The 115,343-nt window shown below is 49.6% G+C and carries 100 protein-coding genes, 1 tRNA gene, 2 pseudogenes and 2 riboswitches (2 of these 105 only partly in view); of the genes and pseudogenes, 23 read left to right on the top strand and 80 right to left on the bottom strand.

The window, feature by feature from the left end; all coding sequences use genetic code 11:
* The 17 genes from AC0YNW_RS17340 to AC0YNW_RS17260 form a co-directional block, all read right to left on the bottom strand.
* Positions 1 to 599, bottom strand: the 5' portion of a protein-coding gene (locus AC0YNW_RS17340) for an AAA family ATPase (protein WP_475832992.1). Its footprint begins 205 nt before the window's first position; 599 of the gene's 804 nt are visible here — the first part of the coding sequence; its start codon is at positions 597 to 599; the stop codon falls past the left edge of the window.
* 9 nt (positions 600 to 608) lie between these two features.
* Positions 609 to 1,739, bottom strand: a complete 1,131-nt coding sequence (locus AC0YNW_RS17335) for a glycosyltransferase family 4 protein (RefSeq protein ID WP_475832991.1) — start codon at positions 1,737 to 1,739, stop codon at positions 609 to 611.
* Between the two features lie 18 nt (positions 1,740 to 1,757).
* Positions 1,758 to 2,483, bottom strand: a complete 726-nt coding sequence (locus tag AC0YNW_RS17330) for a class I SAM-dependent methyltransferase (protein ID WP_475832990.1) — start codon at positions 2,481 to 2,483, stop codon at positions 1,758 to 1,760.
* A complete protein-coding gene (locus AC0YNW_RS17325; protein ID WP_475832989.1) occupies positions 2,484 to 3,218 on the bottom strand; it encodes a PIG-L deacetylase family protein in 735 nt (244 codons plus the stop codon).
* A gap of 15 nt (positions 3,219 to 3,233) precedes the next feature.
* On the bottom strand, positions 3,234 to 3,803 hold the full coding sequence (locus tag AC0YNW_RS17320) for a hypothetical protein (RefSeq protein ID WP_475832988.1): 570 nt from the start codon (positions 3,801 to 3,803) through the stop codon (positions 3,234 to 3,236).
* Positions 3,803 to 5,059: a radical SAM protein gene (locus tag AC0YNW_RS17315; protein WP_475832987.1), complete on the bottom strand. Its 1,257-nt coding sequence runs from the start codon at positions 5,057 to 5,059 to the stop codon at positions 3,803 to 3,805. The genes AC0YNW_RS17320 and AC0YNW_RS17315 overlap by 1 nt, the downstream gene beginning before the upstream one ends.
* 224 nt (positions 5,060 to 5,283) lie before the next feature.
* Positions 5,284 to 6,306 (bottom strand): pyruvate kinase, encoded by a 1,023-nt coding sequence (gene pyk, locus AC0YNW_RS17310; protein WP_475832986.1) that lies wholly within the window; start codon positions 6,304 to 6,306, stop codon positions 5,284 to 5,286.
* A gap of 24 nt (positions 6,307 to 6,330) precedes the next feature.
* Entirely contained in the window at positions 6,331 to 7,518 is a 1,188-nt protein-coding gene (locus AC0YNW_RS17305; protein ID WP_475832985.1) for a nucleotidyltransferase family protein, read from the bottom strand.
* 39 nt (positions 7,519 to 7,557) lie between these two features.
* Entirely contained in the window at positions 7,558 to 8,019 is a 462-nt protein-coding gene (locus AC0YNW_RS17300; protein ID WP_475832984.1) for an NUDIX domain-containing protein, read from the bottom strand.
* A 238-nt stretch (positions 8,020 to 8,257) separates the two neighbouring features.
* Positions 8,258 to 8,689, bottom strand: coding sequence for a matrixin family metalloprotease (locus tag AC0YNW_RS17295; RefSeq protein WP_475832983.1), 432 nt, complete (start codon positions 8,687 to 8,689; stop codon positions 8,258 to 8,260).
* A gap of 498 nt (positions 8,690 to 9,187) precedes the next feature.
* Positions 9,188 to 10,030: a sugar phosphate isomerase/epimerase family protein gene (locus AC0YNW_RS17290; protein WP_475832982.1), complete on the bottom strand. Its 843-nt coding sequence runs from the start codon at positions 10,028 to 10,030 to the stop codon at positions 9,188 to 9,190.
* Positions 10,027 to 10,998, bottom strand: a complete 972-nt coding sequence (locus AC0YNW_RS17285) for a DUF6005 family protein (RefSeq protein WP_475832981.1) — start codon at positions 10,996 to 10,998, stop codon at positions 10,027 to 10,029. Before AC0YNW_RS17285 ends, AC0YNW_RS17290 begins: the two co-directional genes overlap by 4 nt.
* Positions 10,992 to 11,303 (bottom strand): phosphopantetheine-binding protein, encoded by a 312-nt coding sequence (locus AC0YNW_RS17280; RefSeq protein WP_475833167.1) that lies wholly within the window; start codon positions 11,301 to 11,303, stop codon positions 10,992 to 10,994. The genes AC0YNW_RS17285 and AC0YNW_RS17280 overlap by 7 nt, the downstream gene beginning before the upstream one ends.
* An 8-nt stretch (positions 11,304 to 11,311) precedes the next feature.
* Positions 11,312 to 12,562: an AMP-binding protein gene (locus tag AC0YNW_RS17275; RefSeq protein WP_475832980.1), complete on the bottom strand. Its 1,251-nt coding sequence runs from the start codon at positions 12,560 to 12,562 to the stop codon at positions 11,312 to 11,314.
* Entirely contained in the window at positions 12,550 to 14,403 is a 1,854-nt protein-coding gene (locus AC0YNW_RS17270; RefSeq protein WP_475832979.1) for an IucA/IucC family protein, read from the bottom strand. Before AC0YNW_RS17270 ends, AC0YNW_RS17275 begins: the two co-directional genes overlap by 13 nt.
* An 18-nt stretch (positions 14,404 to 14,421) precedes the next feature.
* Complete coding sequence (locus AC0YNW_RS17265) at positions 14,422 to 16,281, bottom strand: IucA/IucC family protein (protein ID WP_475832978.1); 1,860 nt, start codon at positions 16,279 to 16,281, stop codon at positions 14,422 to 14,424.
* A gap of 172 nt (positions 16,282 to 16,453) precedes the next feature.
* A complete protein-coding gene (locus tag AC0YNW_RS17260; RefSeq protein WP_475833166.1) occupies positions 16,454 to 16,840 on the bottom strand; it encodes a c-type cytochrome in 387 nt (128 codons plus the stop codon).
* Positions 16,841 to 17,011: 171 nt separating this feature from the next.
* Here AC0YNW_RS17260 and tatC point away from each other — a divergent pair, with 171 nt between their 5' ends.
* Together tatC and tatA are read left to right on the top strand one after the other, a co-directional pair.
* Complete coding sequence (gene tatC, locus AC0YNW_RS17255; RefSeq protein WP_475832977.1) at positions 17,012 to 17,788, top strand: twin-arginine translocase subunit TatC; 777 nt, start codon at positions 17,012 to 17,014, stop codon at positions 17,786 to 17,788.
* Positions 17,789 to 17,819: 31 nt separating this feature from the next.
* Complete coding sequence (tatA, locus tag AC0YNW_RS17250; protein ID WP_387471235.1) at positions 17,820 to 18,023, top strand: twin-arginine translocase TatA/TatE family subunit; 204 nt, start codon at positions 17,820 to 17,822, stop codon at positions 18,021 to 18,023.
* Between the two features lie 119 nt (positions 18,024 to 18,142).
* Here tatA and AC0YNW_RS17245 read toward each other — a convergent pair whose 3' ends face one another.
* Both AC0YNW_RS17245 and AC0YNW_RS17240 read right to left on the bottom strand, forming a co-directional pair.
* Positions 18,143 to 19,858, bottom strand: coding sequence for a GMC family oxidoreductase (locus AC0YNW_RS17245; RefSeq protein WP_387471233.1), 1,716 nt, complete (start codon positions 19,856 to 19,858; stop codon positions 18,143 to 18,145).
* Between the two features lie 26 nt (positions 19,859 to 19,884).
* Complete coding sequence (locus AC0YNW_RS17240; RefSeq protein WP_475832976.1) at positions 19,885 to 20,757, bottom strand: gluconate 2-dehydrogenase subunit 3 family protein; 873 nt, start codon at positions 20,755 to 20,757, stop codon at positions 19,885 to 19,887.
* A gap of 132 nt (positions 20,758 to 20,889) precedes the next feature.
* On the opposite strand from AC0YNW_RS17240, the gene AC0YNW_RS17235 reads away from it, so the two are divergent.
* Entirely contained in the window at positions 20,890 to 21,609 is a 720-nt protein-coding gene (locus tag AC0YNW_RS17235; RefSeq protein WP_475832975.1) for a hypothetical protein, read from the top strand.
* A 161-nt stretch (positions 21,610 to 21,770) separates the two neighbouring features.
* Here the strand turns inward: AC0YNW_RS17235 and AC0YNW_RS17230 are convergent, their stop codons facing one another.
* Entirely contained in the window at positions 21,771 to 22,355 is a 585-nt protein-coding gene (locus AC0YNW_RS17230; protein WP_475832974.1) for a hypothetical protein, read from the bottom strand.
* A 164-nt stretch (positions 22,356 to 22,519) separates the two neighbouring features.
* On the opposite strand from AC0YNW_RS17230, the gene AC0YNW_RS17225 reads away from it, so the two are divergent.
* The 3 genes from AC0YNW_RS17225 (at position 22,520) to gluQRS (ending at position 24,087) form a co-directional block, all read left to right on the top strand.
* Entirely contained in the window at positions 22,520 to 22,837 is a 318-nt protein-coding gene (locus tag AC0YNW_RS17225) for a YnfA family protein (RefSeq protein WP_387471225.1), read from the top strand.
* A 112-nt stretch (positions 22,838 to 22,949) separates the two neighbouring features.
* A tRNA-Asp gene (locus AC0YNW_RS17220) sits at positions 22,950 to 23,026 on the top strand.
* A 98-nt stretch (positions 23,027 to 23,124) separates the two neighbouring features.
* Positions 23,125 to 24,087: a tRNA glutamyl-Q(34) synthetase GluQRS gene (gluQRS, locus tag AC0YNW_RS17215; protein WP_475832973.1), complete on the top strand. Its 963-nt coding sequence runs from the start codon at positions 23,125 to 23,127 to the stop codon at positions 24,085 to 24,087.
* Positions 24,088 to 24,153: 66 nt separating this feature from the next.
* Here the strand turns inward: gluQRS and AC0YNW_RS17210 are convergent, their stop codons facing one another.
* Complete coding sequence (locus tag AC0YNW_RS17210; protein WP_475832972.1) at positions 24,154 to 24,573, bottom strand: secondary thiamine-phosphate synthase enzyme YjbQ; 420 nt, start codon at positions 24,571 to 24,573, stop codon at positions 24,154 to 24,156.
* Positions 24,555 to 25,154 carry a DUF2087 domain-containing protein gene (locus AC0YNW_RS17205; protein WP_475832971.1) on the bottom strand — a complete coding sequence of 200 codons (600 nt, stop codon included), beginning with the start codon at positions 25,152 to 25,154 and terminating at the stop codon, positions 24,555 to 24,557. The genes AC0YNW_RS17210 and AC0YNW_RS17205 overlap by 19 nt, the downstream gene beginning before the upstream one ends.
* A gap of 157 nt (positions 25,155 to 25,311) precedes the next feature.
* Between AC0YNW_RS17205 and AC0YNW_RS17200 the strand changes: the two genes are divergently transcribed.
* On the top strand, positions 25,312 to 25,842 hold the full coding sequence (locus tag AC0YNW_RS17200; protein WP_387471219.1) for a hypothetical protein: 531 nt from the start codon (positions 25,312 to 25,314) through the stop codon (positions 25,840 to 25,842).
* 199 nt (positions 25,843 to 26,041) lie between these two features.
* On the opposite strand, the gene AC0YNW_RS17195 is transcribed toward AC0YNW_RS17200, so the two are convergent.
* The 5 genes and pseudogenes from AC0YNW_RS17195 to AC0YNW_RS17175 form a co-directional block, all read right to left on the bottom strand.
* Positions 26,042 to 26,347 carry a hypothetical protein gene (locus AC0YNW_RS17195; protein ID WP_475832970.1) on the bottom strand — a complete coding sequence of 102 codons (306 nt, stop codon included), beginning with the start codon at positions 26,345 to 26,347 and terminating at the stop codon, positions 26,042 to 26,044.
* 36 nt (positions 26,348 to 26,383) lie between these two features.
* On the bottom strand, positions 26,384 to 26,581 hold the full coding sequence (locus tag AC0YNW_RS17190) for a DUF3934 family protein (RefSeq protein ID WP_387471215.1): 198 nt from the start codon (positions 26,579 to 26,581) through the stop codon (positions 26,384 to 26,386).
* Positions 26,582 to 26,771: 190 nt separating this feature from the next.
* Positions 26,772 to 27,842 (bottom strand): discoidin domain-containing protein, encoded by a 1,071-nt coding sequence (locus AC0YNW_RS17185; protein WP_475833165.1) that lies wholly within the window; start codon positions 27,840 to 27,842, stop codon positions 26,772 to 26,774.
* Between the two features lie 21 nt (positions 27,843 to 27,863).
* Positions 27,864 to 29,105: pseudogene (locus AC0YNW_RS17180) on the bottom strand (family 8 glycosyl hydrolase); the annotation flags it as partial.
* A 237-nt stretch (positions 29,106 to 29,342) separates the two neighbouring features.
* Complete coding sequence (locus tag AC0YNW_RS17175) at positions 29,343 to 29,804, bottom strand: GNAT family N-acetyltransferase (protein ID WP_475832969.1); 462 nt, start codon at positions 29,802 to 29,804, stop codon at positions 29,343 to 29,345.
* Between the two features lie 288 nt (positions 29,805 to 30,092).
* On the opposite strand from AC0YNW_RS17175, the gene AC0YNW_RS17170 reads away from it, so the two are divergent.
* Complete coding sequence (locus tag AC0YNW_RS17170) at positions 30,093 to 31,808, top strand: methyl-accepting chemotaxis protein (RefSeq protein WP_475832968.1); 1,716 nt, start codon at positions 30,093 to 30,095, stop codon at positions 31,806 to 31,808.
* Between the two features lie 130 nt (positions 31,809 to 31,938).
* On the opposite strand, the gene AC0YNW_RS17165 is transcribed toward AC0YNW_RS17170, so the two are convergent.
* The 6 genes from AC0YNW_RS17165 to isdC form a co-directional block, all read right to left on the bottom strand.
* Positions 31,939 to 32,709, bottom strand: coding sequence for an ABC transporter ATP-binding protein (locus AC0YNW_RS17165; protein ID WP_475832967.1), 771 nt, complete (start codon positions 32,707 to 32,709; stop codon positions 31,939 to 31,941).
* Positions 32,699 to 33,682: a FecCD family ABC transporter permease gene (locus AC0YNW_RS17160; protein WP_475832966.1), complete on the bottom strand. Its 984-nt coding sequence runs from the start codon at positions 33,680 to 33,682 to the stop codon at positions 32,699 to 32,701. Before AC0YNW_RS17160 ends, AC0YNW_RS17165 begins: the two co-directional genes overlap by 11 nt.
* 12 nt (positions 33,683 to 33,694) lie before the next feature.
* Positions 33,695 to 34,639, bottom strand: a complete 945-nt coding sequence (gene isdE / locus AC0YNW_RS17155; protein ID WP_475832965.1) for a heme ABC transporter substrate-binding protein IsdE — start codon at positions 34,637 to 34,639, stop codon at positions 33,695 to 33,697.
* A gap of 159 nt (positions 34,640 to 34,798) precedes the next feature.
* Positions 34,799 to 38,479, bottom strand: coding sequence for an NEAT domain-containing protein (locus tag AC0YNW_RS17150; RefSeq protein WP_475832964.1), 3,681 nt, complete (start codon positions 38,477 to 38,479; stop codon positions 34,799 to 34,801).
* A 113-nt stretch (positions 38,480 to 38,592) separates the two neighbouring features.
* Positions 38,593 to 39,018: a hypothetical protein gene (locus tag AC0YNW_RS17145; protein WP_475832963.1), complete on the bottom strand. Its 426-nt coding sequence runs from the start codon at positions 39,016 to 39,018 to the stop codon at positions 38,593 to 38,595.
* A 15-nt stretch (positions 39,019 to 39,033) separates the two neighbouring features.
* Entirely contained in the window at positions 39,034 to 40,008 is a 975-nt protein-coding gene (gene isdC / locus AC0YNW_RS17140; protein ID WP_475832962.1) for a heme uptake protein IsdC, read from the bottom strand.
* A 456-nt stretch (positions 40,009 to 40,464) separates the two neighbouring features.
* Here isdC and AC0YNW_RS17135 point away from each other — a divergent pair, with 456 nt between their 5' ends.
* From AC0YNW_RS17135 to isdG, 3 genes are read left to right on the top strand one after another with little or no spacing between them, the layout of a single operon-like run.
* Positions 40,465 to 41,358, top strand: a complete 894-nt coding sequence (locus AC0YNW_RS17135; RefSeq protein ID WP_475832961.1) for an ABC transporter substrate-binding protein — start codon at positions 40,465 to 40,467, stop codon at positions 41,356 to 41,358.
* Between the two features lie 19 nt (positions 41,359 to 41,377).
* The gene (locus tag AC0YNW_RS17130) at positions 41,378 to 42,376 is read left to right on the top strand and encodes a FecCD family ABC transporter permease (RefSeq protein WP_475832960.1); all 999 of its coding nucleotides are present in this window, start codon (positions 41,378 to 41,380) and stop codon (positions 42,374 to 42,376) included.
* The gene (gene isdG / locus AC0YNW_RS17125) at positions 42,373 to 43,503 is read left to right on the top strand and encodes a heme oxygenase (protein WP_475832959.1); all 1,131 of its coding nucleotides are present in this window, start codon (positions 42,373 to 42,375) and stop codon (positions 43,501 to 43,503) included. Before AC0YNW_RS17130 ends, isdG begins: the two co-directional genes overlap by 4 nt.
* Before the next feature lie 66 nt (positions 43,504 to 43,569).
* Here isdG and AC0YNW_RS17120 read toward each other — a convergent pair whose 3' ends face one another.
* The 17 genes from AC0YNW_RS17120 to AC0YNW_RS17040 form a co-directional block, all read right to left on the bottom strand.
* Entirely contained in the window at positions 43,570 to 43,935 is a 366-nt protein-coding gene (locus AC0YNW_RS17120; protein WP_475832958.1) for a DUF4180 domain-containing protein, read from the bottom strand.
* Between the two features lie 3 nt (positions 43,936 to 43,938).
* On the bottom strand, positions 43,939 to 44,379 hold the full coding sequence (locus AC0YNW_RS17115; protein ID WP_475832957.1) for a GNAT family N-acetyltransferase: 441 nt from the start codon (positions 44,377 to 44,379) through the stop codon (positions 43,939 to 43,941).
* A gap of 43 nt (positions 44,380 to 44,422) precedes the next feature.
* The gene (locus AC0YNW_RS17110; protein ID WP_475832956.1) at positions 44,423 to 45,253 is read right to left on the bottom strand and encodes a TIGR02452 family protein; all 831 of its coding nucleotides are present in this window, start codon (positions 45,251 to 45,253) and stop codon (positions 44,423 to 44,425) included.
* A 91-nt stretch (positions 45,254 to 45,344) separates the two neighbouring features.
* Positions 45,345 to 46,382 carry an ornithine carbamoyltransferase gene (locus tag AC0YNW_RS17105; protein ID WP_475832955.1) on the bottom strand — a complete coding sequence of 346 codons (1,038 nt, stop codon included), beginning with the start codon at positions 46,380 to 46,382 and terminating at the stop codon, positions 45,345 to 45,347.
* A 288-nt stretch (positions 46,383 to 46,670) separates the two neighbouring features.
* The gene (locus tag AC0YNW_RS17100; protein WP_475832954.1) at positions 46,671 to 47,033 is read right to left on the bottom strand and encodes a hypothetical protein; all 363 of its coding nucleotides are present in this window, start codon (positions 47,031 to 47,033) and stop codon (positions 46,671 to 46,673) included.
* A 31-nt stretch (positions 47,034 to 47,064) separates the two neighbouring features.
* Positions 47,065 to 47,991, bottom strand: coding sequence for a sugar phosphate isomerase/epimerase (locus AC0YNW_RS17095; RefSeq protein ID WP_475832953.1), 927 nt, complete (start codon positions 47,989 to 47,991; stop codon positions 47,065 to 47,067).
* 51 nt (positions 47,992 to 48,042) lie between these two features.
* Entirely contained in the window at positions 48,043 to 49,035 is a 993-nt protein-coding gene (locus tag AC0YNW_RS17090; protein ID WP_475832952.1) for an ABC transporter ATP-binding protein, read from the bottom strand.
* A gap of 16 nt (positions 49,036 to 49,051) precedes the next feature.
* Positions 49,052 to 49,834 (bottom strand): ABC transporter permease, encoded by a 783-nt coding sequence (locus tag AC0YNW_RS17085; protein WP_475832951.1) that lies wholly within the window; start codon positions 49,832 to 49,834, stop codon positions 49,052 to 49,054.
* Positions 49,831 to 50,649: an ABC transporter permease gene (locus AC0YNW_RS17080; RefSeq protein WP_475832950.1), complete on the bottom strand. Its 819-nt coding sequence runs from the start codon at positions 50,647 to 50,649 to the stop codon at positions 49,831 to 49,833. The genes AC0YNW_RS17085 and AC0YNW_RS17080 overlap by 4 nt, the downstream gene beginning before the upstream one ends.
* A gap of 135 nt (positions 50,650 to 50,784) precedes the next feature.
* Positions 50,785 to 51,447: a phosphatase PAP2 family protein gene (locus AC0YNW_RS17075; protein ID WP_387471177.1), complete on the bottom strand. Its 663-nt coding sequence runs from the start codon at positions 51,445 to 51,447 to the stop codon at positions 50,785 to 50,787.
* A gap of 18 nt (positions 51,448 to 51,465) precedes the next feature.
* The gene (bshB2, locus tag AC0YNW_RS17070; RefSeq protein WP_387471175.1) at positions 51,466 to 52,125 is read right to left on the bottom strand and encodes a bacillithiol biosynthesis deacetylase BshB2; all 660 of its coding nucleotides are present in this window, start codon (positions 52,123 to 52,125) and stop codon (positions 51,466 to 51,468) included.
* 22 nt (positions 52,126 to 52,147) lie between these two features.
* Entirely contained in the window at positions 52,148 to 52,492 is a 345-nt protein-coding gene (locus AC0YNW_RS17065) for a YojF family protein (RefSeq protein ID WP_475832949.1), read from the bottom strand.
* A gap of 93 nt (positions 52,493 to 52,585) precedes the next feature.
* Positions 52,586 to 53,284 carry a YjjG family noncanonical pyrimidine nucleotidase gene (locus AC0YNW_RS17060; RefSeq protein WP_475832948.1) on the bottom strand — a complete coding sequence of 233 codons (699 nt, stop codon included), beginning with the start codon at positions 53,282 to 53,284 and terminating at the stop codon, positions 52,586 to 52,588.
* Between the two features lie 131 nt (positions 53,285 to 53,415).
* On the bottom strand, positions 53,416 to 54,183 hold the full coding sequence (locus AC0YNW_RS17055; protein ID WP_475832947.1) for a class I SAM-dependent methyltransferase: 768 nt from the start codon (positions 54,181 to 54,183) through the stop codon (positions 53,416 to 53,418).
* An 87-nt stretch (positions 54,184 to 54,270) separates the two neighbouring features.
* Positions 54,271 to 54,528 carry a DUF2164 domain-containing protein gene (locus tag AC0YNW_RS17050; RefSeq protein ID WP_387471167.1) on the bottom strand — a complete coding sequence of 86 codons (258 nt, stop codon included), beginning with the start codon at positions 54,526 to 54,528 and terminating at the stop codon, positions 54,271 to 54,273.
* Positions 54,529 to 54,616: 88 nt separating this feature from the next.
* Positions 54,617 to 55,906, bottom strand: a complete 1,290-nt coding sequence (locus tag AC0YNW_RS17045) for a histidine--tRNA ligase (protein WP_475832946.1) — start codon at positions 55,904 to 55,906, stop codon at positions 54,617 to 54,619.
* Between the two features lie 260 nt (positions 55,907 to 56,166).
* A complete protein-coding gene (locus AC0YNW_RS17040) occupies positions 56,167 to 56,565 on the bottom strand; it encodes an OsmC family protein (protein ID WP_387471163.1) in 399 nt (132 codons plus the stop codon).
* A 690-nt stretch (positions 56,566 to 57,255) separates the two neighbouring features.
* Positions 57,256 to 57,341, top strand: a riboswitch (ZMP/ZTP riboswitch).
* A gap of 80 nt (positions 57,342 to 57,421) precedes the next feature.
* Between AC0YNW_RS17040 and AC0YNW_RS17035 the strand changes: the two genes are divergently transcribed.
* Complete coding sequence (locus tag AC0YNW_RS17035; RefSeq protein WP_475832945.1) at positions 57,422 to 58,282, top strand: bifunctional 5,10-methylenetetrahydrofolate dehydrogenase/5,10-methenyltetrahydrofolate cyclohydrolase; 861 nt, start codon at positions 57,422 to 57,424, stop codon at positions 58,280 to 58,282.
* Complete coding sequence (locus AC0YNW_RS17030; RefSeq protein ID WP_475832944.1) at positions 58,279 to 58,908, top strand: cyclodeaminase/cyclohydrolase family protein; 630 nt, start codon at positions 58,279 to 58,281, stop codon at positions 58,906 to 58,908. The genes AC0YNW_RS17035 and AC0YNW_RS17030 overlap by 4 nt, the downstream gene beginning before the upstream one ends.
* Positions 58,909 to 59,010: 102 nt before the next feature.
* Here the strand turns inward: AC0YNW_RS17030 and mgtE are convergent, their stop codons facing one another.
* Positions 59,011 to 60,369: a magnesium transporter gene (gene mgtE / locus AC0YNW_RS17025; RefSeq protein ID WP_387471155.1), complete on the bottom strand. Its 1,359-nt coding sequence runs from the start codon at positions 60,367 to 60,369 to the stop codon at positions 59,011 to 59,013.
* A gap of 93 nt (positions 60,370 to 60,462) precedes the next feature.
* Positions 60,463 to 61,311, bottom strand: a complete 849-nt coding sequence (locus AC0YNW_RS17020; protein ID WP_475832943.1) for an EamA family transporter — start codon at positions 61,309 to 61,311, stop codon at positions 60,463 to 60,465.
* A 476-nt stretch (positions 61,312 to 61,787) separates the two neighbouring features.
* On the opposite strand from AC0YNW_RS17020, the gene AC0YNW_RS17015 reads away from it, so the two are divergent.
* The gene (locus AC0YNW_RS17015; RefSeq protein ID WP_475832942.1) at positions 61,788 to 62,357 is read left to right on the top strand and encodes a hypothetical protein; all 570 of its coding nucleotides are present in this window, start codon (positions 61,788 to 61,790) and stop codon (positions 62,355 to 62,357) included.
* On the opposite strand, the gene AC0YNW_RS17010 is transcribed toward AC0YNW_RS17015, so the two are convergent.
* The 8 genes from AC0YNW_RS17010 to AC0YNW_RS16975 all read right to left on the bottom strand — a co-directional run bounded on the left by AC0YNW_RS17010 (position 62,344) and on the right by AC0YNW_RS16975 (position 74,770).
* Complete coding sequence (locus AC0YNW_RS17010; protein ID WP_387471663.1) at positions 62,344 to 62,598, bottom strand: DUF6953 family protein; 255 nt, start codon at positions 62,596 to 62,598, stop codon at positions 62,344 to 62,346. The genes AC0YNW_RS17015 and AC0YNW_RS17010 overlap by 14 nt on opposite strands.
* 135 nt (positions 62,599 to 62,733) lie before the next feature.
* Complete coding sequence (locus AC0YNW_RS17005; RefSeq protein ID WP_475832941.1) at positions 62,734 to 63,480, bottom strand: ECF transporter S component; 747 nt, start codon at positions 63,478 to 63,480, stop codon at positions 62,734 to 62,736.
* Positions 63,462 to 65,138 carry an ABC transporter ATP-binding protein gene (locus AC0YNW_RS17000; RefSeq protein ID WP_475832940.1) on the bottom strand — a complete coding sequence of 559 codons (1,677 nt, stop codon included), beginning with the start codon at positions 65,136 to 65,138 and terminating at the stop codon, positions 63,462 to 63,464. The genes AC0YNW_RS17005 and AC0YNW_RS17000 overlap by 19 nt, the downstream gene beginning before the upstream one ends.
* Entirely contained in the window at positions 65,111 to 66,001 is an 891-nt protein-coding gene (locus AC0YNW_RS16995; protein ID WP_475832939.1) for an energy-coupling factor transporter transmembrane component T, read from the bottom strand. The genes AC0YNW_RS17000 and AC0YNW_RS16995 overlap by 28 nt, the downstream gene beginning before the upstream one ends.
* Positions 65,998 to 66,957, bottom strand: a complete 960-nt coding sequence (locus tag AC0YNW_RS16990) for a DUF4430 domain-containing protein (protein WP_475832938.1) — start codon at positions 66,955 to 66,957, stop codon at positions 65,998 to 66,000. The genes AC0YNW_RS16995 and AC0YNW_RS16990 overlap by 4 nt, the downstream gene beginning before the upstream one ends.
* Before the next feature lie 8 nt (positions 66,958 to 66,965).
* Entirely contained in the window at positions 66,966 to 71,627 is a 4,662-nt protein-coding gene (locus AC0YNW_RS16985) for an S-layer homology domain-containing protein (protein ID WP_475832937.1), read from the bottom strand.
* A gap of 164 nt (positions 71,628 to 71,791) precedes the next feature.
* A riboswitch (cobalamin riboswitch) is annotated at positions 71,792 to 71,988 on the bottom strand.
* 100 nt (positions 71,989 to 72,088) lie between these two features.
* Complete coding sequence (locus AC0YNW_RS16980; RefSeq protein ID WP_475832936.1) at positions 72,089 to 73,417, bottom strand: nucleotide sugar dehydrogenase; 1,329 nt, start codon at positions 73,415 to 73,417, stop codon at positions 72,089 to 72,091.
* A gap of 18 nt (positions 73,418 to 73,435) precedes the next feature.
* Positions 73,436 to 74,770: a putative bifunctional diguanylate cyclase/phosphodiesterase gene (locus AC0YNW_RS16975; RefSeq protein WP_475832935.1), complete on the bottom strand. Its 1,335-nt coding sequence runs from the start codon at positions 74,768 to 74,770 to the stop codon at positions 73,436 to 73,438.
* Between the two features lie 230 nt (positions 74,771 to 75,000).
* Here AC0YNW_RS16975 and AC0YNW_RS16970 point away from each other — a divergent pair, with 230 nt between their 5' ends.
* Positions 75,001 to 78,069, top strand: a complete 3,069-nt coding sequence (locus AC0YNW_RS16970) for an ATP-binding protein (RefSeq protein WP_475832934.1) — start codon at positions 75,001 to 75,003, stop codon at positions 78,067 to 78,069.
* Between the two features lie 13 nt (positions 78,070 to 78,082).
* Here AC0YNW_RS16970 and AC0YNW_RS16965 read toward each other — a convergent pair whose 3' ends face one another.
* Positions 78,083 to 79,216 (bottom strand): response regulator, encoded by a 1,134-nt coding sequence (locus AC0YNW_RS16965; protein WP_475832933.1) that lies wholly within the window; start codon positions 79,214 to 79,216, stop codon positions 78,083 to 78,085.
* A 200-nt stretch (positions 79,217 to 79,416) separates the two neighbouring features.
* Between AC0YNW_RS16965 and AC0YNW_RS16960 the strand changes: the two genes are divergently transcribed.
* Both AC0YNW_RS16960 and AC0YNW_RS16955 read left to right on the top strand, forming a co-directional pair.
* Positions 79,417 to 80,559: a response regulator gene (locus tag AC0YNW_RS16960; RefSeq protein WP_475832932.1), complete on the top strand. Its 1,143-nt coding sequence runs from the start codon at positions 79,417 to 79,419 to the stop codon at positions 80,557 to 80,559.
* Positions 80,560 to 80,784: 225 nt separating this feature from the next.
* Positions 80,785 to 86,832 (top strand): SpaA isopeptide-forming pilin-related protein, encoded by a 6,048-nt coding sequence (locus AC0YNW_RS16955; RefSeq protein ID WP_475832931.1) that lies wholly within the window; start codon positions 80,785 to 80,787, stop codon positions 86,830 to 86,832.
* A gap of 111 nt (positions 86,833 to 86,943) precedes the next feature.
* On the opposite strand, the gene AC0YNW_RS16950 is transcribed toward AC0YNW_RS16955, so the two are convergent.
* The 12 genes from AC0YNW_RS16950 to AC0YNW_RS16895 form a co-directional block, all read right to left on the bottom strand.
* Positions 86,944 to 87,459, bottom strand: coding sequence for a hypothetical protein (locus AC0YNW_RS16950; RefSeq protein ID WP_475832930.1), 516 nt, complete (start codon positions 87,457 to 87,459; stop codon positions 86,944 to 86,946).
* Positions 87,452 to 89,209 (bottom strand): sensor histidine kinase, encoded by a 1,758-nt coding sequence (locus AC0YNW_RS16945; protein ID WP_475832929.1) that lies wholly within the window; start codon positions 89,207 to 89,209, stop codon positions 87,452 to 87,454. Before AC0YNW_RS16945 ends, AC0YNW_RS16950 begins: the two co-directional genes overlap by 8 nt.
* Entirely contained in the window at positions 89,206 to 89,886 is a 681-nt protein-coding gene (locus tag AC0YNW_RS16940; RefSeq protein ID WP_475832928.1) for a response regulator transcription factor, read from the bottom strand. Before AC0YNW_RS16940 ends, AC0YNW_RS16945 begins: the two co-directional genes overlap by 4 nt.
* Before the next feature lie 259 nt (positions 89,887 to 90,145).
* Positions 90,146 to 90,910: an NUDIX domain-containing protein gene (locus AC0YNW_RS16935; protein ID WP_475832927.1), complete on the bottom strand. Its 765-nt coding sequence runs from the start codon at positions 90,908 to 90,910 to the stop codon at positions 90,146 to 90,148.
* Positions 90,911 to 90,943: 33 nt separating this feature from the next.
* Positions 90,944 to 92,431, bottom strand: coding sequence for a nicotinate phosphoribosyltransferase (locus AC0YNW_RS16930; protein WP_475832926.1), 1,488 nt, complete (start codon positions 92,429 to 92,431; stop codon positions 90,944 to 90,946).
* Positions 92,428 to 93,243 carry a ribose-phosphate pyrophosphokinase gene (locus AC0YNW_RS16925; RefSeq protein WP_475832925.1) on the bottom strand — a complete coding sequence of 272 codons (816 nt, stop codon included), beginning with the start codon at positions 93,241 to 93,243 and terminating at the stop codon, positions 92,428 to 92,430. Before AC0YNW_RS16925 ends, AC0YNW_RS16930 begins: the two co-directional genes overlap by 4 nt.
* A gap of 372 nt (positions 93,244 to 93,615) precedes the next feature.
* On the bottom strand, positions 93,616 to 95,220 hold the full coding sequence (locus tag AC0YNW_RS16920) for a glycosyl hydrolase family 18 protein (RefSeq protein WP_475832924.1): 1,605 nt from the start codon (positions 95,218 to 95,220) through the stop codon (positions 93,616 to 93,618).
* A gap of 146 nt (positions 95,221 to 95,366) precedes the next feature.
* Positions 95,367 to 96,242: a phosphotransferase family protein gene (locus AC0YNW_RS16915; RefSeq protein ID WP_475832923.1), complete on the bottom strand. Its 876-nt coding sequence runs from the start codon at positions 96,240 to 96,242 to the stop codon at positions 95,367 to 95,369.
* Between the two features lie 10 nt (positions 96,243 to 96,252).
* Entirely contained in the window at positions 96,253 to 96,873 is a 621-nt protein-coding gene (locus AC0YNW_RS16910; RefSeq protein ID WP_475832922.1) for a histidine phosphatase family protein, read from the bottom strand.
* Positions 96,874 to 96,906: 33 nt separating this feature from the next.
* Positions 96,907 to 97,308, bottom strand: a complete 402-nt coding sequence (locus tag AC0YNW_RS16905; RefSeq protein ID WP_475832921.1) for a hypothetical protein — start codon at positions 97,306 to 97,308, stop codon at positions 96,907 to 96,909.
* A 253-nt stretch (positions 97,309 to 97,561) separates the two neighbouring features.
* Entirely contained in the window at positions 97,562 to 99,424 is a 1,863-nt protein-coding gene (locus tag AC0YNW_RS16900; protein WP_475832920.1) for a TolB family protein, read from the bottom strand.
* Positions 99,421 to 99,924 (bottom strand): RNA polymerase sigma factor, encoded by a 504-nt coding sequence (locus AC0YNW_RS16895; protein ID WP_475832919.1) that lies wholly within the window; start codon positions 99,922 to 99,924, stop codon positions 99,421 to 99,423. The genes AC0YNW_RS16900 and AC0YNW_RS16895 overlap by 4 nt, the downstream gene beginning before the upstream one ends.
* Positions 99,925 to 100,239: 315 nt before the next feature.
* Here AC0YNW_RS16895 and AC0YNW_RS16890 point away from each other — a divergent pair, with 315 nt between their 5' ends.
* The gene (locus AC0YNW_RS16890) at positions 100,240 to 101,190 is read left to right on the top strand and encodes a toxin Cry1Ac domain D-VI-related protein (RefSeq protein ID WP_475832918.1); all 951 of its coding nucleotides are present in this window, start codon (positions 100,240 to 100,242) and stop codon (positions 101,188 to 101,190) included.
* Between the two features lie 105 nt (positions 101,191 to 101,295).
* Here AC0YNW_RS16890 and AC0YNW_RS16885 read toward each other — a convergent pair whose 3' ends face one another.
* From AC0YNW_RS16885 to AC0YNW_RS16865, 5 genes are all read right to left on the bottom strand, one after another.
* On the bottom strand, positions 101,296 to 101,631 hold the full coding sequence (locus AC0YNW_RS16885) for a hypothetical protein (RefSeq protein WP_475832917.1): 336 nt from the start codon (positions 101,629 to 101,631) through the stop codon (positions 101,296 to 101,298).
* 180 nt (positions 101,632 to 101,811) lie between these two features.
* The gene (locus tag AC0YNW_RS16880) at positions 101,812 to 102,624 is read right to left on the bottom strand and encodes a carbohydrate ABC transporter permease (protein WP_475832916.1); all 813 of its coding nucleotides are present in this window, start codon (positions 102,622 to 102,624) and stop codon (positions 101,812 to 101,814) included.
* A gap of 23 nt (positions 102,625 to 102,647) precedes the next feature.
* Entirely contained in the window at positions 102,648 to 103,523 is an 876-nt protein-coding gene (locus AC0YNW_RS16875) for a carbohydrate ABC transporter permease (RefSeq protein ID WP_475832915.1), read from the bottom strand.
* An 84-nt stretch (positions 103,524 to 103,607) separates the two neighbouring features.
* Positions 103,608 to 104,984 (bottom strand): ABC transporter substrate-binding protein, encoded by a 1,377-nt coding sequence (locus AC0YNW_RS16870; RefSeq protein ID WP_475832914.1) that lies wholly within the window; start codon positions 104,982 to 104,984, stop codon positions 103,608 to 103,610.
* Between the two features lie 85 nt (positions 104,985 to 105,069).
* Complete coding sequence (locus AC0YNW_RS16865) at positions 105,070 to 106,296, bottom strand: ROK family protein (RefSeq protein ID WP_475832913.1); 1,227 nt, start codon at positions 106,294 to 106,296, stop codon at positions 105,070 to 105,072.
* A gap of 285 nt (positions 106,297 to 106,581) precedes the next feature.
* On the opposite strand from AC0YNW_RS16865, the gene AC0YNW_RS16860 reads away from it, so the two are divergent.
* The 3 genes from AC0YNW_RS16860 to tkt are packed head-to-tail and all read left to right on the top strand — an operon-like array spanning position 106,582 to position 111,398.
* Positions 106,582 to 107,631 carry an NAD(P)-dependent alcohol dehydrogenase gene (locus tag AC0YNW_RS16860; RefSeq protein ID WP_475832912.1) on the top strand — a complete coding sequence of 350 codons (1,050 nt, stop codon included), beginning with the start codon at positions 106,582 to 106,584 and terminating at the stop codon, positions 107,629 to 107,631.
* A 44-nt stretch (positions 107,632 to 107,675) separates the two neighbouring features.
* A complete protein-coding gene (locus tag AC0YNW_RS16855; RefSeq protein WP_475832911.1) occupies positions 107,676 to 109,361 on the top strand; it encodes a ribulokinase in 1,686 nt (561 codons plus the stop codon).
* A gap of 30 nt (positions 109,362 to 109,391) precedes the next feature.
* Positions 109,392 to 111,398, top strand: a complete 2,007-nt coding sequence (gene tkt, locus AC0YNW_RS16850; RefSeq protein WP_475832910.1) for a transketolase — start codon at positions 109,392 to 109,394, stop codon at positions 111,396 to 111,398.
* A 71-nt stretch (positions 111,399 to 111,469) separates the two neighbouring features.
* On the opposite strand, the gene AC0YNW_RS16845 is transcribed toward tkt, so the two are convergent.
* Positions 111,470 to 112,918 (bottom strand): ABC transporter substrate-binding protein, encoded by a 1,449-nt coding sequence (locus tag AC0YNW_RS16845; protein ID WP_475832909.1) that lies wholly within the window; start codon positions 112,916 to 112,918, stop codon positions 111,470 to 111,472.
* Between the two features lie 307 nt (positions 112,919 to 113,225).
* On the opposite strand from AC0YNW_RS16845, the gene AC0YNW_RS16840 reads away from it, so the two are divergent.
* Together AC0YNW_RS16840 and AC0YNW_RS16835 are read left to right on the top strand one after the other, a co-directional pair.
* On the top strand, positions 113,226 to 114,038 hold the full coding sequence (locus AC0YNW_RS16840) for a PIG-L deacetylase family protein (protein WP_387471087.1): 813 nt from the start codon (positions 113,226 to 113,228) through the stop codon (positions 114,036 to 114,038).
* Between the two features lie 245 nt (positions 114,039 to 114,283).
* Entirely contained in the window at positions 114,284 to 114,730 is a 447-nt protein-coding gene (locus tag AC0YNW_RS16835) for an OsmC family protein (RefSeq protein ID WP_387471085.1), read from the top strand.
* Positions 114,731 to 114,791: 61 nt separating this feature from the next.
* On the opposite strand, the pseudogene AC0YNW_RS16830 reads toward AC0YNW_RS16835, so the two are convergent.
* A pseudogene (locus AC0YNW_RS16830) lies at positions 114,792 to 115,343 on the bottom strand (DNA alkylation repair protein) (it continues 152 nt past the right edge of the window).

The following is a 115,343-nucleotide window of genomic DNA, read 5'->3' as shown; positions in this document are numbered from 1 at the left end:
GAGGCTTTAATAATCCCAGGTAAAAGTTGGTACATTCCCATTAAGCCAGACACCGCACCTCCTGAAGAAACTTTTGTTACTAAAATCGTTTTTACGTCAAAGTTCTCTACAATTTTATAATTAGTTAAATCCTCTTCCATTAAATCAGTAGGACTTCCAGCCCCTTCAATTATTACTTTATCGCTTTCTCGCAATAACTCATGTAAGTTGGTCGATATAGCATCATTGATTTTATTTTTTACATTCTTTGATAGTGTTCTAAAGTATGGGTTGTCAAATCCTAACATTTCAACTTCACATTCATAATTCTTCTCAATATATAGTTTCCCAACATACTTTGAAAAATTTCCATCTAAACCAAAAGGAACAATTTGAATAGGATTATTAATGATCGAAAGTCTTTTTCTACAAGCTTCTACTGCTGCAATCATTCTAATATCAGTGAACAAAAGTCCCTCATGGATAATGTCCTTGCATACCAAGATAGGTTTAAACGTCCCTACATTGTAGCCCTTGTCTGTTAATAAACGAGCAAAGGCTTTTGTAATTACACTTTTCCCGGTGTTTGAACTTATGCCTTGTATCATAGTAATCATCATTTACCCCTCTCAATACGAAACTAATTGTTCACATTTATTAATAATAATTTCCGATATACGATCCCATGAATAATTCATTGAAACATGATTATGCGCCTTTTTCCCCATTTCTATTGAATACATTCTGTTATCATACATCTTTCTCATTTTACTTCTTAAATCATCTATATTTGGAATGAACCATCGCGGTAAAGAGTACTGATTCTTCGACAATGCTTCAGAAGTATTTCTAACAAATAAAGTAGACATAGGGGCGCAATAATCCAACATCCCCCCTGCATGGTTAACAATAGTTGGTAATCCACAAGCCATAGCTTCAAGTACAGGCAAACCAAAAGATTCTGACCTAGATGGCTGAATATAACAGTCACAAGAATTATATAGGCGAGCCATGTCTTTAGGAGTACTATATGAATTCAATATAGTAAGTTCTGCTTTTGATCCGTTTTTAGTACTAATCTCGCTTACCCATCTTTTGAAAGAAGTATTTCTAAAGTCGTCATATCTCATCTTTAGTATCAAACGAACGTCATCATTTTGTTTAAACTCCTCAAAATAGGCTTTTACCAATATATCCAAACCTTTAAGTTCAATATGAGGTATACTTACATTCAAAAAAGTATACTTTTCACCCTCACTATTAAATTTTCTCAATGTATTTGGTTTAAATATTGTTGTATTTATACCATGTGGGACTATGTCAATTAGCTTATTATCTATTCCCATTTCCAATAGGCTCTCCGCTACATAGGAAGAGTTTGCCCAAATTTTATCAAAATAACTGCTAACATTTTTGCTGTTTATTTCTGAAAAAGTTAAATTAAATGGGAGTGCTAATTTCAATACTTTTACTCCACTATGATTTATGATAGAATTAAACGTTTCATTTTGTTGTTTCTTAGCAAATCTAATATTTACTAAAGGCTCAATATTATTTAATTGCTTCTTACATAGTTCCATTAATAGGTTCCTATCACACTCTGAATCCATGATCAATTCTGCAATATTTTTTGTGTTATTTACATTATTAATACATATAGATGCCCCTGAGTTATATAGTGCTTTCGTTATTTCACGTGAGACACCTGCAACGCTTCCATTTCCAAATATATGGGCATGCCACTTTATTCCAAACCGCATAGATGAAGCCTCCATATACTAGTTCTTATATCCAATAATCATCATTTCTTTGCTTTTATTATCGAATTTTAACTCACCCACAGCTCCGCTGGCTGAGTCAAAAATACCTGTAACCTTCAATCCTACAAGTTTCAATAACATAATTAGCTCAGAAGAAGTATATGTATACCAAGTGAATGTTGTCTTTAACTCTCCTTCCACTCCAGTGGCGGTTATATTACTCCAAACTTTATTCTCGATAAAATCAATCTTGTTGTTTTTTTCCGACTCACTATTAACGCAATAAATGGAGTTTCTAGCTGTTATTGCAAATTTTCCGTTTGGTTTCAAAGCACGTGACATGTTCAAAAGTACCTTAAAATTTTCCTCCGGAGAATTCATCACACCAAAAGCCCCTGTAAATAGTGAAATTGCATAATCAAATTCATTTTCAAAAGTAATGCTTAATGCATCAAATACTTGAAAGCTTATTCTATCTCTTAACATACTGCTATTTGAATTTGCAATCTCTATCAATTTCTCCGAAATGTCAATTCCAGTTCCGTATAGCCCGTGTTCTGCAAAATTTATTAAGTGACGACCAACTCCACAACCAATATCGAGAATTTGACTTTTGGGTTTCATTAGTAACTTATCAATTAAGAAATCACACTCTTGTTTAGTACCGCTCTGATACTTCTGATTTGAAAACATTTCACCCATGATCTTCCCAGCAACTTGATATTTAGTTTGAGACATTTCCATTCATCCATTACTCCTAATAATTTTTTCTAGCTTGTTCGAATAAACATTAAACTGTTCGATAATAAATGCTTCAGCGTAAGTGAAGTTATTAATGTTTATAGAACTATTAAAAAAATCCGCTTGACATCCTCGTAAAGAATTAATCGCTATAATATATCTTTCATAATCGAATTGTTTAATTTGACTTTTATACATTCTTATTAGTTCAATTTTTTTATCTATAATATCTGTTATATAAATATAACTATTTGCCTCCAATAAATTCCATACTTCATACGCTGCAATTTTTGGATTATAATGGCTATTATTTAGTGAGTTGAATAAAAGATAATTTGCAGCAATATGATCTGGATGCTGATCATTAAAATGAGGAAGATATATAAGAGAAGGATCAACTGAGTCTATAATGCCTCTCAACTTTTCTATAGATTCAGAATTAACAAGAATTCCTTTATCCTTAAATCCTAAATAATATACCTCGCTTACTCTAATTTTTTCACAAACAGACCCTGATTCTTTTTTTCTAACATCAATCGCTTCTAGGAGAGGGATTTCTTTCAATCCCCTCTCACCGAAAGTTAGATATACTACTGATACATTATGATTTAACATACTATGCTGTATAATTGATCCACCACATCCAAAAATTTCATCATCAGGATGTGGTGCAATTACCAGTACTTTTTTATTGATTGGTAACTTTTCAATGTCTGTAATTGATGACCGAGAACGCAAGGTATCACCTCATCTTTATGTTGTCTGTTCTATTTGTACTGTATCTCTTACATCCGATTCATATTTTTTATACAAAAAATGCATTAATTCAGTCCCAACCATACCCATTATGGTTACATAAAATGGAGTGTATTCACCTATTGATATAGAATAACCCAAAGGAATTAAATATATTTGTAACCTTAACCTAAGAAAAGATTTTAATGAGACTATCCTTTTTTTTAGATACGCTTGCAGGTAACCTGTGAATACATACAGTAATAGTAGTATTGAAAAATAGCTGCTGTATTCAAAAAAACTACCATGAATATAGATTGATGTACCAATAATCATGACTCCAGCAATAGCATGATTTGTATACTCTAATTTTATTCTTAAAAACCAATATAGTATAAATGAGGTATACATAATTGCAAGGTGCGGGCTTGAATAGACGATAATACAACCAGCTGTTCCCCATATTATTCCTGAGAGTAATTTCATAAATTTAAAAGGAGGCTGAAGTCCATGTTCATTTAATAGATCAGCATATTTAGCTATAGCTCCAAAAATGAATGCCGATATCATTAAAATTATAAGTGACATTAAACACCAGATCCCTTCAGTTCTTTATTTAGCTCTTTATTTAGTTCTTTATTCAATTTCTCAAAACAATAACCGTCATTATATAATGTGTTAGTTAATGAACCTAGGCTGAATATAACAGCATTTCTACTTTCCGGGATGATTTCAGACTGCATAATTAATTCACCATATTGCTTAAAAAATTCAAATGTATATTCTGAGTTTAAAGATATCTCTCCAATCTGATTATGACCTGAGAAATGATAGATTGTATACGTTGGTACTATATTTAATCCCAAAAGAAACTGAGTTCCTTCTACACACAAATCGTTTTCTAATGAAGGATTGAATTTCGAGACTAGATTTGGTGACATTGATTGCAAACCATATATAAGGTTGGAATAGACTGCGCCTTTTCCAAATACATCAACAGAATACTGTAATGCATCAAGCAGTTTTTTATACCCATATTGTGCTTTGCCAGGAGTCATTACTTCAAATAATCGTTCATTGTATACTTCAATAGGAAAATACACTTTATCAAATCCTGAATCTTTTAATTTTTCAATTAATTTAAAGTCATCTGGCGGCATTAATGTCGCTACAAGATCAAATCGATACTTTTCTTTTACTTCTCTTAACGCTTCCCCAATTTTGATAAATTCGTTCACTGTGTAATCATAAGAATGGATATTCCCTGATGTGATAACCAAGTGTTTCAAATCCATGTTAGATTCAAATGATAGACTGCAACTCTCTTTTATAATTTCTGAATTTTTTTTGGCCATATTGTATGGCCTATATTGCTTGTAAGTAGGCACAATTTCACAAAACTTACATTGCAAATTTTGTCCAAAATAAAAACAATAATTACTCGGTACTATTCCCAATAAATCTATACCAAGTTTTTGAACCAACTTATTGAGTGGTGTTTTATCTTGAAGATAAATATTTGAAAAAAATGGATCAGGTGGTAATGTTACATTTACTCTGTTTTTTCCATCAGTAACATAAACATTGAGATCATCACAATCAAGTAACCATTTTGAAAAGGAGTTGTAACGAACTCTTGATATGATAGGATTTCCGACGTGCGTTTCTGGCATTAAGATAAGGTCATCCGGTATTAAAAAATCTATATTTTCTTTACTGTGTGAATACAGTTGTATACTCTTATTATGGTATCTACTAATTTTCTTTATATTTTCCGAAATATTAAGTCCTTCAGTAAGTAAGATGGATTTAAGCTTAAACATCTTTTCAAATTGATTTTCCACATTATTCCCTCCTTGAGTCAATAAAAACTCATATAAAAACACCTAAATTGAGATTTTATACATAAATTAATTTTGCTCCTTCATAAAGCAAATAACTAAAATTTACACAGTTTTTCATTATGATTTAAGTATTTTCTTAAGGAGTGGTAGTTGTCTTTAATAGCTGTGGTGGCCTGAGTAGAAAAATTGAGGTAGTTTGCCTTGTTAAACCCTAAAATGAGTCTTCATTGATATTTAAATTTGAAGGCGTGTGTTATTATTTTATTAAGAACTTTGATACAACTAACTGGATGATTTCCAGCAGCTGTCTCACCAGTCAACATAAATCCATTAAATCCATTTTCATAGGCATGGTATATATCAGAGGCTTCGGATCTTGTAGGCAGGATGTCTGTCATCATTGAATCTAGTAATCCAGTAGCTAGGATTACTTCTTTTTTATTTTCTTTACATTTTCTCAATATCTCTCTCTGTAAGATTGGAACTTCGAAAAAATCAGTCTCTGCTAAGAGATCTCCCCTAGCTACAATAATTGTGTCTGCTGCATCAATTATTGAATTTATGTTTTCAACACCTAATTTAGTTTCAATTTTTGCCATTATTTTAATGTCTGTGTTATCAATGAGTCTTCTCACAATTTCTAAATCTTCACCAGTTTGAACATACGATACGGCAATAAAATTTACTCCCTGATCAAGGCCGAATAGAATATCATCTATGTCTTTTTCAGTAACACATCTATTAATATTCAATCCTGGAAAATTAACTTTATATTTGTCTTTTACAAGCCCACCTCGAATTACTTTACAAGTTAACCATCCGTCATTATTATCTACTACTTCAAGTTGTACAAGTCCATCTCTTATCATTATCATTTGCCCAGTACGAATAACAATTTCTTTCTGTATTATTATAGTTAATTTGTCGATATAATAATTTACTTCCAAAATTTCATGGGATTTCGCTATGTGGATTTTACATATATCATTTTCCATAAGTTCAAACATTTTGAATGCGGTAATTCTAAATTCATACCCTTTTGTATCGAGCATTATTTGGACCGGAATACCAACAATATCTGCCGCCCTTCTAATTGTTTTGATTCTTTCCAGATGCTCTTCATGAGAGTTATACGAAAAATTTAACCTAACAATACGCATTCCCGCCAATATCATTTCTTTAATAACTTCAATTGACGAACTACTTGGTCCGATAGTAGCTATTATTTTTCTATTCGGGTCCACCATTATGTAACATTCCACCTTATATACTCATATTAATTTTAGAAAATTTGTATATTTTTCACTTTCTATAATACTATCTTGAGAAATTTTCGATATTTGTTCATTTCTATTTAAATCAAAAATTCGACCATAAAAGTCTGTTTCCCACTCCATGTACAGTTCTTCCTCAAAACCAAATTTATTCAAGTATTGAGTATCCTCAGGCTTAATGTTATTTATAAATTTTTCCGGGAGACAATTTCCATAAATCAATTGCATATGAAACAACGCATAATAAACTAATTTGTTGAATTGATTTTCATGAATTAATTTTTCTAAATTACTCCAATCAATCTTTAAGTAGCTAAATTTAATGTATTCATACAAATCCATATATTTAATAATTTGTATATCTTTCTTAGATTTTATAGAATGTATCATTGTTGCATCTTGATAAATATGTGCACAGAGATGCACTAAGTTAAATTCAGAACTCATTGAATACCATTCACTTTTTTCATTTTTAAAGAAGTTCTTTTGAATTGTTTCAAAAACCCGAGTTATATCAAAACTTAGACGCATATTCTTAGCGTGTGTAAATATATCAAAATGAACATCAACTATCATTACTTTGCAATAATCGTGTTCGCTTTGTTTCATTAAAGGAAATATCTCATGAGTCGTCATTCGTTGAAAAAGAATTTTTTTTCTTGATGCTTTTTCAATTACATTTTTAAAGTAGTTATACTCTCCTTGCACAAATCCAAATTTAACAAATACCTCTATCACATCATCAATATTCTTAGTTTCAACCAGAATGTCAATATCATTGCTAAACTTTAGCCCCTGATCCTTATATACTAACTGATTTAACATTGCACCCTTTAATAGTACACACCTTATTCCTAATTTGTTTAATTCACTAACAACATTTATAAGTGTCTCATTCATGAAGTTATTTCTTTGATTATTTGCTGCATAAAATAAATCCAGCACATTGTACCAATGCGAGTATGGTAATTTTATGTTGTACTTAATAAAGTTTCTAAAAACAATTGGAGCAACTTTATGATTGAACAAATGATTGACAAATACTTCCCAGTCAAATTTTTTCATGTTGATTATTAAGTTCGAGCAAAATTTTAATTCTTCTTCGGATGGGACTAATTTGGAAAGCTTTAGTATCAGAATCTCCTCTATCTTAAATTGATTTTCTTGTGCTTCTGTTGCATCCATATATTTTCCCCCTTTCCTTTCGCTATAACTGAATATTTTTCACCATTTCATCTCCGGATCAAGATAGTACCCCAATGTATTATTATCAAGATAATCTAAAAGTGGTTTTGCAACTTTATCATTTGTTATATACTCCGACACTTCATTTAATTTCACCCATTTTATCTCACTTATTTCTCCATCTGGATCATTAATTGTGGGTATGTCTTTTTCATATCTATTTACTAAAAATGTCGTTACAATAGAATGTGCTTGAAATTGAGGAATATAGCTTTCATGAATGTATGCTAATTTAGAAGAATTTTTTTCTATCCTAAGTCCAACTTCTTCCTGAGCTTCTCTTTCTAGCGCATCTAGTAATGTTTCATCTAACTCGATTTGTCCTCCAGGGAGACCCCAATTTTCCATTCCTTCTTCTCCACTTTTCACCAAAAGTATAGAATCTTCTTTAATAATAATTGCTGATACAATACGATATAACTTGTAGTTACTTGTGGTCACGCGCTCATCCCCTTAAATATTTTTTATTACTGGAAAGTATTACTTCAATCAATATCATATATTAACAGTGTCAACAAGCATATCTGTATAATTGGATATTATCTTCAAAAAAAAACCAACTACCGGTATTTGTCTTTGAGCTAGAGTAAATGGCTGAGAAATTTCAGCCCCTCCTCATCAAACCATACGTCAGTCTGTCTAACAATTATTTAATAACCTTTGTTTTTTGGCATGTCCTTTATCGAATCTCTATATCAAAGGAGATGAGCATGTATGCCATATATCGAAGGTGAGAATAGACACCAAATTCATTTACTGCCAAATACGTTAGATGACTATATAGACCAAGAAAATTCTGTATGAGTCTTTGATGCTTATGTTGATAGTTTGGCCCTAAAGGAATTAGGGTTTCAAGTTTATTCGGCCACCAAAGCAGGGTAAAAGCCTTATCGACCAGAAGATTCTTCTTAAGCTTTATCTTTATATCATTTACGCTATTAATATCGTCAGTTTGAGGATCTACGATAATTTCTCTGTTCCTACTATGATTCATGACTGCAGTTTTAACTAATTCATGACCTAAGCCTATAGCATGGCCAACTTCATGTGTAGCTGTACTCCCCCTTGTATTTAATTTAGAAGAAGCATTCGGATGGAGTGAATTTAACAAAATATATTTTAAAGATGAATTGTAATATGAAGTGCGACACGAAGCAGCTACGAAAAAAGGACTCGAGGTATTTGAGTCTGATAAATTAAATTTTGTATTATTGCGGGCACTGTTCCACTTTTTTACTGCATAATCAAATGCCTCAACGATATACAGAGTTGGGGGGTATAGAATATTTCAAATATACAGTGTATTTCTGATTTGACTGTTTGTTCCACCGCCTTTCATTGATTGGTATGTATTGAGTAGGAGTCACTACTAACAATAATATGAAGACGGTGGAGATGATTAAGAATACTTTTTTACCTTTCATTTTTCACCCCCAAAAAAAGTATATTGTAACCACAAAATTGTATATTTTAAATTTTGTAAATTACAATATAAATTTCTTTTATTTTATTATCCTTTCTAGAAGACGCGATCTTGAACAAGACAAAAAAGTTCAAAAAAAATGTTGCCCAAGTCATTACGACCTAGACAACAGAAATTCACTCCATGCTACCCCCGCACCAAGCTATACCGCTGCTTATGCAGCCAGTCGATATCCTCTGCCAGCGCGCTTAGCGGCGAGGGACCAAACCATTCCAGCGAAGCGTAACAATCGAGATGGGAGGTTTCCTCCAGCAGCTTCCGGTAGTCGAGGAAGCCTTGGTGCAGCGGCACCATACCCTCGCGGTCGCCGGAAGCGGAATAGATATTCCCGGGGTTGAACAAGCCAACCTGGCTTGGCGATGCGATGTTCTTGAAGTGGAAGTGATCGATCCACGGCTCCAGCACATGCAGCATGTGCAGCAGGTCTCCACCATATTCCCATACATGAAGCACATCGAAGTTCAGTCGAAGCGAGTCCTGGCCGATATCCGACAGCAGCGTCAACGTGGAATCCAGATCATCGGCCAGCGTGCCGGGATGCGTCTCGACGACCAACTGCACGCCCTCTTCCCCGCACATGCGGCACAGCCTTCTTAGCCGCTCCGTGTACACATCTCGCTCCGCAATCGTCACACCGCGGCTCGACTTGTTCCCGGCAAAGGTCCGTATTCGCGGTGTCTCCATCCAATGCGCCAGCCGGATCAGCTGTTCACACTTTCGCTCCGACCGGGCGAAGCTCTCCTCCGAATCGATATCCAAATAATCGCTGAGCATCGACACAGCCAGATCGTCTCCCGCCATGCCATGCAGCAGCTCCTGAGTCTCCTTGCGCTCATGCTCATACAGACCCATCGCATGTACGCCCCATATCTCGATGCCTTCGAATTGCTTCTTTCTCATAAACCGGAGCAGCTCGGCGAAGGAAATCAGCTGATGCCGGAACGAGATCGTACAGAAGGAATACTTCATGGCATCGCCTCCCACAGGCTGTACAACCGGTACAGCTCGTGTTTGATTTCCTTCTCTAACTTATCCATCTCTTCAAGCTTTCTCAGAATGGTAGGCAGTTGACTGCCGTTGCCGATCATCGCAAACTTCATGCCTTGATACTGAACGTTATGGAAGCCGCGTACTAGCAACTCCACCTTATCCGTATAGGCTTCGAACGTCTCGTCGCTCGAACCTGTTTCTTCAATAAAGTACATGAGCGCATGCTCGTAGCTGTACTTGCGTATCGCCAATACGGGCAATTGCTTGACCGCCTTCTCTACCATATCCACGGTAAATCCAGTTTCACCCCTGCCGATAGCCGCTAGCCGGTTCCGCAGCGTATCCGTCAGCTCGTTCTCCCAGCGGAATACATCCTGGAAATATGCTGCGACTGCCTCGCGCGTCGGCTCCATAATGCGCTCCGAATCAACGTAGAAGCCGCCTCCGAACGGATTCTCCAAGAAAGCTTGGATGACTCTCTCCTTCTGAACAATGCCCTGCCATCTGAAGTCGGCATCGATCATTTGCCACTCGTCCTCGCGCTCCGTCTTGGCCAGAATGAGGAAATGCGGGAACGGCTTTTGATGAAATTTGTTCTCGCGCTCCGGCATGAGAGATAGATCAATCTGCGCGATCACATAGCGATCGGGCGGACAGTTTTCGATCAGTTCCAGCATGCGCTCCAAATTAACTTCTCTGGGCAAAGCCGCATCGTACCATTCATGGACAGGGGCTCCGAACAGCTTTTCATACCATTGGAAGTAATGGCTGTGATCAAGATCATGCTGATAGTACGTAATTTGCCCGTCATCTGTGACGTCGAATGGAGCATCCCATAAGCCTATATAAAACGGGCGGTAATCATAATCGCTTCGCTCGCGAATCACCTCGCACAAACAGCTGACGATACAATGAACCTTAATGCTGACTTCTTCTTTGATCACCATGCGCGGTTCACCATCTCTACAGGCTGCTCCTCATCAGGCGCTTCCTCCGGATAAGGCTCCAGACTTTGCATGAAATCAAGCAATGAACCAACTGTAGCGAATGTTCTGGGATCGACCTGATCATCCGGCACTTGCAGCTTAAGCTCCACCTCAAGAAATACGATTAATTGCACAATCATAATGGAATCGACAGCCAAATCTTCATTCAATCTTAGTCCGTCATGCAGCTCATCGACGTTTATTTTAAACTTATGGCGTATGAGCCCTTGCAGCTCGCTCTTCAAAGCTTCCCGTGTACGTTTCATCATTTTGGTCAAACTCCTTCCTGCTCCAGCAGCTTGCGGCTTATCTTGCCTGACGGCATTCTTGGAATGCTTGCAGTCATTCGCACTTCTGATGGCGCTTTGTAAGGCGGCAGATGCCTCAGACACCACTCCCGCACATCCCCTGCCGTCACGTTATCCGCTGCGACGACTTGCGCTCGGACCAACTCTCCGTTAATAGGGTGAATGCCTCGATAGACGACGGCTTCGATAACGCCTTCCAGTCTGCAAATCACCTCTTCGACCTCAGCGGGCGTCACCTTCAACCCTGATACATTGATCAAATCATCAATTCTTCCCAGAAACCGGATGTTTCCCCCGCCGAACGAACAGCCCAAATCTCCAGTCGGAATAGTCCTTTCGCCTACAGAGATGATCATCTCCGACGGCTCAGCCGTCGCTTGAATGGTCAGATGCCCCAGCGGAGTGCCCAGATCGTCATAGGATTTCATCCCCACAGCAAGACTCGCGCAGCCTGCCTCCGTACAGCCATATTGCTGAAGCAGCAAGGCCGACGCCTGACTGTAATGCTCATACAGAATAGGCGACATAGGCGCACCTGAGCTCATAACGCTGCACAGCTTGACGCCTCCATACTCGAACAGGGGGCCAAGTCCTTGCAGGAGCGCGGGCACTGAGTAAAGCAAATGATTCGGGATCGCCTTCAAACATTGCGCGATCGCTTTCGGGCCCTTGCCGTTCATGACAACCGGCTCCACTCCCCGCTCCAGTGCGGACAAGACACCTGAGATCAAGCCATATGCATGCGTAATCGAAGCTAGCACAACTGGCGTATCCTCCGCGAGCGCATGAGCCGCAATCCGATCATTGTAAGCAGTAATTTCCACGTTAATCTCTTCCCATGAACGCCGAATCAGCTTCGGCTCACCCGTCGTGCCGGAGCTGAATTGATAGATCGAAGGAGGTCCATCCGTATGGACAGCCGATGCATCCAGCGGGTAATACTGCTCCGCCGCCCCATAGAATAACCCGGTGCACCCAGCCCGCTCCGCCAGCCGTGATGCCGTCTCTATCGGCGTATCCCCGTGCAGCGGCAGGACAGACAAGCCCCTCTCTCGCAAGAATAAAATCATCGTCAATGCAAATAACGAATCGGAAGCACATACCGCATAACGGCGTGTTTCACTTATTCCGTAGCGGAAACTATCCAATTGTCCATAACGGTCTAATATTTGCTTATAGATAGAGCGGCTGATCCGCTCATGATTTACTGCGAACATGTTGAATTCTCCCTTTGGTTAGGATCGCCCGACTGGCGGACTTGTGATAGAGGATTAGGCGCAGGGCGTGGCGCAATCTTGGTCCCGCCGAACAGCCTGCGCTGGACAAGCGGCTCGATCACATACTCTGGTGCAAAGAGCCCCAGCGAATCGAATCGCTCCCGCAATGCGGGGAAAGACGCCTGATACATCTCCAGCTCCGCTGCGACCATCTCCCATAACTCCCGCTCCCCAACTGGGAACCGGCTTGCCATAAACGTAATGATCGTACCTATATTCATGAACCATAACGCATCCATCAGCATCTCACTCAAATCTTGCAAGCTGCCCATCTCAAAATAATCTCCCGGCTTCCCTCCGGCATACGCGGAATGCAAACGGCTAAAGTCCGGCACCAGCTCCGGCGATGCCAGGAATGGCCTGTAATATTCGACTCCCTCATGGAAGTCTCGCAGCGCCACACGCTCCGGCATGCCATTGCGATGCATCAGCACCATGTTCTGCCCATGCGATTCCAGCACAATGCCATGAGCGACAAGCAGATGAACAACCGGAATCACACTTCGGCGCAACAGCAGGCGAAACCAATTCTCCATGCCGTACTTCGCAATCCACGGGTCAATAAAGGCCCTACCGTCCACTTCTGTAGCGGCCAGCGTGAAGAACGGCACCGCTTCTTCTCCCGGCTGCAAATAGTTCTGCACATTCTCCCGCCAGATCGCCCCGATCGCCCCATTCGCCGCAGGCAAGGTAATGCCCGCATATTCATGCAGCAGAATCAGTCCCGACTTCTGTAAAAACGGATCAGAATCCGCCACCTTTTGAAGCCAATCCGATACGGCAGGTGCTGCTACCGTAGAGTGTACCGTCAAGTGTCGCATCGAAGACGTATTAACGATGCCAAGCGACAGCTTCACATCTCCTCGCGCTGCCCCGCTTCCGCAAGACAGCGTTCGAATCGATTGCTGAGGGCGATAGGACACTGAGCCATGCCCTAGCGGCACAATCCTCTGATTCGCAAGCAGGTCCGCATGCTTCTCTTGCAGAAAGCCCCACTGCCAAGGATGCACCGGAAGAAAAGCATAGCCTTCTGGAGACAGACCAAGGCCAGCCAGCTGTTCACAAAAGCGACTGCGGTCCTCTTCCTCCAGCTCTCTTTCAACTACATTCCGCCAGTCGCTCCCGTTCCCGGCATTCCAGATAACTTCATCATAAGCAGCCGCAAGCCAATACAAACGGACATCCGGCTGAAACTCGGGCCCATAGGACCGATTGTTCTCAGGGGTAAAACCTATTCTTGATTTATAGCAAGGGTGATAGGGATGGCCCTCCGTCGAGATGGACTCCAGCTCTGCAAGCGATCGGCCTAGCAGCTTGAGCTCGCTCTCCTGATGCAATTCCCGTTCCTGCATCCACTGCGCTTGCTTGCGTATCGTCTCTTCCAGCTCAACAATAAAGGAAGGCAGTACGGACAGTTCCGGATGATTCGCCGCAACCGTCTCCTCCAGAAACAGCGCGACACTATCCGCTTCCCCGCTTTCCAGACCGTGCGCCTTGAAGCAATTCCGGAACATCGGGTTCTGACTCATCCGAATCATGCTGAACGAATAAGTCCGCCAGCCTTCAAAGGAATACATCACTCGGTTCCCTGCCCAATCCCTCCCATTGATCACATACACATCAACCTTATACGCTCTCCCTTCCTGTCCAGCCGAATAGGACACGGTACTGCGGGCTTCCAGCACGCCTTCAAAGATTAAAGCCTCCACCAGCTTGCGAAAAACTTGCCTGCGAGCAACGACATTCATTTCAATCTTCCCGATTGGGACCTGCAGCTTCATTTCACCTCTCCATTCCTGTTACGCTTGCATGGGTTGCTGAGCCTTCCTCTCCCTTCTCCATATCGCGGTCACGAGCCTTGCTTTGCGAATCGCCTCTTGATAAGGAAGCGCGGTGCATAACGGATTATCCATCTCGGCATAAACAGCCTGCTCCAATTCCGTCTCCAATTCATCTACGTCATACAATCGCGTGAGCAAATTCGCCTTGAATCGGAATGTGCGGCTCGTCAGCCAGTCACGCATAAGCCTGTTATGCGCCCCGGGTACTGCGGCTAGAGACTCCAGTTCGGCGCGAAGCTCCATAAGCAGTACTCTTTCATCCAAAACGCCAAAGACGCCGAACGATTGAATCAGTCCCAGCACATGATTGACGATCAAATAATAGCCGAAACGCTCCTCCGCCAGCTCGTCATCGTATACGTTCGGTCCAGCACCGATTCCCGGAACCAGCTCCTCAAGGAGGCCAACTCTCGATCTGGCATAATAATAGCCTTGGCTGTCCCGATAATAGAATTGCTCCGGATATCCGCTCTCTCCGAGCTTCACCACACTATTCTGCAAATGCGCCTCAAGCGCGATGCCATACCTTGCATACATCATGACCATAGGCCTTAACGAAATCGCCAAGTAAGCCCGGAACCAGGCTAGCCCGGCTTGGGCTGCCGAGCAGCCTTCCCTCTTCGCCAGCTCCCCGACTACATTCTCCAGCAAGGAGCGCGAGCTGCCGGAAGAGAAGGCTTCCTGAGTGAAGGCGGCAGTCAGAAATACCCGTTCACCCTCTTCCCGGGCAAAGGGATTCTCCCGGATGATAAGCTCAAATCCGCTCTCCCCGGTCTCTGAATCGCTGAGCGTAACATACGCCCCGTCCTTCACGATATGAAACCCGGGACAATTTTCTTGAAGCCAAGGCTCAAGCTCGTTAGCCACCCGAGCAGCCTCTATCGCTCCGAATAACTCATGTCTTTTGTTCACTCTCATCGAGTTCGTAATTTTGGCTCGCAGAGACAGCTTATACATGTAATCCGAATTCGGATCGCAGACGGTGCGGATAGAGGAGGTCGGATAATAGATCCCCCCGAGAGCTCCTATGTATACAAGCTTCCCAGCCTTCATCCAGCTCTGGACATGATCATCATGGAGCAGTTCTTCCCCCTGCACCGGATGGATGGGAATCCAGACATAAGACGGATCATGGATGACTTCTGCCGCAGCACCCGAAAGCATCTCTCCCGGAGTCCACGATGCCAGAAGCTCGCGTTCAATAATTTCCGCAGCGCTCTCCCGCCATACCGTGTCTTCCTGGACCAGGCTTCGATGAGCGGCAAAATAATGCAGCTGGAAGCTGCCTTTCGACTCTGGGGAATAAAGATGCTGCCTCCATTCCGGGAAGCCTTGCCTGCTCTTGGGTGTCGGATGGAATACATGGCCGAATAGAAGGGATTGTTCGGACTGCAGGAACGTAAGCGAAGGACTGTATAACTCGGGGGCGTCGTCCACTCGGGCCGACAGGAATGTCTCCAGCAGACTGCAGCTCTGGAGCGCGCGAAGCAGCAGCTCCTTCGTCTCTGAGCCTTCATGCTTCGACCCCAGCTCATCGGCAAGCAGCGAGAAGGCCGTCGCGATGCCAATCGGCGCAGGTTCGGCAGCACCGCTCTGCAAGCATATGGGCAGCTGGAATTGATGCCTTCCAGTCGGAGATTTATAATTCGCTGTTGCAAAGATGGCAAGCTGCCCGGAGGCAAGCGGAAGCCGCAAGACGCTGCGTTCGCCTTCGCTGCCCTTGCATACAAGCCATTCACCATCTCCCGTTTCTCTTAAATAACAATTCAGGAAGCTGGTGACGGCGGCTCTCTCGGCAACTTGCTTCGGATTAACCATAGCTCTCCTTCTCCCTAATTAATAATGATTATCAGTATCAATATTATAAAGGTTCTATCACGAGGGATACATAGACAAAAATTCCAAAAGTTATGGATATTTTATTCATATGCACACAGCAAAAAAAGCCTCCGCACTCTGTAGTGCGGAAGCTTTCATTTGCCAAGCCATCTTATTTCATCGATGCGAGCCAATTCGACAGCGTATCAATATCAGCGCTGCTAAGCTGATCCTTGTATGCCGGCATGCCGCCCCGGCCGTTCGTAATCGTAGCCTTAATCTCGTCGACAGATAGCTTAGCGCCTACCTTTGTCAGGTTCGGTCCTACGCCGCCTGACAGATCAACCGCGTGGCAGCCAATGCAATTCTGCTTGTAGATGGCTTCAGCCGCAGCCGCATCGACGGTTCCCCCGCCTGCATTATTGCCGCCATTCGTTGCCCCATTGTTGGTTCCGTTGTTCGTTCCGCCATTTGTACCGCCGTTATTTTTGTTCCCGCCGCCGCAGGCGGACAGAGCAATAACAAGAACAACAGCCGTAGCCAGCAATAACCACTTCATATTGCGCATCATGAAATAGCCTCCTTGATTGGTAAATCTGTTATTACATTTCCCTATAACTTGCTTCCTATTCACACGCATACCGCCTGCTCCCAGACAAATGCGAGCCACGTAGGTTTCCTTCAAGCGAACGCATAACGTTCCGTACGGTGGACACCATAAGGTAAGGTCATGACAGTATTTAGCAAAATCCTTCGAATTGCTGAGGTGATGCCATTGAATACGCAGCAGGATCTCATCGGTCATCTGGCGGAGCTGAGAAAACGGCTTATCGTCGTTGCTGTGAGCTTCCTTGTGGCGATGTGCGGAGGCTTGTACGCTTCCCCGCATATTTTGCGCTACATTAAAGCAGGTCCGACGGCAGAGTCGGTGGAATGGAATGTCTTCTCATTCACGGACGGCCTGTTCATCTACTTGCGTTGTGCGTTTTTGTTCGCGATTCTGTTCGTTCTGCCCGTCTTGCTTTATCAGCTATGGGCTTTCGTCAGGCCTGGATTAACATCCGTTGAGGCCAAGGGAACGCTGGCCTATGTGCCCGTCTCCTTTATGCTGTTCCTGGCCGGCGTGTCCTTCAGCTACTTCCTCGTCTTCCCCATGATGATGCAGTTCATGATGGAGATGAACCATAACATAGGTGCTGTTGAGACGTATGGTATCGACCGGTACTTCTCGTTCATGTTCAGCATTGTGTTCCCGCTTGGCGTTGCGTTCGAGATGCCGCTGGTCATGCTGTTTCTGACCAGACTCGGGCTGTTGACGCCAGATAGGCTGACCGCGACACGCAAGTATGCTTACGTGGGACTGGCGGTCGTAGGCGCCTGCATCTCGCCGCCGGATTTTGTGTCGCATTTGTCCGTGACCGTCCCGCTGCTCATGCTATTCGAGATCAGCGCGTTTCTATCGCGCCGCTTTGCCAGAAGGATGTCCACCGCTCCGTCCCCTACTTAAGTTACTTCAACTAAAAAAGGAGTTTTGACCCATGTTCAACAATATTGGCGTTTCCGGGTTGATCATTATTCTGCTGATTGCGCTTATCGTCTTCGGGCCAGCCAAGCTTCCCCTGCTCGGCCGGGCGTTCGGCGATACCCTTCGCGAATTCCGCAGCTCGACACGCGGCATCGTGGAGGAAGACACAGGTCCACAGAAGCTGGACAAGACTGATGATCTGGAGAAGCTTCTGTAACAGCTTAAAGCGTATAAAGAAGGCCGATCTCGCATGATGCGGGATCGGCCTTCTTCTTTTGCTTGCAAGCTTAGGCATTGACCTGGAGCCACATCATTGTGGCTCCAGGCTAGCCCCCTCTACACCAGCAGTCCTCCAGACTGTCTGTACTTCAGGATGCCTTCCGCCGTGCGGTAAGCCATCGCGCCTACCGTTGCCGTCGGGTTGTAGCCCGCATTTTGCGGGAAGCTGCTCGCGCCTACGACAAACACATTGTCCGCATCCCACATCTGGCTGAAGTTATTGATAGCCGATGTACCCGGCTCAGCCCCCATAATGACGCCGCCTGTATTATGCGTAGATTGGTACGACATAATCTCGTACGGCCCCAGCTCCTTTAGGAAATCCACCTTGTCGGCGCCCATCTCCTTCACGATCTCATTACAGCGCTCTGCCAGAAACTTCGCCATATTCTTATCCTGATCTCGGAAATCGAACGTAATGCGCATGAGCGGATCGCCGAACGTATCCTTATACGTTGGATCAAGATCTATGAAATGCTGCTTGAACGACATGGATGAGCCTTGCGCACCGACCGCAAGCGTGCGATTCGCATAATGGAGCGACTGCTTCTTGAATTCTGCGCCCCAGCTAGCCGTGCCGGAAGGCACCGGATTGTTCTGAATCGGCCTAGCGCCCGTCTGGCTAAACGCAATCACGCCGCCATGAATAAAGTCGACATCGGAATGGTCGAAGTTATCGCCGTTGTAATCATCGATCGAGACACCGAGTGAACCCGCGCCCGCGAATGTATTGAATTGTTTATTTTCGAAAAAGCCTACAGCGCTTCCCTTGATAACCTGATACGCATAATTCTTCCCGACAACGCCTTTTCCGCTCGCCGGATCATAAGGCTTGCCCAGCTCGGACATCAGAAGCAGGCGAACATTGTTGAATACGTAGCTCGTCACGACCACGATGTCGGCAGGCTGAATGATTTCTTCACCTGTGGTGACATCTATGTACATAACGCCAGTTGCTTTACCGCCTTTATGGATAATGCGGCGTACATTGGAATGGGTCCGAATCTGGAATTTGCCTGTCTTGTTCGCTACCGGGATGACAGTCACGACGGGATCGGCCTTGGCGCCGTACTCGCAGCCATAGCGCTCGCAGTAGCCGCAATATTGGCAGGCTGCCCGCGCAACGCCGTCCGGGTTCGTGTAGTTCTCCGACAGATTGGCCGCAGGCATCATATAGGGATGCAGATTAAGCTTCTTCGCCGCTTCGGTGAACATCTCGATCCCCGCCGTCTTCTTCATCGGAGGGGTCGGGTATTCACCGCTGCGCTTGCCGCCTAGCGGATTGGTTTCCCCGGAGATGCCTGCCATCTTCTCGAACTTGTCATAATACGGCTCCAACTCGTCATACGTAATGCCGTAATCCTGAATGCTCATATCTGCCGGAATTTTGTTTTTACCGTAGCGCTCAATGGTTTTGCTTCTGATTTGAAAATCATACGGCAGGAAGCGGTACGTCTGGCCGTTCCAGTGAATGCCAGAGCCGCCAAGTCCGTCTCCAAGCAGGAAGGAGCCGTACTGGCGCATCGGCAGCGCGCGCACCTTTTCGTTACTGCGGAATGTGATCGTTTCTTTGGACAAATCCTGCATCATCTCGTAGCGCATGGAATAACGGAGCTCGTCATGCACCATGAAGTAATCCTCGGTCTTCCGCTCCTTGCCTCTCTCCAATCCGACGACGTTCAAGCCGGCTTTGGTCAGCTCCGCCGCGATAATGCCGCCGGCCCAGCCGACGCCTACGATGACAACATCTGTTTTGGGCAATGTCTTGGCCATATCGATCCTCCCTTTCCTGGGCTTCGCTAGTGCGAGGCCAAGTGAGCCTGCAAGCTGCTTGGCTCAATTTGCGTAAAGTCTTTGTCAATGATATTCAAATAGCTCATCTGGGACCCCGGATAGCTCCGCATGCGCCAGCCCTCCATATTGGCATTGCCGCCGTAAAGAGGATCACTGTATACGCCTTCGAGTGTGGCTGAACGCAACGTTCTGAAGAAGAAGCTCTCGGAGATAGTCGGCAGATTGGCTTCCTCGTTCTCGAACACCTTCAGCACCTCATCCTGCTGTGCACCCTCCAGCTCGGCAAATCCTTTGCTGTACTTCGTCAAGCTGTAATTCTCCAGTTCCTGAATGCCGATATCGAAAATTTCTTTCCGCTTCAGCCTGCCCTGATACCCTTGCACTTTCTCGCCTGTAAAGAATGGAGGACTCATGTAATCCCTGCCGTTAAAGCCCCAGTCTCCAGCGAGCTGATGGTCGATGAAGAACGCTACACCGAGTTTTTTTGCACCCGGTCCACTATCATCTTCTGGAAAAATACGCTCTGTCGCGCTGTCGACGATGCGGAATTGTGCCGGTGTAAAATACATGAGCGCGCGGTTGTAATTCGGAATCTCCGTCTCCTTGCCGCCATCCGGTGTAGCCGTCGGTTCTTGCGCATTGCCGCCATTATTGTCGGTACATCCGAATATCGTGCTTAGCGCTCCGCCAACCGCGAGCGTACCGAGCACATAACCGGAATTGACCAAAAACTTGCGGCGGGAGTTGTTGTTAACCTGCTCATTGTCATGATTCGCTCCGGAATGCTCGTTAACTGTGCCTTCATTCGCTTGCACCAATGACCCTTCGCGTTCCGTTTCTTTATCCGCTACAAGCCCATTGCCATTGTTCCCTTCCACATCATGCACCTCCTGTATGGATCTTCTTGCTGTCTTCCTGCTTATTATTTTCCAACCCATCATGAATATTCATTTCAGAGGAAGGGCTATCCTAACGTCGAACGAGTGAACCCTAGTGGAGGATGATATCTGATGATGAAAACAGTGAAATTGCTCGCTTGCGTATCCCTATCCGCAGTAGCCTTGGCAGGCTGCTCCATGACTCCTGCAACCGACGGCAATAGGACTACCCGGGACAATACGGTTACCCAACATGCATCGCCGATGCCCAAGGGACCGCATAAAGCCCATTCGCTCAACGACTCCTCGCTAATTCCAAGCGAGAATGGGCAGAAGAACTATACGACCAACAATCTGGGACAAACGACGTATGGCCTCGGCACATCCGTCTACAGCATGATCGGCAGCTCCGGTCTGCATGCGAACGGCTTCTCCGCTCATCTGGAATCGCGGCTTAGCAGCGCAGGCATTCCCGATGTGCGTGTATTCGTCTTCGACGATACGGTTGTCTTGGCTACAGCCAAACGTGAAGCGAGCGCATCCAGCTACGACGAGCTTCAGCGCAAGTTGCTAAATCAGAATGAAGGCATGTCCGCCACCGGCACAGCGCCTGGCGAGGGTCTTGGCGGAGTTGAAGGATCAGGCGGCCAACATGATAATTTAAACAGCGCTGCCGGCCATATCAAGCAATTGATGGGCGCTGAGGTGAAGGTCCTGCTTGCAGAAGGCGAAAAAGCGGTTCAGGCCATCGATAAGATCCGAAACGACGCGCTGGCCGACAATATCTCGCCGGATCAAATCGCGCAAGATATTCGCGTGCTGCTGAGCTTGACGAAGCAGGCGGGGCAGTAAATTTCCAGAATTGAAGTGTAGAATGAAAAACGGGCCCGATTCTATTGCTTGGAAGCAACAGGATTTGGCCCGTAAATATATTTTTGAAATATAGCACTTGCTTTAATTTTACTCTTATGCTTCTTTCAAACAGTTCTAGTAAGCACCTTACAATCAAGTATTTATGGAGCAACAGTAAACCCTACTTCCTTCCCTACCACTTCAACCGGCTCTTCATTCACATTATTTTCTCCAAATCGGTCTACTTTGAACTCTGCAGAACCGACGACTGTGTAGTTACCAGCAGGAAAAGGGACGTCAGTAGGATTCTCTATCAGAATCTCATTCGAATCATTTATTAAATAAGCCCACCCGTTCGAATACTTCTCCACATGCGGCTTGCCCGGATATAACGTCGTATAGATTAATGGCTGATCCATCATGTAAGGGAATGAATACGTACCAGATGAATCACGTATGGCATAGTAGAATGGCGTCATCGCATGATTAATCGTCACCGATTCGCGATCGCCCACATACTCCAATTCGGAAATGAACGTCACTTGATCGCCTTCCCGGTAATCGTCCCGCTCCAGATAGAGCCTATGAACAAAATCAGATGCCTGCACCGGTTCTGCGCTTGTCTTCTTGTTCATCGCTTGAAGCTCTCCTCCACAACTTGCAAGCAGCATGGCCATCATCAATAAGAATACGGCCATTACCAGTCCCTTGGATCTTCTTCTCATCAGAGCATGCATGCCCTCCATTCCATTCACTCCCAACCGCGCTTATATATACTTCTGACGCATCTTTCCCAAAAAATGTTTCTTCCCCTTGCAAGCTTCCAATGAGCCCCGCATTGATTTACACCCCGGCATACTTCCGCTATCATAAGTAGCGATATAGCTGACAGAAAGCAGGGATTCATTGGATGGGTATTCTATTGTTTATTCTGGCCGGTATCGCCGAGATTGGCGGCGGCTATCTGATATGGCTGTGGCTTAGAGAAGGCAAGTCGCCTTACTTGGGACTGCTTGGCGGCGGAGCGCTTATTATGTATGGCATCATCGCAACCTTTCAATCGTTCCCGACATTCGGACGGGTCTATGCCGCTTATGGCGGCGTGTTTATTGTACTCGCCGTATTATGGGGCTGGCTCATCGACCGCAAGACACCGGACCTGTATGACTGGGTCGGCGCAGCCATCTGTATCGTAGGGGTATTCGTGATGCTATATCCTCGATCTTAAGCAAGTTAAGGTATGCGAACAAAAATTTTCATCTAAATCAAAAAATAACTTGTCAAATCATATACCTTCATGATAAGATACTGTTTGTGTCTGTGAGACACCTTGAAAGTGTGGAGCTGTGGTGTAGAGGCCTAACATGCCTGCCTGTCACGCAGGAGACCGCGGGTTCGAATCCCGTCAGCTCCGCCATTTTCGAATTAAATGCTCGACAGAAGAGCTTACATATGAATGAATGAAGAGCGGCCTAGCCTGCTCTTTTTTTGCATGTAACAAGGAGAGTGATTGGAATGAAGCGACGCGGGCGGTTCGCTCCGACGCCTTCGGGCATGCTCCACATCGGCAACGCGTTCAGCGCTCTTGGGGCTTGGCTTCAGATGCGCCAGTGCGGCGGCGTGTTCCTGCTCCGCATCGAGGACATAGACAAGCCGCGCTCACGTCCGGCCTTTGCGGAGCAGCAGCAGGACGACCTGCTATGGCTCGGCATCGACTGGGACGAAGGGCCGCGTATGGGCGGCCCCTTCGCGCCTTATGAGCAAAGCAAGCGCGAGCATCTGTACGAAGCCGCGCTCGGCATTTTAAGAGAAAAGGGCAGAATCTACCCCTGCTACTGCAGCCGCAGCGAGCTCGCTTCCATCGCCAGCGCACCGCATGGGCTCTCATCCGAAGGCCCCGCTTATCCGGGGCTCTGCCGCCATCTCACCGCCGAGGAGCGCGCGAGCAAAGCGAAGAAGAAGACTCCCTCTCTCCGCTTCTTCATGCCGGAGGAACCGGTCGTCTTCGAGGATGAAGTGAGCGGCACGATGCGCTATGACGGAGAAGCTTTAGGCGACTTCATCGTCAAACGAGCCGACGGCATATTCAGCTATCAGCTTGCGGTAACGGTCGACGATGCGGCGATGGGCATTACGGATGTGCTCCGCGGAGCCGATCTGCTCGATTCCACTCCGCGTCAGCTCGCGCTGTATGAAGCACTAGGCCTTGCACCGCCAGCCTTCTCGCATGTCCCGTTAATCGCGGATGAACATGGCGAGCGATTGTCCAAGCGGGACAAATCGCTTACATTGGCCTCGCTCAGGGAAGACGGAGTCTCCCCCGAGCGATTGGTCGGAGCGATCGCCTATGCGGCTGGCTGGTCGAATCGACTGGAACCGATTGCTGCACATGAGCTTATTTCCGTCTATCAGCCGCCGCGCGGTAATGACAAACCTATTGCGATTACTGGGCACATGCTCGATTGGCTTCGACATTAACAAACCCGCCTTCCTACGAAGGCGGGTTTGTCTATTCCATTTGCTTCAAAGGACTGCTTCCAAAGCCTAACCTTCAATCGTCTTCACATGAAACCTTCTCGTCCGAGGCCCATCGAATTCGCAGAAGTACACGCCCTGCCAAGTGCCAAGCACCGGCCTGCCGTCCTGAATAAACACAATCTGGCTGGTTCCCGTCTGAATCGCCTTCATATGCGCGGCGGTGTTCCCTTCGGCATGGCGATCCTTCGGATGCTCCCAGGGATAGATTTCATCGAGCCGCAGCAGCACGTCACGCACAACGTCCGGGTCTGCATTCTCATTAATCGCAATACCAGCGGTCGTATGCGGACAATAGACTATGGCATAACCATCCTGCACCCCGCTATCTCTGACTGCTTCGCGCACCTTATCGGTCACTTCCACCATTTGATCACGCTCGCGGGTAGAGATTGAATATGTTCTTAGCTTCACGTCAAAACCTCCCATCTTGCCCACAGCTCCTGCGGATTCAACTCGTACACTTCTTTATCCCGGTACATGTACTGATGCATAATGAACTCACGCCGAATCGTCGCGAAATCATCGTGATAACCTTTAATAAACTCGTTTATTTCCTTCTCGCTATACGTGCGCCCTCTCTCTAGAGAGGATACGATATGCTCCAGCACGATCAGCTTCTTCTTCAGCTGGCTCGGGATGTTCTTCAATCTGCCTTCCAATGTGAAAAAATTGCGAATAACGGAAGCGCGCAGCGCCTCATTCTTCTCCTCCATTGTCCCCACTCCTTCCTCCGACCTGCGGTAGATCAGCTCCTCCGTTGCGGCAGCGCTGTTTTTAATAAAATAATGATTTAAGCTGAAATAGATCGTATTCTTATCGCGCCTCTCATTAATGAGACTGGCTTCTCTCAGCTTCGTCGCATGATGGGTAATCGTCGCAGGGGTAACGAACAGCTTCTCGGCAAGCTCTCCCCCGTTCAATTCTCCTTCCGCTAGCAAAATAAGCATTTTGATTCTCGTGGGATCAGCCAATGCCTTGTGGTAATTGACCACTTTCTCCAATTGCATGCGGATCATCGCCCTCTTTCAATTTTAACAATCATCTAATTAGACATTTATTAAATTTATAGTATGCGAAATTCCTACGTCTGTCAAATCTGCAAGTTCCATAAGGCGTTGAAGCCTTCACCATATTTTGTATATAATAGGCTTTGGAGGGGATATATTGATCATTGCCAATCTGGTAAGGGAACAATTGGAGACGATGGATGACCAGTCTCTTGGAGCCGCTTGTTTTGCGCCGCTCATCAGGACCTACAAGGAAGTGGAGGGGACTGGCGGAGATTTCGCCGGGACGGTCTACAAGCAATTAAGCAAAGGACAGCAAGCGTTATTCGCTTTCTGGACGTATTACAACCACATACGGGAGTCGGAAGCGGATCTGTATTGGTGGAGCGCCTACTTCATGGCCAACCCGTTGCGATGGAAGGCACTGCAAGCCAGCTTGAGTCAATTTGGCGATAGCGGCACACTGAAGATCGTGAAGGCCATGGAATCCGTTTTATCGGAAAGAGGGCATCCCCGAAGCTTAGCGAATTTCGATGTTTCGTTCAATGATCTGGAGAATGACAAGCAGCTGTCCGCTATTGTATCCCATCATTATGATCAACTGCTTTCAGCCTTGCCTGCCACGCTGGGCAGCATCGCCAACTATATTAAAGAGCATCCAGACGATTTCCTGCACATCCGTCCATAACTCCATACGAATAGACCGATCAGGCAATCACCTTGCTTGACCGGTCTTTCTTGCGTCTAATCTTGCTAAAAACAGAACAACACCCGGCCTCTAGGAGCCGGGTGTATAATCTTCAATCAACGCCGCACGGGATCGTTCCTCGAACACTTGCTTCAGGATACGTTCCTGCGACAGCGGCATATCTTTGTTAGGCCACAAGTTAAGTGACCGGTTGCTCCGACAAAGCCGCACTCAGCATCGAATTCCAATCCGAAAACCGTGTTTCTCTGGCAACATGCCGATTAAGAAGCTCTTCAGGAATCAGGTTCATGTCTTCCTTCGTGTAAGCCTGAAAGTTCCCCTTCTCGAGAAATTGCTGCATGCTCTTGCAATTGGAATTTTTGCTCATGAACGAATCGTTGAACAGATAAGCCAGCGACGACTGCTCCAGCTCCGCCTGATTCGCCTTTTGTTCCTTCAACTCAACCAACAGATCATCGAACGACATGGGTTTGTTTTTTCTCAAATTACCACTCCTTGGATTGTGTACGTCATTATTGTATTAAGATTCGGAATTACTGCCGCTGCTATTCTTCTTCCCGGTTGTTCCAGGTGCAGCAGTGCCATCCTTCCTCTTCGTTCCTTTGCTTTTGTAAGGCTTGGGCGCGTTCTCAGCACGTCTGGCACCAGCTTGCCAACGGTTCCAGCCTTTTTTGTCCGTTCCTCTGCCCGTCCCGCCTTTACCTTTTCCTTTGCTCAAATGATCACTCCATAACAAATACTTGTCTTTTTCAAGTCGTACATTTCATTATACGTGAAAATTCGCTTACTTACTATGAATATCCTAACTTTGGCATTCATTAATCGCAAAAAAAGCTCCGTATGAAGCCGAAGCCTCATACAGAGCCATGTCCTAATCTATATGTCGAGAAGCATGCAAGCCTAATCCATCAAGCCCCGTATACCTCGAATTCCCAAAGCGAATAACCGTATGCTGTCGCTCTTGTTGTCGCATACACGCGAACGTATTTGGCGTTCGTCGCACTAAAAGTAACATCATCAATGGCGCCATTGCCGGTCGTCGTGCTGTAGACTGTCGTCCAGTTCGTCGGCGTGCCGCTGTCGTTCGATACTTGGATGGAATACGCAGTAGCGTACGCATCTTCCCAGCTAAGCTTCACCCGGTTGATGCTTTGAGTCGATCCCAAATTGACATAGATCCATTGAGGAGAGGCACCGTAAGCGCTGGCCCATCTTGTTGCTGCATTGCCGTCTACCGCTTTATCGCCTTCATGGCCAGCTGTCTCTACCGTGCTCGTCGTTGTTGTTTTGTTCAGCGCAAGGTTAGAGGGGACAGTGCTGCCCCCGTACACCTCGAATTCCCAGAGTGAATACCCGTAAGGCGTGCCTCTGACCGTCCCGTGAACCCGCACATATTTGGCTGTGCGAGCCGTGAACGTGATGTCATCGATGCCTCCGTCACCCGTGGTTGTCGTATAGACTGTCGTCCAATTCGTCGGCGTGACGCTATCATTGGACACCTGGATCGTATAGGAGGAGGCGTACGCCGCTTCCCAATTCAGCTTCACGCGATTAACAGACTGCGAGGAACCCAAATTCACATAGATCCATTGCGGGTCTGCACCCTCCGCGCTTGCCCATCTCGTCGTGCTGCTGCCGTCGAACGCTCTGGACGCCTCGAAGCCGGTTCCTTCAACCGAGCTTGCCGTCGCCGTTTTGTTCAGGGCCAGATTGGTCCCTGTAGGCGGAGTCGTGCCCGACAAGGTTGTCGCTGAAGCGGTATTGCTGTTGCCAGACTGGTTGCCCGCCGCGTCGACCGCCCTCACCGTATAGCTGTAGCTCGTATTGGCAGACAATCCGGAATCGGCATAGGACAATCCTGTTGCCGTGCCGACCTGGCTGCCGCCGCGATAAATTCGGTAGCCCGTTACTCCGACATTATCGGTCGAAGCGCTCCAAGTCAGATTAATGCTGCTGCTGGAAGTCGCTGTAGCCGACAAGCTGCCAGGAGCTGTAGGCGCCTGCGTGTCGGTCGAAGTTGCTGTCGGCTTCCACCAGTTGCCCGTAATGAACAGCATGGTCATCAGGTTATAGGAATCGCTGAAGTAGTTCTCCTGCTTGTTCTTCATCCAATCCCAGCCCGCATTGACCCAGGCCTGATGGCTTGTGCTGGTTGTGCTCGCCGCGATAAAAGGAGATACGAATACAGCTGTCGCGTAGCCGCCGATCGTTGTACCGTTCAACTGATAGCCGTCCCGGATATTCGCCGGGCTGTTGCTTGCTTTTCCTTTAATCCAGACCGCGATTTTATCCGCAATCGTCTTGCCCCGCGTATCGCCGTACATCGCATAATCCATCACGATGCGCAGCGGCACGCGCGCTGCATTGTAATAGTAAGCATTGGTTTGCTGGAATTCATTCAAGTACCACTCAGGTGCAGGTTGTGGAGGGTTGTTAACAACAAAATCAGAGATCAATCCTGTCGATGAAGCGTAGTTGTTGCTCACTTGCGAATAGACCGTATACAGATTGTTGATGACGTTATTCCACGTCTGGTCGCCTGTGAACTCATAGAATGCGCGAAGATGGGAGAGCATCCAGTCGGAAGGACGCGTAGCCAGCGAGCTCTTGGAATCCCAGTCGCCCAGGTTCAGACGGTTGTTCGTCGTTACGTAGCTGGCTTTAATGCCGTTTGTAATCATATTCTGAGCTTCGGCCAAATAATTGACCGTTCCGCTTGAGCCCCATTGCTTATGGGCAAGCAGGAGGGAATACGCAATGTCGAGATCCCCATCCGTCGCAGAACCGAAATGCCCTTGGGCATTAATATGGTCCGCTACGACCCAGCCCATCAGATTGGGATTGCCCGAGCTCTTGTAAGCGCGTGCAGTTTTGAACAGTCCGTTGAAGATCGTTTGGGCATTGGGATCATGACCCGCCATTAGTGCCGTGATGACCATGCCGTAGCCTTGCCCCTCGGATGTGCCCAGCGGCACGAAGCCATCGGCGCTGCCTGTAATCTCGCCCTTTACATAATACCCGCCCGGAAGCGTGGAGAGATTGTTTTTCAAATACTTGCCCTTCCAGTAATCGTAGTAGGATGCGACGGCTGTATTCATGGCCGCCTGCGTCACATGGTTAGGCTTTATAATGCCGGCATAACTGACTTGCTGCGGGAACGGCATCAATTCGCCGGCGGCGTGAACCGTACCCTCATTTCCTTTTGGGACGAAACCAATCGATACAATCATAGCCAAACACAGAAGCAGAAGAAACGGGGACTTCAATCTCGGTGAACCGAATGATGATGAAGTAAACAAACTGCAACGCCTCCTTGAATAGGATGTTGGCTAACCTCGACCTTTAAGTTTAAGCGCTTAAACTTTTAGGCCAAAAAAATAGGGTTTCGAAACCTGCTTTTAAAATAACACATTTCAAATCCCATGAAAACACTTTCTTCTAAACCCTACAAACTCTCTATTATTTCGTCATTTCCCGCTCTATTGTCGAATGGCGGGCAGCTCGAACAGGGCAAGCTTGACCTCAGGTGTAATCTCGATTGCTCCCGCATCGACGAAGCCGAAGCTTCGATAAAACGCGATAGCCGGTTCATTCTTGGCTCCTGTGCTCACCTTAACCCTCTTATGCTTGCCTTCGCCCTCCAGTACGTAAGCCAGCAGCGACTTGGCAATGCCTCTGCGGAAATAATCGGGATGGACCACCATACGGCAAATATCCAGCGCATCTCCTTCATCCTCATAAGAAATAAATCCAGCCAGTACGCCATCAATTCGATATCCGATAAAGATCTCACTGCTGTCCATAATGGTCTCCGCTGTGTCGCGAAGCGGTGGTATGTCCCAGAAGCCGATTAAATCCGCCTCGATTCTGTATGCGGGAAGCTGAACCGTCAGCAATTGCTTGGCGACTTCCCGATTCTGATGCTGTTCGATTCCAATCATATGCCGCTCTCTCCTACTGTTCAGATATGTGCCGGGCCGGCGGGATACCTGATTCAAGAATAGTTACCCGACCAATGTAGCATAACGGATCATACCGGGTCTAGCATTTAAGTCTTTGGCAGATATAAGGATTACCATTAAAAACCATATTTTTACGCTAGAAAAACCGGTTTCTTCCTTTTAATAGGAATTATGTATAAGCCTATAGTTAAACTATTGAATTAGATTACGACATGTACTATAGTTGAAAAATCATTTTATTCCATCAGACAGGGGTATGCTTCGCCTATGAATCAACCGACTAAACATGTATTTCGTTTCACGATCAACCGCAAGCTGTTTGCGGGATTTACGGCCGTCCTGCTCATTCTGATGGCTACCGTTGCCATCGGTTACTCCCAGATCTCGCAAGTAGACTCTCATTATACGTCCATTATTGAAGACAAGGCGCACAAGCTGATGCTCATTCAAGAGCTGAACGTCGAGGTCAAGAAGGAGCAAGCCGCCATGCGCGGGTACCTGCTGCTCGGCGATGCTGAATCGCTGCAAGACTTTACCGACGCTCACAATGACTATGGAGCGCTGAGCCGCAATCTGGAAGCGATTATTGTGCATCCCGAGGCAACAGCCTTGCTGGAAGAGCTGAATCAACTGGAAAGCGATTATTACTTCACATCTAATAAAGCAATCAAGCTCAGAGTTTCCGGCGATGCGTTGCAGTATCTGGAGATTGCCTCGTCGCAGGCTCAGCCTATCTTGAAAGAATTCGATCAAAAGGCTGAAGAGCTTGCCCGCTATCAGCAAAACCTGCTGGAAGAAAGCAAAGAAGAGATACATAGCGAAGTAGAAGAGATCAAACAGCTGGTACTGCTGCTCGGAGTCACTGCAGTCGTGATCAGTCTCATCGTTTCTTGGGTTGTCGGCCGTATCATCTCCAGACCTATTAAAGCCATCGCGGCATCAGCCGAGCGGATCGCAGCAGGCGATCTCACTTCCGAGCCAATGATTATTCGCAACCGGGATGAAGTAGGCGACCTGGCCCGTTCCTTCAATGCAATGTCGGAGCAGCTTCGCGGGCTCATCCGTCATGTCCATAACAGCGCTGAGCAGGTAGCCGCTTCCGCCCAGCAGCTGACGGCCACAAGCGAGCAGGCTTCCGCCGCTTCTGGACAAATTGCGGGCACGATGCAGCAAGTCGCAACGGACGCGAACGACGGCTTCACCCATCTGGAGGAAGCGTCCCGCACGATAGGTGACATGTCGGCTGGCGTGCTTCATATCTCCGACAGAGCCCGGCACGTATCAAACTCCGCATCCGAGGCTTATGAACGGGCCGAGGATGGAGGCCAAGCCATTCATACCGCGACCCGCCAAATGGGCTCTATCCATGATGCGGTGTCCGGATTGTCCGTCCAAATTCATACGTTAGGCGAGCGCTCTACTCAAATCGGCCATATCTTGAACACCATTACCGAGATCGCGAAGCAGACGAATATCCTCTCTCTGAACGCCGGTATTGAAGCGACGCGTGCAGGCGAGAACGGGAAAGGCTTCCTCGTCATCGCAAGCGAGATTCGCAAGCTTGCCGAGCAATCCTCGCAGTCTGCGGACCAAATCTCACAATTAATTGCGTCCATTCAAGCGGAAACGAGCCAAGCAGTGCAGAAGATGGATACCGCTTCGCAAGAGGTCGCCTCCGGTCTCGGAGCCGTTCGCTCCGCCGGCACCGCCTTCGAGCATATTCAGAATTCCGTTCATGCCGTGAACGGCCAAATCCAGGAAGTCTCCTCTTCCATTGAACAGGTGGCTGCGGGGGCAGAGCAAATCGTCGGTGCGATGAAGGCCGTCATGACTGCATCCGAATCAACGGTAAGAGGCGCCGAGGAGGTGTCAGCTGCTACGGAGGAGCAGCTTGCTTCCATGGAAGAGGTAGCCGCTTCCGCCCGCATGCTCTCTCGAATGTCCGAGCAATTGCAGGGGCAGCTGGAGAAGTTCAAAATATAAGGCCCATGACAAAGGGCAGCCCGCTTTCCAATGGGATTGGCGGAGCTGCCCTTTTGCTTTTCCTGTCATCTTTGATAAAAGCACGATCTTCTCTACTTCTTCTAACCCTTCCAGCCTGGCTGTCTGCCATCTATAGACCGACAGGAACCATATATAATCCCGACTGCGCATCCGATTTCACTTTAACCTTCACTTGATAGGTATTCAGAATCATCTCTTCCGTCATGACGGATTCCGGTGTTCCCTCGCCTACGATTCGCCCTTCCTTCATTATAATAATGTGGTCGCTGTATCGAATGGCTTGGTTCATATCATGCAATACCATAACGATGGTCAGCCCGTTCTCCCGATTAAGGGTACGTACCAGCTCCAGCAATTCGAGCTGATGATAGAGATCGAGATAGGTCGTAGGCTCATCCAGGAACAACAGCGGCGTTCGCTGCGCAAGCGCCATGGCAATCCAGGCCCGCTGCCGCTCGCCGCCGGATAAGTGAGCAAGAATGTTGCTGCGCTTATGATCGATTCCAGCAGCATGAAGCGCCCATTCCACCGCTACTTCATCCTCGTCGCTGTCCGTACGCCATAACCTTCGATAAGGCATGCGCCCGAAGCGGACCAGCTTCTCCACTGTCGTATCGCCCGGCGCCTCCTGCTGCTGGTGAACGACGGCGAGCTTCTGCGCCAGCTCGCGCGGCTTTAGAAGCGACAGCTCCTTGCCATCCAGCAGCACTCTCCCGGACTGAGGCCGGTAATGCTGGGACATGACGCCCAGCAGCGTAGACTTCCCGCAGCCGTTCGGGCCGATAATCGTCGTAATGGCGCCCTCTTGAATATAGGCCGACACGTCGCTCAGATGAGTCGATCTGTTGTCATGCGAATAAGTGATCGCTTTAATGTCCATGCACACGTTCACTCCTTCGCAGCATGATGATCAAGAACGGCCCGCCGATGACTGTCATGACAATCGAAGCCGGTATTTCCGTAGGGGCCAGCAGCGTTCGTCCCAGCGTATCGGCAGCAAGGATAAGCCATGCGCCGCCAAGCGCGGAGAACGGCAGCAGCCACTTGTGATCCGAGCCGATAAAGAGTCTCGCAATATGCGGTACAAGCAGGCCGACGAAAGCGATCAGCCCGCCGACAGCCGTAGCTACAGATGCGAGCAGCACCGCTATGGCGGATACGATCAGCCGAGCCTTGGTGACGGGAATGCCCAGACTTTTAGCCGTCTTGTCCTGCAGAACCAGCATATTGCACCACGATCCCAGCAGCATTGCAAGCACCAGCCCGATACCGCCGTAGAGCGCCATAATCTCAACATCCGACCATGTCTTTAAGGTGAAAATAGAGGATATGGCCTGATTGACGCTCGTCACCGCATAGCTGCCCCGATAGTTGAATGATTGACCAAGCCCCGTGAACGTCGCATTGACGGCTACCCCCACCAGAATAAGCCTCAGCGGACTTAGGCCAGAGCGCCACGAGAGCGAATAGACGAGGAAACAAGCGAGTGCCCCGCCCAAAAACGAAAACAGCGGCATCCAGAAATACAGCGCCGGGAATATCGTCACCATCAGCAGCGAGACAAGTCCTGCGCCGGATGCAATGCCGATGACCCCGGCATCCGCTAGCGGATTGCGCATGACGGCTTGCAGCAATACGCCGGAGACAGCAAGCGCCGCGCCCGCCAGCATCGCTACGAAGAGCCGGGGCAAGCGCAAATCCCGAACGACCTCTACGCTTTCATTGCCGCCCCATATAAGCCCCTGAGCCAGTTCGATCAACCCGACCTTAATGCTCCCGGTAGCTGCCGAATACAAGATAGTGACAAGCAGCAGGGCAATCAGAATGCCGAAGCTGACGATCTTCTTCCCCATTCACAACCATCCTTATCTTTTGACATCGGGATAGAGCATGCCGACCAGCGCTTCAAGCGCTTCGCCCACAGCGAGATTTCCCGTCGTGCCGAACAGCGCCTCCTCCAAATCATATACGCTGCCCGTCTGCACAGCCTTGAAGTGCTTCCATATATCGTTGGTCTTAAACTCCTTGTCGAACATCTTCACGACTTCCTCCGGCATGCCATGGGCAGCCCGCAAAATCACATCAGGATTGCCCTTCTGCAAATATTCCGTATTCGACGCCAGAAATTCGACCTTTTCTCCCTGCACAATATTGATCCCTCCCAGTAGGCGGACCAGATCGCCGATATAGGAATGCTCGGTCGCAACCAGATAACTTCCCGGCACGCCAAGCAGAATAAGCACGGTCGGCTGCTCCGCCTCCCCGATGCTCTCTCGGATGGCATTTAACCGCTCGTCCCATTCCTTATTGATCGCTTCAGCTTGCTGTTCTCTTCCGAAACGCTGTCCCAGCGTGCTGATTTCCTCCTGCATGGAGGATAGCTTGGTGAAGTCCAGGAAGCTCGCATCCACACCCACATTCTCAAACACCGGCTCCAAATCGTATTTCAGCGTCGTCACCGACAGCACCTCAGTCGGCTTAAGCGACTTAACCAGCTCCATGTCCGGACTCATCGGATTGCCCACCTTTGTAATGCCGTCATATCGCGCAGGCAGCTCTTTGACGCTCTTCGGAATGCCGACCAAATCAAGCTCCAGCGCGTCCATAATTTGCGTAATCGCTACAGTCGTCGCAACAATACGCTGCTGCTCTTCACTTGTCGGCTCTGTCTCCGCTGACTGCGGTGACGGAGCGCTCGCGACTGCGGGAGCTGTTTTGGCCGGACTCCCCTCCGCTGCGCCGCATGCAGACAGAACCAATCCAAGCAGCAGCGCAGCAGCCAGCAACAACAATCTGTTTCGGCTATACATGCTTCACTCTCCTTTCTGCAAACAATCCAGAGGACGCCTGGCTGGCAGGGTCCTCCGGAATGATTCATCGTAGACTGGCAATGGGCAGGGGCTTCCCCTCCAGACTCATCCAGTTATGATTACAGCCGCAATGGTTTAGGATTCAGATGAAGCCTGCTTTTACGGCTGCGATTGCTCCTTTTGCGCTTCCTTCTCTTTGGCCTTCTCTTTTTCTTTGGCTTCCACGTAGTCCACCGCACGCAGCGCCAACGTTACCGCATCCGCACGGGATGCAGGCTTCGAAGCGCTGAAGCGGTTATCTTGAAGTCCTGTAATCAGCCCATGCTTCACTGCCGTAGCCACATAAGCTCTCGCGAAAGCAGGAATGTCGTCCTTATCCGCGAACGTCAGCGTGCTCTCGTCTTCCAGCGGCAGCTTCAGCGCTCTGACGATCATAACCGCAGCTTCAGCTCGGGTGACCTCCTTGTTCGGCTGGAAGCTTCCGTCGGCATAACCGTTAATAATGCCGGCTGCAAGAGCCTGCTCAATGAACGGTCTTACCCAAGGCTGAATGCTCGACAAGTCGGTGAAGGACAGCTCTTTCTTAGCGCCACCCAGCTTCAATGCGCGACCGAGGATCGCCGTCCATTCGGAGCGCTTGACGGTAGCGCCCGGCTTGAAGCTACCATCTGGATAGCCGGATACGATACCGAGCTTCACAGCGCGGTCAATGGCTTGCTTCGCCCAGTGGGAAGCCGTGTCGCTGAAGGATTGGGCCGGCTGCCCCGGCTCCGTTCCAGGCTTCGGCTCTCCTCCTGTTTCCTTGCCCGGTTCATTTTCCTTGACCTCTTCCTCTTCGCCTGGGTTAGGACGATCTTTGACTGGACCGAATGATTCCGAGCCCCACGACGATACAGGCGTATACGACTTCAATTGAATTTCGATATCATACTCATGGTGATAGTTGACTGCCGGCCAGTCGATTTTCACCCAGCCCTCCAGCTTCGCCGGAAGCTGATCTACCGCGAACTGAACTCTTCTTGTATTGGCCGAAGCGTTCGATTCGATGGTCGTCGGTGTAGAGCCTACAACGGTAAAGCCGGTAATTTCATTGCTCTGCTTCAAATTAATTTGAACGTACTTAACGCCGTTCTCGACCAGCAGACGGCCAGGATGCGCCACGTATTCATCCATAACGGAAGCTTGCGAGGTTCCTTTTTTCAGGATCGTGAAGTTCAGCGTGTACTTGCCGTCCTTCAATCCTTCCGGATTGGTCGGATTGCCCGTTCCCGGTCCTCCAGTCGACGCCTCGGCTTCGCCGGTTACAGCTGCCAGCCGTACGGAATAAGCTTGCTCTACAGCCGCCGTGCCGCTGCCGGAAGCCAGTACGATTTGATACAGTGCGGATAGATCCGCAAGTGCAAAGTCTGTGTGGTCAGCCGTCTTCGCGGACGATGCAACTTCCTCATTCGTGGAAGCGAGCACCAGCTTCTTCACCGTTATGCCCGATTTCGGCGCGATACGAAGCAGCTTGGAACTGCTGTCGATCTTCACGGAGCCGGAAGCAACCTGATCGGCGAATGCCTGAGCGACGGACGCCAGCTGGATAGGATAGCTGCCCGCGCTCCATACCTTAGCAGAGTAGAATGCAACCAGCGCATCTTGAATCGCCGTCTCCGCCTCTTGCAGCTGTTGCTGGGTTGCCAGCACGTTGCCTGCGGCTGTATTCGCTGCTGCGATAGCCGTTTGCAGAGCAGTCTTGGCTTCTTGCGCGTATTGACCGCCGCCAGTGCCAACTACGGCTGCGTCATGAGCCTTCTGCGCTGTAGCGATAGACGCCTTCAGCGTTGTGGCATCCGCCGTATTGAATGTCAGTCTGATGGCATGCGTCGCATCATAAGGCTTGCCTGTACGAGGATCGATGACATCGGGCATATAGACACGAACCTGTGCAGGGATGATAGCTGTCAAATTCGCGACTTTGAATTTCACCACTCTTGTATCTGTCGCTTCGTCCGTGCTTACCACCGTTGTATCTGTGAGCGTGCCGTCGATTGTTACCTTGAACGCTACCACTTTGCTGCTGTCCTTCACTTTGAAGGAAACATACGTATCCTCGCCTTCGCTTTGAACGGTGGCCGGCTTCAGGAAGTAGCTGTTCATGCTGGACAGCGCAGGGTTTGTCGCATGCAGCGCGGAGAACTCGATTTGGCTCGCTGCGCCGGATTCAAACTTAGCTACTGCTTTGGCCAGCGCTGCCGATGCAGTGTTGATAGCCGGTCTGGTTGTAGCCAAATTAGCGGAAGCCGCTTCCGCGGCCTCAACCGCAGCCAGCAGAGCCGCTCTCGAAGCAGCCGAATGCTCGCCTTCCGCATTGCCTTCCTTGGAGCCTGTGTAGATGGCACGAGCTGCTGCCGCATTCGCTTTAAGCGCATCCAGCAGACTCGCATTCAAGCTGAACAGCACCGTATGCGTCTCCGCGCCTACGGTATATTGAAGCTTAACAAAGCCTTGGTAGACTTCATCGTTCGCCGAGTTATGGCGAGCCGACAGCTGATAGGATTTGCCCGGGGCAATCTCCGTGACATAACCGCCGATAAAATTAGAGCTCACACTGCCGTTCGAGCTGCTGCCGTATACTTTCAGCTCAGGGCTGGTTTGCGTCTCTGCGAATGCCACTTGAATGTAAGACTGGTAGTACGGCGCCTGCGAACGGGACATAACCGTTACGCTATCCGCAAATTGATCAGCCAGCGCCGAGATTTCGCCCGTATCCGGGTCAAGCACAAGCAGAGGCAGCTCCGTCGCTTTAAATTGCTGCTTCTTCAGATCCTCCAGATGGGCAGCCAGCGTCTCGATCGCCGCATTGACATCCGCTTGCGACGTCTGCGCTCCTTCCGCTACAGCCTGTGCGGCTGCCAGCCATTGCTGTACGCGAAGCTCCGCGCCGGCCGGATACTCTCCATCCGCTATAACAGCATGCGTTCCCGTCGTTCCTGCCGCGCTGCCCAGATTGCGGACCGTCGCGGAGAATACTTCCCCATCCGCAATTGCACGGACAAGATTGTCTTTATTAACGGTAATCTTTGCTGCTTCATACGTTTTTTTGCCTTCAAGCAGAATGATGTACGCCGCCTTTAACAGCTCGGCGTTACCGCCAGCCGCCAGGACTTTGGCTTGATTAATCGCTTGCTGGAATGTTTCTTTGGAGCCTGATTTATAATATCCGTTGCCCGTGCCTTCCTCCGTATTGGCCAGAAGCTGCTCCGAGACGGTCACTTGCTCATTGAATTGCTGGGGCGTCACCGTGCCTACGCCTTCGCCTGGTCCGTTCTCTTCTTCATCGGTTAGCGAGGATACATCCAGCTGAAGCTGTACATTGTACCAATGGTCATAGTTCGCTGCCGGAACGACGATATGTATAAGTACATCTTGCTTCGCATGGATATCTGTAATGCCGAGCGTAACAATAGCTTGATCGGCATTCGTGCCGCCCTCGACTGGAGCGGAGACGACTGGCGTATAGCCTGCCAGGCTTGCCGAATTCGGTTCGCCGCCGGACAAGTCCGCCTTCGGCGCGCCGTCATTGCGTGTAGAATAATGCTTGAATGCGCTAATGCTGTTCATTTCATGCTGGAATTGGTAAGATCCGCCGCTGACGATGAGCTTGCCTGTGCCTGCGACAGCATAATCATTGACAATGGAGCGGTCGCTCGTATTGTCCTTCAAGTATTGGAAAGGGATGCTGTATGCTCCGTCCTTAGGCGCAGTTACAGCCGCATATGCAGCGGCCGGTAAGAGCGATAGCAGCAAAGCCAGCGTCACGAGACTTGCCGTGATCCGGCGAAACTTCCTGTTCATTTCCATAACACTCCTTTGTAAGTGAGTCATTGCAAGAGAATTGCGCATATTGAAGGGGGAGCGGCCATGGGTGTACCGCTCCCCTCGAATCATGGATTTAACCTGCCGCTACCTTATACCGACCACTTGAATTGAATCGTATGAACCGTGTTGTAGCCAGGGAATGTTTCGGAAGGCGGTACGATGACGTGAATTTTCGCTATTTTATTCACGCTGAAATCATCCACCTCGAAAGTAAAGGAGACATTGCTGCCGGATGGAGTAGCTGTTGCATAGCTCCATGTATTCGTTGCAGCGTCATAGACTTCCAGATACTGAATGTAGCTGGCGCCGGAGAACGTAATGGTCGTCGTTGTGCCATTGGTATCTACGGACGCGGAGCCTACTTTATAAGCATTGGCGTAAGAATCCGCCGTATCGGTCGCATTGCGAACCACATAATCAACATTCGTGCTTGCGAACGCGGCAGGAACCGCGATAGCCAGAGCCAAAGTCAACAGCAAAACGAGAAAAGCCGATTTTTTCATAGATTGAACCATTATGAACACACTCCCCTACTTATTTTTTAAGATGGACTTGCGCCAAATTACCCAGGATAAAAACGCGATTAATACAACAATTCCTGTAATCGAAGGCAGCAGCCAGCGGCTTGTTGTGCGGTCTGCCTCTTGCTCAGCTGCAAGATCCATAGATGCTATGACGATATCGGCTCCGGCTGTAATCCCTTCAGCCCCTGCTGAGTCCAAAGCCGGTTGCTTCTCCTGAGATTGCTCCGCTTGAACGGTCGGCTCCTCCAGGGCTGGCTCGGATGACTCTAAGGACACTTCCTCCGGTGTCGCCTCCGGTTCCTTCGAGGCTTGAGCGGACGGAGCTGCCGACGGCGAAGCTTGAACGCTCTCTTGCCCGTTCTTCGTCCCCGAAGCGGCAGGCTGCTTTGTGGCTGATGCCGCATCCGATGCTGCCGGAGTTGGTGTTGCCTCAGGCTGGCTGCTCGCCGCTGCCTTCTCCGGCTCCTTCACAGGCCTTGGAGTGGCCGTAGCTGCCGGGGCTGGCGTACTGCTTCCAGCAGCACTCTCTTGCGGCGCGCTCTTGCTAGGCTCGGGAGCCTTCTGAACAAGCTTCAGGCTGCTCTTGTCGAATACGATTCGAATCGTGTAATCATGATCGTAGTCGATGCTCTCTACCGTGACGTGAATCTTGGACAATACCGCCTCCTCCAGACCCGCCACCGCAAATTGCGCCACCCTCGTATCCTCCGCCTTATCCGTTGCCACCACTTTCGTATCGACATATCCGCTTCCGCCGGGCACCTTGAACTGGGTTACCCACGCACTATGATTGATCTTGGTCTGAACAAGCAGCTTGCCGTTCTCCACTATCAGCTTGGCCGGTTTTTCCCAATAGTCGTTCGCCATTGAAGCTGATTCGTCCTCAGCCTTCTTGATGACATAGTCTATCGTGTACGTACCGTCAGCTAGCTCGGCCGCATGCACTGCCGGGGCTATCAGAAGGACCAGCATACAAGCCATGATGAAACATATAGATATTGGGAACTTGCGTAAAATCGGATTCTCCTCCCTTCCTACAGGATCAACCTTGCGGTCATGCAGCGGAATCCTATTTTATCTGATAATGATTTCGATAATCATTCTCAATGATAGCTAAAAAAAATAATGAGCATGATAATCATTATCAATAACTGCTCAAAAAAAATAGTCCCTATGGCTGCCGGAAAGTGTCGCGCCTTCATCTCGGCACCTTCTTAGCACTGAAACTATCATGTGTAGCCACAATCTGTCAATACTTAACCGAAAAAAAGTTATCTTTTTTCAAATGTTCAAAAATAAGGGTTGACGCCCCTTCCGACTAGTCTTATACTGTTGCCGTGTATATGAGATTGAGAATCAATATCATTATAAACGAGGTGAACCAGAATAGCTATGCGCCATTTCTCATTTTTAGCGCTTCTTTGGATGAGCCTTCTATTGGCTGGCTGCGGAGCGGCTGCCTCCCCTGCTGCACCGGGAACTCCCGGCATTAAGGCGGTAGACGATTCGGGCCGGACCATCGCACTAAGCAGCGTTCCTCAGCGCATTGTCGCGCTCGGTAACGGAGAATCCGATATTGTGGCAGCGCTTGGCGGCCATCTGGTTGGACGTCCCGCCACCTCCTACACCCCGGCTAACTCCAACATTGAGGCTGCGGAACCGATCGGCAACACGCATGAAGTCAATCTGGAGAAAATCGCGCTGCTCCGTCCCGATATCATATTCGGCCACTTTCCCATGAATGAGAAGGACGTTCCGATGCTGGAGGGCATCGGCACACAAGTGTTCCTGACTAGCGCTAACTCCATCCGCGATATCGAACGGCAAATCGAGCGAATCGGCTGGCTGCTGCAGCAAGAAACCAAGGCTGGCGAGCTGATCACGAACATTGAAGAAGCAGCAGCCGCTTACCAGAATGCCAAGGATAGCGGGCAAAAACGCGCCCTTCTCGTCTACGGAGCGCCGGGCACCTTCATGGCAGCACTGCCGAACTCGCTTGCAGGCAATATTCTGGAGACTGTCGGGGGCGTCAATATTGCGTCCGATTACCCAAGCCTCCAGAGCTATCCGCAATATGCCCAGATCAATGCCGAACGCATTGTGGAGGCTAATCCTCATGCTATCTTCATCATGACGCACGGCAAGCCGGAGGAAGTGAAGGATAGCTTCCTTCGTGAGATGAAGACCAACTCATCATGGAGCAGCCTTGAAGCGGTGCGGGAGAATCGCGTGACCGTGCTTCCGGCCGATCTGTTCGGAACCAATCCCGGCACCCGCATCATCGAGGCTATGGCAATCATGAGCGAAGAGCTGAGTAAAGACGCACACTGAAAGGAACTACAGACCTGCTATGAATCGTGAAACCCGCGCGAAGAGACGCTTGATCCTGCTGGCGGTGTCGCTGCCGCTGCTGCTGACCTGCGCCGTTGCCGGTCTGGTCATCGGTTCGGTGCCGATTCCGCTTGAAGACGTATGGAAAGTGCTTATTGCCGGCGATGCATCCACCTATCGCGTCATCCTGCTCGACATTCGTCTGCCTCGTCTCTTGGTCGGGATGCTGACCGGCGCTTGTCTGGCGGCATCAGGCGCCATTCTGCAAAGCGTGATGCGCAATCCGCTTGCCGATCCCGGCATTATTGGCGTCTCTGCCGGCGGTGGCTTCGCGGCCGTTCTCGTCATGGTCGCACTGCCGCAGCTGAGCTACCTGTTGCCCGCCGCGGCGTTCACCGGCGCCTTAATCGCCAGTCTCGTCGTCTATCTAATGGCCTGGGATAAAGGCGCCTCGCCTGTCAAAATCGTCCTGGCCGGCATAGCCGTCAACGCCTTGATGGGCGCCCTGATGAATGGCGTCATGGTCATGTACAGTGATCGGGTCCAGTCCGTATTGCCTTGGCTGGCTGGCGGACTGAACGGACGCGGCTGGCATCATCTATCGTTCATGCTGCCCTATGCCGCCGTCGGCCTCTTGCTGACGATACCCGCCATTCGTTCGGCGAATCTGCTTCAGCTTGGCGACGACTCTGCGCAATTGCTTGGCCAGAGAGTCGAGCGGCAGCGCATGCTCTTGGTCGCTCTGGCAGCCTTGCTTGCCGGAGCAGCTGTCAGCGCCGCCGGTCTGATCGCCTTTGTCGGATTAGTCATACCGCATGCGCTTCGCTTGTTAATTGGCGATGACTATCGCTATTTATTGCCGTTATCCATCATCTACGGAGCAGTGCTAGTAGCTGTATCCGATACGCTTGCGCGAACGTTGTTCGACCCTGCGGAACTGCCAGTAGGCATTCTGCTTGCCTGCATTGGCGCGCCGTTCTTTCTATATCTGCTGCGAAGGAGGAACAACTGGCGATGAATTCAGCTATCCAAACCGAATGGCTTGCCTATGATAACGGCCACTTCCGCCTTGCGGAGCTGGATGTCCATATCCCGCATGGCCGCATTACCGCAATTGTCGGACCTAACGGCTCGGGCAAATCCACATTGCTGCGCTTAATGGCGGGACTGCTGAAGCCGGACGGCGGCGATATTATTATCGATGGCCGAGCCGCAGCCGCTTATTCACGAACGGATTATGCCAAAAAGCTCGCGATGCTGCCCCAGTCCAAAGATATGACACCCGACCTGACCGTAAAAGAGCTGGTCGCCTACGGGAGGTCTCCGCATCAGCGGGCCTTCCGACACCGTTTGACATCGGATGATAACGCCATTATCGATTGGGCGCTAGGCTGTATGCGGATTCGCAGCTACGAGCATCGTCCCTTCCACTCGCTCTCTGGCGGCGAGCAGCAGAAGGCGCGAATCGCCATGGCGCTCGCGCAGAAAACCGGCATCTTATTGCTGGACGAACCCACTACTTATTTGGACATTGCCCATCAGCTCGAGCTCTTGACCATGCTCGCCAAGCTGAACCGGGATCACGGCATCACGATTGTAATGGTACTCCATGACCTGCAGCAATCAGCCGCCTTCTGCCATCATCTCATTGCGATGCGGGAAGGCGAGCAGTTCGCTTCCGGCGACCCGAAGGAATTGCTGACGCCAAAATTTATGCGGGATGTTTTTCATATTCATGCAAAAGTAAGCTTTGCGGATCAATACCCGATTATTGTACCGATCATTCAAGAGGAGGATGAGAAAATGATTATTGTGACGAATACGTCCCAGATTACAAAAGGCGATGGAGAGAAGCTAATTGAGCGATTCGATCGGATCGGCAAAGTGGAAGGCATGGAGGGCTTCCTCGGTCTAGAGGTGCTGTTTACCCAAAACCTGAAGGAATACGACGAGGTATCCATTGTGACCCGCTGGAATTCGAAGGAAGACTTCCAGAATTGGACCCGCAGCGAGGCGTTCCGCGAATCGCATTCGGGCCGTAAGACGCCCGACTATATTATTTCCAACAAAATCACGTTCCAAGAGGTCAAAATCAGACGCAACCCGCTTCCACCATCGGAGAAGGTAGAGCCGATTGCTCAGTAAGCTGCTGCTGTTGAATCTGTCATACAAATCAAAGGGGACTCCGCCTGAATCGGAGTCCCCTTCTATTCATCCGGCACCATGCAGCGCTTCTAAACCTTCTTCCTCTGTAGCCTTGAAGAAGAAGTTTTGGCCGTGATTGCACTCATAGATAAAGTCTTTCAGACTTTTGCTGTTGTATCCGCTAAAGTCGCCGACAATCGCCAGCTTGGTGCGGTAGTTCGTGCATTTTTGCAATATTTCACCCGCCAGCCCTGTCTTCAGCTCGAAAAAGTCCTCATGGATCAATTCCTTCCGGATCAGCACCTTGGCGCAATCCAAATAATGAGCGTTCATGATTGCATCCAGCGCATCCTGCACACTCTCGATGACGACACCGTCTCCCGACAAAATCGCGACCTTCGAATCACCTTTCACATCTATCGTTAAGTTCATACTTTATTTCGCTCCTTCCTTGGCTTCAAGGTCTTTTTTCATATAATAATGCGTGTAGCCTCCGGCGTTGTCAATTTGACCATATACCTCAAACCCTAGCTTCTTGTAAAAATCGAGCGCCTGAAAGCTCAGCGTATCCAGCTTGATAAAGTCGCATTGTCCCATGCGCGCTAGCCGCTCCGCCTCCTGCATAAGCTTCCGGCCGCAGCCGTGCTTGCGTGCATACTCCTCGATATAAAGGATGTGGATCTCCAGCCAGTTCCAGCAAATCTCGCCGATAAGCCCGCCGCAGGTCCGTCCATCCCCGTCAATCAGAATCAAATTCACCTCACGGTATCTTTTGCTTAATTCCGCCGGGAAATAATCCTTGTTGAATGCAATAAGACCATTCCGGACAAATGCTTTGGACTCTGCCGAGTTTTGTTTTTTGATGGTATATTCCATGCTCCTGTGCTCCTTGTCTGGTGAATGTACCGCTGATCGACCATTATCCTAGCTGCTTAACAAAGGCGCGATAGACATCCTTCTCGGACTTCGTGTCGTATATGGCAAATACGACTTTGCGGAATGCTCCACGGAACCTGTCGCTCGAAAGCGCATCATGAAACCACGCAGCCACCTCCGCCGGATCGTTGCGGAATACGCCGCAGCCGTATGCGCCCAGTACTAGCGTCGTTTGCTTATGGGCTTGAGCAACTGACAGTATCTTGTCGATTCTGCGCCGCATTACAGGAGCAATCAGCGCTATATTATGGGGCTCGCGTTCCCTCACCACGCCCGCATTAACTGCCGGCGATGTGATGATCGAAACCGGATAGGCCTCATCATGTAAGGCTCCGCTATCATCACGGAATACCGGAACCTTCGGCGAATAAATCATATAGTCCGAATACAGGCAGGTGCGCTGCCTTGCGTTATGACTGTACATATCCTTCATTTGGACAATGGTGGGATAGAGCCCGGAAGCGCGTGCCAGACTTTCCTCTTGCGCCCTTGCCCCTGTCAGAAATCCGCCTCCCGGATGCTTCGCCGAAGCGAAATTCAGACAGCATATCTCCTCTTCTTCCTTCGCTAATCTAGCTGCAGCCGCGAGAGTAGTCTCTCCCGTCACTTCTATAATCGTCTCATACGGACGCTCTGCCTTTAGTGTCGTCAACAGTTTGTCTGTATCCTCTATTCGGTAAAGCACTGCTCCATCAATCGCATGAGTCAACGCTGCGCCGATATCCACTGTCTCATTGCGGGCATTCCGATATTGCCCTTGCTCTAATATAGCCATCGTGTCTTCGGCAACTCTTGCCGCTACGTTTCTGTTCATGGTCTTCCACCTCTTCAACCTTCCGCTTCCGTTTCCGCTTATTAGATCGATTGTAATGGATTTCAAGCTGCAACCCTACCGAAAAAATAGTTTAAACAAAATATTCCTCTCGCTTCAGCAAATAAAGCAGCAGCGCCTTCTGGGCATGCATCCGATTTTCCGCTTGCTCATAAATAATGGAGTGTTCCGATTCCACCAGCGCAGCTTCGATCTCGAAGCCTGGATGCACCGGCATATCATGCATAATGTAAGGAGTTGAACCTTGCAAATTTTTCTTGTTCAGCTGGAATGGCATTAGACGGCTAATCCGCTCGTTTTTCTCCTCCTGGTAATGCTCGTCGTGGTAAAACTCCATATCGATCCATGTGTCGGTGTATACATATTGCGACCGGGCCACTGCATCCTGCAGATTGTCCAACTGCTCGACATAACCGCTCGCTAGCGCTGATTGCATTAGCGCTTCGTCCCATGATGGCTTGTTCACTATTGGGGTCACCAGAAGGAGGTTGATCCCAAGCGTTACGCAGCCTGCCACCAAGGAATTTGCCACATTGTTATGAATACCGACATACGTTAAGGTAATCCCTTCGAATGTGCCAGACTTTTCATAAATGGTCATCAAATCCGCCAATGCCTGGCATGGATGGTGCTTATCGCAGCAGCCGTTAATAACGGGAACGTTGGAATAACGGGCAAGCTCCAGCAGATCGGCATGGTTCTTCAGCCTCGCCACAATCGCATCACAGTTTCGCGACACATACCTAGCCTCGTACTGAATGGGCGACAAGCTAAAATTGCTGGCATCCCAGTCCATTGTGACCGCATACCCGCCCATTTGATGCATGCCCGATTGAAAAGAAAGACTGGTCCGCGTCGAGGTTTTTTGGAACAACATCAGCAGACCTTTCCGATGCAGCGCATAGTCCGCTTTCTCGGGGTTGTTCTTCAGCTCAATCGCTTTCTGAATCAATTGCATTAACGTGTCGCGATCGAATTCTTGCAATGAAACAACGTGGTTGGGATACGTGCTCAGTTGCTTGTTGGACCGTTGGATAGAATGATGCGGCGATACGCTGCTCGAAGCTGGATGAATGCCATGGCTTCCACTTTGTCTTGACTGTCTTGACATAATGAATACACTCCTTTGATGTTATTCAACTTGCGAGGTTATTAACTAACTCATAACGGGCTCATACTAATCTGCCACTGCTCAACTGCTGCCTGCTGCGGATAGCTGGTGCTGTTCTGTTGACTAGCTGCTTCATTACTTCTTCAACTTTCGTCCTCTTGCTAAATGAACGATCCTGCTGCTCTCGGGAACTTGTTCTACTTTTGTGAATAAATATACATTAATATTAATATTTATACATATTAAAACCAAAAGGATAAACTTGTCAATACTTTCGACTAATTCCTATTAGCTGTGGCGATTGGCACGGTTGCAAGCCGAGTTTTTCGACTTGCAGCCCTCCCGGCGACGATCCTGACGGCTGTAAGCCGAGTTTCTAGGCTTGCAGCTTTCGCAGCGGCGATCCAGATGGCTGTAAGCCGAGTTTCTAGGCTTGCAGCTCTCGCGACGGCGTTCCAGACGGCTGTAAGCCGAGTTTTTCGGCTTGCAGCTCTCGCGACGGCGTTCCAGACGGCTGTAAGCCGATTTTCTAGGCTTGCAGCTCTCGCAGCAGCGATCCAGGCGGCTGTAAGCCGATTTTCTAGGCTTGCAGCTCTCGCCGAGGCAGCCTTCCCACGGCTGCCGGGCAAACAAAAAAAGCCCACGCAACAACGGGGGCCTCATACTTGCTCACTGTATTAGCTTAAAGATATCGCAGCATCAATCGTTCAACCCATACGTAGCATGCATTCAGTTCTTCGTCGCTAACGAGATCGGATCGATGCTCAAACATGATTCGCATCTGCGGGTTGCTGCCGAGCGCGATATCCAGATAGTCCTCGATCGGCGCCCAGCCATCGCCGGGATGCTGGGTGGGCAACACAGGATATCTGCTTTTGAGCACGGTATTGCCAGGGTCCAGCTGCAGGTTCGATAAGTGAATCAAATCCGCATAGCTGGCATACTTCCGCAAAACCGCTCTCGCATCAAAATGACGGTCAATCCGCTCCTGCAAATACAACCTCGCTGTATCTATACACAATCTGATCTTTGGATACTGCTCCAGTAATTTGACCAGAAACTCATCCTCATACACATATCGGTTCAATCCGTCGAACTCCAGTATAGGCGTAAACCCGTACGCCGCCGCTTTATCTGTCAACCATACGAATAGCAACCTGCTTCGAGCCTTGAGCTCGTCCAACGAATACCTGCTCTCATACACATATTCCTTCTCATCCGCAAATCGCCATTCGGTCCAATCGACCCGGTCATCCAATATGACCGGCTTCGGATAATGAAAGAGCACATACGCTGGGCGAAGCTCCTGTACCCGCAAATATTCCAGCTCCTGCCCGATAGCCTCATACGCTTCTCTGCGAATTTCTTCATTCTCGGAGAGAAACAACGCATCTCGGACAGCCGATCCCCCAGGCCTCAGCGGGAAATGTACACCCACGGAAAAACGAGACGCTGCCGCTTCTCTTCGCAGCAGCTCTACATCCTCCGCTCGTTCGAACAAGCAAGCCTCTATGCCGAAGAAGCCGGTGCGGAAGTCTCGCTCATACTTTTTGAAATCGAAGGAACCGTATTGGCCAATTAAAAACCGATTTCTTGCAGCAGCCCTCATTGCACACCTCTCCCCTTCAAGATGACCAGCCAAGCTGTACTTCCCTCTCCCTTAGATCAACACCGCTTCCTTCTTGGTGCTGGAATACAGCTCTTTCATAACCGAATCGATAGGCAGCGCTTCAATAGACATATCCCGAATGCCATAGCTTTCGTTGAACTGTCGAATGAATTGCTTTAGCGGCAAGACACTCGTATCAATCTCCAGCTCCGCTTCCGTCTCATTCACTCGCTTGAGCAAAGCAACACCCGGAATCGTATAGTCGGGGAGCGGCGCCTCCGTCGTCACCTTTGCCGCCTTTTTCTCACCAAGCCGCCCCCTCAGTTCATGCAGCGTATTGTCGAATGCGATCTGCCCGTGATTGATGACGACCACCCGCTCCGCAAGCGACTCCACATCGTCCAGGTCATGCGTCGTCAGAATAAAGGTAACGCCTTCGCGGTTCATGTCCCGAATGAAGTCACGAATCGTATCCTTCGCGAACACATCAAGGCCGATCGTCGGCTCATCCAAGAACACAAGCTCCGGACCATGCAGCATCGCCATCATAAACTCGCATTTCATCCGCTCACCCAGCGACAGCTGCCGAGTCGGCTTGCGCATAATCTCGCCCACGTCCAGCAAGGTCGTGAGCTGGTCCAATCTTCTTTTGTAATCCTTCTCCGGCACGCCGTATATTGCTTTATTCATGTAGAATGCATCCGCAGGAGGAATGTCCCATAGCAGCTGCGATTTCTGTCCGAATACCGCGCCGATCCGGCGCACATATTCATTCCGCTGCTTCCACGGCGTAAGACCCAGTGCTTTCACTTCACCCGATGTCGGATGAAGCACGCCGGAGAGCATCTTCAGCGTCGTCGACTTGCCCGCTCCGTTCGGCCCGAGAAAAGCCACCATCTCACCTTGCTTGACACTGAATGATATTTCCTTCACCGCATGGACTTCCTTCATGGGACGGCTGAACAAATTTTTGACCGTCTCGCGCAGCGTATGTCCCCGTTCATGCGTCATATAGGTTTTCGTTAACTGCTTTACTTCGATCATGCGATATCCTCTCCCCTTATCCGCCTGCGCTTGTATAGCTTTTCAGCATGTAATTCCAATAGACGATGCCTAATACTAGAAACATCACTGCTGCTCCCGCCGACCATGCCATCTCCCAGCCTGCGCGGCCAAGCAAAGCGGAAGCCGGCATAAAGGCGATCAGGCCGACCGGAATGACGAAGGTTAAAATATTTTGGAATGACTTGGCATAAATAGTGCCGGGATACAATCCGAAGTTTGTCACGGAATCAAAAATATCGTAAACTCGGCTGCTCCCTACCCAACGGAATAGCAAGCCTGACATAAAGAGAGAAAAAGCGCACAACACAGCAAGTGAAGCCAGGAACAACCCCGCGAATTGCAGCCATCCAGCCAGATCAGGCGCAGCGATGCCCGACAGAGCGAAGCCGAACAAGACGCCGCCGCTAAGCAGTCTGCCGAAATCTTCCGGGTCCAGCCCGTTCAGCATCGTCATGAACAGCGTGGAGCGCGGCTTGAGCAGCAGCAGGTCAAAGGTGCCCTGGCGGACCAAACGCAGCGTTGTACCAACCATGCCGAAGAAAAGCGGGAATGCGATTCCTTTGGCCATACCAAATATGCCTTGAATCAGGAGCGCTTCATGCAGCGTCCAGCCCGGGAACGATACGCCGGAGCGATAGACGAGAAGCGTAATAAGCGGCACCATCAGGTCGCCCGCAATCATCAGGAAGAGACTAAGAAAGAAGTGGCTGCGATAAGCCGTCTGCACGGCAATCTTCGTACGCATAACCGCGCCGATACACGACAGGATACCGCTCATACGCCCACCCCCGTAAACCTTCTCATCGCCTGCCGGCAAAGCAGCAGCATGATGCCGAACATAATCGCCGTCACTACGGCTTGCAAAGCTACAATGGCTGGAATCGTCATGGAATAACCCGCCAGCTCATATTCGCCAATAAATACCCGCGATGGGACGTACGTAATGAATTGAAAAGGAAGGAAAAAAAGCAGCTTCTGCGTCCACTCGGGGAAAAACGTCAGCGGAATGAACACGCCGGCGCTAATATCCTTGATCAGCATAATGACACGCCGAACGCCTTCCGCTCGAACAATCCAGAAAGCCGTCAAGCCAACACAGTAATTGACGATGAAATTCATGAGGAAGCTTAGCACGATCGACACGATCGCCCATAGCCAGTTGGCCGGCACCAGCTTGATGCCGAATACGAATAAGAAGAGAAAAAAAATAGGCACAAACTCAATCAGAAATCCAAGCGACCGGTGCCCCAGCTTCTGTGCAAGCGCATATACCCAGTGCGGCATCGGACGCAAAGCGAAGGTGACGTATTGCCCCGAGCGCACAAGCATTTGCAAATTCCAGTCGGCGGAGTCGTAAATGAAATAATTAACGACTGTTGCCACGCCAAAATAGGCCAGAATCTGCTCCAGCGTAAAGCCGTTGATCTGACCTGTGCCGCCGTCATAGACAGCGTTCCATATAAAATATTGCGTCAAAAAATAAACCGGTCCTACAAAAATCGATACTGCCATGTGCGATCGGTATACAAGCCATTCTTTGTATGTTGCAAGACCGATTGCCTGCATGGAACCGACTGCTCTGCCTAACCCCACGCCTATCCACCCCATGATCCTTTTTCGACATATTCTAAGGGAATCGACCACCCTCGTCTATAAGGACCATCATATTCCATTGAAAAGTGATAAAAATCATGGGGAAGTATATAGAACTAGGCGTTCATACCTATGTCATTGGGACAAATAAGAGCGCTGCTCTTCATACACAGCTTTGCTGCGGGACTTCAGCAGCCGTCCTGCCCAAGCGAAGATGACATGACCAAGCATAATTCCAGCGAATACGTCCATCACCACATGCTGCTTTACAAATACCGTCGACAAAATAATAGACCAGGTTATGATGCCAATCCCAATCTTCGTACCGCGCCCGATCTCCTTCGACTGGGTAGCGGCTCTGAACAGCAGATAGCTGGACAAGCAATGAATGCTTGGAAAGCAGTTGAACGGCGCATCATTCGTATACACAAATTGCACAAGCCAGCTCAGCAAGTCGTTGCCATCCAGCTCCGCTCTCGGCACCGTCGTCTGAAATATGGTATAGATGGCATAGCATATTAAGACACTAATGACATAGGCGAGCAGCGTCCGGTAATAGGTCGGACGATCCTTGAAGAAGAAAAAGATAAACGTAAGATACAGAAAAGGCATCCATATGGCGTAAGGAATGATGAAGATCTTCATAAACGGAATCAGATCATCCAAATCCGTATAGAGCATCCACACCTGGACCGGCTCCTGGTTAATTAATGTGTAGATCAAACCTAAAGTCGGAATAGCAAGCAGCATCCATAGCGGATGGGCAAGCACCCTCTTCATTCCTTCCTTCGTTAGCATGGATTTCCCCCCGGTATTCTATGTTGTAAATCGATAGGTCCAAAAATGCTCCGTCCCAAAACGGGCTTCAATCTCTTGCTGAGACAGCTCATTCTTGCCAAGCAGCTCAGCCGCCTGGAACTGGGAACGGTGCGCTTGAATCGAAGCAAGCTTCTGCTTCAAGAAAGCTCTCACATCGTAATGAACATCCGGACGTCCGATGGCTTCCTCATGATTCCGCGAGAACGCCAGGCAATGGACCGTCGGCCGCTTCTCAGCCGGCATCTGGCCAATGACCCGAATAACCGCCGCGCCGCATGCGTCGTGATCCGGATGCACGCTGTAGCCGGGATAGAACGTCACCACAAGCGATGGAGACAGCTCTTCGATCAGCTCGCCGATCCGTGCTTCCAGCAACTCCTGATCCTCGAATTCAATCGTTTTGTCATGAAAGCCAAGCAATCTGAGATCCTGTATGCCAATCGCCTGGCAAGAAGATTCAAGCTCAGCCTTTCGAATCGCAGGCAGCGTCACCCGCGTCGCAAACGGCGGGACGCCCATATTGCGGCCCATCTCGCCAAGTGTCAGGCAAGCGTACGTGACGCGCGCCCCGTTATGAATATGCATCGCCAGCGTGCCGGACAAACCAAACGCTTCGTCATCCGGATGCGGCAATACAACTAAAATTTGTTGTTCCATTGTATGATTCATCTCCTCTCGCTTAGAAGGGCTCCGGGCTTAATTGCAGAGCTACGATCAGCTTCCCTTGGCTGTCGTGGCCAGCCATAATAAGCCGTTCGGTCTCTGCGTCCTCGTAATGCGTCAGCCCTTCCGAGTATACCCAGCCATGTGCCATCTTAAGACCAACCCGATAGGGCCCGTTGCCCGAGATTGACCCATGGTTGTAGCGAATCCTCGCGTTGGTCAGGAACGAGGCGGCAGGATGCTTCGAGCTGTCGATGTGGGCGGCATAGGCCCCCGTTGTCTGCTCGATATGAACATACAAGTCTTGATCTTTAAGCTTGTCTATAAGCTGCTGAACTCTCAATGGTTGGATAAGCTGCATCGAACTCTTCCTCTCGTTCTTAATCATGCCTGTAAAAGACTCCAATTTAAACTGGACATTGGTCCAGACCGAGCCTGGACTGGCGGCCCCTGTCTAGCCTAGACCGATAATCGGTATGAGCTCGCTCAAGTGATGGATTTCGTACTTCGGCTTGACCGCCGTCACATTCGGCTTCCTGAGCGGATTGTACCAGCACGTATCAATGCCCGCATTAATGCCGCCCTGCATATCCGAGGTTAGCGAATCGCCGACAATAAGCGCATTCCGGCTGCCCGTCAGATTCAGCTTGGCAAAAGCAAAGTCGAAGATGGCCGGATTCGGCTTCTGAATGCCGGCATCCTCCGATACAATAATATGCTCGAAGGCGTCCGCCAGCTCCGAACGGCCAATCCGGCTTAGCTGAACCTCTCTGATCCCGTTCGTAATGACCGCAAGCCGGTGTCCGCCCGCCAGAAGCTCCCGGCATATCTCCACGGCACCATCCATCAAAAACGAGCCTTCTCCCAAATATCGAAGATACGCTTGGCTGAATTCCTCGGCTGTCCAAGGGATCGTCAAGCCGTTATCGGCAATGAGTCTTGCGAATCGCTCGCTGCGCAGCAAGGCCAAATCAATGGCGCCCTGCTCATATTCCCGCCAAAGCTGCTGATTAATCGTCCTGTAGCTGCCCGTAAGCTGCTCGGATACCTCCAGCTTTGCCTCCCTGAACGATTCGGCCAGCGCGTGAGCCTCCGATTGCGCGTAATCATACAGCGTATCGTCGGCATCAAAGAAAATGACATCATAAGACATGATAAAATCCTCCTGCAATCTGTAAGCCGAATAAGCGATAAGATTTCCGGGCGCAAATGAACGTCCGCAAGGAACGGATCAGCAAGCTGGAACCGCACGCACGGTATCCTGCCGCAGCATCAGCTCTCCCGTTACTCCGCTTGCTTGCTGGCTACAATAAAAAATCGGTGTTCCTTGCTCGTGAAGTGTCCGTCCTTCTCGACCTTCTCCTGAAGCAAGCATAGCTCATTATAACATTTTTCGACGGAAAACCCGGCAAACTCCCAATCCGCAATTTTCGCCAAATAAACAAAGGCCCCTACATCATAAAATCGCTGCTCTGGGAAAAACTCCGCGCTCTCATGGATGGTGAATCCCGCCGCTGCAAGCTCTCTCGAACTGTTCTCCAGATTAAACTGCGGATCTACGATCATCGCGCCTTCACCAAGCAAAAAACGGGACAGCTCACGGTTGTTCTGCCCGCCGACCTGCTGCGTAATAAACAAGCCGCCCGGCTTCAATACCCGGTAAACCTCTTCCGAATTGTACACCTCATGGCGGTTCATCACGAGATCGAACATTTCGTCTTCGAACGGCAGCGGATCATCGTCGCCATACACTTGCCTTATATCGATACCGTATGGAGGCAGCTTCTGCTGGCATAACGCCACATTCGGCGGATACGCCTCCGTCGCATAGGTCCGGCCTGGGGGAGGAGACAGCGACAAGAGGAACTCGCCTCCGCCGGTTCCCATGTCCAGCATAACCCTCTCATCGGTCATGCTGGCTTGCACAGCTTCTTTATAATTCCAGGGAAGCTCCTGTTCCCACACGCGATCCGCCATGTATGAGAAGTCCCATCCTTGAAAAACGTGCCGTTCTTCCGATAGCCAATATTGCTTTCTTTCCTCAGGCGTCATCGTCATCTCCCCTTACAGGATTATTTTCAAGACAATCTGTCTCTCTCGACGTCAGCAATTTGCCAAAGCGCCCTTCAAGGTTGCTTGTTATTTGGCAGACGGAACCGGCCTCTCCAGCGCATATAAATCTTCCTCAATAGAAGCCATTCGCTCCTCAATAACACGTCTGGCGTCAACCATCGCTTGATTATAAATATAAGGAGCCAGCTCCTTCAGCATAAAATCAAGCATGTTCTCTCCTGCCAGCTGACCCATCTCCACCGACAGCTCATCATAAGCGTATTGCTGAAGATTGGAGACAAGCTGCAGCTTCTGTTCCCTCGGCAATTTCAAAGGCACCATCATAAAATCCCCTTTCTATTCATCCTTTTCTTCCTTCGATCATATCACAGGAGCCGCGGGTCCACGATATCCCGTTTGAGCGAGCGCATGATTAGCCAGAAGACTGCGCCAGAATCGTTGCAGCCGCCTCTTGCACGGCGAGAAGAGATTCCTTCGACTCCCGCATATCCTTCAGTCGCACTTCACCCTTCGCCGCTTCATCGCCCCCTACCAGAACCACGTAGCGTATGTCCTTGTCCGAGGCTGCGGCCAGCGATTTCTTCAGCTTGCGGCTGCCCGTCTCCAGGGCGGTTCGGATACCAGCACGCCGCAGCTCCGCCGCCGCTTTCAATGCTCCGGTCTTGCCCTCCTCGCCGATCGGCACTACTATCGCTTGCACTGACGGCAGTACAAGCGGCCGCTCCCTGAGCATCTCCAGGATGGATTCCATTCCGAAAGAGAGACCTACCGTAGGATACGACACACCCTCCCTGCCGATCAGCTTCCCGATAATGGCGTCATAACGTCCCCCTGCGCCCAGACTTGAGGTGAATACGCCGCTCGCATCAAATATTTCGTACACCGTACCGGTATAGAAGGACAGTCCGCGAGACAGGAACGGGTCGAAGATACAAGTCTGCTCCAGACCAAGCTCGCTTATCAGTTTCTCCAGCGCCGCAGCTTCTCGCGCACCTGGCGAATCCGAAATCCCGTACCGGGATGCAATAGCTTCCAAAGCCAGCTTCTCTCCCGAAGCGAACGCCAGCATCGCTTGCTTGACGCTATCGCTGATTCCCTTTTGCGCCAGCTCTTGCTCCACGCCTTCCAGCCCGATTTTGGCGAGCTTATCGAGCGTCAGCATGACAGAGGACAGTTCGTCCTCCTGCACCCCCATAGCTGCAATCGCATCCCCAAGAAAACGCCGGTTATTCCACCGCAGCACAATGGGAATGTCTAAGCGTCCAAACGCATCGACGGCGAGTTGCATTAGCTCGGCCTCGGCTTCCGGTCCGGCTATGCCGACCATATCGACATCGCATTGCAAAAACTCCCGGAGACGTCCTTTTTTGACGGGACCGTCGCGGAATACTTTTCCGATCTCATAACGCTTGTACGGCATCTCCAGACCCGGGTTGAGCGCAATGGTTTTCGCGAACGGGATGGTCAGATCGTAGCGCAGGCCCAGACTGCGGTTGCCCTGATCGGTCAGCCTGTACATTTCCTTCAAAATTTCGTCCCCGCCCGCATATTTGGATGCAAGCAGATCCAGCTCATTGAGCACCGCTGTCTCCATCCCCTTGAAGGTGTACAGCTCGAATAGTTCCGTGAGCACATCCTGCACTTTTTTTCTAAGCGCCTGATCCGGTCCGATAAAATCATAGGTTCCTTTTACGTTTTGCATAACTGTCAGCTCCTTTTTTGAATTGAGGTGTGAACATAAAAAAACGCGCAGGACCTCTTGGTCCTGCGCGCTTCATATCTCGCAGGGAGGCCAACGCGAAATGCGTTAGCCCGCCCTGATTCAATCAGGTGTGCTAACGCTGCTTGTGATGATGAAGTTGATTCAGCTTGGATATACGCATAGCTATAAACCCCTTCATAACATAAAGTAATGCCGATTATAGCGGATTGAATAAGATCATGCAAGCGGCAGCCTGCCCATTAAGATAAATGGTATTCGACCGTCTCTATAGCTACTTCACTCTTCAGCGAATTACTGATGGCGCATGCCTGCTCGACGATGGCAATCAGCTTGTCCTTGTAATTCGGCTCGATGGTAGATGGCAGCTTCACCCGTACCGTAAAGCTGGTAAAGGCGTTGAGCTCCCTGTCCGTCTTCCTCGCTGTCACTTCTACGCTGAGCGGAAACCGCCCGAATTCAACCCCATCCGTCTCCAGCTTCTGCTGAAGCGAGATCGAGACACAAAGACCAAGCGCCGATTCCAGCAGCTCCTGGGGCGACAGCCCGCTTTGGTTATGTCCGTTGCTGCCGATTAACTGCAAGCCCGCTTCGTTATAGATTTCATTTTGTCCGTTCATCAGTTGGATTCTGGTAGTCATGATAATCTCCTTTCATTACACCGAGCGGCAAGCCATAGAGATTTGGCGATATCAATAGAACGCTCCTTACGAACCTTTAGTTCAACTTTTATAAAACAAATTTCTATGTTTTCCGTTATTTTTCGATGAATGACGAGGTTTTTTGACAAAATAAATTCAGAGTAACCGCATAGTATTAATGTAATGGCAAAATAGTAATGCACTTTAATAAACGTGTCAAGCTATAGCTTTTAATAGTAATGGCCTTATAGCCCCGTGGAGAGAGGCGCATTACGTCAATTTTTTATACTTTTCATGAATGTAAGTGCTTTATTTCACGCTCACACCCTCTTCATAAGGAATAAATTGTAATAAATATTTTTCGGAAAGTTGCACACTACTCCTAACGCAAGGGATAAATGAGCTCAATTGTCCCCTCCATGCGAAGTTATTCATGCATCATATCGTTATGATCCGCTCCGACGATGCACAGAATCCGTTCCCCCACATGCTGCTTCACCGCGTTCTTCACACGCTGCACCATGTTCAAATGCCTGCATACCCATCTGAACAAATGAGCTTGCGGATTTATTTAATAATTTAATGATTATCAAATTAGATATATTAAATGAATTCATAAGAGTGAAGTCTTTTTTTGTCAATCATCTTGACCTCAAATTCGATTGCGGACATAATAGGTGATATAAAAATAACGTCGTATGCGACTGGCGAAAAGAGTGGAATAAACCACGAGGAAGCATACGAACGGAATGGATCCGTTCGCCTGGGAGAAGTATCTGCAGTCGGCTCGTCATGAGCTGATGCGGATGCTTTTTTTCGTTTTATTCGAAAATTACCCGCTGGGGAGGTTGCAAGGATGGCATTGTTGATGAAAGCAAAAGAAGCTGCTGATCGAGTTTACCTGGAGATTATGACTGAAGTGAGTGAGCTTGGCATGCAAGGTATTCAGCCCTATCTGGCGACAATTATTGTCGAAGGAGACCCCGCTTCCGCCTATTATGCAGAAGCAAAGCGCAGGATCGCCGAACGGCTTGGCGTATCCTTCCACCTACATGCATTCAAAGCCGACGTAGAAGAAGCCGAAATTATCACGCTAATCCGTCGGTTGAACGAAGACGCATCCGTTCATGGCATTATGGTGGAGCTTCCTCTGCCGCAGCATATCTCGGCGAGGAGAGTGGAACGGGAAATTCGGCCGAGCAAAGATATCGACGGCGTAACGCCGCAAAACAAACTGGCAACCCTGACGGGAGAAGACGGCCTATATCCCGCTACTCCCCAGGCCTGCATCCATCTGCTGAAGCACTATGGATTTTCATTGGAAGGCAGAAACGTAACGCTGGTCGGAAGAGGCCAGACCGTCGGCCTTCCTCTATTCCACCTGCTTCAGCGGGAGCAGGCTACTGTCACCGTCTGTCACTCTCGCACGCCAGACATCGCTTCGCATCTCAGCCATGCAGATATTGCTTTTCTAGCCGTTGGCAGGCCGAATAGAATTACCTCCGCTATGGTTCATGACAGACTGATCGTTGTGGACGCTGGCATCAACGAAACAGAGGACGGCCGTATTGCTGGAGATGGTGCCGCTGACCTGGATGCTTATGTCGCTGCCGTCTCCCCGGTGCCAGGCGGGGTAGGCACGCTGACGACAGCAGTCCTGTTCCAAAATTTGATGAAAGCCATTCGCATCCAACAAGGCGAGGAGGAGCAAATATGAGCAATGTATCATGGGATGATTCCATCCGCCGCTTCCTGCACCAGGCAGGGAGCCCTGATCCTACTCCCGGCGGCGGCAGTGTTGCCGCGTTAGTCGCGGCGCTCGGCGCTTCCATGACGGCAATGGCCGGCAGCTTGTCCCAAGGGGAGAAGTTCGCAGCCTATGAGGCGCAGATTCAAGAGACATTGTCGGAGATGCGACGCCTATCCGCTGCATCAGAAGAGCTGCTTCATGCGGACATCGAGTCGTTCAACGGCTACATGGCGGCATTAAAGCTGCCAAAATCAACAGAGGACGAGAAGGCTTCGCGCAAGCTTGCCCTGGAGTCCGCCACCCTGCATGCCATTGAGGTTCCGCTTCGACTTATGAGATTATGCCGGGATGGCATAACCAGCACTGCCGCTATTGCCGACTCTGCCAACAAGCATGTCATCTCTGACCTTGGCATCGGCGTTATTTTGTTCGAGGCGGCAGCTCGCTCCGCCCTGCTGACTGTTGAGATAAATCTCCGTTCCATGCCGGAGTCGGCTATGAAGAGCCGTTATGCCGAGCAGGCTGCTGCGCTTATGGACGAAATGGAGACGCGATGCAAGGCTGTTCTGCATACAGCCCGTCAGAGAATGTAACGAATCGCAACGGTATGTCGAAATTCGAAAGAGACTCCAAACCACGGCAACGTGATTCGAAGTCTCTTTTTCCCTTTATGATCGATCAAGTACACCCACTTGTTATATCAAATATTCCAGGAACGCCGTCGCGATGCCAAAGTAGATCAGCAACGACAAAATATCGTTAAGCGTTGTAATGAGCGGACCTGACGCTACAGCAGGGTCGACCTTCAGCTTATACAGCAGCAGCGGGATCACTGTACCTGCCAGCGTGCCTATAATGAGCGTCATGACAAGCGAGCCGCCCACGACAAGGCCCAGAATGGGGCTGCCCTGCCAGATGTACGCTATGATGGAGATCAGCACGCCGCAGATGCCGCCGATCATCAGCCCGACCATCAGCTCTCGCCACACCAGTCTTCGGACGACGCCACTGGTCACTTCCTTCGTCGTCAAGCCACGCACGACAACCGCCAGTGACTGTGTTCCCGTATTCCCCGTCATTCCTGCTATCATCGGCATGAAGAAAGCCAGCGCCACAACCTTATCCAGCGTCTCCTCGAACCGGCTAATAATCGTCCCTGATATGATGCCGATCAGCAAGAGCAGAATCAGCCAAGGCAGCCTTCGGTATGCCGCCACATGGGCCTTCGTATCGAAGTCAATCGACTTGCCCGATGCGGACATCTTCGCGATATCCTCGGATGCCTCCCGAATGACGACATCGATAATATCGTCGACGGTGACGATACCGACAAGCACACCGTCCTCTTCCACGACGGGAATAGCAAGAAAGTTGTATCTCTCGATCCGTCGGGCTACTTCCTCCTGGTCCATATCGACCGGAACGGCAATGACCCGCTCATACATAATATCTGTAATCTGATCGCCGATCTCCGCCAGGATCAAATCGCGGTACGATACGACGCCGATCAGCTTCTTCTTCTCATCCACGACGTAGAGATAGTTGATCGACTCCGCAATCTCGGCAAAATCCTTCAGCTTATCGACTGTATCACGAACATTATAATGGCTTGGTATCCAGACGTACCGGTTCGTCATGATCCGGCCCGCCGTCTCCGGCGCATACGCCATCAAGTGCTGCACCGCGAGGACTTCTTCCTTCTTCATGTAGTCCAGGAACGATTTCTTCCGTTCCTCGGACAAGCCTCCGAGCAGGACAGCAAGGTCATCATTGTCCATCCGGTCCATCAGCTCCGCCGTCCGCTCTACGCCAAGCAATGCGAACACCTCAACCTGCTGCATCTGCTCCATCTCGCCGACCATCGCAGTCAACTGCTCCATGGTCATATAGATAACAAATCCGGCGCGGAACTTATCCGGCAGACGGCCATAGACGGCCGCCATATCGTACGGCTGCAGCTCCTCCGCAACAGCCTGGACTTTCGCCCGATCTCCTTCTTTGATCGCATTCTGGACAAGCAAGTCCAGCTCCGTATCGCTAAGATTCATAATCATGGGTCAAGCCACCTCCAATCCTGCTTTCAATCCAAACACGCTTCTTTACCCTTATACCCTATTTGCCCAAAAATATTGCAGTGAAGCAGACCATTATCCCCAAAGGCCAAGAATAATAATCCCTGCTGTAATGAGAACCGAGGTAATGATGCGCCGTGGTCCTTGCTGCTCTCTTAATATAAATATGCCCAGCAGCGTTCCGAATACCGTCCCGATCTCTCGCATGGGAGCAAGCTGCGCCACCGGAGCCAACGATACGGCTAATAAGAATAACAGATATCCGCCTGGTGCAAGCACGCCTCCAAGCAACATGGTCTTCCAATTGACGCGCAGCTCCTGCCCGATCGCACGGGAACGAAGGGCAGCCCAAGTCAGCACCAGCACATTGCCTACATTGGTAGCCTGAAGTACGATAACTGCGGGAAAGTAGTCCAGCGCCAGCTTATCCACCACAATATAACCCGCAATGCAAAGCCCGACAGCCAAGGCGAGCAGCGGAGCTTTCGCCGCTGTTCTCTGGACCCGCTTTAGCTTAATCTCACTTAAGAATAAGATGCCGGCCACAATCGTGGCCACTCCCACCCATCCTATCGGACTAAGCGACTCCCCCAGAAATACGACCGCCATTAGCGGCACCAGCAGCGGGCTCGTTCCCCGCATAATAGGATAAACTTGCGACAAGTCCCCTACCGTATAGGTAGCGGCGAGCAAAGTGATATACATCCCATGCAAGGCTACGGAAGCCAGCATCAGTAGCAAAGCTGCGCCCGTGAAATGGGAGGCATCCCATTCGATAATCGTCCATGGTATCAGCACAATGGTTGCAATGATTTGGCAAAGCCATAGAAACACAATCTTATTCATGCTTTTTTTCGTATACAGGTTCCAGATGGAATGAACAAATCCGGAACCAAGCACTAAAGCAAATGCTAATCCTACCATTCCTTCACTACCTTTGCGCTAGATGCGACACAAACCATATGAGTCTACCTCCAAGCTTCCCGTCATGCGGTAACTGCTTAAGCTCATAGAGACATTGATATCGAAATGAACATCGATAGATGCTTCACCCAGTTTGATTGCAAAATCAACCACATAAAGAGTTTCGAGGCAGCGATTGCTTCCGGTATCATCCCTGTAAAAGAATTTAAACTCAAGCTCGTTTTGACGCCTCCTTGTCCAAAAGAGCCGGTTCAACCTCATCCTCTTACAAATTCTACATAAAAAACGATCTAAAGTCCCACTTATTGTGCAAAAAACATACTAATCGGCCCAAATACAAGGATTGGTTATTTTTGTAGAATGTAGTAGTAAATAGAGAGCGCTTACGACGACCTTCGCTAAACCTCGCAACTCGCTTCACCATTCCGCATGCTGACCGCAACTGCTGTCGAATATTTGATTAAGGGGGAATTTATGTGAATAGCAAAAAACAGAATATGACAAAACTGTGGTCGTCCTCGTACCAATTGCTCGTGACGCTGATGAGAGTCCTGTTTGGATTCGGATGGCTAATGGCGGGCCTGACCAAGATTACGGGGAAAGCCGGGGAAGCGTCCTGGTACCAGTATCCGGGGCAGTTCCTGACCGACTACTTCAACGCCGCTCTATTAAAGCCCAATGTTCCAGAGTTCTACAAAACCTTCATCGAACAATTCTGCCTGAACGAAGTACTGCCCTTCAACTACATCATACCCGCTGTTCAAGTCATTCTCGGCGTCTTTCTCATCCTTGGCATCTGGATTCTGCCATCCATCCTCATCTGCATGTTCATGCATATCAATTTCATTTTGTCCGGCAATATGAACATCATTAGCTTGACGCTTTATACAAGCGCTTTCGGAATTATGATGAACTTGGAGAGGGCTCATAGGCTAAGCCTGCATCGTCTTCTGAAAAGCAAAAGAAGCGGCAAGCCAACGACCGCCCCCGCCTTGTCTGAAATGTCCGAAGAAGCGCTGCAGCCTGCCAGCGTCAGCCTTCCTTAATCGCAGAAGTCCAGCCCCAGAAAAATCCGTCGCGATCCCATGCCGCTTTGCCGCCATGCAGCTTCTTAAATGATTTCTTGACCTCTTTGTCGATCGACGCATGACCGTTCTCATTCACATAAATAAAGGACTCTCCATAATGCGCTCGAATATGCTCCACTGCCGCAGTCTGATAGAGCACGCCCGCATTTTTCATCTCGCTGAACATCCATCTTGCAATTTCATCCGGTGTTGCGCTCATAACCGTCACCCCGATTGCTATCATTTTCTTGTCATCCGCTTAATGGGACCTATTGCCTTTCATTGTACCATAGAAAAGGCCAAGCCCAGAGCAAACGGACTTGGCCCTTCTATGAAATAAATCGGATGACGATTATCAGCGGCTCTGCTTCCCGTCTTCATCAGGCTCGATCAATCCGTATTTGATCTTGACTCTGTCTATCTTCTCGATCATCGGACGAGCGATCAGATAGAGGAAGACAATGGTAGACAAGGCATGGATCATATCGAACCAGAAGCCGGAGACGTACGTCGCAAGCAGGGCTTCCCACGAGAATTCCGCCGTGAACATAAACAAGCTGCCTAGATTAATGATGCCGCCATAGATGAAGAAGGTCGCTAATCCGCCGAATAAACACAGCGACAGCCTCGTCTTGGACAGCTTTCCCTTCTGGAACAATAAGCCGGCAATAAATCCGATAATGCCAAAGCAGAACATTTGCCAGGGCGTCCACGGTCCCTGCCCGAAGAAAAAGTTCGACACAAAGCCCGCCAACGCTCCGACCAAGAAACCAGCTTCCGCCCCCAGACATACCCCTGCGATGATAACAATCGCAACCACGGGCTTGAACTGCGGCAGCATATAAAAGGCGGACCGTCCCGCTACCGCCAGCGCAGCCAGCACGGCGATCAGAATCAGTTCCCTTGCCCGCGGCCCTCTCTGCTCGAAAACCATCGCAAAAGGCAGCATCGTATAGACGATAATCAGCATGCTGATGAAATAATATTTGCGGTCATCGAAGTAGAAGACGCCCGCCAGTATGGTCAGCGGGATAACGATCAGGATGAGAAAGGCGGCGAGCAGTCTCCGCTTGCTCCCCTTGTTCAATAACTGGATTGGCATAGCCTTATAACATCCTCCGTTGTAATAGCTCCCGGGCATAAGTGCCGTACCATACGATTGGCGGACGTCGTGTAGAAGCTGTTGCCCGCAAAGAAAGCGCGCGTCCGGTTCGTTGTAACAACACCGCCGTCGAAGAAGAGGGCGCAGGCATCGGCATACCGGGCGCAAAACTCGATATCATGCGAAACCATCACAATCGTCACGCCTTGCCGGGTCAGATTGGACAGGATACGCGCCAGCTTCTCCTTAAAGAAAGCGTCAAGGCCTTTGGTCGGCTCGTCCAGCAGGATAATCCGAGGCTCCATCAGCAAAATTTTGGCCAGTGCCGCCCTTTGCTGTTCCCCGCCGCTCAGATCGTAAGGATGCATAAGCCTGACATCTTGCAGCTCGGTCAAGACAATGATTTCCTCTATCCTAAACTGCTGCTCCTCCTTGCTTAGTCCCGAATCCGACAGCATCTCCATTAGGTCCAGCTCCACCGTCTTCTTCAGGAACAAATGCTGGGGGTTCTGCGGCAATATGCCCAAGTTCCGATGGAAGCGTTCCTTAAGTCCCTGCTTCTGAATGTCCTGTCCGTTCACAAGCACCTTGCCTCGATACGGGATCTGAGTTCCGCCAATTAGGGACAAAGCCGTCGTCTTCCCCGTCCCGTTGCCCCCTACAATGCAATACCATTCGCCTTCCCTGACGGAAAGCGACAAATCTTTGATTGTGTCGGGAGCCAGCCTCTCATACCGGAACCATACATCCTTCAGCTCAACGACAAACCGGCCCGCACTTGTCTCAACAGCAGGCTGATCCGGCCATTCTCCCAACGTCTTGTCCTTCAGCCATTGCCCGATCCAGCTTCTTCCTTCATTAATCGTCAGCGGATATACCGTATCCGGCTGAGGCTGAAGGCTAGCCGCAATCTGCATGGCGGCAGGCATCGCCGAGAACATCGGATGGTTCAGCTCGGCAAGCGCAGCTCCCGCTTGCGCCGGCGGGGCATCCGCAATCATCCGTCCCTGGTCCATCACGATAAGCCGCTGCGTCAGCGGCAGCACCTCCTCCAGCCGATGCTCGGACAAGAGGATGGTCGTCCCGAGATCCCGATTGATTCTGCGCAGCGTCTCCAGAAACTCCTGGGCAGCGATAGGATCGAGCTGCGATGTCGGCTCGTCCAGAATAAGGACGGACGGTTGCATCGCCATGACGCCCGCCAGATTCAGCAGCTGCTTCTGGCCGCCGGACAGCTCGGCTACGCGCTTATGGAACCAAGCTTGAATGCCGAAGAAGCTGGCCATCTCCGCAACGCGAAGCCGAATCGTCCGTTGATCATAGCCAAGGCTCTCCAGCCCAAATGCAAGCTCATGCCACACTTTATCCGTTACAAGCTGATTGTCCGGGTTCTGTTGAACAAAGCCGATCTCCGACGCTTGCCGCCGTTGTCCGATCGAGGATAACGGCTCCCCCTGGAAATAAATCATGCCATCCCGTTTGCCGTGAGGCGTGAGAATCGTCTTAAATTGCCGCAGCAGCGTGCTCTTGCCGGAGCCAGATTGACCGCATAGCGTGATAAACTCGCCGCTTCTAATCGTCAAATCCAGTCCGTCAAGCGCCTTCCGCTCTTGCTGCGGGTAGCTGAAGCTTACATTTTCGACTCGATACGCTTCCATTTCCAAGCCTCCTGCAAGTTGATAATAACCGGAAGCATGCACAGAAGCGCGTAAGCGGTATAGACCGCCACGCTCCATACCGTAACCGGGGCCAGCTTTATCGATGGAAAAAACCGCATGCTGACTGTTCCAAGCATGAACCCGGCGCCCATAATGGCGGCCAGTAAGGACATAATTGAAAGCAAGATGCCGTCCCTGCCGTCAAAGCGGAAGATCGAGAAGCTCGTTCTGCCCGGCAAGCCGTAGCCACGCGATTTCATCGAATCGGCTGTCTCCATCCCGTTCTCCAGCGCCCAGGTCGTCATCATCGACAAGATGTTGATGCCGTTCCTCGCCCTGCTCCACAGGCTCCCTTGCGTCATGTCCCTGCCGATGCAGCGCTGCGCATAGGATATCGCTTTGATCTGCTCGATATACCTCGGCACAAACCGCAGCACCATCGATAATATCAGCGAAAGCGCAGGAATGACTCTGCCGAACAAATAAATGAATTTGTCCGATGTCATGACCGCATTGTAGCAAGAAAACCATAGAATCACGGTAATAAACATGACGGCCGCCGCCACGCCGTACAGAATCGACTCCAGCGTGACGGGATTGCCGCTTTTCAGATAAAACAAGATCGTCACGCCCTGATGATTAAAGGCCGGATTCATCGCCGCCATAATAAGCAGCATCGGGAGCAAGTAGACGAAGCTGAACTTCAGCGCCTTGGCCCCCTTCACAAGCAACGAATAGCTGAACGCCCCGATTAGCGCAATAGCTTGGGCAATGGGGTGCATGACTAGCATGCTGCATGCGATCATACCCGCAAAGTAACTGAAGGTTAGGGCAGGATGCAGACCGGCAAAGCTATCTCTCATTCCTCTCCTCCCGAAGCGACAAAGCCTCCCCCGATATCACGGCCCAAATCACAGGTATAGACCCAGTCGACGACATCGCCGTCCTTCAGCACATAACGGCTTGCTCCGTAATTGGGAAACCACTCGTTAACCTTGTACATCCACCCGCTAAGCTCACCGCAATCGAACTCATAAATATTGTTGATGCCCTCCACGTAATTGCTGTTATAGATCGGCGTCATGACGAACTCCATATGAATTTTGTTGCGCTTCATCTCTCTGAGGAGTACGTCGAATACCGATTCGCCTTCATAGAACGTCACCTTCTGAGACGGATAGATGACGCCATCGTCAGGCAATACCTCCAGCTTCTTCTCATTGAACAGCTTCATGTTGTTCAGAATCGTCTTGGCCGTAACGGATAAGGTAATCGACATCTCCTTATCCTTGTTAATCGTGACATCCTGCCACTCCACCGGCTTCGGCTTGCCAGACGGTACCGGATCAGTCAGATAGCGGTCCTTGCCTTCATTAGCAGGCTTAGGTGAAATGGTCGGCTTCGGCTTCGCGGATGGCTTGGGCGTCGCGCTCGGCAGAAGCGATGGTGTGGGCGTCACTTCTGGCTTAGGTGTGCGCTCCGGGCTGCCTGATGCCGGCTGCTCCGACGAAGCAGCGGAAGAAGGAGCGTCCGATTGGAGCTCCTCCTCCTTCCGCCCTCCGCTGTCTGTCTCCTCACCAGGAGCCTCAGTGGCATCATCCGGTTGTAGCGATGGCTCCTCCTCCAACACGCCTGCCCCGTCTAGATCTCCGGGAGCGGCAGCTTCCGCAGAAGGCAGCGCGTCAGGCTCGCCCTCATCGATGACATGCGCAGCCTGTTCAGGCGTCAGCGGAACAACCTCATGCCTCGGCCCCAGGAAAAAGGCGATAACGAGCGCCAGTACTATACAGATCCCGAATAAAAGCTTTTTATTGCTCATCCACTTTTTCATTTCACATCAGTCAGGTCATACAAGCGGTTTTTCTCTTGAAGCAGCCGGTCATAGGCCACGAGCGCATACATTGCCTGATCGGTCGCCATCGGGTCTACGTCGCCAGGCGCAGCCCCGCCATTGCCCTCATTGCCAGCTTTGATATGATAGAAGCCTCCGCCCGGAGCTGCATAGCCTATCAGCGCATCAATGGCAGATCGGCCATTCTTCACAAATCTCGGATCAAGATGGGCATCGATGCCGAGAGCGGACAGCGCCACAATTACTTGTGCCGTGCTTTCCGAATTAACTGCTCCCCAGCTCTTGAATCCGCCATCCTCATGCTGCGCTTGCGACAGCCACTGTATGGCGCGGTCCACCGCCGCCTTCACTTCCGGCTTCGTCTTGTAATACGGAGTCAGCGATTGAATCGCCATTGCCGTAATATCCGGATCGGCTTGTGCCGGCTTCTCGCCAAGCGCCCAGCCGCCTCCCTTGATTTCTCTGCCCAGAATAAACTCGATCAGTCTATCTCTCGTTGTCTGTACTTCAACACCGTCCACTTGCGGAATCTCGTAAGCACGGCTATCGAGCGCAATAAGAGCAAAGATAGGCCCGTTAATGCCCTGTACGGTCAAAGCGTTGAAGTCCGCCAGCGGCTTCAGCAGGTCATAGCCCGCAGCCTTCGTCACATCTTTTCCAATGGAGCCCAGAGCAAGAATGACTCTATCGTACTCCGTATACTTCACCGTATGAAGCACGCCATCCTTCGCTTTCAGCGTATTGGTCAAGTTCGCATAATACGTCTCATAATAAGCATCCGGCACTTGCACGCCTGAGCGCGCAAGTCCGAAGACCGTCCATTCTCCCCCGATCGACGCCACGACCGGATTCGTAATGGTCTTCTGCATATGAGCGGCCGTGTCCCCAATCAGCTTGCTTACCCGCTTCTGAATCGTATCTTCCGATTCTTCGCCAGGCTGCTCCTGCTCCGGATAATGGTAAGCTCTCATCGCCACCACAATGGCCATTTCTCTTGTTACTTTATCCCTCGGGCTGAACTTGCCGTTGCTTCCGGTCATCAGGCCGGAAGCTTGGGCCGCTTGAACCGCAGTCCGCGCCCATTCCGAGATGTCGCTCGCATCCGCTGGCTGAGCCTGTCCTTTTGACTCTCCCAGCTCCAAGGCACGCACGATCATGACTGCCATCTCTTCACGGCTAATCGGCTTGTCCGGATGGAAGCTTCCCTCATAGCCCGTCACAATGCCTGCTTGATACGCGGCATGCACCGCTTCATAATACCAGTCGCCCGGCTTCACATCGGCAAAGGATGCGGCAGGCTTCGGAGCTTTTGCCAGCTTCAATACTTGCGTAATCATGGAAGCGAACTCCGCTCTCGTCACGGAAGACTTCGGATTAATCTTGCCGTCATAGCCCTTAACAAAGTCCTTCTGAACAGCCTCGGCAATAGATGAATATGCCCATTCCGAGATGAGCTTGCTGTCGCTGAACAGCTTGTCGAGATCAGGCTTCGCACCGCCCCCGTTGTTCTCGGACGGTGTGCCCGGCTCTGGTTTCTCTGGCGTTGTGCCCGGATCAGGATTATTCGGATTTTCCGGCGTCTCCCAATCCGTATCAGCGCCTACATCTCTGCCCAGATCCGTCGTATACCGCCACTTGACGATATCTCCGTCTTTCAAAATATAGCGGCTTGCCCCAAAGTTCGGGAATACGCCATTCACACTATACATCCAGCCGCTTTCGGCGCCATGATCGAACTCGCCGTCCCCGGCAATCGAGGCCACATACACACTCTCGTATTGGTCATACCAAGAATATTTGTAGGTAATGCCTGCTTTGTCCATAACGCGCTTCAATACATCCCATACGGTCTCGCCTTGCTCGAATTCAACCTTCACCGGCGAGATAACAAATCCTTTATTAATGGTCAGCTTGTCAATCGACAGCGTTGCCTTCTTCAACTGCGGGGTGCCACCGTCGCCCGGAGACGCAACAACCGATGTGCTATAAGCTGCGAAATCGGTAAAATGGTTCGTTCTTACGATGAGGTCATTGCCCTTATCGAACGCATACTCCGCTTTGCCGCTTTGCTCCCCCAATTCCTCGCTCTCAAACTTGGCGATCGCGTGAATCTCTCCGTCAGCGATATAGGCGGCATCCTTGCCTTTCATTCCGGCAAAGGTAAGCGTAACATATTGATCGAACGTTACCCCGGAAGTCCCGCCCATTGTGAACAGAGCAGCTACCTCCGATAGCTTCTTGCCGGACGGCACAAGCGTATTCAGCTGTTCCTTCAAGGTGGCTCCGCCCGTATTCTGGAACGTCATAAGCTCCAACGATTGCGAAGGATCGCCGGTGGACATCTTCATCCCGGCCGGGAATTGCGCGGTCATCTTGCCCTTTGTGACCGTAAGCTTTGGCAGCAGCCTGCCGTTTGGCAGCGCGGCCCATACTTTGGATGTCTTCTCTGCCGGAATCGTGATCGTAATCTCTTTGCCTGCATCCGAAGGCTTGACGACAACCTTGTATTCCGATGTATCATTCGGAATCGCAATCTCTGGCTGCACATCACCCTCAGGCAGCGTAACCAGGTTAAGCTCCGGCTCTTCAAAGCGAAGCTTGCCCAGCTTGTACCAAGTGGACTCTCCGTTCACCACATCCGCAACTGCAACTGCCGATTGCTTCGTTGCCATGCCGATGGAACCGGTTTGTTCCAGCTGCCAAGTGAATGAACCGTCATCAAGCTGATGCTTCAGCAGCGCGTCAATTGGCGTCTTGCCATCAATAGCCCAATAGCCTGCACGGTCAGTCAAGTCCTCCCCGACTGCGACCAAGCCTTGAATGGCACAGGCAATGCTGTTCGAGTTCTCGGTATCCCACATGCTGGTGCCGGCGAAGCCGCCGCCTTCCTTCTGCATGCTCTTCAAATATTGCTTGGCCTTCTCAATGCTTTGTTCGATGGCTTCGCCTTCGAATCGGGATAACACAAGGAGCGCCCAGCCTGTGTAGTCGATCTGGCTGAAGGAGCCGAAGCTGCCATTGTCCTTCTGTTGCTTAAGCAGCGACTCAAGCGCCTTGTTGCGATTCTCTTCATTCCAAGAGCCAACATCAACGCCGAGATCGGCTCCGATCTCCAGCGCAACCATAGCCCATACTTGTTTGCCCAGATTGGAGAAGGCGCCTGTCTCCTTGTTCTGTTGGCTTGCCAGCTCGGCGAACAGGTTCCGCTTGGTATCGAATGCTTCCGCCGGATTCTGTCCGACGCCAAGCAAGCCGTATATATAGTAGATATGGCTGTTGTCCGCGGCATCCGGCTTGATGCCCGGATCCTTGGTGCGCCAGTCATAGTTCGGCCATGGCGTAATCGCGGCATGATTTCGTGCCTCAGCTACGGCTACGAATGCTTCCCAATCCCAGCTCGGCTCTGCCGGAAGATGGCTGTTATAGTAGTCCGCAATCTTGAGCAAAGCTTCTTCCGGTGTCGGATCAGGTTCCGGCTCGAAGGTTAGCTCGCCCAGCTTGTACCAGGAGGACTGGCCATTCACGACGTCCAGTACCGCAACGGCGGCTTGCTTGGTTGCCATGCCGATCGATCCCGGCTTAATGAGTTGCCAAGTGAAAGAACCGTCATCTAGCTGATGTCTCAGCAGCGCATCCATTGGCGTCTTGCCGTCAAAGGCCCAATAGCCCGTCCGATCGGTCAGATCCTCGCCAACCGCAACCAGACCCTGTATAGCACAGGCGATGCTGTTCGAATTCTCGGATTCATATTTGCTGGCGCCGTTAAAGCCGCCGCCCTCTTTTTGCATGCTCTTCAAATATTGCTTGGCTTTCTCAATGCTTTGGCTAACCGCTTCGCCATCGTATCGGGACAAGACGATTAGCGCCCAGCCCGTGTAGTCGATCTGACTGAAGGAGCCGAAGCTGCCGTTTTCCTTTTGCTGCGACAACAGAAATTGCAGCGCAAGTCTGCGGCTCTCTTCGTTCCACGTACCGACATCCACGCCTAGATCGCGCCCAACTTCGAGTGCAACCATCGCCCAAATCTGCTTGCCGAGGTTACCGAAGTTGCCAGTCTCCTTATTTAGCTGGCTCGCCAGCTCGGCAAACAGGTTCCGGTGCGTATCGAATGCATCAGCCGGGTTCTGTCCGACACTTAACAGACCGTAAATATAATAGATATGGCTGTTATCGCCTGTATTCGGCTTAAAGCCAGGGTCCTTCTTACGCCACTCATAATTCGGCCATGCTGGTAAATCAACATGCTCCGAGGCTGCTCTTAACGCCACGAAAGCTTCCCAATCCCCAGCAGGAGAGCTTGGCATTTTCCCTGCATAATAAGCAGCAACCTTCTCCATGGCATCCGTATAGGAGGCTATGGCATCATCCTCTGCAGCCAAAGCGGCTGCTACTTCTTCTTCATTACCTGGCTCATCCGGTTCGGCAGCTGACTCATTCGACTCCCCTTCTGCCTCTTCTACAGGCGCGCCCGGTTCATCGCCAGTCCCCGTATCATCGGCGACAGCTTCTTCAAGCTGCAGGACCGGCATGCCGGCTTCGTCCGCCGCCCATGCATAGGCAGGGCTGAGAACGGAGACCAGCATCATCAAGCTGAGAATTAGTGCGGCAAATTTGACTTTCACTCGATTGTAGAACATGATGCATTCACTCCTCCATAAAGTTGGGCATAACAAAAAACACCTCCCTTCAGTCAGAAGAAAGATGTTGTACGAAACAAAATAACATTTAATAGACAGAAGGGCCGAACTAAGCCTCTTCCATTAAATGACGCCAATACCTCCCTTCCCATCCGCGTGGGATTCCATAGAGCATTCTTGTGGCAGGTTTCCTGGCTTCGCTTCATCGCCGGACGATCTCCTTCCCGTCTTGTGACAGTGGATCATGATCGCAGGCTCTGCGTTACAGTGGCGGGACCGCGTTCGATTCTAACGAACTTCCCTTTTAACTTCTGATAGGATGCAACTCCATCTCAAAAGCACCATAAAAATCTTATTCAGTTGGCTACATGCTACTACACGCAACCTTTGATGGCAATAAAAATCTATGATCATACACGAAATCGTGCCAACTTTCAGCTCGCTTTCACGCAATGCTAGCTTTATAGACTCCAGTATCGGTAGCCTTGCAGCTCAAATTTCGTTCTATTGTAAATCCCCTTCACATCGCATAGCAGCTTCTTCTGGCTGTCCCCGAACAGCTTGTCGAAGTCCGCAACGTCCATATCCGCGATCATCTGGTGCGGCGTTGCCACAAGCACAGCATTCAGATGATGAAGAGCGGATAAATCGGACAGCTCTATGCCGTATTGCTCATACGCCAGCCGGCTGTCGACAAGCGGATCGACAATAATGGGATAAATCCCGTATTGCTGCAGCTCATCCACAATATCAGACACTTGCGTATGACGGATATCCGGGTCATTCTCTATCGTAGAAAATCCGATAATGCCTACTCTTGCAAAACGAATATCCATTCGGAGTCCCGTCAGCTGCTTAATGAATTGCTGGGCAATGTATCTGCCCATGCCATCATTAATATGCCGGCCAGCCCGCAGGAGAGGAAATGAATAACCGGCCGCCTCGGCGTGTCGCAGCAGATCGCAGGCATCGGCGGCTTCGCTCTGTGCGACAGACAATCCGGGACGGATGGGAAGCTCCTCTTCATATACGCCCGCCGCCTCCAGCGCCGCTTTCGTATCCACTCCCAGCCGATTGCACAGCATGGACAGCTCGTTCATAAAAGCCAAGTGAAGATCACTTCGGGCTTTCCCGATGGCTTGCGCCGATTCGGCCGCTTTCATGCTTCCTGCGCGGAATACGCCTCCATCTGCAATGATACTGTATACGCTGGCTACGATATCCAGCGTATCGTCATCCATGCCGGAGACGATCTTCTTCACTGTCCTGCGGGATGGCTCTGTGGATTCGTCTCCTCTACCGCTTCCCGGCGAGCATCCTACCTTGAAATCCTCGCCGGACAACAGGCCGGACACTTCCTCCAGCACGGGGATGCAAGCCTCTTCGATCATGCCCGGATAGAGGGTCGATTCATAGACGACGACTGCTCCAATCTTCATCCGTCTGGCAACGGTCTGGCTCGCTTCAAGCACAAGCGACAAATCCGGGGCAAGACCCCGCCCGGCAGACGCCGGAACCGCTATAATATAGAATTCCGCGTCCTCCAATCTGGACTCGTCCGATGTGAATTCCACTTGGCTGTCCCGAATAGCCTGAAAACCAACATCGCCTGTCGTATCAACCCCCTGGCGATAACGCTCAATTCGATCTGCATGGGCATCATAGCCGATGACCGGCACATGCTTCGAGAAGGCCAGCGCCAGCGGCAAGCCGGCATGGCCGAGACCGATGATTGCAATAGCGGTCTCCCGATTGACTAATCGCGTATACATCATCCGCTTCATCCCCATTTCTCATTCATCCTGCCTCTATGTCTTGCCGATCGTCGTCCGTAGCGCGTTATTCAGCCATTCCTCCATCGCGGATGCCTGCATCGGCTTGCTATAATAGTAGCCTTGCATCACATGACAGCCTAATTCCCGGAGCAGCGCCATCTGCTGCGGGTCCTCGATGCCTTCGGCCACAACTTCGACATTCAGGCTTTCCGCCATAAGCACGATGGCTTGAATCATTGTCTGCTTGACAGGCTTGTCCATATCGCTTGTGAACAGGCGGTCCAGCTTCAGCGAGTCGATCGGAATCCGGTCCAGCAAGCCAAGCGCGGAATAGCCGCTTCCGAAGTCATCCATTGCGATTCGAATCCCAAGCTCCCGGATTCCTGTCAATTGCTTCATAATATCGTTCACATCGTGCAGCACGACAGATTCCGTAATCTCCAGCTCCAGCCGGTCCGGCGGCAGCCCTGTCTGCTTCAGCACGGCCTTGATTGTCTCCAGCAATCTGTCATTGCGGAACAGGCTGAGAGATACATTGACAGCTACCGGCTGGTCAATGCCCTTGTCCATCCATTCCTTGCACTGGGAGCACGCCGCTTCCAGCGTCCATTCCGTTAGCGGCATAATGAGCCCATTCTCCTCTGCAACCGGAATGAACTCATCCGGATGTACGACGCCGAGCCTGCTATGATTCCACCGAATGAATGACTCAAAGCCGGACAAGCTGTTCGTCTGTACGTTCCACTTCGGCTGATACACCAAAAAAAATTGCTTCTGCTCGAAGGCCCGGCGCAAATCCTTCTCCAGCTCCAGCCTTCGAACCTGCGCATGGCCAATCTGCTCATTGTAGAAGCAATATTGATTTTTCCCGAGCGCCTTCGCCCGGTACATGGCGGTATCGGCTGCCTTCAGCAGCGTAAGACGATTTTGATCCTGAACGGGACCTACACTGATTCCAATACTGCATGTTACATAGAGTTCATTATGCTCAATGAGGAAAGGCTTCTTCATATGATGAAAGATATCTATGGCAAGCCGCTCTGCGCCTTCCTTGTCCCCGGCCTGCATCACCACGAGAAATTCATCTCCCCCGATTCTGAATACATGCTGGCGAGGGCCGTCAATAAAGGCGCTGAGACGGCTTCCGACCTCCTTAACGAGCTGATCGCCGATATGGTGGCCTAGCGTATCGTTTACGGCTTTGAAATGATCCAGATCCAAAAACAAGACGCCCGCAATGCCATTTACTTCATAACGATCGAAGAAACGAGTCATCGCATGGCGATTAGGCAGATCGGTAATGCTGTCCCGGTAAGCCAGCTTCTCCAATTCCTGCCGAAACGCGGCGTTTGTTCTCTTTTGCAACATGATGTAGATCAACGCGCTTAGTAATAAAAGATAAAGAACAACAATAGTGACCAGTCCTTGTATGTAAATGATGAGTTGGATAGAATGCTGATTCAAGCATAACAAACATATCTAGACAATTTCTCAACAAGATGTCTAATGCGAACAAAACATGCTGAATAATGGAGAACGGACGAATATAATAGCAACAGCAGAAAAGGAGATTCATAAGAAATGTCGAAAGACGTGTTATGATGACGACAAAAAAACGGCTGCTCCTAACTTTCTTATTCGTTATTGCACTTACAGCCATACGCTTGCTATGGTACAGCCCTGAGCTGTTCCACCATCAACCTAAAGCCGAGAGCGGCCAACTGGACTTGCGTGATTGGCAGCCTTCCTCCAAACGTGTGGTCCCTTTGAATGGAGAATGGGAATTCTACCCGATGAATCTGCGGGAAAAAGATTTTCCGAAAATGGACTCCGCTTCCTACATTCAGGTTCCGGGAGACTGGACAGACGCATTTTCAACAGACGGCGATACTTCGTATTGGTACGGCACCTACCGGCTGCGCATATGGCTGCCAGAGAATGAGCAACAAGCCTACAGTATTCGAACGGGCAAATTAAGATTCGCTTCTGCCCTATACGCCAATGGGACATTGATCGAGAAATTCGGCAATCCATCCGAGTCGCCGGAACAATTCGCAGGCAAAAGCCTCCCGGCTACTCTTGATTTACCGGCAGGAACCAAGGTCATCGATCTGGTTATCCAGATGTCCAGCCATGTGCCGAAAAGCGGCATCACGACGGCGCTCTGGTTCGGGACGCAGGACGCCATCCTGCTCAAAAGCAATCTATCTATCGCCATGCAGCTTGTCTTATGCGTGGTCATTCTGCTGCACGGTTTATACGCCATCATTTTATTTTTCATAGGGCCATCCCATAAAATGCTGCTCTATTTCTTCCTGCTTGTATTGTCGGCAACCCTCAGCGTGCTTGTCGACGATGACCGGCTATTGTTCCACTGGGTGACCATTCCGTTCGAGCTTGGGATCAGAAGCGTATTCCTGACTTACATGGGGATTGCAGCAGTCGTGCCTCCGCTAATCAAGCAGCTTTTTCCGCAAAACGGCAAAAGACGCTCGCTGGCTTGGTTCCAGTTATTATGCGCGGTACTTTTTCTATTCATTATTTTTGCTCCGTCCCAGTTGCTGCTGCAATTCTCTGACCTGTTGTTCGGCCTGTTGCTGTTGTCCTGTCTCGTATCACTTTGGACGCTCAAGAAGGCTATTCTATACGATCCGGATACGTTGTTTCTCGTGCTTGCCACCTCAGCTATCATCTTAAACGTCTCATGGGCATCAATAGCCAACGAGACACTCATCTCGCAGCCGGTCTATTATCCTATCGACCTGATTGTCGCTTTCCTATGCTTTGCTGCCTTCTGGTTCAAGCGATTTATGCGCACAAGCGAACAAAGCAGACAACTGGCGGCCAAGCTTCAGCAAGATGACAAGCGCAAGGATCAATTTCTGGCCAGCACCTCCCATGAGCTTCGCAATCCGCTTCATGGCATCATCAATATCGCTCAGTCGATGCAAGAAGATAGAGAGCATCCCCCAGGTGAGAGAAACGCCAAAAACCTGGAGTTACTTGTGAGCATCGGCAAACGCATGTCCTATCTGCTGAACGATATGATGGATGCTAGCAGGCTGAAGGAGAATCATATTACGCTGCATACTGCGCCTCTTGATGTGCGGGCCGTTACAATGGGTGTGCTGGAGATGGTGCGGTTGATGACAGAAGGCAAGCCCATCCGCTTCAGAACGATCTTCCCGGACTCGCTGCCGCGCGTCATGGCGGACGAGAACCGTCTGGTCCAAGTGCTGCTGAATCTGCTTCACAATGCCATTAAATACACAGACAGTGGCGAAATTGTAGTGAGTGCGTCCGTTCAGGATCAGATGGTATGCGTACACGTCTCAGATACGGGAGTCGGCATAACCGACGACGATTTGCTCCGTATCTTCCAGCCCTACGAACAGGGGCAATCCAGTCTGGATCGGGCAGCTGGCGGATTCGGCCTCGGACTGAACATCTCGAAGCAGCTTGTCGAGCTGCATGGAGGCAGCATAGAGGCCAGTTCTATTCCTGGGCAGGGATCAACATTCAGCTTCACCCTTCCGAAGTCGGATGTCCCGCCGCTGCCAGCCTCTGCATCTGAACAGGAGCCGCCTCTTCTACCACCGGAAAAACAGCCGGAAGACCATGATGCCACTTATCGCATCATTGAGGCCGCTGAAGCCCGCCATACGGAGAAAGCTAATCGCCCCGTCGTGCTGGCCGTCGATGATGATGCTCTAAATCTTCATATTGTGGAAAATGTGCTTGGCCAGGAGCATTATCGCATCGTAAAAGCGTCCAGTGCCTCAGAAGCGCTTCTCCTGTTAGAGAAACAGCCTGCGGATTTGGTTATCGCGGACGTTATGATGCCTTATATGTCCGGTTATGAGCTGACTCGCATGATACGCAGTCGCTTCTCCATGGTCGAGCTGCCTATCCTGCTGCTCACCGCGCGAAGCAGCCCAGAGGATATCTATACCGGCTTTCACGCGGGAGCCAATGATTATGTGACAAAGCCGGTAGACAGCCTGGAGCTGAGAAGCCGGGTGCGCGCGCTGACGGATATGAAGCAGTCGATGGCTGAGCGGCTGCGCATGGAAGCGGCGTGGCTGCAGGCACAGATTAAGCCGCATTTTCTGTTCAATACGCTGAATTCGCTGGCCGCGCTTGGCACCTTCGATCCCGCCAAAATGCAGCAATTGCTGGACGCATTCAGCCGTTACTTGCGCATCAGCTATGACTTCCATAACTCCGACCGATTCGTGCAGCTTGACCGTGAGCTGGAGCTTGTCCGGGCTTATCTGTATATTGAGCAGGAACGATTCGGGGAGAGATTGAATATCGAATGGGATATCGGGACCGACACTGGCATGATGGTGCCGCCTCTGTCTATTCAGCCGCTTGTGGAGAATGCAGTCAACCATGGCATTCTGAGGAAGGCCAGCGGAGGAACCGTCACGATACAGACGGAGGAACAAGCTGGCGGAATACGGGTTGCGGTTCGTGACGACGGCGCGGGCATGAGCCCTGGCAAAGTCAAGCGGCTGCTGGACGAATCCGTACCGGCTGACGGTATAGGATTTCGCAATACCGACCGTCGACTAAAGCAGGTGTACGGCCGAGGATTAACGATCACGAGCAGGCCCGGCGAGGGAACCGAGGTCAGTTTTCATATTCCGGCAAAAAGGGAATGAACGGTTCATCCGCTCATTCCCTGTTCTGTTCGAGCCACTGGTTATACCATTCCGCAATATAGGGGCTGGGCTGCTCATTCAACTGCACTTGCAAGGTATATTCCAATACGCGGTATTGTCGATTAACCGCTGCATGATTGCGCTGAGATGCGTACAGCCTCATCAGGCCGAAGTGCGCTTCTTCCGCTACAGGCTGGCGAAGCCCGATCTCCAGATAGCGCAGGATGGCTTGATCTGTCTGGCCGCATGCCTCATGCCATTCAGCAATGCGCAGGGATGCCCTCAGCCAGAGCTGCCGCAGTCGCTCGCGCTCCGATTCCGCCCACCAGTAATCATACTCTTGCAGATAATCGCCGGCGTACAATTCCATGGCCATCACATAGCGGTCAATCGTATCCGCAGTCAGCGGCTGATCAAGGGACACCGCGCTCTCCCATTCCTCCACGTCAAACCGCACATCCACAACGTCCAGCCGGTAGCCGTCCGTCGCATTCATCAGCTCAAAGTGGCGCCCGAGGCCCGACAATCCCTTCCGGACATGATACACAGTTGTATATAATTGCGCATATACCTTCTCGGACTCCTCTGCGTCCGGCCATAGCAAATCGATCAGAGTCGACTTGCGTACGAGCTCCTTCCGGTGAAGGAGCAAATACAGAAAAAGCTCCTGAGCTTTGGCCGTTCGCCAATGCATGAGCTCATACGGATGCGAGCCTGCCCCAATCTCCGCTTGGCGGAACAGCTTGATGCGAATGGAAGATGCTTGCCGCTTCTCGTCACCGACGGACTCGCGACGCTCCTTCAGCCGCTTAATGGTCTTGAGCAGCCGCTCCTTCAATACGGGCTTGACGATGTAGTCCAGCGCGTCAAGCTCGAAGGCCCTCACAGCGTAATCGTCGTAAGCCGTGACGAACACAATGCTCAGGTACGACTTCTTCTCGAGCAACTGCTCCGCCAGCTCCAAGCCGCTAATTTCGGGCAAATGAATATCCAAAAAAACGATGTCTACATCGCTTTGAATGATTTGTTCCTTCCCCTCAAGAGGATCGATATGTTGGCCAATGATCTCAATCTCCGGCAAATCGGCAAGTTGATAAGCCATATAATCTAGTGCAAGCCGCTCGTCATCGATCAGGATTACTCTCATACGCTACCGCCTTACTCTGTATTTGCTCCCATCTATTAGGACTATCTATTCATTTCCTTGTAAGTTGACAAGAAGATTATACCATCTATACTTCTGCTTTATCATCTTGATTCCACATCTCTCTTGAATGATGCTTCCAGACATGATAATTTAATGTTCGACAACTTCCGCAGGATCATTACAAAAAAGGCGGTGACGATATGAGAGCCCTAATAGTAGACGATGAGCGGCTGGCTCTCCAGCGCATGGAATGGCTCATCAAGCAGCATGCAGGCGGCGAACTGGAGTGGTCGGGGGCCTTCCTTGATCCCTATGACGCGCTGGAAGCGGCGCGAGCAGAGCATCCGGATATTGCATTCCTCGATATTGAGCTTCCCGAGATGAACGGTTTTGAATTGGCAGAACAGCTGCTGCTCATCCGTCCCAAAATCCGCATCGTATTTGTAACAGCCTATCAGGATTACGCCATAAAGGCTTTTGATATTAACGCGCTCGATTATTTGCTGAAGCCCGTAGCTGCCGACCGCCTGTCGCTTACGATGCAGCGAGCCCGGGAAACGATCGTTCCCTCGGAATCGGAGGCTGCCGTTAAGGAACCGGCAACACTATGTTGCTTTTCCTCGCTCTATTACAGGGACGGCCCCGGACAAGCCCGCTCCTTCACCTGGAAGACGCTGAAGGCGGAGGAGCTGTTCGCTTACCTGATCCACCGTCGCGGGCTCACAGTCAACAAGCAGGAGCTGCTAGACTTGTTATGGCCGGATTACGATGCCAAGAAAGCGACCGCCCAGCTTCATACCGCAATCTATCAGATACGCAAGGTGATTGAATCGGCCAATCTGGATGTGGGGATTATCTACAAAGACGGAGGCTACCGGCTGACAATGGGTTCCCTTGCCGTAGATACCGAGCTCTGGGAATCCCATGTCCGCAGTCTGCCTCCTCTGACAGCCGATACGCTTGAGCTGCATCTGGGCGTATGCAGAGAACACAGCAGCGACTATCTGGCCGATCACCGCTACAGCTGGGCCGAATGGGAACGGGATCGTATCCGTCTTGTCTGGCTGCGACAAGCAAAGCCGATAGCGGACTGGTATTACCAAAACGGCCAATATGGCGATGCCGCCACAATCTATCAGCATATACTGGATCGGGCTCCCGACATGGAAGACGGTTACTTCGGCTTAATGAAAACAAACGCTGTACTCAACTATTCCAGCGAAGTGATGAAGCTCTATCATACCGTCGTAAGCAGGCTGCAAGAGGCGTTCAACGTTGCCCCAAGCAGGGAGCTGATGGAGTGGTATGCCGATTGGAAGCGGCATGCCGCTTCCGGCGATTGACTCCGCTTGCAACCAAGCTTTTATAACGCGCAGCAGAGCCTTCAGCTCTTTGCCTCCAGCCTTTTTACAGGCTCGGGGGCTTTTTTGGCGTTCGGCTACATTCAGAAAATATTTAGTGGTATGCGGTATATTGGTTGATGTTCTGACAATCTTCGACTACCATCGTCAGACCAACCAGAAATGAGTGTCGAACAATAGAATATTTTGGAGGTGTAGCTTACAGGCATGAGGTTACGAAGCAAGGCATTAAAATGTATGGCCGCAGCGATCCTGCTGTTCCAGGTCATACTTCCTACCTCCTTTGCCGACAGCGATCCGATCGTTGTCGATCCGCCAGAGGAGATCGTAGAGGCGGTAGATCCGGCAGAGGAAGCAGCTTCTGAAGAAGCGGCTTCTGAGGATCATGCGGTGATGCTCGCGGCGGCAGCAGCCAGCGTCATCACGGACAACCTGATTACCGCGATTGAGATGAGGGACGAGAAAGGCGACCGTATTCAGGATATTCGGCCCGATCAAGGCTCGCGCGTGGAGATCGAGTTTCTCTGGTCGCTGCCAGCCGGACACGGCTACGGGGCCGGATCAACCTATACGTTCCAGCTCCCGGACAAATTCAGGACCGATCGGGTGCTGAACGGAGATCTGGATGGCGAGATCGGCACATACGAGGTCACACCGGGCGGTCAGGTGACATTCACCTTCAATCAGGAGATTGAAGATAACCTGCAGTTGGACGGCAACTTCTTCGTATGGAGACAATTCGAGGCCGGCAAATTCTCGGGCGGAACCAAGCAGGATATCGTCTATGACTTTGCGGGAATTACGATCCCCGTCCACTTCAAGAGCAGAGGCGGCAGCGAGATCGACAAGACGGGCAATGCCAACAAAGGCATGAACCCGAATCGTATCGAATGGACGGTAGAGTTCAACAAGGGCGAGAAGTCGATTCAGAATGCCATCTTCAAGGACAAGCTCCCAACTGGGCTTGCACTGGATACAGTGGATGTCTACCTGCTTGAGGTTCAGCTTGACGGAACTACCCGCAAGGGAGCCCAGCTGACCGCAAGCACCGACTACCAGCTTAAACCCGTTGCTGACGGCTTCGAGCTGGAGATGGGCGACATTACCGACGCTTATCGCGTCGAATATGCAACCCATATTACAGGCACGGTCGATACCACCTATCGCAATGAGGCGACAGTGAGAGGCTCGAACCTGCCCACTCCGCAATCCGATGATGCCAGCATACAGGCTCGCTACAGCAAGCCAATCGAGAAGCTGGCGAATTACGACCGGTTAACACAGTCGGTCAAGTGGACGGTTCGCTACAACTACAATGAACAATCCATTGCTCAGGCAGATGCCTGGATCAAGGATACGTTCGATACGGCCAATCATACGCTCGATACGGGATCGTTCACCGTGTACAAAATGACCATCGCCGATAACGGCAGCGCATCGCGCACAGGCGCTGCGCTTACTGAAGGCACTGAGTATACGGTAACGCCGGATGCCGGCGGCTTTACGCTGAGCCTCGCCAATGGCATTGATTCGGCCTATGAGATCAGCTATACGACCAAGTCGATCAACCGGATCTATGACGATACGAAATCGATGACTAATGATGTCGAGATGATCGGCGGCAAAACAGACTCGGAATCTGTATCGTTCAGACAAGTGATCTTCTCCAAAGGCGTTAAAGCTGTCGACTACAAAAACAAAACGATCGAATGGCAGTTGACGCTAAACGAAGACTTGAAGACCATGGATGCTGTAGTGATCAAGGACAAATTCGCCAACCAAGGATTGACGTTCCTGGCGAACAGCATTGCAATCAGCGGATTGACGAAAGGAACGGATTACACGGTATCCCCGGATCCATCGGATGCTGAAGGCATTGTTATTGATTTTACGAACAGCCTAACAGGCAAACATGTCATTACGTACAAGACGGCGTTCGATCCGACGTACTATACGCCGGCGCAAATTAAAAGCGCCAACTATCACAATAACGCTTCGCTTGAGTGGGAAGAGTCCGGCGTCAAGCAGACAGCCATTGTGAAAGGCGCAAGCGTTGATCCGGACAACTATACCAAAAATAATGGCCGCAAGTGGGGCGAATATGACGCCCGGACCAAGGAGATCACCTGGACGATCGATGTGAACTACAACCTTCATACGATCAACCAGCCGGTTGTCCGCGACTTCTATACGGGAGAGCAGACACTGAATGTTAACTCCATTACCGTGCAGCGGCTTACCTTGAATGGCGGAAGCGATAACGTAACGCCGGGCAGCGCCTTAACGGCTGGAGTGGACTATACGATTACGCCTAAGAAGGCGGGCAATAAGGACGGCTTCGAGCTGATCTTCGCTCAGCCGATCGACTCCGCTTACCGCATCACGTATAAGACAAGCCTGATGAACCATCCGGTAACGTCCCAATACGCCAATGAAGCGGTACTGTTCGATGCGGCGGCACCTTCCGTGCTGCTATTCAGCCAATCGGATACGGTCCGTCCACTGCATGGCGATGAATACGTCTTGAAGATCGGCAGCCAGGGCACAGGCGCGGATCAGGACTTCGCCTTCTGGACGATCTGGATTGACCGCAGCCAATCCCATGTGGAAGCCGGTGCTGTGTTGACGGATACGCTGTCGGCGAATCAGGTGCTGGTCACCGATTCCTTCAAGCTGTATACGACAATAGCGGACAAGCAAGGCAATCTGACAAAGGGAGCACTCTTGCCGGAAGCGGCTTATGAGCTGCAAGCTGCTGGCAATACGTTCAGCTTAACCTTCAAGCAATCGTTCGATGCCGCATATGTGCTGGAGTACAAATCCTTCATTAACGCAGGAGATGGAGAAACGATCGGCAATGACGCTTCCTTCGCCGGACAATCCTCCGGATCGATTAATGAAAAGGAATCCAGCTCGTTCCAGGCCAGCTTCTCCGGAGCAGGCGGCGGTGCTTCTGCTTCCAAGGGCAATCTGAAAGTTGTAAAAGTTGATGCAGACGATTCTAGCAAACCGCTTGCCGGAGCAAAATTCGGACTGTATGACGCCAGCGGAACCAATCTCCTGAAGGAATTGGTAACGGACAACGATGGTATTGCCGAATTTAAGAGCTACAAATATAGAGATTATGTGCTGAAAGAACTGGCAGCCCCAACGGGGTACCTGCTTTCAAGCGAGTATAAAGACGGACAGAAAGTGACGCTGGATGCCGCAGTGAAGGAGATCAAAATCTCCAACCAGAAGGGCATCTGGGATCTGGAATTGCTTAAGGTCGACAGGGACAATCCTTCCAAAACGCTAAGAAATGCCACATTCGCTCTTCAATTCAAGAATGGCGGAACATTCGAGGATGTGGCCGGCATGGGCGAACTGACGACGAATAATCAAGGCATCATCTACTTGACTGACTTGCCTCTTGGCGACTACCAATTGATCGAGACGAAAGCGCCTCGCGGGTACAAGCTGGACAAGACGCCGATTCCATTCACGATTTATGCGGAACAGGCAGCCGCTGCGAAGGTAACGGCAACGAATGAAACCAACCGCGGCGATGTCGTGCTGACCAAGGTAGACGCGTATGATAACACGCCGCTTGCGGGGGCGATATTCGATCTGGTGACAGTAACCGGTACGCCGGTGAGCACAGGACTCGTCACCGATGCCGACGGCAAGATTAAAGTAGAGGATTTGGCAGCAGGCAACTACCGCTTCATTGAAACTGCGGCGCCAGCAGGCTATTATCTTCGGACTGATCCGCTTGAATTCGAGCTTGTGGACGAGGATTTGCTTGAATTCACAATTGCCAACAATGCGTATAGAGGCAACCTGAAAGTGGTGAAGGTTGACGCAGAGGATTCCAGCAAAGTGCTGGAGGGAGCGAAATTCGGATTATACGATGCCAGCGGAACCACTCTCCTGAAGGAGCTGGTAACCGGCACTAGTGGCACAGCCGTATTCGAGAACTACAAATATGGCGATTACGTGCTGAAAGAACTTGTTGCACCATCGGGGTACCTGATTCCAACCGATTATATGAACGGTCAAATCGTGACGCTCGGCGCAGCGGTCAAGGAGATTAAGATCGCCAACCAGAAGGGCATCTGGGATCTGGAATTACTTAAGGTAGACAAAGACAATTCTTCCAAAGTACTGAGCAACGCCACATTCGCCCTTCAATTCAAGAATGGCGCTACATTCGAGGATGTGGCCGGCAAGGGTGAATTGACAACGAATAGTCAAGGCATCATTTACTTGGCTGACTTGCCTCATGGTGATTACCAATTAATCGAAACGAAAGCGCCGCGCGGCTACAAGCTGGACAAGACGCCGATCCCATTCACAATTCTTGCTTACCAGGCAGCCGCTGTGAAAGTAACGGCAACGAATGAAATCAACCGCGGCGATGTCGTTCTGACTAAGGTAGACGTGTATGATAATACGCCGCTTGCAGGCGCAATATTCGATCTGGTGACAGCAGCCGGGGTGCCGGTGAGATCAGGACTCGTCACCGATGCCGACGGCAAAATTAAAGTAGAGGATTTGGCAGCAGGCAACTACCGATTCATCGAGAAAGTTGCTCCAGCAGGCTATTATCTTCGGACTGATCCGCTTGAATTCGAGCTTGTGGACGAGGAATTGCTTGAATTCACACTCACGAACAATGCGTACAGAGGCAACCTGAAAGTCATCAAGGTTGACGTAGACGATACCAGCAAACTGCTGGAGGGAGCGAAATTCGGATTATACGATGCCAGCGGAACCGTTCTCCTGAAGGAGCTGGTAACGGGCACCGATGGCACAGCCGTATTCGAGAACTACAAATATGGCGATTACGTGCTGAAAGAGCTTGTTGCACCATCGGGCTACCTGATTCCAAGCGATTATATGAACGGACAGACAGTGACGCTGGGTGCTGCGGTCAAGGAGATTAAGATCGCCAACCAAAAAGGCATCTGGGATCTTGAATTCCTTAAGGTGGACCAGGACAATCCATCCAAATCGCTGAGCAATGCCACCTTCACCCTTCAATTCAAGAATGGCGCAACATTCGAGGATGTAGGCGGTATGGGTGAGCTGACAACGGACAGCCAAGGCAAGATCTATCTGGCTGACTTGCCGCATGGCGATTACCAATTGATTGAGACGAAAGCGCCGCGCGGCTACAAGCTGGACAAGACGCCGATTCCATTCACGATTGATGCTTACCAGGCAGCCGCTGTGAAAGTAACGGCAACGAATGAAATCAACCGCGGCGATGTCGAGCTGACCAAGTTGGACGTGCATGACAACACGCCGCTTGCCGGGGCGACATTCAATCTGGTGACAGCAGCTGGCGCACCGGTGAAAACAGGGTTAATCACCGACGCCAACGGCAAGATTAAAGTGGAGAATTTGACAGCAGGCAGCTACCGCTTCATCGAGACGGCAGCGCCAGAGGGCTATGACCTGGCAACCGCTCCGCTCGAATTCGAGCTGGTAGATGAGCCGCAATTGGCATTCAAATTCACTAACAAAAAGACACATGGTTCGGTCAAAGTCATTGCGATCGCAGGTTGCAGTACGGATCGTCCGCTGAAGGATGCGGAGTTCGTCGTGCTAGACGAGAATAAGCAACCAGTCAAGGACAACAACGGCAAGGAAATCGTAGTGACGACCGGCAAGGATGGAACCGTCAGAGTGTCTGAGCTTCTTCCTGGCAACTACTATATAAAGCAAGTTAAGGCTCCGAATGGCTATGCTTTGATCAAGGATATGCTTCCATTCGAGGTCGTTGGCGGCGAGGAAGCAGAAGCGACAGCCTGTTACAATAATCGTGCGGTCGACATTCCTGATGAAGAATCGCCATCCGGCGGTGAGCCTGGAGGCACGGAAGAGCCAGGGTCCGGTGAACCGGGCAGCTCTGGTGAGCCTGGCAACTCCGAAGGCGGTAACGGCTCCACACCTGATCCGGGATCTACGGGTAATCCTGACCAGCCTGACGGCGGTCCGACCGACGAAACAGAGCCAGGCCATAACGGCGAGACAGGCAATGGCAATGGAGAAGTCGGCAATGAGGACGACGGCAATTCCGCAGGCAGCGGCAATGGTCAAGTTGCAGGCGAAAATGACGGAAACGAAGGCGTAAAAGGCGTTGAAGTCCTCCCGAAAACGGGCGAAGACAGTACGCTTCCATACACGCTATCCGGCATGGCGCTTGTTCTGCTTGGCGCTGCAATGCTGCTCTACCGCAAGAAGCGCAGCAGCGTAAGCCAGTCGTAATGGAAATAAGGCTTTAAAAAAAGACCTTGCAGCAGGTCTCCGGGTAACCGGAGACTTATGCGCAAGGTCTTTCTTTATCCAGCTGCCGTTTGTATCACTGGCGGCCGCACATTACTTCAGCGTAATCTCCTTCTTCCATGTCAGCTCCTGGCCCTTCTCATTAGCAAAGGTGAAGATCACTTGTCCTGTTTCACCTTTCATGGAATCCGGATAGATGAAGCCGGAAAACTGTCCGTTCCCGCTAATATAGAAGCCGTCCTCACCGTTCCCGCCATGCTCGGCTGCTTCCGCTACCGTATTTTTAATATGGTTCTTATCCGATTTCCACTCCATCGTCTTCAATTGAAAGCCTTCAGGCACTTTGTTGACCGCAAAATCAAACATATTGCCTTCAATCGGCTTGTCGGTCTGGTCAATGACAATCAAAATTTCCTGATCCGAGTTCTCCTCCGCCTTGTTATCTCCATTATCCGTGTTGGCCGGCTGGTCCGGCTGCGACGTGGCGGCTCCAGAAGCAGGGCTCGAAGGGCCTCCGCCTTCGTTGTTCGTGGCGGCTCCGCAAGCGCTCAGCGCCAGTGTCATCGCAGCTAGTGCAGCAACTACATAAACAGCTATTTTTTTATTCATGATTGTTCCCTCTGCTCTCTAATAATGTGAAATAAAACGCGACACCGCGGGACGTATTTCTTACGCCATACTCGCTTCCGTGCAGCTCCAAAATGTGTTTCACAATGGCCAGTCCAAGGCCCGTTCCGCCAGACCTGCGGTCCCGTGACCGTTCCACCCGGTAGAAGTGCTCCCAAATCCGATCCAGATCCTCTTCGGCGACAGGCAATCCGGCATTCTCGATCGTTACGCGAAGCCGGCTGTCAAGCCGCCGCTCCACCGTGATGTCGATCACGCTAAGCGCCGTGGCATGGCGAATCGCGTTGCTTAATAAATTCAATACGACTTGCTCCAGCTTGGCCGTATCAGCTTGTACCAGCTGCTCTCCCTGATCCTCAAGGCTCAGCTTATATGTCAGCCCCTTGCTCTCCATCTGGTGAGAGAAGGAATCAAGCGCATGCTGAATCATATCCCGAAGAGAGCAGCTTCTCAGGTTCAAACGAACGGCCTTTAATTCGAATTTGGATAATTCCAGCATGTCTGCAATAAGCGTATTCATGCGATCGGCCTCGCTTGCGATTAGAGCAAGGTAACGCTCCCGCTTATCCTCTGCTACTCCGTCTTGCAGGCCTTCAGCGAAACCTTTCACATTGCTGAGCGGCGTCTTCAGCTCATGGGATATATTCGCGATCAGCTCTTTGCGGAGCTGCTCGGTCCTCTCCTTCTCCTGCATGTCCCTATACAACATGGCATTGGCAGCGGTCAGCTCCTTGAGGGCAGCATCCAGATTGGTGGACATCGCGATCATATCTCGCGACAGCTCCCCAAATTCATCCTTTGACCGAATATCCGGCTGTTCGGAGAAATCCAATTTGGCCAGCCGCTTCGCCGAACGGCTGAGCTGGATAAGCGGGCGGGAAACCATCCGGGAATAAACCAGCGACAGTATGAGCACGAGCAAAATGATAATCGGTGCTACAAAGACGGAATATTGCTTCAGAATGCCGACCGCTTCCCCCACCGGCTGAAGCGAGGTCATGACCATGACATAGCGTTCGCCCTGCTCTACCGACAAGCTATGCACTAGAACGACATAAGGGATTCCGCTCCAACTGTCCACCCATTCCGTTCGGAGCTTGCCTTTAGTCCGCAGGCTTAACAGGAATGAATCATGCATCCCGCTCCACTCTCTCAGCACTTCATCGGTCAAGGCATCTTGGTAATAGGGATTGTACGATCGCTGTTCAGGCAGCAGAAATTCTGTAATAGCCCCGCTGACCCTCACAAGCCCCGTCTCGGGGGAGCTCCCCTCCGGAAGAATGGTGTAAGGCTGCATCACCGAATCCTGCTCATCCATAAAGATGCCGTCAATCGTTAAGCGGTCCCCGGCCTGCAGCCCCAGCGGAATGCTCTCGCGGGTCAATCCCTCCCTTGGAATAACAATGGTGACCGTCTGCCCGCCATCCGTCAGCATTTCCAGAAAATACGGATTCAGATTTAATCGCTCCAGCCGTCCGTTCAGAATTGAGAAGCTCGCATCCTGATCATTCATAAAGCTGCCAAGAAGTTTGGCCAGCTCTCTGCCATTAGGCTGCTCAGCGGTGTACCGGTCCGCGAACTGCTCCATGCTTTGCTCTAGCTTGTGAATTTTGGTAGACCGGTAAAAACGTTCGAAAAACAGACCTTCCGCGACCATAACGACCAAAAAAACAAATAAAACCAATATCGAAGTCACAACAAATAGTTTAAACGCAACGCTGCGGTTCCTCATCCTTCGACTCCAAACTTATAGCCCGACCGGACAACCGTGCCGATATAGCGGCTTTCCTTACCCAGCTTGGCTCTCAGTTTCTTGACATGAGTATCCACCGTACGCAGGTCTCCCAAGTAGTCGTAGCCCCATACCGCATTCAGAATATAATCACGGGACAGCACCTTCCCCGCATGCTTCATCAGAAATAGAAGCAGCTCATATTCCTTCGGAGCCAGGTTCACAAGCTCTCCCTCTACGGTTACCGTTTGTGACTTTCGGTTCACGGCTAGCCCTCCGAAGATCAGCGTGTCGCCGTCGCGGCCGACTGTCCCTTCTGTCCGCTTCATCAATGCGGTGGCACGGGCTACCAAGACACGCGGGCTTAGCGGCTTCATGACGTATTCATCAGCGCCCAGCTCGAAGCCAAGCAATTGATCGTCATCATCCGTTCTTGCCGTCATGATCATAATCGGCACATCGGACTGCTCGCGTATTCGTCTGCATACGCTCCAGCCGTCCATCTCCGGCATCATAATATCAAGCACGATCAGATCAACCGTGCTCGTCTCGAACAGCTCCATAGCCACTTTGCCGTTCTCTGCCTCCAGGACATCCCACTGTTCCTTTTTGAAATAATCGGTAATAAATTCACGCATGAGCGCATCGTCTTCCACCAGCAATATTGTTCGATTCATACCAAGACTCCAAATCTAACCTTTTCTATTTGTATATACTCATTGTTGCCCTATTGAAACCTTGATATAAACCTTGCTTCGGCTCCAGTGCTAGGCCATGAACCTGCACCTCCGTTTCCCTAAGACGTACTATAATGAAGTTCTGTGTACAACGTGTGTCTTAGGCCGGAAATAAAAAATACTCTCGCATGAGAGTATTAAAGCAAGGGCGGCTGCCAGCCGCCAATGATGGAACGATTACGGGCATGATTCAACTCGCTTAACCGTATATCGACAGTTCAGGGGCGTAGTCCGTGAACCGGTACAGCTGTGCCGGACGCTGGGAATATTGGTTGGACATAAGCGATTGTCCCTCTGCATCCCGAACCTCCTCAATTATCCCCTTTCGGCTTTGAGTCGACGTAATCTTGCGGATGAAGTTGCGTTCCTGAAACGATGGCACGACGGTCTGGATGACCTGATACAGCTCGCTCATTGTGAAGCGCTCCGGAAGAAATTCCTTGGCAATGATAGTCGTCATCATATGCAGCCGAATCTTGTCCAGCGCATCCGTAAGAATGGTACGGTGATCAAAGGCAAGCTCCATCGCTAAAGCATCCTCTACCGGTATTAACCGGACATCCGCCGCCTCGTCAGACGTTCTTCTGCTCGCGACATACGCCTCGTGCACCAGCGCAAAAAACGCATGGGAGATCATCCAGCCGCGAGGATCGCGTCCCGGCATGCTGTATGTATTGAAGTATTCCAGATGAACGCCGGATACGCCCGTCTCCTCCATGAGCTCCCGCTCAGCGCATTGCTGCACCGTCTCCGTCTCCTTCGTGAAGCCGCCCGGCAATGCCCATTGGCCCTCGAACGGCCATTTCTTCCGCTTAATCAGCATCACTTCCAGCGCGCGAATCGGCAGGGACTTCTTGGCCCCTGCCTTCTCGGTCGACGTAATAGTAAAGACGACAATATCAGTCGGCGCGCCATCCGGCGTGCGGTATTCTTTGGGCGAATACGGAATAGAATGTTCGTTCATGATTCAGTCTCCTGATATATATAAGGTTTGGGATTACAAATTCGCTAGCAATCGGGCGCGTATATCGGCTAACGTATGCACACGAACCAGCTTCCCGTCTACAAATACATCCTCCAGCAAATCCGTTCCTTCAAACTGATTATACTGCTCCATGCTAAGGTTATCGACGAAGGTCATTGTCCCGTCCTGCTCGATGACTCGGACCAAGCCGGTTTGCGATTTTTTCATCTTGTTTGTGTCGGTTGCCGGGTCCTTGTATATTTTGCGTTCTTCGCTGTCCACTACCGTAAACGTCGACTTTAGCGCGAATCCGAACGTATCTCGCGTATTGTATTGGTACGTAAACGAACCGATGCCGTACACCATGTTCGTCGAAGCAAAGCCCTTCTCGGCCAGCTTCTCGCAAATCTCCCGGCAGCGATCCAGCGTGATCGCATCGCCATAGATCGCTCCGATGTGGCTATCCAGCTGCTTGTAGCCGCGCTCGGTAATCGTTCCGCCAAAGATGTCCCACAGAATCTCAATGACTCCTTTGCGCGCAAACGGATGCTCCGAGTCAGGATCGCCGCACAGAATGAGGACGGGATCACCGCTGTCAGGACGGATGACAACTCTGCCATCCCGGCTCAGGATATCTTCCTTAAGCCCGCGAATGACGACATCCAGCACGCTCCACAAATCCCAAGTATCCGATACGATCGACACGAACCCGCTTGGATACACTTCCTTGATTAAATATCGGTACGAGGCCATCTCATCGCGCCCGTGCGCACACATGACGCTATGCTCGGTAGCCGGGATCGACGTGCCGACCAGCTCTGTCTCCATATTAGCATGATAGTGGTCTTCAAGATACAGAATGGCCGGGATCGTATCCGTACCGGTGAACGACAAGAGATGTCCGGCGCCGCTGCCCTTCGCCGCTTCCAGCGAGCCCATGCCGCGCATCGAGAAGTCATGTCCCTGGAACGGGACTCCCGCAGTATCTCCATTCGTACGCAGCGCATAGTCCTGGAGAATTTGGCGGTATTCGAATGCAAGTGTAGCGCTATTCGTCGGCAGCCAGAGCTGACACGACATTAAGGTTTCCAGATAGTTCGTCAGCCAGAAGAACTCCGGCTTTGTATTCTCAATGGTCAGCATCGGCACTTTGATCGGCACCAGGCTGCCTTCCTTGACCGCTTTGATGCGAATCGGCAAGTATCCCAGTTCATGAAGCTGTGCGATATGAGCGGCATCCGGATCCGCAACACCTAGCGTAAACTGAATGATCCGCTTGTATTCGCCCACTACCTCATCTTGGGTCCGGTTGAAGAAATGAAGATTAAAGTAATTGATCAGATAATCTTTGATAAAGGCTTGGAAGCCGAAAGCGACGACATGATCAATACCGGCTAAGCGGCTTGTTCTCGCCGTCCAGGTCGAATAGACGAGCTCCGTGCCCTTCGGATATTGGTTTTTATGGCTTACTTTATAGAAATCGCAAAGCAGTGTGGCTGGGTATACGTAAGTGTTGTTCATTTGTACATACCTCCGATTGGGAACATTTTGATTAGATCCGTGCTGGCCTGGCTTAATATCGTATCTGTCGTATACACCCGGTCGATTAAGCCGGATGCGAGAAGCTTGCCCTCGTAGATCGATTCCTCGCAATGGCTGACTAATAAATACACTTCCGAAGCGCCGAGCTCGCGCAGCCGTTCTGCGCTTAATACAAACGTGCCTCCATAAGAGCATAAATCATCTATAATAATAGCCTTGAATCCTGTTTCTCTGACTGTTCCGACAACATCCAGTTGCTCGATAAGTCCCGTCTGAAAATTTCTTTTCTTGAAACCAACGAGCTGCCTATAGCCGCCAAGCTTGCCGTACCGCTTCTGCGCTCCCGCATCCGGGAAGAACAGATAATCCTTATTTGTTTGAAAACCCGTCTCCTCTATCACCTGCTGAAGCAAATCACCTGTAGGATAGATAGCCTCGCTGCGATGAATGAGCGCCGTGGAGACATCCGAATGCGGCTCTATAATGATGACGCGCTCAAAGTTCATGGCATTAATCATTTGGGCTGTATATTTCAAAGTGAAAACGGAGCTGCCTTCGACTCGGTCCATTCGGCTGTATGGCATGTAGCTGATTATGAGTGAAGCCTTATGACGATGATCATCCAGAAAGCTCTTGACGAACAACAGCTTCAGCAAATCGCCGTCGGTCTCGTATTTGAAGCTGACTCGATTCTCAGACTCCGCAAGCTTCAATATTTGCTCACCATCCACCCGGGTTTCACCGTTCGGGTAAGTCATGAACGTCAGCTGCTCTCCATTTAATGCGATCATGTTGATCACGCTCCTGCGGTTAGTTTTGACCTCTTTTAATAACCTCATATTGATATTATCATAATGACATTATTGAATGTTGTCAATGGTTTTAGCAAGTTCATTCATGGCTGGAATACAAACTGCGCAAGACCTATCCTTCCGATCGCTGTTGTGCCCAGATTCCTTGAACAATGTTATAAGGGGGAATCCGGGCACAAAGGCGAACGCTATCGCTTCTCCAGGATAGGTCTTGCTCCGTTTGTCTCAGCCACGTACACTACATTAAAAACCAATAAACCTATTTGGACAATTGTGACTTAGTCTCCACTGTCTTGTTGAAGGGATGCCTTGATCAACTAAAGACTAAATGAGCAAGACTTTCCAGCCTTATCAGCGAGCCTGCTCGCCCACCAGCTTCCAGTCAGAAGCCGTATAATGGCCCATATGCCATAAGGAGACACCCTTCAGACCATAGAATTTGGCTAGCCATATTTTTTTGGCAATGCTTTGTGTGTCTTCATAGTAGATCAAATGAGTTCCCCGCTCATCTGCAAACGTAATCTGGTTCAATAAATGCGGCATCATCCATTGGCTCTTCACACCAGGCATCGCCAGACGCTTCTCCACGTCCTCTATGGACGGCCTGAATACCTTGGAAGTTACGCCGTCCGCTGTCATCCACTGATTGGCCTGCTTCGAAATCCCCATGACCAGCTTCTCCTTCGGGATGGATTGCAGGGCAGTCTGAACCGTATCATTCACAAGCTGCAACGGCGCCGAAGGAAGCTTGCTCTCGCTATGCGTGAAATCATAAGCCATCAGGATAACGGAATCGGCAACCTTGCCGATCGTGGCCAGATCATAACCCTTGTAGTAATGAATCGGCGGAACCGCAACGGACAAGGTGTACGACGATCCCATCTGCTTCTTCACATCCTGCAGAAAGGCAACGAAATCCGCGGCGCTGTCCGCTTCCTTCAATCCTTCAAAATCAATGCTAACCCCAGTGAACGAGTAAGCTGGATTGTTAAGCGTCGCGACCAGAGACTCAATAAAAGCGGTCTGCGCAGGCTTATCCTTCAAGAATTCTTTCAAATTCGCATGATTGTAAAATACCATCAGCTCCTTACCAATCTGATCGGCCTTGTTCAATACTTCTTCATACCCTTTCGGTATGCGGTACTCTGTTGTTCCGGTATTCAACTTGGCAGCTCCCGAACCGCTATATTCCAGATTTGACCAGCCGAGAATGACATCAGCAAGCTTATCCATATGCTGAATGGCTGGATAAGATAGAAGTGCATAATAGCCTGTAAAATCAATCTTTCTCCCCGATACACGCTTGTCGATCAAGCGGTAAATCACCGCAGCAGCTTGCTTGCGGATCAGAGGCTCCCCAGGCTTAAAGCCCGCAGCGTCCCCCTCCATAATGCCACGATGGGCCGCATAATAGACATAAGGCTGCATGGCTTCGCTTATAGCCTCCCGATCCTTAAAGCCGCGGGTATCCCGCTCCTTCTTCCAATCCGCGGACAGCCACTTCTCGCGCGTCTCCGGCTTCTCGGCATCCAGCAGCGACTGGCCAACCAACATCGCCACTTCTTGTCTCGTAATCGTCTGCGCCGGAAGGAAAGCCCCCTTCTGATCCAACAGACCACCCAGCCATTCATGCTCAAGCGCTGCCGAGATGTAGGTTGCGGACCAGCGATCTTTGGCAACATCCGTTGGCAGTCCCCCCGCAGGAGCAGCCGTCTCCAGCTGACTAGCCATGACCAGCAGTTTTACAAAAGCCTCTCTGGATAGATCCACATTCGGACGATAGGTACGATCCTCGTAGCCATTAATAATGCCAAGCGCCGACAACGTATAGATTGCCTCCCTGGAATAATCGTTTTCTTCATCCTTAAATGGCAGCAGCTGAACATTGTACGCGAATACGCTATTAGCCCATAACAGCACAAGCGCCATAGTCCATAACGCTGTTTTCTTGAACATATAATCCCGTTCCTCCCTATCATTCTAAAATCTATCGAACCTAATCACTGTCATGTAATAGACGCAAGTCTATTCTAAGTAGTTACAGGATTGGAAAAATGAATAGAATAATAGACTGGTGAACGACTCATAATTGGGAGATAGCCTTAGCTTTTACGAAACTCAAAATCCTTCAAGACCGCATGGCTGGCTATGATCCTGCTTAGTTGCTGTAACACTTCGGGCTTGGCTAATACGTGACCGTTGCGATTCAATAACATCCACCGGAGAATGCCCAGCGCTTCATAAAGGTCAAGCTCCTGCTGCTGCAATTCATGCGCTGCTGTGGTATAAGCTGAACGAAAATGAAGGGCGTGCTGCTCTGACAGATAGAGCCGAAGCAAAAAATACGACCAGGCAAAATCATATCTGGGGTCTCCCAGCTGAGCGTTTGTCCAATCTATTACTGTATAGCGTTCACCGTCCTCCACAATATTTTCCGGATGAAAATCCCCGTGAATAATTCGGTCCTGTTTCATTTGAACCTTCGGAAGAATAGATTGAAGTGCAATGGCAATATCGACATGACCGTCTAAACCTTGAAAGTGGTAGCCGACAAAATCATATTGAGGCAGATTCAGCCCTTCTATGTCATGCGGATTAAGCAGATGCAGCTCCCCCAAAATTCCGGCAATCGCCGTCATCTTCTCTGGATTCAGCGGGTCAACAGAGATGCCATCATAAGTGGTGAGCAGCGCATGCGCTCCGTCAGAGGCTATGCCCCAACCGAGGGGCCGGGATACCGATATGCCGCGTTCGAACAATACGCTAAGCAGCCGATATTGAAACGACACATCTGGCCTGGAGTGCTTATTCCATATTTTCAGGATATAGCTGCCGCATGCATCCGAATGAAGCCTCACAACCTCGGCTTCGAAGCCTTGTTTCATAGGAGATGTTATAAAGGCGTTGTTTTGTCCAAGTATGCGCTCCAGTTGTTCTGTCTTCTCTACCCAGTCCATAGCCGTTAATACATCTGCCATTTGAAACCTCCTAGTTTTCTTTGTAATGGGACGTATCTCCGTATAACTCCACTGTTATCTGATCATCTTCGCATACAACCTTGCACAAGGCTGTCGAATGAACAATGGGAGGCAGCCACAAATTAGCCAGCTCCCGGCCTTCGAAGAAGGCCATGATAACTTTCAGCGTAGCGGCATGGGTCACAATCAGGACGTTCTTCCCTTCATTAGAGGCTATAATATCTTGGATCTTAGGAATCACGCGCCGCTGCAAATCATGGTAGGACTCTCCGCCATTGGTCGGCACATACTGATGAGGGTTGTGCCAGGAATCGAAATAGTCGTCTGGAGAATGAGCCTCGATGACACTATTCCACTGACCTTCCCAGCTGCCCATAGAGATTTCCTTCAAATCATCTTTCGGCACAATATCGATTGTTCGATCACGGCGCAATATCTGGGCTGTCCGAAGAGTCCTTGGACTGGAACTGGCGTATATCACATCGAGCGATATGCCGCTCATCGATTCGCTTAGCCAAGCGGCATGCTGAAGGCCCAGCTCAGTCAACGGTGAATCCTGGTGCCCTTGCAGTCTCTGCTCAATATTCCATTCAGTCTGCCCGTGCCTGGTCAAATAAAGGGTCGTTTTCATAAGCTGCCTTCTTTCTATGACAGGATAATTTTTTTAAATATAAGGTGCGTAATCTTGTTCGAACGACTTTTTTGTCTCTTCGTAGGTTGGAATGCCTAGAAACTCAATTTTGCCGATTTTCAAATGCAAAAAGTCGTCATTAAGTATCTTTATACATTTTTCAATTTCTTGCATGTCCCATGCCTTTGAATATTTTGAGAACATAGAAATATATACAGGCTTATGTCCATGTTCATTAACTGGAGCATCATGCTCGACCTGATAAGCGAGGTCCTCCTTATCTCGAGGATATATAAAAGAATAAGACACTTCGCCGCTTCCTTGCAAAAAGGATTCTATCTCCTCATAAAACTCTCTATTATTCTCCCGATCAAGCTCATGCTCCAACATATGTCTTAAACATGGCTCCGTCGATAGATCAAAATAACCCAGCATTACGGTTTCCCCCTTGTCCGCATACAACGAAATCTCGTCATTGCAGCTCTTCTCACAAAAACCATATACACCATACCAGAATAGAAAATGACGCACGTGGACATATACGGTTGTCATTGTTGTTTACCCTCACCTTCTTGTTAAATAACGCTATTCCCACCATACCATAAAGCTAAATTGCCTCCCACATCATTCCTTTTGCATTAAAAGCCCTCTCCAATAAGAGAGGGCTGCACAAGCTGCTTAATCATGTTTATTCAGTTGATTCCGGATCATATTGGAGGAATACATCTCTGCCTTCCATATGTGAGAAGTATATTAATTGTCCATCCTTCCAGAATCGGGTGTGCACGGATTCTATATTTTCACCTAGCACAACTTCGGAGAGTACCTGTTTTTTTTGACGCTTCAGATCATATACAACGATGTCTTCATTCCCATTAATCAACATCTCTACTGCCACATATCTCTGCTCCGAGTCCATGATCATGAGATGTGTCGTATCTGCCTCTCCTAGCGATGTAATCTCCGCAAACTTCTTGGTGCCTGACTCATACTTCAATAGGTCCATTCGACTCTGTTGCTGCTTCTGCCGGTTAAGCGTAAAGTAGACATCCCCTGTTGTTTCCTCATACACCAAGCTGTAAATATCTCCATTGCTCCAATCCCCTTCTACGGGTAAGTCCTTTAGCGCAAATATGAACTGAGAAGCGTCATTATCGGCTGTTCGTGTAACCTCTCCATTGGAGATAGAGATGACATGATTGTTTATTTCCTCCATGGCATCAATCAAATATCCGCTGTCGCTTTTGGACAGCCAATAACGAGTGGATTGAATCTCATAATAAGGGTCTGAGTAAGATAAATACGTATTGGCATCTACATATGTCTTTCCGTTCTCTTGGCCACTGTTTAAAATCCTGTATCCAACCTGGCGAGGGCTTGTTCCTTTCAGATACCCCGGATCATAGCTAAAAAAGCTATGGGCAAAATCTTCATCCCGGTAAATTAGCGCTTGAATGGATCCAGCTACTACCTCTTCCGGACCAGCCATCTTATCAGAAACCTCGAATTGCATCAGCTTTTTCCAGACTTCATTAGTATGAAACACTTTGTAGACAAATAATTGCCGGCTGTCGTTGCTCCATACAGGTTCTTCAAAGGTATAGCGCGGCTGCTGCTTGCCTTCAATTAGCTGTCCGGTATTAGGGTCCCACGCATCAGCCAAGCTATTGCGGGTCACTTGCTTGCTCGTCTTGAAATCGGAGTCCGCTACCCAGATGTCCTCAAGCGCAGGTTCTCCTTGGGATTTTTTAATGTATGCTATATAGGCGCCGTCATTCGATATAGCCGGATACCGCCCTGAATCCAGCACCGCTTCTTGCCCATTGTCCAAACTTTTGCTCATAATTTTATTTTCGCGCTCGAACAGAATCGACTTCTGATCAGCCATATATGACGGGTATGTTCCAACCGCAATTTCCTTCACAGAGCTATTCTTAAGCTCAAGCTCCATAATTTGGCTTGTCGCCTCATAATCTCCCGTCTGCACAAATAAAATCTTGGAACCGTCCGGCGACCATGCGGGAGTCTCCATTCTTTCCTGTGATGTGCTTCTCATAAGCAGATCGCGGCTACTATTGCTTTCGATTTCATATAATCTTAAGCTTCCATCCTCTACATAAACCAGTTCATTGCCGCTCGGAGATACCCGAACAAATTCAATATTGCCGTGAATTAATGGATAAAGCCCCTTTTTATCATAAGCGTATAGTCCTCTATCCTTAAGTGGAAGGTAGACGATGCCGCCATATTCCGCCATGCCCGAGCTGTTCTCCTCTCCTAATTGCTCCAATAAGGAAAAGGTTTGGCTAAAATGCAGCGTTGCCGCTTCTGCCCTTGGAACAGAGCTGTTGTTAAACCACATGTTCCCTGCAATAACCAAACAGAGTATTAGAGCGACGGTGCCTGCCCATAAGCTGCGAGTACGGCGAGAACGTTGCCTCCTTACAGACCTTTGATTAAATGATCGGCGGAGTTCCGCTTTTAATTGCTCATTTACGGGAAGCTTGCTCTTGAAGTCCTCCATGAGCACATCCAGCTCCTTGTCGTTCATTTCAACACCTCCATGCACTTGTTGATCGACAATGCCATCTTTTGTCTAATCCGTTGAACCTTTGTTTTAAGCCACAGCTCCGCTTTGCCGATCACTTGGCTTATCTCGGAATATTTCATTCCGGCAATATATTTAAGGTTGATCATTTCGCGTTCATCCGGTGCGAGTGCGAGCAAGGATTGCTTCAAGCAATCATGCTGAAGATCGATGGTCTCCATAAGCTCGCTTATGTGGGTGTACCCAAGTACTTCAGGATCATGTCCGTATACCCATTCTTGTTTCTTGCGGTAATGATCGATTACCGTGTTGCGGGCTATAGTGAACAGCCATGGCTTCACTCGCCCCTCATCGACCGGTCGATTTCGATAATGCTGAAACGCTTTTCGAAATATTTCGCTCACGAGATCATCCGTGTCCCATCTGTTTCCGGTTTTATATAGCACGAATCGATAAATATCATCAAAATACTCATCGTAAACAGCAACGAATGGATCATTCACTTGCCTGCACTCCCCTTCCATAAGTATTAACGGCACCGACTCAAAAAAGTATCAATGACTATCCAAACATAATAAAAAAAGACCCCGCTAAGGGTCTGCGGGGACATAGCTGCCTCTACAACTATTTCACTAGATAGATCTACCAAAGCAGGAAAAATGATTATATAATAGGATATCGATATCATTAGAAACAAGACTTTCGCCTCAGATTGATAGGTCTTTCTCCATTATCGTTGCACGATAGTCCAGGGTCGAACCTCTCCTTCTAGCTACTGCTGGTTTCAGTGAGATCTACTATAATTAAGGAGACTGGACATGAAAAAGGTAACCATCATTTCGCTAGCGGCTATTGTATTGATAGCCTGCGCAGCAGGCTTCACGATTTGGAAAGTCAACAATGACAAAAAGAAAAAAGAGCTTGCTGTTTTGGCTGACATCGCCGCTATTCAAGCTCAAGTTGATTCCCTCTATCAAGACTCACAAAAATCAAATCTGGCTGATGGCACGGACAGCACAAAAATAAATGCGACAAACGAGTTGTTTGTCAGCTATCAAGGAAAAAAACTTTCCGCTGAGGCATCGGTGTTATTGGACCAGGCTGCTCTGGATATGAAATTTGCAGATAAGATGTTTGCTGTCAAACAGGAAATTGCGGGCATCTTTGATGCCAATGGCGCAGTGAGCGAATCTGCCGATGTGGCTCCTTACAAAGAAAAATTGGATGCCTTAAAGGCAGACAAGCCTGCTTTTGTCGATGATCAATTGCTAAAAATTACGGATGCTGAAGCTCAAATGGAGCAAATTAACGCGACAACCCAGACCGTGGAAGCACTGTTCGCATCGCCTGAGAAATCTGCTATTAAAGAGGCACTTACTCAAAAAGAAATCGACGATGCAAAAGCAAAGGTCGCAAGCATTAAACAAGAAACCGCTAAAACTACATTATTAGCCTCTGTTCAGAGCGCAGATGAGTTATTGCAGGCAAAAATAAAAGCCGAGGCAGAAGCGAAAGCCAAGGCGGAGGCTGAAGCCAAGGCTAAAGCTGAAGCGGAGGCCAAGAAGGCTAAGGAATCCAAAAAATCGAGCGGTTCATTCGACATTTCAGAGTGGGTGCCTTACAGTACAGGAGATCCGGCTACACTGTTGAAAAATTTATTGTCTGGCGATGTGGTGGAATATAACGGGCAATATTATGCCTCACCAAGACTGTTTAATATGCTAAAGAATCAAGAGGTTGTTTCTATCACCGAAATATCCTCAGAATAGATCTCTAACGATACATTGAAAAGCGGCAAATCCAGACGATCTGGTTTGCCGCTTTTATTAAGTTGAACATTATCTTAACGACCTCTTTTCCCCTTCTATATTCACTCAATATTTTACCTGCCCGCAACTAACACACAGCTTAGCATTAGGCGTTCGCAGAGGCTTGCCACAATTCCCGCATGGGGGACCGAATAAAGAAGTTCGATGATGCATGATCGCATTATGATGGAGTCCCGCCACACCGGTCAGCCGTTCATATTCCTTAACAACAGGACGGAATCTCTCATCCATAGAAAGCTGACCCATCGACAATCCATGCTCTTCTCTAAACTTCTCGCCATCCTTCATAGCCTCGCCAAAAAGCTGATGAATACGGACATATTCCTCTTCATCCAGCATAGGCATATCGCTTTTGCAGCGCCAGCACCACATCATCTTCATACAACTATCCCCACACTTTCGAGAATTCTCTCATACATTCAGACTGTCCTATGAACTATTACTACATCCATTAACAAAATCCCTCCATTTGCGAATATCATCCTGCCTTCTCATAACCATCTCATTTGACGCAAAAAAGAGCAGCCTCTTTATGGCCGCTCTCTAATTCAATCATTTAAACTACCCTTTAACCGAGCCCGCTGTCAGCCCTTTCACGAATGACTTGTAGGTAAAGAAGCCGATTAGAATAGGCACGATTACAACCATCGTACCTGCCGCCGACATTTTGCCCCAGAAAAACCCTTGCTGCGTCATGAACTTGCTCATATATACCGGCAAGGTTGCAGATTGGGTGGCGGTTGCCGTTACGGCAAAGAAAAACTCATTCCACGTTACAACAAACACCAGCAGGGCGGATGAGATGATGCCGTTCTTCACAAGCGGCAGCATAATCTTGAAGAAAGTACCCGCTCTCGAACAACCGTCTATCTTAGCCGCTTCTATAATTTCACCGGGAATCTCCTTAAAGTAGGTCGTACACATCCAGATCATCAAAGGAATTCCCGCTCCTGTATTCAACAAAATTAATGCAAACTTTGTATCCAACAAATGAGCTTTCGCCAACAAAATATAGATAGGAGTAATCACGGCAACCGCCGGCAAAAAGATGGTGGTAATAAACCAGAAGTAAATGCTATTCGCTTTTTTGATACCGGAAAAGACTAACGCATAGGCGGCAAGCACGCCTAGAACAGCCGATACGATAACTGTACCGAAAGTAATTTGCACAGAGTTGGATAAATATTTGAAAAATTCGGGAGTGACAACAGCCCGATAATTGTCCAATGTCGGTGTAAAGCTTAAGGATGGAACAGCAACCTGGCTTTCAAATTTGAAGCTGGACAGAAACATGTACAACATCGGGAATAGCCATAACATTACGATTACATACGCCATTGTTGTCAACAGATTTCTATTCAATCGTCTACTCAATTTCCTCACCGCCTAGACTATGTTCATATATTCTTCGAGTTGTTTTTGTTCATAAATCCATAAAACCGTTGGACAACAATAAGCGTAAGAGCAACGGTAACGACTGCAATCGCAGCGGCAGTCCCCACGTTCCAGTCATAGAACAGCGCCTTGTACGAATAATACGGCAAATTGCTTGACGAGCTGCCCGGACCACCGGATGTCGTGACATAAATCAAACCAAATACCTTCAAAATATTAATTAATCCTAGTGTCATAGCGACATTGATGTGATCTCTGATTAAAGGCAATTGAATATGCAGCAGCAGCTTCCAGCCTGTAGCCCCGTCTATTCTTGCGCTCTCCAAAATTTCTGACGGCATGTTCTGAAGTCCCGACATAATGATAAGGAAGAAGAACGGAGTCCACTGCCAGATAATCAATAACATAATCGTGAGCAATGCATATTTGCCGAAGAAATCTATGGGCTCGAGCCCCAGCGCATTGGAGATATAATAATTGAGACCAAGCGACGGGTTCAGCATGAGCGTTTTCCATATGATCCCGACTACAGCTTCCATCACAAAATAAGGAATGACAAACAGTGTTCTGAGCAGGTTCACGCCCTTGAACTCACGATTGAGCATCAAGCCGAATAATATGCCAAGCACGGTACAAATCGTTAGACCAACGACCACAATGAGCAGGGAATTTAATATGACCTGGTAGAACTGGCCATCCGTCAATATTTTCTTGTAATTGCTGAATCCAGCGAAATTTATACCCAAATCGGGTCTCTTGACGTTCCAGCTAATAAAGGAATAGATGATGGTAAGGATAAATGGAATCTGAGTGACAATTCCTACAACAATGAGTGCCGGAAGAATTAATAATTTGCTCTTATCGCCCTTTGTAGTCATGATTCTTCTCCTCTTGTCTATTAATAAAATTACTGGTACGTACCTCGCACGTACCAGTAATTTTGGAGAGTGAAGTTCTATGGTTTACTTCGCATATTCTCCCGCAACCGCTACATCCGTCAGTACCTTTTGTCCTTCTGCCAATACGGCGTCAATATTTTTTTGACCGACTAGATAAGAAGCAAGCAATTGTGCGATTTGTTCGCCCCATGATGAGTATTCAGCCATATTCGGAATGGAATTGCCTGTGTACGGTGTTTTATTGATAGCGGGATTAAAGAAATCCACCTTCAGGATCGCTTCTTTCGTAATGTCCGCAAAATCACTGGCTTTCTTATAGTTTTCATTGTCATACGTGGATACGCGGGTGCCGGAAGGCGTGCTTTCCCAGCCCTTCTTCTCGCCTACAAGGTTAATGTACTCCTTGCTTGTCGCCCAAGTTAGAAACTGGAATGCCGCTTCTTTCTTCTTGGAGGAAGCGTTAATCGCTATGCCCCATCCGCCAATCGTATTGGTCGCATCTTGCTTCACTTGAAGCGGCGCCATGGCATAGCCGATTTTCCCCGTGACAAGGGAATCCTTGGAGTTGGCAAGCGTACCAGCCGATACGCTGGCGTCATACCACATGGCCGCTTTTCCAGTAGACATGAGATTCAGAGCTTCTGTATAACCTGTCGAGGTTGGTCCCGCTTGTCCGGCATCAGCCAAAATCTTCTTATAGAATTCGATCGCATTTTTCATCTCTGGTGTGTTGAATGTCGCCTTCCAGTCCATATCGTAATATTGCGCCCCGAACGCATTGGCGATTGAGCTGAAAATAAACATGTTTTGTCCGCTGCCAGGCAAGCCTCTTAGTGCAATACCGGCAATGCCTTTATCCTTGTCATGTGCCGCTACAGCCAGCTCATACACTTGGTCCCATGTTGGATTTTCAGGCATCGTCAAGTTTTTCGATTCAAAAATCTCTTTGTTGTAGAATAGCAGAGTTGTCTCTGCATAGAATGGCAGCGCTCCCAATCCTTTCGATTCAGAAGACAACGAGTCTCTGACTACTGGAAAAACATCCTCCAGGTCATAGTTCTTTTTGTCCTCCTCGCTCATGCCATTCAGCAATCCATCCAGCGGCTCTGTCCATCCATTGTTCAAATAAACGGCTGAATCCTGAGCGCCGATTGTAAATAAATCATATTGCCCGCCGCCGAGGCCAACATCCTGCGTAATTTTTGAGCGAATCTCATTTTCAGAAAGAACGGTATAATTCACTTTGACGCCTGTTTTCGCTGTAAACTCGGAAGTCATCTCTTCCATAATGACCATGTCGTTGTTATTGACCGTAGCGATGTTCAGCACGACTTCTTCATTTGCATTTTTGTCTTTGCCGCCCGAGCATCCGACTAACAACGTCCCTGCCAAAGCCACAATCGAAATCAAACTAATGGCATACTTAAACTGTTTCTTCATACATAGACCCTCCATTATATGAAATAAGAACAACTTCATTATGCTTTGCTTCCCCGGCTTGTCTCTGTTCTCACTCCTTCAATGACTACCCGTAGTGGGTTTCAATGAAATCAATAATGTCGAGCGAGTCCATATACTTCTTCACAACCATTAATCCGGCCCCTTCCAACATGCCGCCTTTTTCATAGCTGGAGAAGCGAATATCAATAGAGTCCACGATTTCTTCCGGCAGGTCATAGCTTAAATTAAGCTTTAATTGCGCCAGCAATTTGGGCGAGCTTACAATCATATCGCCGAAAACAATCGTGTCCGGGTTCAGGATGTACAGAAGATTTTTGATCCCGTAGGAAAGAAACCAAGCCATCTGATTCACTGCCCATACGGCCAGCTCATCGTCCTTCTCGTAATAATGATAAATATCGCTTATCGTAGAATGCTCATGCAGCTGCGAATGGGGAAACTCATGCAATCTCTCTTCCACTGACCGAATCAGATTCATCGGAGCCGCATACCGCTCCAAGATGCCTACCTTATTGAATTCATTTCGTTTGGCATTAAAGTTGATCCCCATATGTCCGATCTCGCCTGCGATTCCGTTCTTGCCGCGGATCAGATTGCCGTCAATGATGATGCCTCCGCCAATACCGTCCCCCAAATTGAGGTACATCATAATGCCTCTGGTAAGACCTGTTTCCTCTACATAGTCTCTCCATTCTCTTAATGCAGATACGTTGGCATCATGGTCGATAAAGACGCTCCATTGTGGATATTTGGCTTGAATTTGCTCCTGAAAATCGACCTTCGAAAGCTCCGGCATATCATATACCTTCGCAATTGTGGTGTGATTAAAGGTCATGAGCGGTCCGACGATCGCTATTCCGATGCCTAATACCTTCTTGCCCTCATTCTTGACGATCATTTGGTCAATTCCCTCGTAAATAATCGCCAATATAGAAGCTACAGGTGTCGTCTTATCAATTCTGACCATGCTCTTATGCAGCACGGCCGCGTGAATATCGCACAAGGCGAATTCAATGGCATCGCGGTTAATCCTTACAGCCACTGTTGCCACATCATCCAGAGTCAGTGTTATTCCTGTAATTTTGCGCCCATTATCCGATAATATCGGCCCTTGCTCCTTAACCACGCCCATCTCGACAAATTCATTCACGATATTGGTTATGGTTGCTTTATTCAATCCGCTCTTCGCCGCCAGCATCGATCTTGAAATAAGTCGGTGTCTTAGCAGCAAATTCAGTACCAACCCCCGGTTGGCTCTTTTCACTTCATCTATATTTTGCGCTCGTTTCATTTGCCCTCCGTTCTGTTTATTATATAAACTATTTTGGCTCAAAAAATTTACATGATTAACTCTTTTCTGTTCGACAACTTGAATATATTACACACTGGAAGCGTTGTCAACACCTTTAATTCCTTTTTCATACGTAAATATACCGATTATTTTGTCGAATTAAGAAGAAATGATGAATCTTCAATTAATTTTTTTCGGCCTTTATAGTTTACATGATAAACTTTATAATTTATGATATGGGTATATTTTATCATTAATACTAGCTGAGATGAGGAGAAATAGAACATGGGCAAAACAATGAAGGTAGCCATTATGAATACTGTAGGGAGACTGGATTTTGAGCAAAAGCCGATTCCTCAAGTGAAAGATGATGACGTGTTGATCAAATTGGATTATGTCGGAATCTGCGGTTCAGATATGCATTTATTTGAAAACGGTTTTATTGGAGAAAAGCATGTCACCGATCCGATTGTGCTTGGTCATGAGCCGGGCGGAGTCGTAGAGGCCGTCGGGAAAAATGTAACTGAACTAAAGCCCGGAGACCGTGTTGCTGTAGAGCCTGGCATCCCTTGCTATAGATGCGATTATTGTAAATCGGGAAAATACAATCTTTGTCCAAAGGTCTATTTCTATGCCTCGCTTCCCGTGCTGGAAGGCTGCTTCGCCGAATACATCGCCCACCCTGCCGACCTATGCTTCAAGCTTCCGGATAACGTAAGCACAATGGAAGGAGCAATGATGGAGCCACTGGCTGTCGGCATGCATGCCGCGCTGCAATCCGGCGCAGAGGTGGGAGCATCTGCCGTCATATTAGGCGCTGGTGCGATCGGACTGTTAACGATGCTTTCTCTAAAGAGCATGGGTGTGCATGATATTACGGTCGTTGATCTTGTGCAGAACCGTCTGGACAAAGCCAAGCAATTGGGCTGCGCGCATACCGTCAATGCCAGCGAAGTCAATGCGATTGACACCGTCATGGCGCTTACGAACGGCGAAGGCGCAGATTATGTATTTGAAACAGCCGGCTCCGAAGCAACGATATTGCAATCGGCTAAGCTGACGAAGCGCGGCGGAACAATCGTTCTTGTAGGCTACACCAGCAGCGGCAAAGCGCAAATGCATGTCAACCATATCGTGGACAATGAGATGACCATAAAAACGGTATTCCGCTATCGCAACATCTATCCGAAAGCGATTGAGGCTGTGTCCAAAGGCATTATCCCGCTTAAAGATATTGTTTCCGATATTTTCGAATTTGACCGCATTCAAGAGGGTATGGAGAGAGCGATTCAGCACAAAGACAAGGTTACAAAATGCGTCATCCGCATTCGCTAACCGCATCCCCTCTAGCTGCTGCGTCGATTAAAGGAGGTCTTAACTTGGAGAATAACGCAGGCGCCATCGTTGCCGGCGCAGACTTTGGCAGCGATTCAGTAAGAGTCATTATAGTAGAAGGAGCCTCGGGCCGAACCGTCTCGGAAGCATCCTGCGCCTATCCGCGCTGGGCCAAGCGAATGTATTGCAACGACGGCATCAGCCAATTCCGGCAGCATCCCCTGGATTATATCGAAGCTTTTACTACTGCTTTCCGATCCGCGCTGCAGGGTGCTGGCGAGCGTGCCGGGGAGCGTCTGCTTAGCATCGGCGTTGATACGACCGGCTCAACGCCATGTCCTATCGATGAAGCCGGCGTTCCGCTGGCCTTAAAGCCTGAATTCGCAGATAACCCGAATGCGATGTTTCATCTATGGAAAGACCATACCGCCGTTGCGGAAGCTGAAGAAATTAATATGATCTTCTCGACAGCTGATTCTGTGGACTACACGCAATATCAGGGCATCTATTCTTCGGAATGGTTTTGGGCCAAAATATTGCACACGATCAGAATAGATGAACCAGTAAAGCAAGCTGCCTTCACATGGATCGAGCATTGCGATTGGTTCGCCAGCTTGCTCACCGGACAGACGGATCCGCTGGCCATGTACCGCTCCTCTTGCGCGGCAGGCCACAAAGCGCTTTGGCATAGCGCCTTTGGCGGCTTGCCTTCAGAAGAATGCCTTCAGCAGTTGGACCCTTATCTCGCATTGGTCAGGGACCGGTACGGCGCGGGACCGCAGCATGCCGATACCGCAATTGGCATCATCTCCAAGGAATGGGCGGCAAGGTTAGGCATCAATGAACAAGTCATCATTTCCGGCAGTTCCTTTGACGCCCATGCCGGAGCTGTAGGAGCAGGCATCCAGCCGCGCACATTAGTGAAGGTGGCAGGCACCTCCACCGTCGATATGATGATCGAGCAGCCGGAGCGCTTGTCGGGCAAAGAAATGAAACATGTCTGCGGATTGGCTGAACACTCCATTATTCCCGGATATGTAGGGATTGAAGCCGGACAAGCCGCTTTTGGTGATATTTTTGCATGGTACAAGTCCCTCTTGATGTGGCCGGTCGAGCAAATGATTCAGCAAACGGACGTCTTATCCAAAGATCAAAAAAAGCTGTTGCAGGAGCAGTGCTCCGACCAGTTGCTGTCTAGCCTTGAAGCGGCGGCAAGGGAAATCCCGCTACAGGCAGCTAATCACCCCGTTGCTCTGGATTGGTTCAACGGCAGGCGTTATCCCCTATTAAATGAAGCTGTGAAAGGAACGATTGCAGGGCTTCATTTGGGAAGCACGGCGCCTGCTATTTATCAATCACTGTTGATGTCGGCTATTTTTGGCGCGAAGCGTATATTTGACAGCTTCATCGAACACGGACTGCATATTGACCGCATTATCGTCATTGGAGGCATCGCCAAAAAATCCCCGTACATTATGCAAATGATGAGCGACGTATTGGGCCGGCCGATTATGATCAGCAAGCAGGATCAAGTGTGCGCGAAAGGAGCGGCCATCTATGCCGCTGTTGCAGCCGGCTTATTCTCAACCATCGAGGAAGCGCAGCAGACTTATTGTGAACCTTACGAAGCCGACTATGCTCCAGATCCAGAGAAGCATCAAGCTTACGCCAAGAGATACAAGCAGTATCTGCAACTGGCTCAATCTGTCGAGGAATTTCATCGCATATAAATTACATTCATTAAAGGACGTGCCTATCTGATGACTACTATCGAACAGCTGTCTATTCAATCGCTGCGCAGCTTATCTATTGATATGATCGAACAAGCGAATTCTGGGCATCCTGGCATGCCGCTCGGCTGCGCCCCGATGGCTTATACGCTGTGGACCCAATATATGAACCATAATCCCAAAAATCCGGACTGGTTCAATAGAGACCGCTTTGTCCTGTCGGCCGGTCACGGCTCGAGCCTGCTGTACAGCTTGCTCCATCTATCCGGTTATGCATTATCGATTGAAGATTTGAAGCAATTCCGCCAGTGGCAAAGCAAGACGCCGGGGCATCCGGAATACAAGCATACACCGGGAGTCGATGCGACTACCGGTCCGCTTGGCCAAGGGATAGCTTCCGCGGTAGGCCTCGCTATTGCGGAGCAGCATCTGGCCGCTGTATACAATCAGCCCGAAATGCCTGTTATTGACCACTTTACGTATGCGATTTGTGGTGATGGGGATTTAATGGAGGGTATTTCTTATGAAGCCGCATCGCTCGCAGGACATTTGAAGCTGGGCAAGTTAATTGTGTTGTACGATTCGAATGACATTTCACTCGATGGCGAGCTGCATATGTCGTTCTCCGAAAATGTGGAGCAACGATTTGTTGCCCAAGGCTGGCAGTATATCCGGGTAGATGATGGGAATAACGGGGAACAAATCTCCCAGGCGCTGAAGCTTGCGAGGACCGATCTCACAAAACCGTCTCTCATAGAAATCAAAACGACAATCGGCTTCGGCTCGCCGAATAAAGCAGGCAAATCCGCATCCCACGGCTCTCCTCTAGGCTCCGATGAAGCCAAATTAACGAAACAGGCGTTGCAGTGGACGCATGAGACTCCTTTTTTTGTGCCTGAGGAAGTCTACACGCATTTCCAAGCAGAAGTGTTTCAAAAAGGAGTCCAGCAAGATAAAGCCTGGCAGGAGCTGTGGGGAAAATACGCTCTAGCTTATCCAGATCTGGCCAAGCAGCTACTGGCGGCCATAGAGAATCATTTCACACTGGACTGGGATAAAGTCCTTCCGGAATATACAGCTGGAAGCTCTGCTGCAAGCCGCGCTGTGTCGGAAGAAATCATCAACGTGCTGGCGAAGGAAATGCCAGGCATGATAGGCGGATCGGCTGACCTAGCAAGCTCCAATAAAACGATGATCAAACATACGAAGCCATTTCTACCCGACTCCTATAACGGGCAAAATATTTGGTTCGGCGTTCGAGAGTTTGCTATGGGCGCGATACTCAACGGCCTGGCGTTGCATGGCGGATTAAAGCCTTATGCCGGCACATTCTTCGTATTCTCCGACTACTTGCGCCCGGCAATCCGTCTAGCAGCACTCATGGGACTGCCTGTTACTTACGTCTTTACTCACGATAGTATTGCAGTAGGTGAGGACGGCCCAACGCATGAGCCAATCGAGCAACTGGCCTCCTTGAGAGCCATGCCTAATTTGTCCATCATCCGTCCAGCCGATGCCAATGAAACAATAGCGGCATGGAGATTAGCGGTAGAATCCCAAGACGTCCCTACCGCACTCGTGCTTAGCCGGCAAAATCTGCCTACTATGAAAGATACCCAGCAGCTCGCTTATGAAGGAGTCTCCAAAGGAGCTTACATCATCTCCAAGGGCAACACTGACAATCCGCAAGCGTTATTGCTGGCAACCGGCTCTGAGGTTCACCTGGCGGTACAAGTCCAACAAGCGCTGGCCGAGGAACAAATCGATACAGCCGTTGTCAGCATGCCGTCTTGGGACCGCTTCGAAAAGCAGAGTTCGGCATATAAACAATCTGTATTAGCCCCGTCTCTCAAAAAACGGATTGCTATCGAGATGGCTTCCTCACTAGGCTGGGAACGTTATGTCGGCGATGAAGGCGAGATTATTGCAATTGACAAATTCGGCGCTTCTGCGCCGGGAGATATGATCATCGAACAGTATGGCTTTAGCGTTAGCCAGATTGCAGGGCTTGTGAAGAAGCTGCTCGATGTCCAATAAACCGGGCAATCGTTATAGAACGCAGCAAAAAAGTTGCAGACATGATGTCTGCAACTTTTTTATGTGTATCATTACTCTTGCACAATACCATCCGCTCCAAACGTCTCCGCCGCAGCCTTTTTAACCGATTCAAACATGTCCTCCGGAGTGATTTCATTGGCAAGCAAAGCTTGCAATTTAGGGATAATGACCTCTGTTTCCACTTTGATCGCTTTTGCGCCCAGTTCAATTGGAATATCCGGTCGGGCCGGTGCAGCCTGCTTGAGCAAATTCTCTAGCGCGGCAAAGTTATCCGCATTTTGTATGGATTCCATGCTTTCTGCCGCTTTGCGGCCGCTGTCTGTAATATCAACCAGGAACGACTCATGATTCACAGTAGCTGCAATTTCCCCGCTCGCCAAGAAATATGCCGCTTTCACCACATTTGCTTTATGCTCATCCGTTGGTTCTTTTTTGCCGCGGAATGTTACGTAACCATCAACAGCCGTATGAGATACCGCTTTATGGCCTCCGAAGGAGGGCAACGGCAGAACGACATAATCTACCTTAATGCTATCCTGTACCGCGCTGCCGTCATTCGCATCGATTTTTTTGTTATTGATATTCGCTGAATTCTCGAATGAAGTCATGCCTTTGCCTGTAATCATGGTTTGTCCTGTGAGGAACATATTCCAGCGTTTCCCGGCATCAATCGAGCTCAGCTCCTTCGGCATGGAACCGTCGTCAATCATTTCACGAATCGCTTTCAATACGTCAAGGAAATTCGAGCTCGTATAAGCGTACTTATGATCCTCCGTAAACGGTGAAGGCAAGCCCGCGTTTTTGACCAGTATGGTTAAATAGTCTTTCGATGTGACGCCGGCAGTGGCAAAAACAAAGCCGTTACGGGTTGTTTTGCCGTTTTCCTGTACCACGCCTTTTTTGATTGCCTCTCGGAATTGTTCATAAGTCCAGCCTTCTTGCTGCACCTTCTTCCAATCGATCCCGGCAGCCTCCATAACCTGTTTGTTTCCGCCGATGGATTGAACGGACATATACGCCGGAAAACCATATAAGCCATCCCCATTTTTCATATATTCCAAAGGCACCTCGTCGAAGTCCTCCACCATCTCTGGAGTTACAATATCCTTAATGTCCATGAGCATGCCCATTTGCGCATATTTGGCGACAACATCCGCTCCGATGAAGGCAAGATCGGGAGGGCTTCCCGCATTAACTTGCGTATCGAGCTTCTGGGCCATATCTTCCCAGCTTGCCGGTTCGATTTTCAAGGTCAAATGAGGATACAATTCATTGAACTTTTTTTCCATGGCGTCGAAATTACTTTGAAAGTTGGCAGAGACAGGCGGAAGCAAAGCCGTGATGGTGTCTTTAGCAGGTGCATCCGTTCCCGTGTTGCTGGTGACGGCAGGCTTAGTTGCGCTTGGTGTTCCTACGGGAGCCTTCGTTCCACAAGCAGCTAATATCATTCCCATAGATAGCGTTACTGCCAACACGGTTGAAGCAACTTTTCTCTTCATGTTCAAGTTCCTCCCTGTGATATGTTCCTCATCGTACAAATAAAGCGCTTTCATTTAACATCATCTTAAACCGATTGGCAAAAGTTAGTCAATAGTTTTTGAAATATTATTACTTAGTGAAAAATATATTTGAAATTTAAAAACATGAATTCATTGTCTGCTATATAGCGGCATGTTAAGATGGATTACAGGAATGTGCTTACACACACCAAAAAAGAAAGCGGTTCCAAATGATTTGGCAATAACATTTACGAAGACTTGATGCTCTATATCACCCAACCATTCTTTTTTCTGGAGGAGATTACGTATGTCAAAGATTCTTAATGTGATCGTCATTGCAGCGCATCCCGACGAGCCGGAGGAATATGCAGGCGGCACTGCTGCCCTTTATGCCGAGCTTGGTCATCGCGTAAAGTTCCTTACTCTAACTAACGGAGATATTGGGCATTACGACTACAAAGGCCCTGAGCTTGTCAAACGCAGAGGCGAGGAAGCGCTAGTAGCTGCTGAACGTCTGGGCGTTCAAGAATATACCATCTGGAATATATCCGATGGCTGGTTAGTGCCGAGTCCCGAAAACCGCGATAAAGTGATTGAACAGATTCGCGAATGGGACGCAGATGTCGTTATTACGTTCCACGGCCATGGCGGCGGACATTTCGATAATCGCAACGCAGGCCGAATCGTCCGTCAAGCTGCCGAGTATGTAGCGAGCGGCGCTGCTGCGTTCAACAAACAACCGCTATTCCTGCTGATGCCAGACTTCTCCGCGCGATCTATTTATAAAGCTGATCTTGCCATTGATATTTCCTCCGTTCTGGAGAAAAAGCTGCTTGGCTGCGATGCTCACGCCTCCCAGTTCTATGAGCTGGCGCCCTGGCAAAAACGAATCGATCATCTCGTGCCAGAGAGCCTGGAGGACAAAAAAGCCTTTATTCTGAAGTATTGGGCTGATTTCTTCCATGTGTCGGAGGAGATGCTTCCTGCGCTTGAACGCTGGTACGGGAAAGACAAGGCTGCTGCGATTCAATATGCCGAGCCTTACGAGATTGCCGACTACAACTTGCGCGAGTGGAGCGACGAGGACATTAGAGCTTTGGTTCCGATGCTGCAAGCTTAGAGCAATAGATCCTCTTACCTTGAAAAACGGCAAATCATGATTTCAAGTCATCGCTTGAAATCTGGTTTGCCGTTTTAGTGTGCTTATTTCGACACATATATTCTATATGGATATCTGCTATACTCATTGTTGACAGAATGTTCCCTTAATTCTATAATACACTAAACATATTACAATAGTAGGAAATATATCAACAATTAACTCCATACCTTTTAATTATCCAGAAAAAGGAGAACTCATCCATCATGGCAAATGTTAAAACATTCAAAGCAACTGCGCAACTGCAAGACGGCGTCAAAGTCCTCACCAAAGCAAGACAATTCGAATTGCTCATTGACGAACCACAAAGCCTTGGCGGGACTGATACTGGCATGAATCCCGTTGAAGCTTTGCTTGCCTCCTTGGGCGCATGCCAATCCATCGTGGCACGTGTCTATGCTCCCAAATTCGAGGTGCAGCTTGAGGATTTCCGTGTAGATGTGGAAGGCGAACTCGATCTTGATGGTTTCTTTAACCGTTCTGAAGTCCGTCCCGGCTACTCCGACATCCGATACACCTTCTACATCAAGACAAATTCTCCTCAAGAGAAGGTCGAAGCATTTGTACAATTTCTGGAGAGCAAATGCCCGGTAGGCGATACCATCGCGCACCCGGTCAATCTTAAGCTGAATCGTATCGTTATTGAAAATTAAGACTTACTATAAAAGCCATACCCGCTAACCGGGAATGGCTTTTGTCTTTTATCGTACCTCTTTAGCATCTCACATGTTTGCGCTTGAAGCCGATTTCTTCTTTGTCGATGGCCTTCTGAATACGGTCGGAAGCGTTCAGGAAGTCTTTTTTCTTGCCCTTTTGAACCTCTACCGGTCCAACCTCGCTCGCAATCTCGACCGCTTTCTCATGGAGCGGCACAAAGGATACCCCTACGGTGTAGATGAAATTATTCATCGAGTATTTCGCACGCTCAGGAGCATCGTGGATCGTATCTTTGGCGAGCTCCAGCATACCGGCCAGCTTCTCAGCGGAAAACTCATGATCCTTGCGGTTCCCTAGCAGCCAACAATAGCAGCTCCAGCCTGCAGACCTCTTCAATTCATTATCGCTCGCTATCCACTTATCCGCCACTTGCTGCGCGATATCCGCTTCAGCGAGGGTGACCGAAACGATATAGTCGGAGATCATATAAAAGTAAGCACCCTCGATCCAACGGTCAAAATCCGCTTCCGTCATCACTTTCGGTTCTGCAATAACCCCTGCGAAATACATCGCGTCATAGTTGCCGGTAGCGTAAAGCTGCTCGGCCAA

The organism is Paenibacillus sp. J31R120, assembly GCF_056269225.1.
This window is presented reverse-complemented; position numbering and strand designations above follow the sequence as displayed.

Excerpts from the sequence above, each read along its gene's own strand:
- AC0YNW_RS17265 (WP_475832978.1), bottom strand. The coding sequence starts at position 16,281 with ATGGTTAATCCGAAGCAAGTTGCCGAGAGAGCCGCCGTCACCAGCTTC.
- AC0YNW_RS17145 (WP_475832963.1), bottom strand. The coding sequence starts at position 39,018 with ATGGTTCAATCTATGAAAAAATCGGCTTTTCTCGTTTTGCTGTTGACT.
- AC0YNW_RS17230 (WP_475832974.1), bottom strand. The coding sequence starts at position 22,355 with ATGGAGGGCATGCATGCTCTGATGAGAAGAAGATCCAAGGGACTGGTA.
- AC0YNW_RS17105 (WP_475832955.1), bottom strand. The coding sequence starts at position 46,382 with ATGTCAAGACAGTCAAGACAAAGTGGAAGCCATGGCATTCATCCAGCT.
- AC0YNW_RS16935 (WP_475832927.1), bottom strand. The coding sequence starts at position 90,910 with ATGAACGAACATTCTATTCCGTATTCGCCCAAAGAATACCGCACGCCG.
- isdE (WP_475832965.1), bottom strand. The coding sequence starts at position 34,639 with ATGTATAGCCGAAACAGATTGTTGTTGCTGGCTGCTGCGCTGCTGCTT.
- AC0YNW_RS16955 (WP_475832931.1), top strand. The coding sequence starts at position 80,785 with ATGAGGTTACGAAGCAAGGCATTAAAATGTATGGCCGCAGCGATCCTG.
- AC0YNW_RS16930 (WP_475832926.1), bottom strand. The coding sequence starts at position 92,431 with ATGAACAACACTTACGTATACCCAGCCACACTGCTTTGCGATTTCTAT.
- AC0YNW_RS16965 (WP_475832933.1), bottom strand. The coding sequence starts at position 79,216 with ATGAGAGTAATCCTGATCGATGACGAGCGGCTTGCACTAGATTATATG.
- mgtE (WP_387471155.1), bottom strand. The coding sequence starts at position 60,369 with ATGATTATGAATCTTAGCGATACGGAGCTGGACTTGCTTGTCCAGAAT.
- AC0YNW_RS17280 (WP_475833167.1), bottom strand. The coding sequence starts at position 11,303 with ATGAAACGTACACGGGAAGCTTTGAAGAGCGAGCTGCAAGGGCTCATA.
- AC0YNW_RS17150 (WP_475832964.1), bottom strand. The coding sequence starts at position 38,479 with ATGAACAGGAAGTTTCGCCGGATCACGGCAAGTCTCGTGACGCTGGCT.
- AC0YNW_RS16920 (WP_475832924.1), bottom strand. The coding sequence starts at position 95,220 with ATGTTCAAGAAAACAGCGTTATGGACTATGGCGCTTGTGCTGTTATGG.
- AC0YNW_RS17305 (WP_475832985.1), bottom strand. The coding sequence starts at position 7,518 with ATGGATGCAACAGAAGCACAAGAAAATCAATTTAAGATAGAGGAGATT.
- AC0YNW_RS17320 (WP_475832988.1), bottom strand. The coding sequence starts at position 3,803 with ATGTCACTTATAATTTTAATGATATCGGCATTCATTTTTGGAGCTATA.
- isdC (WP_475832962.1), bottom strand. The coding sequence starts at position 40,008 with ATGGCTTGTATGCTGGTCCTTCTGATAGCCCCGGCAGTGCATGCGGCC.
- AC0YNW_RS17170 (WP_475832968.1), top strand. The coding sequence starts at position 30,093 with ATGAATCAACCGACTAAACATGTATTTCGTTTCACGATCAACCGCAAG.
- AC0YNW_RS16995 (WP_475832939.1), bottom strand. The coding sequence starts at position 66,001 with ATGAGAGATAGCTTTGCCGGTCTGCATCCTGCCCTAACCTTCAGTTAC.
- AC0YNW_RS17115 (WP_475832957.1), bottom strand. The coding sequence starts at position 44,379 with ATGGAATATACCATCAAAAAACAAAACTCGGCAGAGTCCAAAGCATTT.
- AC0YNW_RS17235 (WP_475832975.1), top strand. The coding sequence starts at position 20,890 with ATGATGAAAACAGTGAAATTGCTCGCTTGCGTATCCCTATCCGCAGTA.
- AC0YNW_RS17205 (WP_475832971.1), bottom strand. The coding sequence starts at position 25,154 with ATGCAATTGGAGAAAGTGGTCAATTACCACAAGGCATTGGCTGATCCC.
- AC0YNW_RS17160 (WP_475832966.1), bottom strand. The coding sequence starts at position 33,682 with ATGGGGAAGAAGATCGTCAGCTTCGGCATTCTGATTGCCCTGCTGCTT.
- AC0YNW_RS16885 (WP_475832917.1), bottom strand. The coding sequence starts at position 101,631 with ATGAAGATGATGTGGTGCTGGCGCTGCAAAAGCGATATGCCTATGCTG.
- AC0YNW_RS16960 (WP_475832932.1), top strand. The coding sequence starts at position 79,417 with ATGAGAGCCCTAATAGTAGACGATGAGCGGCTGGCTCTCCAGCGCATG.
- AC0YNW_RS16865 (WP_475832913.1), bottom strand. The coding sequence starts at position 106,296 with ATGAAACGAGCGCAAAATATAGATGAAGTGAAAAGAGCCAACCGGGGG.
- AC0YNW_RS17085 (WP_475832951.1), bottom strand. The coding sequence starts at position 49,834 with ATGAGCGGTATCCTGTCGTGTATCGGCGCGGTTATGCGTACGAAGATT.
- AC0YNW_RS17075 (WP_387471177.1), bottom strand. The coding sequence starts at position 51,447 with ATGCTAACGAAGGAAGGAATGAAGAGGGTGCTTGCCCATCCGCTATGG.
- AC0YNW_RS17285 (WP_475832981.1), bottom strand. The coding sequence starts at position 10,998 with ATGGTGATCAAAGAAGAAGTCAGCATTAAGGTTCATTGTATCGTCAGC.
- AC0YNW_RS17210 (WP_475832972.1), bottom strand. The coding sequence starts at position 24,573 with ATGGGAGGTTTTGACGTGAAGCTAAGAACATATTCAATCTCTACCCGC.
- AC0YNW_RS16835 (WP_387471085.1), top strand. The coding sequence starts at position 114,284 with ATGGCAAATGTTAAAACATTCAAAGCAACTGCGCAACTGCAAGACGGC.
- AC0YNW_RS17035 (WP_475832945.1), top strand. The coding sequence starts at position 57,422 with ATGGCATTGTTGATGAAAGCAAAAGAAGCTGCTGATCGAGTTTACCTG.
- AC0YNW_RS17270 (WP_475832979.1), bottom strand. The coding sequence starts at position 14,403 with ATGAAGCTGCAGGTCCCAATCGGGAAGATTGAAATGAATGTCGTTGCT.
- AC0YNW_RS17030 (WP_475832944.1), top strand. The coding sequence starts at position 58,279 with ATGAGCAATGTATCATGGGATGATTCCATCCGCCGCTTCCTGCACCAG.
- AC0YNW_RS17000 (WP_475832940.1), bottom strand. The coding sequence starts at position 65,138 with ATGGAAGCGTATCGAGTCGAAAATGTAAGCTTCAGCTACCCGCAGCAA.
- AC0YNW_RS17050 (WP_387471167.1), bottom strand. The coding sequence starts at position 54,528 with ATGATGGTGCCTTTGAAATTGCCGAGGGAACAGAAGCTGCAGCTTGTC.
- AC0YNW_RS16945 (WP_475832929.1), bottom strand. The coding sequence starts at position 89,209 with ATGAGGAACCGCAGCGTTGCGTTTAAACTATTTGTTGTGACTTCGATA.
- AC0YNW_RS17175 (WP_475832969.1), bottom strand. The coding sequence starts at position 29,804 with ATGATTGGAATCGAACAGCATCAGAATCGGGAAGTCGCCAAGCAATTG.
- gluQRS (WP_475832973.1), top strand. The coding sequence starts at position 23,125 with ATGAAGCGACGCGGGCGGTTCGCTCCGACGCCTTCGGGCATGCTCCAC.
- AC0YNW_RS17005 (WP_475832941.1), bottom strand. The coding sequence starts at position 63,480 with ATGCCAATCCAGTTATTGAACAAGGGGAGCAAGCGGAGACTGCTCGCC.
- AC0YNW_RS16990 (WP_475832938.1), bottom strand. The coding sequence starts at position 66,957 with ATGAGCAATAAAAAGCTTTTATTCGGGATCTGTATAGTACTGGCGCTC.
- AC0YNW_RS17110 (WP_475832956.1), bottom strand. The coding sequence starts at position 45,253 with ATGAACAGAAACGTAGCGGCAAGAGTTGCCGAAGACACGATGGCTATA.
- AC0YNW_RS17290 (WP_475832982.1), bottom strand. The coding sequence starts at position 10,030 with ATGAAGTATTCCTTCTGTACGATCTCGTTCCGGCATCAGCTGATTTCC.
- AC0YNW_RS16970 (WP_475832934.1), top strand. The coding sequence starts at position 75,001 with ATGATGACGACAAAAAAACGGCTGCTCCTAACTTTCTTATTCGTTATT.
- AC0YNW_RS17060 (WP_475832948.1), bottom strand. The coding sequence starts at position 53,284 with ATGTCTTATGATGTCATTTTCTTTGATGCCGACGATACGCTGTATGAT.
- AC0YNW_RS17330 (WP_475832990.1), bottom strand. The coding sequence starts at position 2,483 with ATGGAAATGTCTCAAACTAAATATCAAGTTGCTGGGAAGATCATGGGT.
- AC0YNW_RS16860 (WP_475832912.1), top strand. The coding sequence starts at position 106,582 with ATGGGCAAAACAATGAAGGTAGCCATTATGAATACTGTAGGGAGACTG.
- AC0YNW_RS16950 (WP_475832930.1), bottom strand. The coding sequence starts at position 87,459 with ATGAATAAAAAAATAGCTGTTTATGTAGTTGCTGCACTAGCTGCGATG.
- AC0YNW_RS16900 (WP_475832920.1), bottom strand. The coding sequence starts at position 99,424 with ATGAACGACAAGGAGCTGGATGTGCTCATGGAGGACTTCAAGAGCAAG.
- AC0YNW_RS16985 (WP_475832937.1), bottom strand. The coding sequence starts at position 71,627 with ATGTTCTACAATCGAGTGAAAGTCAAATTTGCCGCACTAATTCTCAGC.
- pyk (WP_475832986.1), bottom strand. The coding sequence starts at position 6,306 with ATGGTGGACCCGAATAGAAAAATAATAGCTACTATCGGACCAAGTAGT.
- AC0YNW_RS16940 (WP_475832928.1), bottom strand. The coding sequence starts at position 89,886 with ATGAATCGAACAATATTGCTGGTGGAAGACGATGCGCTCATGCGTGAA.
- AC0YNW_RS17260 (WP_475833166.1), bottom strand. The coding sequence starts at position 16,840 with ATGAAGTGGTTATTGCTGGCTACGGCTGTTGTTCTTGTTATTGCTCTG.
- AC0YNW_RS17130 (WP_475832960.1), top strand. The coding sequence starts at position 41,378 with ATGAATCGTGAAACCCGCGCGAAGAGACGCTTGATCCTGCTGGCGGTG.
- AC0YNW_RS17045 (WP_475832946.1), bottom strand. The coding sequence starts at position 55,906 with ATGCAAAACGTAAAAGGAACCTATGATTTTATCGGACCGGATCAGGCG.
- AC0YNW_RS17055 (WP_475832947.1), bottom strand. The coding sequence starts at position 54,183 with ATGACGCCTGAGGAAAGAAAGCAATATTGGCTATCGGAAGAACGGCAC.
- AC0YNW_RS16975 (WP_475832935.1), bottom strand. The coding sequence starts at position 74,770 with ATGTTGCAAAAGAGAACAAACGCCGCGTTTCGGCAGGAATTGGAGAAG.
- AC0YNW_RS17225 (WP_387471225.1), top strand. The coding sequence starts at position 22,520 with ATGGGTATTCTATTGTTTATTCTGGCCGGTATCGCCGAGATTGGCGGC.
- bshB2 (WP_387471175.1), bottom strand. The coding sequence starts at position 52,125 with ATGGAACAACAAATTTTAGTTGTATTGCCGCATCCGGATGACGAAGCG.
- AC0YNW_RS16890 (WP_475832918.1), top strand. The coding sequence starts at position 100,240 with ATGAAAAAGGTAACCATCATTTCGCTAGCGGCTATTGTATTGATAGCC.
- AC0YNW_RS16840 (WP_387471087.1), top strand. The coding sequence starts at position 113,226 with ATGTCAAAGATTCTTAATGTGATCGTCATTGCAGCGCATCCCGACGAG.
- tatC (WP_475832977.1), top strand. The coding sequence starts at position 17,012 with ATGACAGTATTTAGCAAAATCCTTCGAATTGCTGAGGTGATGCCATTG.
- AC0YNW_RS16875 (WP_475832915.1), bottom strand. The coding sequence starts at position 103,523 with ATGACTACAAAGGGCGATAAGAGCAAATTATTAATTCTTCCGGCACTC.
- tatA (WP_387471235.1), top strand. The coding sequence starts at position 17,820 with ATGTTCAACAATATTGGCGTTTCCGGGTTGATCATTATTCTGCTGATT.
- AC0YNW_RS16910 (WP_475832922.1), bottom strand. The coding sequence starts at position 96,873 with ATGAAAACGACCCTTTATTTGACCAGGCACGGGCAGACTGAATGGAAT.
- AC0YNW_RS16915 (WP_475832923.1), bottom strand. The coding sequence starts at position 96,242 with ATGGCAGATGTATTAACGGCTATGGACTGGGTAGAGAAGACAGAACAA.
- AC0YNW_RS17335 (WP_475832991.1), bottom strand. The coding sequence starts at position 1,739 with ATGCGGTTTGGAATAAAGTGGCATGCCCATATATTTGGAAATGGAAGC.
- AC0YNW_RS17120 (WP_475832958.1), bottom strand. The coding sequence starts at position 43,935 with ATGAACTTAACGATAGATGTGAAAGGTGATTCGAAGGTCGCGATTTTG.
- AC0YNW_RS17275 (WP_475832980.1), bottom strand. The coding sequence starts at position 12,562 with ATGTTCGCAGTAAATCATGAGCGGATCAGCCGCTCTATCTATAAGCAA.
- AC0YNW_RS16925 (WP_475832925.1), bottom strand. The coding sequence starts at position 93,243 with ATGATCGCATTAAATGGAGAGCAGCTGACGTTCATGACTTACCCGAAC.
- AC0YNW_RS16980 (WP_475832936.1), bottom strand. The coding sequence starts at position 73,417 with ATGGGGATGAAGCGGATGATGTATACGCGATTAGTCAATCGGGAGACC.
- AC0YNW_RS16905 (WP_475832921.1), bottom strand. The coding sequence starts at position 97,308 with ATGCTGGGTTATTTTGATCTATCGACGGAGCCATGTTTAAGACATATG.
- tkt (WP_475832910.1), top strand. The coding sequence starts at position 109,392 with ATGACTACTATCGAACAGCTGTCTATTCAATCGCTGCGCAGCTTATCT.
- AC0YNW_RS17245 (WP_387471233.1), bottom strand. The coding sequence starts at position 19,858 with ATGGCCAAGACATTGCCCAAAACAGATGTTGTCATCGTAGGCGTCGGC.
- AC0YNW_RS17165 (WP_475832967.1), bottom strand. The coding sequence starts at position 32,709 with ATGGACATTAAAGCGATCACTTATTCGCATGACAACAGATCGACTCAT.
- AC0YNW_RS17090 (WP_475832952.1), bottom strand. The coding sequence starts at position 49,035 with ATGATCGAAGTAAAGCAGTTAACGAAAACCTATATGACGCATGAACGG.
- isdG (WP_475832959.1), top strand. The coding sequence starts at position 42,373 with ATGAATTCAGCTATCCAAACCGAATGGCTTGCCTATGATAACGGCCAC.
- AC0YNW_RS17095 (WP_475832953.1), bottom strand. The coding sequence starts at position 47,991 with ATGAGGGCTGCTGCAAGAAATCGGTTTTTAATTGGCCAATACGGTTCC.
- AC0YNW_RS17065 (WP_475832949.1), bottom strand. The coding sequence starts at position 52,492 with ATGCAGCTTATCCAACCATTGAGAGTTCAGCAGCTTATAGACAAGCTT.
- AC0YNW_RS17040 (WP_387471163.1), bottom strand. The coding sequence starts at position 56,565 with ATGACTACCAGAATCCAACTGATGAACGGACAAAATGAAATCTATAAC.
- AC0YNW_RS16870 (WP_475832914.1), bottom strand. The coding sequence starts at position 104,984 with ATGAAGAAACAGTTTAAGTATGCCATTAGTTTGATTTCGATTGTGGCT.
- AC0YNW_RS17020 (WP_475832943.1), bottom strand. The coding sequence starts at position 61,311 with ATGGTAGGATTAGCATTTGCTTTAGTGCTTGGTTCCGGATTTGTTCAT.
- AC0YNW_RS16845 (WP_475832909.1), bottom strand. The coding sequence starts at position 112,918 with ATGAAGAGAAAAGTTGCTTCAACCGTGTTGGCAGTAACGCTATCTATG.
- AC0YNW_RS17010 (WP_387471663.1), bottom strand. The coding sequence starts at position 62,598 with ATGAGCGCAACACCGGATGAAATTGCAAGATGGATGTTCAGCGAGATG.